This is a genomic window from Pseudomonas sp. LS-2 (genome assembly GCF_003605735.1).
Lineage (GTDB): Bacteria > Pseudomonadota > Gammaproteobacteria > Pseudomonadales > Pseudomonadaceae > Aquipseudomonas.
This window is the reverse complement of the sequence record NZ_QXTJ01000040.1, coordinates 163,789-274,182: the sequence shown is the minus strand read 5'-3', so window position 1 is coordinate 274,182 and position 110,394 is coordinate 163,789. Positions and strand designations below refer to the sequence as shown.

Sequence of the window (110,394 nt, the reverse complement as noted above, 5' to 3'; positions counted from 1 at the left end):
TTTGAGTTTACTGCCGCTTCGCGCCAGATCGTCGGCAAGCCGAACTCCCACGCCCTCCGGGCAGAAGCGATTACGCGGTCATGCCACCGACTCCGACCGTTCCCACGCTCCAGCGGCAGGATCATTCCCACGCTCCAGCGGCCTGATCGTTCCCACGCTCCAGAGGTATGATCGTCCCCACGCTCCAGCGTGGGAATGCCTTGCAGGACGCTCCGCGTCCACGTTGACGCGGAGCGTCAATCGCTGCGTTACCACGCGGAGCGCGGGAGCGATCAGGAGCCCAGTAGGGGCAGAGGGACACCGCACGGCTCTTGATTCTGCCGAAGGCGTGGGAGGCCGGCTTGCCGACGATCTGCCGGGTACCGGCAGCAAACCCTGTCGATCAGGATCTGTCTGATCCTGCCAGCGTGTTTGACTTTACTGCCGCTTCGCGGCAGATCGTCGGCAAGCCGAACTCCCACGCCCTCCGGGCAGAAGCGATTACGCGTTCATGCCACGGACTCTGATCATTCCCACGCCCCAGCGGCCTGATCGTCCCCACGCTCCAGCGTGGGAATGCCTTGCAGGACGCTCCGCGTCCACGTTGACGCGGAGCGTCAACCGCTGCGTTACCACGCGGAGCGCGGGAGCGATCAGGAGCCCAGTAGGGGCAGAGGGACACCGCACGGCTCTTGATTCTGCCGAAGGCGTGGGAGGCCGGCTTGCCGACGATCTGCCGGGTACCGGCAGCAAACCCTGTCGATCAGGATCTGTCTGATCCTGCCAGCGTGTTTGACTTTACTGCCGCTTCGCGTCAGATCGTCGGCAAGCCGAACTCCCACGCCCTCCGGGCAGAAGCAATGACTCAAGGCTTCGCTGATTCCTCTGTTTCCTCTGTAGGAGTGAGCTTGCTCGCGATAGCGTCAGAGCGGACATCCGTGCGTTGACTGACACATTGCAATCGCGACCAAGCTCACTCCTACAAGGCCCCCGTTCACTGTTATCACAGCATTCAAGAGAGGCAGAGCGTCAATCGCTGCGTTACCACGCGGAGCGCGGGAGCGATCAGGAGCCCAGTAGGGGCAGAGGGACACCGCACGGCTCTTGATTCTGCCGAAGGCGTGGGAGGCCGGCTTGCCGACGATCTGCCGGGTACCGGCAGCAAACCCTGTCGATCAGGATCTGTCTGATCCTGCCAGGGTGTTTGAGTTTACTGCCGCTTCGCAGCAGATCGTCGGCAAGCCGAACTCCCACGCCCTGCGGGCAGAAGCGATCACGCGGTCATGCCACTGACTCCGACCGTTCCCGCGCTCCAGCGTGGGAATGCCCCGTAGGACGCTCTGCGTCCACACTGATGCAGAGCGTCGATCATCGCTTCACTCAGCGCATGTGATGGCTCGGCGCAAGGCCATACACCGGGGTGTCGAGCCCTTCGAAGCGGCCTTTCAATTGCAGCGCCAGGTACAGCGAGTAGTGCCGCGACTGGTGCAGGTTGCCGCCGTGGAACCACAGGTTGTCCTGTTGCGTCGGCTTCCACATGTTGCGCAATTCACCTTCGAACGGACCCGGGTCTTTGGTCGTTCCCGAGCCGAGTCCCCAGCAGCAGCCAACCTTGTCGGCCACGTCCTGTGAAATCAGCTTGGCGGCCCAGCCGTTCATGGACCCGTAACCGGTGGCGTAAACGATGAGGTCGGCTTCAAGTCGACTGCCATCGTTGAGCACCACGGCGTCCGCTTCTATCCGCTCGACGCCAAGGCCCGGCGCGCTTTTGAGTTTGATCGTGCCGTTGGCGATCAGCTCCGAAGCGCCGACGTCGATGTAGTAACCCGAGCCCCGGCGCACGTATTTCATGAACAGCCCGGACTCGTCGTCACCGAAGTCGAGCATGAAGCCGGCGTTGCTCAAGCGTTCGTAAAAGTCCTTGTCGCGCTCCTTGATCGCCGCGAACACCGGTTGGTGGAACGTGGGCATGACCTTGTACGGGATCGAGGCGAACAGCATGTCGGCCTTGTCCGTGGTCAGGCCGCCTTCCAGAGCGTCCTCGGAATACAGCCCGCCGAAGACCAGGTCCATGAGGCTGTCCGAGCGCACGATGTGGGTGCTGGAGCGCTGGACCATGGTGACGTCGGCGCCGTTCTCCACCAGGTCCGCGCAGATATCGTGCGCCGAGTTGTTCGCGCCGATGACCACTGCGCGTTTGCCGCGCCAGGCATCGCCGCCGGGGTGGCGACTGGAATGGTGCTGTTGACCCTTGAATACCTCGGCGCCGGGATAGTCCGGGACATTGGCCACACCGGACATGCCGGTGGCGAGGATCAACTGGGTGGGCTGTAGCGTCAGGCGTTCGCCATCACGTTGCACCTCGACGGTCCAGGTGCCGGCCTGTTCATCGAAGCGCGCGCTGACGCATTCGGTGCGAGGCCAGTAGTTGAGCTCCATGACTTTGGTGTACATCTCCAGCCAGTCACCGATCTGGTCCTTGGGTGTGAACACCGGCCAGTGATCGGGGAAGGGCAGGTAAGGCATGTGGTCGTACCAGACCGGATCGTGCAGGCACAGCGACTTGTAGCGACCGCGCCACTGGTCGCCGGGCCGATCGGCCTTGTCGACGATCAGGGTGGGAACGCCCATGCGTTTGAGTCGTGCGGCCAGTCCCAGCCCGCCCTGACCACCGCCGACGATCAGGCAATACGGTTGGGTGGTCAGCCCCAGCGAGGCTTCTTCATCACGGCGGCGTTCCAGCCAGTTGCGCTTGTCGGCGTGGCCGTGGCCATGGTTGGCGCCCATCGGCCGACGCCGACCGCTGGGCTCTTCGTGGCCCTTGAGTTCGCGCATGGTGGTCAGCAGCGTCCAGCACAGGCCGTCCTTGAGCCGCACATAACCTTTGCCCCGTGCGGTCTCGGTTTCCAGACTGATCCAGCCTTCCAGCACACCCTTATCCAGGGTGGCCTCGCCTTCAAGTTTCCAGTGCTCGGGGCGGGTCAGTTCAAGGCGGTTTTCCAGCATCTCGCGGATGGCGGGCTTGCCTTCCAGCGTCACCAGGTTCCAGCTGAACAACAACAGGTCACGCCAGTAGCATTCGTCGGCAAACAGTTCGAGGGTGCGGTCCAGATCGCCTTGCGCCAGGCGTTCGCCCAGGCTTTCGACCCAGGCCGCGAGTTGGGCAGTGGGGGTTTTTAGGGGTGTTTCGATTGCGATGTTCATTGAGGGTTTCTCCCGATCTTGTTGTTTTTGTACCGGTCTGCACCAGAGCAAGGGTCGGGCCACTTCACTGAAAAGGCTGTGTTAGAGCCGCTGCGGACCCAGTGCGCAAGCGTCGAGGGACGTCAGTGTCACGATGGCGAGAATGCCCCGTGACACAGTGTCACCCGGCGCACGGAGCCCCGGCCTGCTGTCTCTTGGGCTAAGCTGCCCACGGAACCGTTTCGTGATGCAGCGCGGAACGACAACAGGGAGCACAACAATAAAATGACTCCAACGCTGATCAGCGCCCATGCGCAACAAGTCCTGCAAACCGTGCAGGGTTCGCCAGCCAGTCAGGGGACCTCCGCGGACCTTGCAATCACGCGTTCCTGGCGCCGCTGTCTGGATCAGCATCGGCTCGACCCCGCCAGCCGCCGCGCCCCGGATGTGCTCGAACAGCCGCGTTTGAAAGACCACCGCGCGCCGCTGGAAAACGTCATTGCCGTGGCCCGCTGGCAAATGAACAGCCTGCATCAGCAGGTCGGCCGCGACGGCCACGTGGTGCTGCTCACCGACGCCCGCGGGGTCGCGATCGACAGCGTGTTCAATGAAGCCGAGCGGTGCGAATTCCAGCGCTCGGGGCTGTGGCTGGGCTCGGTGTGGTGCGAAGAAAACGAGGGCACCAACGGCGTCGGTACTTGCCTGGTCGAGCGTCGCCACGTGACTATCCGCCGCGATGAGCATTTTCGCGGCAAGCACGTGGGCCTGACCTGTTCGGCGAGCCCGATCTTCGACGCCAGAGGCGAGTTGCTCGCGGTGCTCAACCTGTCCTCGGTGCGCGACGGGCAGAGCCTGCAACAGCACTATCAGGCGATGGCACTGACCAACCTGTCGGCGCGGCTGATCGAAAACTGCTTTTTTCTCGGCGACGATCCCCATCGGTATCTGCTGCGCTTCCACCCCGAAGCAGGCTTCGTCGGCCTGTTGGCAGAAGGGTTGCTCAGCTTCGATGAGCAGGCGCGCATCTGTTCGGTCAATCAGGCAGCGCTGGATTTACTCGGCGTCGGCCGTCAGCAACTGGTCGGGCAATCGCTGACCACCTTGCTGGAAACCCCGCTGGATCAGGTGATGGGCCAGGCCAGCACCCAGCCCAGCGTCTGCTGGCCGGTGCGGTTGCTCGACGGCCGCCTGTTCTACGGGCAGTTGCGCGAACCGTTGCGTACATCCCCCGTGACCCCACCAGCAATCCCCGAGGTCACCGATGTGCGGGTGTGCCTTGAGGACCCGCGCCTGCAACGCAGCTTCGCCCGGGCCCTTCGGGTGCTGGAGCGCGATGTGCCGGTGTTTTTGCAAGGAGAGACCGGCACCGGCAAGGAAGCGTTTGCCGCCGCGCTACACCGCGCCAGCGCCAGGGCAAGTCAGCCGTTCGTGGCGATCAATTGCGCGGCCATCCCTGAGGCGCTGATCGAAAGCGAGCTGTTCGGCTATCGCGGCGGCAGCTTCACCGGGGCGCGCAAGGACGGCATGGTCGGCAAGCTGGAACAGGCACACGGCGGCATTCTGTTCCTCGATGAGATCGCCGATATGCCCCTGGCATTGCAGACGCGCCTGTTGCGCGTGCTCGAGGAACGTCAGGTCGTCCCGTTGGGCAGCGCATCGGCCCGTACGCTGGACATCCGCCTGATCAGTGCCAGCCACCAGGATCTGCAGACGTGCGTGGCCGACGGGCGTTTGCGTGAAGACCTGTTTTATCGCATCGGTGGGTTCGCGGTACAGCTCCCGCCACTGCGCGAGCGCTCCGACAAAGGCAGCCTTCTCGACCTGCTGCTGCGCGAAGAAGCGAAAGGCAGCAAGGTGCGCCTTGACCCCGGCGTCAGGGAACACTTGCTGGCCTATCCCTGGCCGGGCAACGTGCGGCAACTGCGCACCAGCCTGCGCACGCTGGTCGCGCTGGCGTGGGAGGGCCGCATCACCCTGGAGGATGTGGCTGAACTGTTGCCCGCGGTGCCCGTCGCGGTGGCGCAAAACCCTCTCGGTCAGTCAGAACGCCAGACGTTGATCAGCCTGATTGAAACCGAACATTGGCACATCGCCCGGGTCGCCGCGCGGCTGGGCATCAGCCGCAACACGCTGTACCGCAAACTGCGCCAGCACGGGATTGCACGGCCCGGCTAGCGGGCTGGTTATCTGTTGTGCCGCAGGATCGAGAAGTTCAACGCTGCCGCGACGCATAGCCACGCCAGGTAAGGGAACAGGATGAGTCCGGTGATGATGTCCAGTTGCAGGGCCATCACCACCATCACGGCAACGACCACCCACAGCAGGGCCAGAATCACCATGGCGGCGACGATGCGGTGCGCGCCGAAAAACACCGGCGTCCACAGCGTGTTCAGGGCAATCTGCGCTGCCCACAACGCCAGAGCGGTCTGGCTGCCCGGCAACTGCGTCAGGCGATAACCCGCCCAGGCCAGCAGCAGATAGATTGTCGTCCAGGCCACGGGGAACAACCAGTTGGGTGGGGTAAACCGTGGTTTCTGGAGGGATTCGTACCAACTGCCTGGTTGGAACATGACGCCGGTGGTCGCTGCCGCACAGCACGCGATGAGAAAGATGTAGAAGGTCATCTGGGGTCCTTGAGGGTAATGATCTGAATAAGTCGCCCTGGAGTCTTTGAACGCGAGCGGGGGATCCTTGTGGTCCGCCAAAGACGATATTATCGCCAAAAGGCTGCTCTTGATTTCGCTCCAGGGGGGCTCCTTTCACCTGAGTAATGGACCTGACCGGACGGGCAACCGTTCAGTTTGTTCACCCACGGGTGACAGGTCAGGATGGCAGGTCAGGACGGCTTGCGGCTTTCCCGGCAACGTGACCGGTGATAGCTTAGGCCACTCCAGCCCGGACACCGTACTGCGGCGGGCCTGCTCGACGCGCCGCGCTCAGGCGCACTTTTCATCACTTCGCCACGCACGAAACCCTGAGTTGACTGCAAGGACATACATAGGACGTCCGATGGACCTTGAAGGCTTTGAACCACCGATGCTGAAGGCGGGTTCTGCCACGCAGTCTCAAGCGAGCTCATTTCCCACTGATGCGTCCGAACGTTTGCAACTGGCACTGGACGCCGGTGCAATCATCGGCACATGGGTATGGGACATCCCGGGTGACTGCGTCACGGCGGACGAGCGGTTTTCCCGTTCGTTCGGCCTGTCGGCGGAGCGATGCCGAGACGGCATTCCCATCGCCGAAGCGTTTTCGTCCATTCATCCGGACGACATCGAGCGTGTGTCCCTGTCCATTCAGCAATCGATGGCGCGCGGCGGTGCTTACCGGTGCGAATACCGCGTACGCCACGAAGACGGCGGCTATCGATGGGTCGAGGCCAATGGCCGTGCTGAACTGAACGAAGCGGGGCAGGCGGTGCGTTTTCCGGGTGTGCTCATGGACATCGAGTCACGACGTGCCGCAGAGGCCGAGCGTGACCGAGTGTCGGCTTTGTTGCGCACGTTCACCGCCGCGGTGCCCGGCGTGATTTATGCCAAGGACCTGGAAGGTCGCATGTTGGTCGCCAACCATGGCACCACGCAGTTGATCGGCAAACCACCGGCTTACTATCTGGGCAAAACCGACCTGGAGTTTCTCGAGGACAAGGCCCAGGCGCGGCAGATCATGGCAACCGACCAGAGCATCATGCGCAGCGGCAAGGCGGTGCAGATCGAAGAGCGGGTCGACATGCCCGATGGCTCGGCCACCCTCTGGCTGTCGGCCAAGGCGCCACTGTTCGACGACGCCGGTAAGGTGATCGGCCTGATCGGTTCGTCCATCGACGTGACGGCGCGCAAGGACGCCGAGACGGCGCTGGTCGAACTCAATCGCACGCTGGAGGCCCGAATCGCTGAGGCGGTGGCCGAGCGCGAGGCGGCCCAGGCGGCGCTTCGCCAATCACAGAAGATGGAGGCCATCGGGCAACTGACCGGCGGGATTGCCCATGACTTCAATAACCTGCTGGCCGGTATCACTGGCAGCCTGGACTTGATCAAGCTGCGGCTCAACCAGGGCCGCACCGCTGATGTCGAGCGGTACGTCTCGGTGGCCTACGGTGCCGCGCAAAGGGCTGCGGCGCTGACTCACCGGCTGCTGGCGTTCTCCCGGCGCCAGACACTGCTGCCGGTGCAGACCGATGTCCACGTCCTGATCGCCGAAATGGAGGAACTGATTCGTCGAACGGTGGGGCCGTCCATCGAATTGAACGTCAATCTGAGCGCCGCGTTGAGCACCTGCCTGGTCGACCCTGCGCAGGTGGAAAACTCGCTGCTCAATCTGTGCATCAACGCTCGCGACGCCGCGTCGGGGAGCGGCAAGATCAGCATCCGGACGTTCAACCAGACGCTTGAGCAGGGGCCGGAGCTGGATGCAGAACTGGCCCCCGGCGAGTACCTGACGATATGCGTTGCCGACGACGGCTCAGGAATGAACGCCGAAACGCTTTCCAAGGCTTTCGAGCCTTTCTTCACGACCAAACCGGTGGGGGCGGGGACCGGGCTTGGATTGTCGATGGTCTATGGCTTCGTGAAACAATCGGGCGGCCAGGTGAAGATCCGTTCGCAGGAGGGCAAAGGCACCCAGGTCTACCTGCAACTGCCTTACCGGGAAGCTGACGTTGAGCGGCCAGCCCAGCTTGAAACTCCGCTTGAGGCGCACGGGATGTGGACCGGCGAAACGGTGCTCGTGGTCGATGATGAGCCATCGGTGCGGATGTTCGTCACGGAGGCCCTCGGCAGCCAGGGTTACCGGATCATCGAGGCCGCCGACGGTGTGGCAGGGCTGCAGATTCTCCAGTCGGACACCCCAGTCGATCTGTTAGTTACGGACATCGGCCTGCCTGGTGCAATCGACGGGCGACAGATGGCTCAGGCAGCGCGTGAATCCCGGCCGGACCTTCCGGTGTTGCTGATGACCGGTTACACCGACCCTGCGGTGGTGGGCAACCCGCCTCTGGCACCTGCGACCGCCGTTCTGACCAAGCCTTTCGCGCTGGACACATTGATATCGAGTGTGAGTCAGTTGTCTGGCAAGGCCAGGCGGCCGTAGACGTCAGTCCGTTCGGGTTCACGAGTCGAAGGATGCCGTCCCGAAACGGCATCCTCCCACCGTTTTAGCGATAGCGTTCCAGCCAGTGGGCGTAAGGCGCCGGCAGCGTCCAGGACGGTTTGTCCACGCCCAGCTCCTTGGCGGCGAAGTACGCCCAGTGCGGATCGGCCAGGTGAGCGCGGCCCACCGAGACCAGGTCCAGATGACCCGCCTTGATCGCTTCATCCGCCAGTTGCGGGGTGCCGAAGCCCCATGCCGATGTCACCGGCAGACCGGCCTCACGGCGTACGCGCTCGGCAATCGGACCCATGAACGCAGGACCCCACGGGATATTGGTGTCGGGAATCGTGAAGCCGACACTGACGCTCAACAGATCCAGCCCCCCATCCTTGAAGCGGCGCGCCAGTTCGATCGACTCACTGAGGGTCTGCTCATCACGGCCGTCGTATTCGATGACACCGAAACGCGCGGTCAGCGGCAGGTTTTCCGGCCAGACTTCACGCACGGCCGCGAGGGTTTCCAGGAGGAAGCGGCTGCGGTTATCAAAGCTGCCACCGTAGGCATCGGTACGCTGATTGGAGTGCTCGGAAAAGAAGCTCTGGCCCAGGTAACCGTGAGCGAAATGCAGCTCGATCCATTCGAAGCCGGCATCACGGGCGCGACGGGCAGCATCGACGAAGTCCTGACGCACGCGGGCGATGTCGTCCAGGGTCATTTCCTGGGGCACCTTGGGCAGATGAGCGCCGAACGCGATCGGGGAGGGACCGATGGTCTGCCAGCCGGCCGGGTCAGTGGCCGCGATGTGATCGTCGCCTTCCCATGGGCGGTTGGCGCTGGCTTTGCGCCCGGCGTGAGCGATCTGAATGCCCGGCACCGAACCTGCGGCCTTGATCGCCTTCACGGCGGGTACGAATGCCTGGGCGTGTTCATCGCTCCAGATGCCGGCACAGCCTGGGGTAATACGACCCTCGGGAGAAACGGCAGTGGCTTCGACCACCACCAGCCCGGCACCGCCCCGCGCCATGCTGGCGAGGTGGACGTGATGCCAGTCGTTGATCACGCCATTGTCGGCCATGTACTGACACATCGGCGGAATGGCGATGCGGTTGCGCAGGGTGACGTCCTTCAGGGTGAAGGGCTCGAACAGTGCTGACATGGAATGATTCCTCGTATGATAAATTCGCTTGTTCGATAGTATTCGAAATATAGCGTTACGCGATAGCCACCGCTATGATGCGCGGATGCGTGCACTCAAACATCCACTCCCTGCCGAATTCTCCCTCGAGCGCCTGCTCTATGCGCTGAGCGACCCTGTGCGCCTGGAAATCGTTCGCTATCTGGCGAATGTGCCGCAGGCCTCCTGTGGCGAGCTGGACGGTGGCCGACCCAAATCCAGCGTGTCTCATCACTTTCGGGTCTTGCGCGATGCAGGGCTCGTTCACACGCGCAATGTCGGCACCACCCACATGAACTCGCTGCGTGCCGAAGAACTCGACCAGCGTTTTCCCGGCTTGCTGAACAGTATCCTTTCTCAAGCCTGAACAACCCGCGAAATGCTCGCGTTTTGAATTGAAATTCAGGGGCGGACATGGCCTGATGGCGCAGGCAAGTTTGCCTGTATATGCCTCGGGATTTCGCGTATGAAACGCTTCGGCAACGTGATGTTAGGTGTCGCTCTTTCGCTGTTATTGCCCCCTCTCTCGTATTCTGCACCGCTCAATCAAACACTCGGCTGGGAAGAACAGGGCACGCTTGTGCCGGACATGACCCCGGTCAAGGTGCAACTGGATACGGGCGCTGAAAACTCTACATTGGCGGCGGAAAACATCGTGCCGTTCGACAAGGGCGACGAGAAATGGGTCCGGTTCGTCTTGCAGGTTCCCAAGGGAATTACCGGCGCGCTGGTCAACGTTCCCTTCGAGCAAAAGATCGTGCGCACAGAAAAAGCCAAAGGCGTTATTGGCAGCAATCACCGCCAGGTCGTCAAGATGAGCCTGTGTCTGGGCAACCAGATCTACCAGGAAGAGTTCGGCCTCAAATCCCCTGGCAAGAAAGGCTACAACGTAAGCCTGGGCAGAAGTTCTTTGCAGCACATCGCGCTGGTGGACGCTTCGCGTACCAACACCGTCAAGCCGAGCTGCAGCGAGCCCGCGGCCAAACCGACAAGCTGACGCAGCATCGTCCTCCCTCTGCTGTGCGCAGGCAGAGGGTTGCCAGGCAGTTTGTCAGCCCCTCACTCCGATCAATGCAGGCCTNCGACCACTGAATCAGTTTGAGCACGCACCTGTTGAGCAGATTGCCCGCCCGGTCGAGAGGGCGATGGACATCGAGGAACAGCACCACCCGGACCCCGTCGGTGTCGTTCCAGACCTGATGGCGGAAGGTGTCGTCGAACACCATCAGCTTGCCCGGTTCCCAATGGCGGATTTCGTCACCCACCTGAATACGGCAACTGGCTTTCGGTTCGGGGATGATCAGGCCCAGATGAGCGCGCAGCAAACCGTTGTATGGGCCGCGATGGGGCGGTATGTGCTTGCCGGGACTCAAAATGGAAAAGAAGGCGGTGAACATGCCCGGAATCGATTCGACGATTTGCGCGGTCTGCGGGCATTTGGCGCAGTTGCCATCCATCCGGTAACCGTAGCCGTGAAGAAAGAACGTCTTCCAGCGGTCGTCCTGCGTCAAGTTCGCCTGATCTTTGGAAATGTCCTGGAAGTTGGGAATGCCGTCGTGATTTTTCATCACCGCATTCAATTCCTCGACAATCACCGGCCACTTGGATTCGAGTGTGCTGGCCCAATCGAATAGCGCCGGATCGAAAAACGGCGTATTGCCAACGGCCGAATGTCGACGAATGAACCGCTCAAGCTTTTTGATAATCCACAGACCGACCGCAACGCTGGGGCGATGTTTGCGTTTTCCCTTTTTACGCGGCGGGGGCGAGGTCTCTGTTTGCATGTCTGATCCTGACGGCATGGGGTTGGAAATGCTCAGCGAAGCTGTCGGTTTTTCAATAGGCGCCACAACAGCGGCCAACAAAAGATAAGCGGGAAGCGGCGCAGGCGCGGGGTGACGGCCACGGGTTCGCCAAGGTGGCGTTCAAGCTTCCAGATCACGTAATCCAGGCCGTTTTCGAAGGTATAGAACGATTTGATCAGGCGCAGCACGTTGAGCACGCGCCCGGCGATTCTTCGGCGTTTCCAGCGAACGGCGTGTGGCGTTGCACGGAGGTTAGCGGGCTGCTGGACATAGTGGTCACGCTGCTCCTGAACGGGAGACAACCGCGCAATCGCCGGCACCGATGCCTGAGTGACACTGGCGTAATAACCCGGATCGTGACCGACGATCTCTGCCGGTCGGCTGGCGCGTTCCGGCCGCAACTCCGTGCGATAGGTCAGCGTCAGTGCGCGCTCCCACACCGCAGCGCTGTCGAGCACTTCGCGCTGATCGCTCAACGCTTCGGACATCATCTTCAGCACCGCGTGGGCCAGTGCGACGTGTACACGAGCGCTCACCCGTTCGTCACGGGCAAAGACCAGTCGGGAAGGCTGGGAAAACCGCCCCCACAGGTAACCGTGAAACCACGACGAGGTGCCTTTTTCAAAGTCGGACACGCTGATCAGCGCGCATTTTGCTCGCAAGGGGGAGCCGTCCGGCGCGCGCACGTTGATCGCGAATACGGTGGGGGGCAACCAGGCGTCGACCTTTTCCTTCAGCGTGCTGCTTCGAACATTGGCGTAGCTGTCGACGAGCACGTAAAGGTCGACCAGGCCTTCTGAAAAATTGCTGCTGCGCAGACACGACCCGTACAAAAGAATCGCGCTGACGGCGTCGCCGAATTGCGCTAGCAGTGCATCGGTCAGCGCCTGCAATACAGGGGCGACCGGCCGTGCGCTCTCCTTGGCGATCACGTCGATCAGAGCCTCGGGGGGCGAGATGGGGGTGGCCTGGTTCACACGCGCTTCTCTCTTAAAACATCACAAAACGAACAGGGGCAGTGGCGGACAGTTCGAGCTGTCCGTCAGTCGAGAAGATCTCGCCATCGAGCAGATACTCGGTCAGCCCTTCAAGGGTCGTCGTGTGCAGGTTGTGGCTGACGTAAGCCTGATGCTGGGTGATGGCCGGCGCCGGTTTGCCGCGCAGGATGTAGAACAGGCCACGCACCAGTTTCGGCGCGCGCTGCCCAATGGCGGTGAAGTGGATGGGGGCCTTTTCGGTGCCCCAGTAGGGCGTGCTTCTCAGCAGCAGAGTATCGAGCGTGGTCGCCAGAATGACCATCCACCGGGCGTTCAGCGTGTGTTGGGGCAGGTGCAGTCTGGCGGTGGTGGCGGACGAAAACGGCAGGCTGCCTTTCCAGGCAAGCGACGTCAGCATCCGGATGAACGCAAGCGAGGGACCCAGTGCGCCACGAATACCCTTGGTACGGACATGGCTGTGAAAGTACCGCACACCCTCGACCACCGCGCCAGCACCAAAGAACAGGCCGCACTGGGCCTGCTGCGTGTGCGGATCGAACACCCGCAACGCATTGCGCAGCCTGGAGGCAGGGGCTGCGCGCACACCTCGGCGCGAGTCATGCAACGCCTCAAGCACCTTCGCAGGTCGTTGACGCACACCCAGATCGTGGGCGCTCATGTTGGTGGTGCCCGCCGGAACGATCAGCACGCTCGGCGTGTCCGTCGGCTGACTCTCGACCAGCGCAGTCAATGCCGCCTGCAGGGTGCCATCGCCGCCCACCACGACCAACAGATCGTGTTTTTGCAGGGCGAGGGACTGGATCGCAGCGGTGATCTGCGCAGGTGTGGAGGCTTCGATCACCCTGGCACCGTCAAGCTGAGCGACCAGATGCCTGAACGTCCTCAGGTGACGGCGCACGTAACCGCCTTTGGGGTTGAGGACCACGCCTACTTTCTGCGCCAGGGTGTGATGATCGTCGATCATTATCACCGTGCCCTGCGAGGGATCGGGCGCCATGTCTTGTGGGTCGGGCAAGGGAAGGTTCATGTCAGTCACGTCGCACGATCAAATCGGTAAACCAGCCACAACGCGACAGCCATCAGCACCAGCGAAGGCGCCAGCGTGGTGAGCATCACGTTGCCGTTCAACAGCAGTCCCAGGTTGGCGACGATCTGGTTGGCGACATAAATCAGCAGGCCGACAACGGCGCCGACGGCCAGACGTCCGCCCAGCCCCGGAGAGCGTTGTTGCACGAAGGTGAAAGGCACTGCGAACAGAATCATCGCCAGGGTCAGGATCGGCCTGCCCAGTTTTTGCCACATGGCCATTTCATATTCGCCCGACGGCTGATCGGAACCCTGGAGAAACATGACGTAGTGGTGCAGTTGCTGGACGGAGAAGCTGTCGGTGGGGAGCGACAGGTCTCTCAGGCGCCGGTCTGAGAACACCGAGTTCCAGACCATCTCATCCTGTTCGCGCACCCGCTGTTCGTCCTGGTCCCACTCCTTGATTTTCGGGTGGTTGAGCAGCCACGAACCGTCGGGGCGAACCTGCGCGCTCTCGGCAAAAATGTACGAGGACAGGCGCATGTCAGCGGTGAGGCGAAAAATCTCCACGTTCAGCGGCGTGTTGTGGCGGGACATGGCGCCTATTCGTGCCACTTCGTTGCCCCGGCGCGCCCAGATGCTGCCGGTCGGCTTCGCCGCCTCGCCGGAGACGGCCAATGCGGTGTTGCGGATCTGCACACTGCGCTGTTGAAGGGGCGATGCCAGCCATTCGTCCATGGCGCCCAGCGCCACGACGACGATCAGGCCCGCCGCCATGGTCGTCACGGCGATGCGCAGAATGGACACGCCGGCGGCGCGCATGGCGGTCAACTCTTGGGTGAGCGCCAGTTGCCCCAGACCCGTGATGCCGCCCAACAGCGCGATGAACGGGCCGAGATCGACTGCGCGGCGGGGAAGGGTCATCAGCACCACTTCGACCGCCTGAGTCCAGCGATAGCCGCCCGAGCTCACGTCATCGAGCTCGGCGATAAGGTCAAAGGTGGTGAACAGCGGAAGCAACAAGAGCGCGGCAGCGGCGAATCCGACCAGCACGTTGCGTATCAGGTAGAAGCTCAGTCTTCTCATTGGCTACGACGCCGCAACACAGAGAGGTCCCGCAACAGAAATCCGAGCAAGGCCAAGGCCATTATCAACGGCACCAGCCACACACCCGGTACGAGCGGAATCACGGCGTTGCCCACCAGCGTTCTGCAGATGTTGCCGGCGTAGAAAATCACTGCGAACACAAGTGCGATGGGCAGCAATGTCGAAAAACGACCTTTGCGCGGTGCGGTCCTGCTCAGGGGCACCGCGAGCAGGGCCAGCAGCATGGCGCTGATGCCGCGGGTTTCTCGCCACTGAAGCTCGGCCTTGTCCTGGGGCTGCGGCGACACACTCAGCATCGCCGTAGAGGACGATTTGCGCTTGTTGTCGGCTTCCAGTTCAAGGGGCTTGAGCTGCAGCAACAGCGTGTTGTCGAAGGTGTTGACCACGTCCTTGGCGTCCTGGTGATCCAGGGTGTACGAACTGCCTCGCGTGAGTTCAACCACCGGTTCGGCCGGATTGGGGTTGACGATCTTTGCCGTGTGCGACCGGAATATGCGCGACTTGCCTTCGCCCGGATCGTAGATCAGCGTGTCAGTCAGAACCCCTGAGTCCTTGTCGATACGCTCGGCGAGGATCATTCGGCCGTTGTCAGGGTTGAGGTTGAAGCGTTGCGCCAGAAGGTGACTGACATCCAGATCGGTTTTCGATTGCTGTTCGAGTTGGTAACTCTGCGTGTACGCCCAGGGCCGGCCATACACCGACAACACGGTCACGGCGATGGCGATGGGCAGCGAGATCAGGGCAATCGCTTTGTACAGGCGCGCCGGGCTGGTGCCTGCGGCGAACAGGGCGGTGATTTCGGAGTCGTGATAGAGCCTGCCCAGTGCCATTGCCACCGAGGTGTAGAGGGCGACGGGAACCAGCATCTCCAGCGCGATGATGACTTTGTACATCACCATGTCCATGACCGACTGCAACGCCAGGGTGCCGTTGGTGGCCTGTCCCAGGTAGCGTTCGGCCGAGTAGCTGGCGAATACGAACGTCAGGATGCCGACCATGACGGTCACCGGGCGACGGATCTCGGCGATGATGTAGCGCTCGATCAGAAACATCGCGACGTTCCCGATGATGCGCTGTGATGGGGTTGTCCGGCTGAATGCAGAGACCTTGCGATGATCACGTTGACGCTCGCTGGCGCAGGGTTTTCTCGACCAGCATGAAGTCGTCCACCGTATCGATATCAACCGCCGCGTCGGCAAACGGCATGATCACGGCGCCGACACGAACGCCCACGGCGTTGGACATCCGTTGCATGGCGTGTTCCAGGCTCAGCGTGCCGAGCAGGTAACGCAAGGTCGAGACAAAGCCCAGCGCGCCCATGACGACTTTTTTAGGGTTCTTGCGCCGCTGTTCGATGTCTTTCCAGAACGCCGCGACTTTTTCGCTTTCCGGGGTCATGAAGGCGAACAGATTGCTGCCGCAGAAAGGGCCGCCCTTGAGTTTGATCGCCGTGCGTCGGTTGTCCGGGAATCTGGCCATGACCGTGACCAATGGCGTCAGCGCGACCGTCACGTCGCAGCCGCTGACCCGCGACTGTTCGAGGAAATGGTCGACGATATCGGCGCGCAGCAGGGCATGGTCGGCGGTCGTCACCAGCACGGGCCGCGACTGGATATGCTTCAAACCACGGTGCGCGCTCAAGCTCGGCGATGCTGCGGGCTCAAGCATCGAGACCTCGCCACTGGCGATCATGTTGCGCAAGGTCGGGTTGCCGGCGAGCACCTGATCGCCCGGTCCGACCAGGGTGATGTCCGCCACGTGCCTGGATGCCTGTAAAGCGCTGACGACGCGGTACAGCATCGGGACGCCAAGCACTGGCGTCAATGCCTTGCAGCCCGCATTGCCCAAGGCCGCTACCGGGTCGCCCGGGCGTCGATCACCGGCAAGGACGAGCGCGGAGAAGGGCGCCCAGTCAGATCTGTTTTTCATAGAGCCGGTACCGTTTGTAGGCTTTGGCACCGATGCGTTCCAGAATGCCGCGCATACCCGCGTTGGTTTCCAGGATCCAGGACATTTCCAGCGCGTCGATCTTGCGGCGTACGAAGGGTGCTTTCAACGCTTCGATCAGCAGCAGCGCCAGCACGGGGCCCTGTCGGCTGAACTGATATTGCTGCCTGACGCCCATCAGCGGCACACGGGCTGTGCGGGTGCCGGACACTTTGAGTTTCCAGATCAGGCGCAGCCAGCCAAACGGCAGCAAGCGTCCTTTCAACGGCGCGATGGCCTCATGAATATTGGGCATGGCCACGATGAACGCCGCCGGCTCGCCGTTGATCTCGGCGATATAAATGAGGTCACTGGGTACGAGGAATTTCAGCTGCTTGCCGAGTTCGGCAAATTCGTGTTCGGTAAACGGCACGAACCCCCAGTTGTTGGCCCAGGCGTCGTTGAAGATCTGTCGCAGAATTTGCATTTCAGCGTCGAACTTACTCTTGTCCACCTGGCGAATGCGGATCGTCGATCGCTCACGCGCCATCATTTTCTGCAGCGGCGCTGGAAAGTTCAGCTCTTGCGTGCGCATCCAGTAAGCAATCAAATCCTTGGCTGGCTCATAGTTGGAGCTCAACACATGGTTTTCATAGTAGGCGTGGTTGTGATTCATAAATGAAGACGGAGGGGTGTCGAATCCCTCTACGAGCAGGCCACTTTCCTGATTGATGTTCAGCGTGAAGGGACCCGTGATACGTTTGGCGCCCTGACTTTTCAGCCACTGTTCGGCTGTGGCGATCAAGGCGGCAAAGACTTCCGGGTCGTCGACCGCGTCCAGCATGCCGAAGTGGCCGGTATCGGCGCCGTGCAGCTCGCGGTGTAGCGTGTCTGTCTGGGCCAGGATGCGTCCCACGATCACACCGTTGCGTCGGGCGAGCCAGGCTTTCCAGGTGACGTGCCCGGAAGCGGGGTTCTTGCTGGAAAGATGTTCCTGCCGTTCGACGTGCAGCGGTTCGATCCAGGAGGGATCGTTGGTATAGAGCGTGCCGGGAAAAGTGATGAAATCTTTCAGCGCGTGCTTGTCTTCTGCCGCTTGAACGGTAACTGCGTGGTTCGTCTTATTCATTGGCCTGCAGGTCTTCTACGCAAAATAGTCAACTGTGAAGCCTGAATTTCCAACATTGAGTCAGGGATCCGGCGACGACCCCGAACTTTCGCCGAAATATTCTGTTACGTCCAGACACCATTATCAATGTACGCTATCAATCCATTTGATAGTCCAACTCAATCCATCACGGGGTAGTCTTTTGCGGAAGCTATGGCGGCCTATTTTGAATATGGCTTACACGGACGAGCCATTTCATTTATCTCGGGTGATCCCTGAAGAGGTGCAGGCGTGCAGGATCGACGCTGCCTGCCAATCTTGCATTTCGCGGAACACGACAGCGCGTATGACCGATGCGCTTGTTGTCGCAGAACCTGATTAGAGTCCTAATTAATGACAGTTTTATATTTGTCCGAAACCAGTTCTTCTCAGGCGCTGGTGCAGCGTCTTGCAGACTTCCCTTCGTTGCCCGAAGCGCTCGATTACGCCGCGATGGGGCGCACCGGCATGAATTTCTACGACAGACGCTGTCAGTTGACCGCAGTGCTTGGGTACCGGGAACTGAAAGTGAGGGCGATGGGGGCGGCGAAACGGCTGCTCACCCTGGGTTTGACCAAAGGTGATCGCGTTGCGCTGATTGCCGACACGACGCCGTCATTCGTCGAATTCTTCTTCGCGTGCCAGTACGCAGGCCTGGTGGCCGTGCCTTTGCCGGTTCCCGCCGGCCTCGGCCAGCATCAATCCTACGTCGAAAAGCTCCGCGGCCTGTTGGCCAGCTGTTCGCCAATGGCGGTACTGGGCGAGGAAGAGTGGCTGCCCTACGCACGCGAGGCACTGGGAGACACCCGGCTGAAGTTCATCGGCACGGATGACCAGTTGGAGGCGCTTGAGGTTGGGAATCCCACGTTCGCCGCCGTTCATCCCGACGACATCGCCTACCTGCAATACACCTCCGGCAGCACCCGCTTTCCCCGTGGCGTGATCGTGACGCAGCGTTCGGTCATGGCCAATCTGCGAGGCATCAGCCTGGACGGGATCCGGTTGCGTCCCGGCGATCGCTGCATCTCCTGGTTACCGTTCTACCACGACATGGGCCTGGTCGGCTTCGTGCTGACGCCCATGGCGACCCAGCTTTCGGTCGACTACCTGCGCACGCAGGACTTCGCGATGCGTCCCAAACAGTGGCTCAACCTGCTCAGTCGCAACAAAGGCACGGTGTCGGTCGCACCGCCTTTCGGGTTCGATCTGTGTGTCCGTCGTTGCAGCGCAGCGGAAGTCGAGAGCCTGGACCTTTCCAACTGGCGCGTGGCCGGGGTGGGTGCAGAACCGATCACCATCACCACCCTGGACCGCTTCGCAGAACATTTCGCCCCGGCCGGTTTCAAGGCAGGTGCGTTCATGCCGTGCTACGGGCTGGCGGAAAATACCCTGGCGGTGAGTTTCGCCCGACCTGATGACGGCGCACAGGTTGACCGCATTGACCGCGACATTCTCGAAACCCAGGGCCGGGCGGTCAGCGCCACGGAGCAATCGAACGCTGTCAGCACCTTCGTCAATTGCGGTCAGCCGCTGCCAGGGCATGAACTGGAAATCGTGGACGAGGCGGGTAACGTGCTGACGGAGCGCGAGATCGGCAGGATCATGATTTCAGGGCCGAGCCTGATGAGCGGCTATTTCGAAGACCCGGAGTCCATTGAGTCGCTCAGAGCGACGAGACGTCTCGACACCGGGGACTTGGGCTATGTGTTTGATGGCAACCTGTACGTCACCGGACGCAAGAAGGACCTCATCATCATTCGCGGTCGCAATATCTGGCCACAAGACATCGAACTGATCGTCGAGTCCGAGCCGGAAATCCGGCCGGGTGACGCCATCGTGTTCATCACCGACAAGGAAATCGAGCCCTCGGTGGTGATTCAGGTTCAGTACCGCAATCAGGACGAAGAAAAGCGTGCGCGCCTGACGCATACGCTGTTCGCCAGGATCCACAGCGAGTTCGGCATCTCGCCGACCATCGACCTGGTTCCGCCCCATAGCATTCCTCGCACCTCTTCGGGCAAGCCTGCCCGGGCCGAAGCCCGCAAGCGCTTCATGAGCCTTCGCGCCGCCGAACCTGAAGGTTTCGCGGCGGCAGGAATCGCATGACACAGCCCACGATCGCCCTGACCGGAGGAAGCGGTTTCATTGGTGGTCAGATCGCAAGGATGCTCGTTGCCAGCGGCGCCCGTGTGCGCGCACTCAGCCGGACACGGTCGGGGCTGGATAACGGCATTCTGTGGGTCAAGGGTTCGCTGGAGGACAAGGAATCACTGGCGGAGCTGGTGGCCGGCGCTCGCGTCGTGATTCACTGCGCCGGCGCCGTGCGTGGCCGCAACGCACGCAGTTTCCGGCGCACCAATGTCGACGGCAGTCGGCGAGTGGCAGAAGCTGCGCGCGCATCGGGCACCTGTGAGCGCATCCTGCACATGTCGTCCCTTGCGGCGCGTCATCCCGAGCTCTCCTGGTACGCACAGTCCAAATACGACGCCGAACAGGAGGTCATCCGAGCCGCCGGGCCCATCGGCGTCAGTATTTTCAGGCCGACTGCCGTGTACGGGCCGGGCGACCGCGAGATGCGCCCCCTGTTTCAGTGGTTGCTCAAAGGGGTGCAGATCCGGCTTGGCGCAAGCGACAGTCATCTGAGTTTTGTCCATGTCTTCGACCTTGTCGCGGCGGTTTCTCACTGGCTGGATTCGCCCCTGAGCAAACCGGCGATCTACGAGATCAGTGATGGAACGCTGGGGGGTTACAGCTGGAAAGGCCTGGCGAGCATCGCCGGCGATATCCGTAGGGCGCCCGTGCGCTCGCTGCCGATTTCCACGCCGCTGCTGAGGGCCATTGCCGGGGTGAACCTGGCGATTGCCTGTCTGCTGCGCGGCGATCCGATGCTGACCACCAGCAAGGTCAATGAACTGACGCACGCCGACTGGACGTGCAGCAACACCGCGATCACGGCCGCCACTGGCTGGAACCCGCAAATCAAGCTGCGGCGTGCTCTGCAGGAAAGATTGTTTTGAATGTGTGCGAGTTCGCACGCCTACGAGGCTGAATATGTTTACGCAAGATGTGATTCTGGAAAACGTACTGACGTGTCTTCGCGAGATGATCCCGGCCGCCGGGGCCATCGGCCCGGACAGCGACATGGTCAATGATCTCGGTCTGGAATCGGTAAAAATGATGGACCTGTTGATGAAGCTCGAGGACGACTATGACCTGTCGATTCCGATCAACATCTTGATGGATGTCCGCACCCCGCGACAGCTCGCGACGTCTCTGATCGGCTACCTGGAGAAACGTAATGGGGCTGTATGACAAATTTTCCCGTCTGGCGGCTGAGCGCTCCAGCCTGCAGGCGCTGGATCCCAGCCCGTTCGGCACGCGGATCGATGCCGTGTACTCCTCGACCCGGGGCCGCATTGGTGGCACTGATGTGATTCTGGCAGGCACCAACAACTACCTGGGCCTGACGTTCGATGAAGACGCCATCGAGGCGGCACGTCACGCGCTGGCCGTAGAGGGCACGGGCACCACCGGGTCCCGGATGGCCAATGGCAGCTATGGCAGCCATTCGGCACTGGAATCCGAGCTGGCCACCTTCCTGGATCGGCCATCGGTCATGGTGTTTTCAACCGGTTACGTGGCTAACCTGGGCATTATCGGTACGCTCGCAGGTCCGCGCGAAGTGGTGCTGCTGGACGCCGATTGCCACGCGAGCATCTACGACGCCTGCACGTTGGGCGGCGCAGAAATCATCCGTTTTCACCACAACGATGCCAAAGACCTGGAGCGCCGCATGCTGCGCCTGGGCGAGCGGGCCAAGGATGCACTGATCATCGTCGAGGGCATCTACAGCATGCTCGGCGACGTGGCTCCGCTCAAGGAAATCGTCGATGTGAAACGCCGTCGCGGTGGTTTTCTGCTGGTCGACGAAGCGCACTCGTTCGGCGTGATGGGTGCTAACGGCCGTGGTCTGGCGGAGGAGCAGGGTGTAGAGGATGATGTCGACATCATCCTGGGAACCTTCAGCAAGAGTCTGGCGGCCATCGGCGGTTTCGCCGCGGGTCGCAGCAGCGAGATGGAAGTGCTGCGCTATGCGAGCCGTCCCTACATTTTCACGGCTTCACCTTCTCCTTCCGTCGTGGCATCGGTGCGGTCGGCGTTGAAGACCATTGCCGCTCGCCCGCAATTGCGCGAGAAGCTCTGGAACAACGCGCAAAAGCTGTACGACGGCCTGGCAGAGCTGGGCTATTCGATGGGCCCGCGGGTCAGCCCCGTCGTTCCGGTGATGGTGGGCAGCAAGGAGCAGGGCGTGAACTTCTGGCGCGCACTGATCGATAAGGGCGTATACGTCAATCTGGTGTTACCGCCGGCGACCCCCGCAGGTGTCACGCTGGTGCGTTGCAGTGTCAGCGCGGCTCACACGTCGGTACAGATCGATCAGATCATCGAAGCGTTCGCCGCCCTGCGGCCCACGCTGGAGCTCACGGCCTGACGGCGTAGCGCGTCTGGCCGGCAGCTGTAACGCAGGGGTGTAGCCTGCGTTACAGAGAACCTTGTATCGAATGTGAGTGTTATGCGAATCATTTTTGCTTTTGGTCGTTCGTATCCGTTGCGAACGGCACTGATGCTGCTCAGTCTGGTAGTCGCCGGACTGGTCGAGAGCGTCAGCCTGACCACCATGCTGCCCCTGATGTCGGTGATGCTGGGCGATAACGCGCACTCCACCTTCGGCGCGCTGGTCGGCAACGCCCTGGCGTTCGCCGGGCTGGAGCCGACCATCGTGACCTTGCTGATCATCATCGTCGTGGGCATGGCGATCAGCAGCCTGTTGATCCTCATTGCCAATCGCCAGGTCGGCTACACCGTGGCGCACGTGGCAACCGACCTGCGCGTGGACCTGATCAACGCGACCCTGGGCAGCCGCTGGGAATATTACCTGCGTCAACCGGGTGGAGCGCTGGCCAACGCGGTCGCCACTGAAGCCTACCGTGCGTCGACCGCGTATGAACACGCCGCCAACATGGTCGCGCTTTCCATTCAGGCGATTGCGTACGGCGTCATCGCCTTGTTCGTGTCCTGGCAGGCGGCACTGGTGTGCCTCATTGTCGGCCTGGTGATTCTGTTGGCGCTCAGGGGGCTGGTCAAAACCTCTCGTCGTGCGGGCAAGGGCCAGACGAGCCTGATGCGCGAGTTGCTGATCAGCCTCAGCGACACCCTCGGCTCGGTCAAACCGCTCAAGGCAATGGCCCGGGAAGATATCGCCGATTCGCTGTTGCGCCATCAGGCCGCGGAGCTGAACGTGGCGATGGAAAAGGAAGTCACCAGCCGCGAGACCCTGCGTGCGCTGCAAGAGCCGTTGCTGGCCATTCTCGCGGCCGCCGGTCTGTACGCCGGGCTGGTCATCTGGAAGCTTCCGCTGTCCTCGGTCATGGTGCTGATTTTCATGGTGGTGCGCGTCCTCGGGCTCATGCACAAGGCGCAACAGCGCTACCACCGCATGGCGGCGCAGGAAAGTGCATTCTGGGCCCTGCGTGAAGCGGTGGAGACCGCCAAAGCCGAAGCCGAGCCTGTCGGGGGAACCCGTCAACCGACGCTGACCCGGCAGATCGAGTTTCAGAACGTCAGCTTCACCTACGGTGAGCGGAAAGTGCTGAACAACGCGTCGCTGGCCTTTGACGTCGGCACCATGACGACGCTGGTCGGCGCTTCCGGAGGCGGTAAAACCACCATTCTCGACTTGCTCTGCGCGCTGTTGACCCCGCAGGAAGGTCGCGTGCTGGTCGATGGCGTCCCACTGCCCGAACTGGATCGCCGCAAATGGCGCCGGATGATCGGTTACGTGACACAGGAAACCCTGCTGTTGCATGACTCCGTCCTTGCCAACGTGACCCTGGGCGAGCCTGCGCTGACCGAAGCGGATGCCGAGCGCGCCTTGCGTCAGGCGGGCGCCTGGGAGTTCGTCTCGCAACTGGAGCAAGGCATCCATTCGGTGGTGGGCGAGCGGGGCGGCAAACTGTCCGGTGGTCAACGCCAGCGCATCGTGATCGCCCGTGCGCTCGCGCATCGGCCGCGCTTGCTCATCCTGGATGAAGCGACCAGCGCACTCGACCCTCAGGCCGAAAAAGACATCTGCGAGTCATTGAAGGCGCTGGCTCCGGAGATCACCATCATTGCGGTCTCGCACCGACCGGGTTTGATCGACATTGCCGACGAGATCATCGAACTCAAGGATGGCGCGATCACGCGTCTGAAAAACCGTACTCACCTGGCAAACGAAGCTTCCGATGCGCAAGCCTGACACTGCAGCCAGTTTCTTTTCCCCTGTAAAAGACGGTCCGACGATGTCCACCCCGTACAACGACCAGCAAGCGCCTGCGCCGGAGCATCGAGCGGACCGAGCCGTTGACGTCCTGGAACTCAAACGCCAGGAACGCACGGACCCTCGCGGGGAGACACTGGGGCCGTTGATCGCCTTCGTCGGATGTGACGGCTCTGGCAAGTCGACCGTTTCACAGGCGATCATCGACTGGTTGGGCGAATCGCAGCCGGTGCAGAGCTGCCATCTGGGGATTCAGTCCAGGCAGCTTGGCGAAACCTTGATGAACTTGCCGCTGGTGGGGAAAACCATCGCTCGCCTGATTGCTGCCAACGCGCCCCAGGCCAGTCAGCAGCCCGCGCAACCGTCCAGAGGCCCAAGCACCCTCACCGCGCTGGCGACCTTTGTGTTGTCGATCCGTCGCTATCGTCGCTACCAGAAGATGATGGCCCTGCGACGTCAGGGCATCACGGTGATCGCCGACCGCTTTCCGCAGACCGCCGTCGCCAGCATGAAAAGCGACGGCCCGGGGCTGCTGACCGTCAAGCACCGCAACGGATTCGTGCGATTGCTCGCCGCGCGGGAAAAGAAGCTTTACGACTACATGATCAGCTACCGTCCGCTTCTGGTCGTGCGGCTGAACGTGGATGTCGAAACCGCGTTTGCCCGCAAACCCGACCACCGTTATGAATCGCTGGCACTGAAGATCGCCAACGTGCCCAGGCTTGAATACCAGGGGGCGCCGATTCTCGACCTCGATAGCCGCTTGCCGCTTGCAGAAGTCATTGCCCAGGCAAAAGCGGCTGTGTCTCGCAGCCTCGCTCAGCGATAAGGGGCAGACCGAGAACATGCGCTTCCCATTCGGCACTCGCTCCGAAACAGCCAATGCCCCTCTGGCGCCACTGGTGGCAGTGATCGGCTCCGACGGCGCCGGCAAAACCACCGTGGCCGCGCACTTGTGTTCCACCCTGGCGGGTGAGGGCGCTGTGTATGCCTACCTGGGCCTGGGCACCGGGACCCTCGGGCTCAAGATTCAGGCATGGCCGCTGATCGGTCCGGCGGTCAGTCGTCGCCTGGCGGCCAAGGCCACGCAAGCGCGCACCAAGGGCCAGAAGATCCCCGGAGCCTTGACCGCATTGGTGATCTACGGCTTCTCGCTATTGCGCCTGCGTCGCTTCAAGCGGATGCAGGCGCAACGCAAAGCGTCTGCAATCGTTATCTGCGACCGCTACCCGCAAGTGGAAGTCCCCGGCTTCTATGACGGTCCCGGCCTCAATGCTTCGGTCCCCACGGGGCGTTTCACCGCCTGGCTCGCCAAGCGTGAGCTGGCGATGTACCAACGCATGGTCAGCCATCGCCCGACCCTGGTCATCCGCCTGAACATCGATGCCCAGACGGCGTTTGCCCGCAAACCCGACCACAACCTTTCACTGCTTGAGCAGAAGGTGCGGGCGACCGCCACGCTGCGTTTCAACGACGCGCACATTATCGACGTAGACGCCAGCCAGTCGCTGGAAAGGGTGCAAGCCATCTGCATGCAACTGACGCGTCAGTTGCTGATCAACCCGCAGGAGCCGGGTGCACAGGCGATGAAACCAGGTCTGTGAAGCGCGCGCACGCGCTTCATGGCAATCACTCTCGCCTCAATGCAAAACCGGGTTCAATCCCCTTGCGTTCTGCACGTATGCGCAGGGTGTCTTATTTGAGGACGTCATGAAAGCCAACGTTTCGGCACCGGCTGCGCCATCGCGCAGCACCTGGGCAAATCTGGGCTGGGCCTATCTGTTTTTCTGGTATTTCTCGGGCGTTGCGCAGTTGCTCATCATTCGAGCCGGCGTGGCAGGCTGGAAAGGCCTGATTCAGGCGTCGATGGTCACCTTGCTGTGGCTCATTCCGCTGGTCTTGTTTCCGGCTCGCGCAAGGGGCCTGGCGGCATTGATCGGCGTGGTGCTCTGGGCCTCTTCATTGGCAGGACTCGGGTACTTTCTGATCTATGGCCAGGAGTTTTCCCAGAGCGTGATTTTCATCATGTTCGACTCGAACATGCAGGAGTCCACTGAGTACCTGGGGCATTACTTTTCCTGGTCCATCGTGGCGGCAATCCTGGCCTATACCCTGGGCGGCCTGCTGTTGTGGACGCGGGTGAGACCGGCTTATCTGTCGCGCAAGGCGCTGGTGGCCTGCTGCGCCCTGTGCTTCGTCGTCGGCGCTGGCTACGATGCAGTCAAACAGTACGTCAAGCGGCCCACTCTCCAGCGAACAGTGGCTGAATTCGAAGAAAACATCGAAGCCGCAGCACTCTGGCAGATGGTGGTCGGCTACCACCAGTACCGTCAGCAACTCGACGAAATGTCGAAGATGATGGCGACCCAGGCGCAGATACCGCCCCTGAAGAACCTGACAGACACCCATGCCGGACAGCGCTCGACCCTGGTGCTCGTCATCGGCGAGTCGACCAACCGCGAACGCATGAGCCTGTACGGTTATGATCGCCAGACGACCCCCAACCTGGATCAGCTAAGGGGGCAGTTGCAGGTGTTCAACCACGTCATATCGCCTCGTCCTTACACCATCGAGACCCTGCAGCAGGTACTGACCTTCGCCGATGAAGAGCACCCGGATCGATACCTTAGTACGCCGACGCTGATCAGCGTGATGAAACAGGCCGGTTACAAGACGTTCTGGATCACCAACCAGCAGACCATGACCAAACGCAACACGATGCTGACGCTGTTTTCACAGCAGGCGGATGAACAGGCGTATCTGAACAATAACCGCGATCAGAACGAGACCAGCCAGTACGATGAAGACGTGCTCGACCCGTTCTCCAGCGTGCTGGCGGACGACGCGCCGCGCAAACTCATCGTCGTTCACCTACTGGGCACGCACATGAGTTACAAATACCGTTATCCGCCGACCTACGATTACTTCAAGGATCGCGTGGGTGTCCCGACGAATGTCAGCGATGACCAGCTCGAGGTCTATAACAGCTACGACAACGCGGTGCGCTACAACGACTATGTGGTGTCATCGCTGATCAAGCGTTTCAGTGACACCGACCCCAACGGGTTCCTGCTCTACCTCTCCGACCACGGCGAATCGGTCTACGACCCGGTGGCGCCGCAGGTACTGGGTCGTAACGAGGCTGCACCGACGCGACCGATGTATACGGTGCCCTTCATCGTCTGGAAGTCTCCCGGCTGGAAAGCCGCGCAGGGGACCGCTCTGGAACCGGCCCAATACCTGTCGCGGCCGTACAGCACGTCGCAGTTCATTCACACCTGGGCCGATCTGGCGGGGTTGCGCTTTGACGAGTTCGAGCCGGCGCAAAGCATCGTCAATGCAGGGTACAAAGCCCAGCGTCTGCTGATCGGCAACCCTCACAGTCCTGCGACACTGCGTGACTTCGAACAGCTCCCGACCGCGCCGCCGCAAAGTGCGACTGCTCAGGTGGTTCGGTAAGCGCTCGGGCGCACGCGCATACGCACCAGAACCGGGCCTTCGGCGCACATCGAGACGAATCACTCACACGAAGGACGTGAACGCCGGCTGCCGCCTCACGCCCGAACCTTCACCGCTGGGGGCGTCGTGGCGTGCCGATTCACTTCTTCTCGTCTGTCTGCTGCATCTGTAACGAGGGCTTGGATTGATCCTTTGCCTTGTCCTGATTGTGTTCATTGTCGAAGCAACCGGGCAGCGTCAGGACGCAGCACAGCCCCAGTAGACCGATGATTTTGTTCATGGAAAGACTCCTTGGATTGATCCTGAGGATGTCGGATGTCACCCTCGAATGGCTTTGCCTTCTGCCGCAACAGCTTCAGCGACACGTACGAAATACCGATGTCGGGCTGCCTCAATAATTCCCGGCTTCTGCTCAAAGGCAGCCTACGCCCCCGAGCGGGAAAAGACCGGTGCGACCATTGAAGAAATAGACCGAACTGTTCCCGCATCACTGCCTTCCAAGTTACAGGCCCGGTTGTCGTGGCCCGGTTGTCGTGATCAATGGAATACAGAGAAGTGGAGGCACAGATGAATAATCAAGAGCAGGCCGGCGACAAGCCGATCGAACCGCTGGAGCCCGGAAGACCGGATGTGATGCCCAACCCGCCACCCGGCACGGACGACGTGCCCGACAAGGAAGGCGAGCAACCGCTTGATGATGCTCAGGAGCTGACCACGGAAGAGGACATGAGCGACGTGGAGGCGAATAACTCGGTCGGTGGGGATTATCCCGGTCAACGCTGACGACCAAGCGTTCGCAGCCCGTTCTGGCTGAGCTGGCGGGTCGTCAGGCGCATCAGGGTTCACGAGCGGCCGATATCGTCCGTACTTTCGCCGTTATCGAGCCGCGGTGGAGCATGCGGCCTTTTCAACAGACCAAGGCACTGCGCGAGCGCCGCAGACACGTCGCCGGCGCGGTAACTCAGAACGATGGGGGAGGTGGCGCTGCTGTCCGACAGCGGCGTATACCCGATGTCGTCACGGTGTAACCGTTGGACGGACGCGGGGACTAGCGTGATGCCGATCCCGGCGGCCACCAGACCTATGGCGGTCTGCATCTCGTTGACCGTTTGTACGACCCTGATCCGCAAGCCCTGTGCGGCAAACACACCCAGCACATGATCGGCATAACTGGGGCGTGGCGTTCCCGGGTACAGAACGAATGGCTCGGCAGCGAGCTGTTCGAGTGTGGCAGGGCCATCGAGCAGGGGATGCCCGGCCGGGAGCGCTGCGACCAGGGGATCCTGACGCAGTATTTCCTGGGTGATGGCTGGATCGTCAAACAGCATTCGACCAAAACCGATGTCGATACGGCCGCTCTTCAGCGCTTCCAGTTGCTGCAGGGTGATCAGTTCCGATAAACCCAATTCAATGTCACCCAGGCTGCGCAGTTGACGGATCAACTCCGGCAGGGCTCCGTAGAGCGTGGAAGGGGCAAAGCCGATTCCGAGCCAGCGCTTCTGGCCCGCAGCGATGCGCCGTGTGTCATCACCAATGCGTGCCAGTTGTTCGAGCAACTGATTTGAATGTTCATGAAAAAAACGGCCGGCCTCGGTCAGACGCAAAGGGCGCGAACGTTCCAGTAGCGCCACACCGAGTTCATCTTCGAGTTGCTGAATCTGCCGGCTCAGCGGAGGCTGGGCAATATTCAGCTGTTCAGCGGCGCGGGTGAAGTTGAGTGTCTGAGCCAGCACCCGGAAATAGCGTAAATGACGAAGCTCCACGATACCTCCAGGGTATGAAGCGAGACCTAATCAATATTGGACGCTGTGCTTCGCCCCCGTCAATCTGCGAATAAGAACAAACACAAACGCAGACGGACCCTCCCATGACTGCTGTCACTATCGAACGCTTCGACATTCAGATCGTCGACCTGCCCACCATCCGACCTCACAAACTCGCCATGCATACGATGCAGGGTCAGACTTTGGTGATCCTCCAGATACAAGCCAGCGACGGAATCATCGGTATCGGCGAAGCCACCACCATCGGCGGTCTGGCCTACGCCGGCGAAAGCCCGGAAAGCATCAAGGTGAACCTGGAAAAATGGTTCGCGCCGTTGCTGATCGGACAGGACGCCACCAACCTGAACGCAGCCATGCACAGGGTCGATCGCGCGATTCGCGGCAATACCTTCGCCCGTTCCGCCGTGGAAACGGCACTGCTCGATGCGCAAGGCAAACGTCTGCAACTGCCGGTAGCCGAACTGCTGGGTGGGCGCGTACGGGACGGTGTCGAGGTCGCCTGGACCTTGGCCAGTGGTGACACTGCACGAGACATCGAAGAAGCAGAGCGCATGCTCGATCTCCGCCGCCACCGGCACTTCAAGTTGAAAATCGGAGCCGGGGAACCGGCGCGAGATATCGCTCATGTCGCCGCCATCAAGCGTGTTTTGGGTGATCGAGCGAGTGTCCGCGTGGACATCAATCAGGCCTGGAGCGAAGCCGTCGCCGTGCGAGCCTGCCGCTTGTTGGCGGATGCAGGGGTTGAGCTTGTCGAGCAGCCTTTGTCTCGTTACGACAGGGCGGGCATGGTGCGCTTGAGTGCACACAGCCCCATTCCACTGATGGCTGATGAAAGTATCGAGTCGGTGCAGGACAGCTTTGCACTGGCGCAGATGGGCGCGGCCTCCATCTTCGCGCTGAAAATCGCCAAAACCGGTGGCCCCAGAGCGGTATTGCGCACTGCCGCAATCGCTGAAGCGGCAGGGATCGGTCTCTACGGCGGCACCATGCTCGAAGGTAGCGTCGGCACATTGGCAGCCGCCCATGCCTTCGCCACGCTCGATAAGCTTGAATGGCACACCGAGCTTTTCGGCCCGCTGCTGTTGACCGAGGACATTCTGGTCGAGCCGCCTGTTTATCGAGATTTCCAGCTGATGATTCCGCGCACTCCGGGTCTGGGCATCGAGCTGGACGAACAACGTCTGACGCGTTTCGCGCGTCGCTGATCCACCCACTACAGAGAACATACGACATGCTTTTCCACGTACGCATGACCGTCAAACTCCCGCCCGATATGCCGGCCGAAAAAGCCACCCAGCTCAAGGCCGACGAAAAAGAACTCGCCCAGCGCTTGCAGCGGGAAGGGACCTGGCGCCATCTGTGGCGTCTCGCGGGGCTGTACGCCAACGTCAGCATCTTCGATGTGGCAGACAATCAAACTTTGCATGACACGCTGATGCAGTTGCCCCTGTACCCCTACATGGAGATCGAGGTCACGCCCATGTGCCGACATCCGTCCTCCATTCATGCAGACGACCGCTGAAGTGTTCCGTTTTTTGCAGCACTGGCATCGACAAGAAAAAATAATATTGATGAGGGTAAAGCCATGACCGTTCGTATCTCGCAGACTGCCGATGTGCAGCAATTCTTTGAAAAGGCTTCCGGTTTCGATCAAGCGGCCGGCAACCCGCGCATGAAAGCTGTCGTGCATCGCGTTCTGACTGACTCGATCAAAATCATCGAGGACTTGCAGATCACCCCTGAAGAGTTCTGGAAAGCCGTCAACTATTTCAATGAGCTGGGCAGCCGCCAGGAAGCCGGGCTGGTGGTGGCGGGTCTTGGGCTTGAGCATTATCTGGACATGCTGATGGACGCCGAAGATGCCCAGGCCGGCCATGTCGGTGGAACGCCTCGCACCATCGAGGGCCCCCTTTACGTCGCTGGCGCACCGGTTTCAGAACACTCTGCGCGTCTCGATGACGGTCAGGATCCAGGTACTGTCCTGTTCATGACCGGGCAGGTGCGTGACACCGCTGGCGAACCGCTTGCCAATGCAGTCGTCGACGTCTGGCACGCCAACACCGGCGGTACCTACTCCTACTTCGATCCGTCGCAATCGGAATTCAACCTGCGTCGCCGGATCCTCACTGACGCCGAAGGGCGTTACCGGTTCCAGAGCATCGTACCTTCAGGCTACGGATGCCCACCGGATGGCCCGACTCAGCAATTGCTCGATGAACTGGGGCGTCACGGCCAGCGTCCGGCACACATCCACTTCTTCATCTCGGCCTCTGGTCATCGCCATCTGACCACCCAGATCAATCTGGCCGGTGACCAATACCTGCACGACGATTTTGCGTATGCAACGCGTGATGAGCTGATTGCCGAGATCCGTTTCACAGACGATGCGAACGGGCGTCAGGCCGATATCGAATTCGATTTCGTGCTCCAGCCGACCGCAGCGGACAAAGATGAAGTCCGTCCCGAGCGGGTGAGAGCGCTCGAGGCGTGAGCTGAGTGTTGTGATGTCGCGGCCCCCGCAGCAATCGCTGACGGGGGCTTTCTGGCTTCTTCCAGCTCCAGATAGAAAAACAAGAGAGGCAGAACATGACCGTGTTATTGAGTGAGCGCAGTCAGGTGTTCGACCGGGCCGATGCCTATGCGGTATCGAACTACGTCAACCAGCATGTGGGCAGTCACTGCATTCGCCTGCCGCCCAAGGGCCGTCCGCAGGCCAGCATCAGTCACCGGACCTTTTCGAGCCTGGATCTGTGTCGCATCAGTTATGGCGCGCCGGTGCAGGTCACGTCAGCCGCGCTGGAGACGATCTACCATCTGCAGATTTTGCTCCCAGGCCACTGCCGATCAGCGGCCCGGGGCGATGAAAAGATTTACCGGACGGGTGAGGTTCTGCTCATCAACCCTGATGACCCCGTCGACCTGACCTATTCGGCCGACTGCGAAAAATTCATCGTCAAGCTCCCCGTCAGGTTGCTGGAGAACGCGTGCCTGGAGCAGCACTGGACGCTTCCGCAGCAAGGGATTCGGTTTGTAGCGGAGAAACACGAGCTCAGCTCGATGAGCGGGTTCGTGCCGCTGTTGAGCCTGATCTGCCATGAGGCGGAGAACGAGGCGGATGCTGAAGTCGGGGCGTTGTACGAGCGAATCGTTGCCAAAAAGCTCTTGGCGATGCTGGCCAGCAATGTGTTGAGAGTGATCCCCAAGCGAGAAGAGGCGGGTGGTTTCGAGGCAGTGCGGCAATTTATCGAAGAACATTTGAGGAGCGAAATCAGTGTCGAGCAACTGATGACGGTCGCCCGGGTCAGTGAGCGTTCGCTCTACTTGCTGTTCGAGCGCCATGTCGGGCTGTCGCCCCGCGAGTACTTGCGCCAGCGTAAGCTGGAGCGCGTACACGCAGCGTTGCAGGTCACGACTGCCCGTAGCGTGACCGAGGTTGCGCTCGACCATGGCTTTGCCCATCTGGGGCGGTTCTCGGAGGCTTACCGCAAGCGGTTCGGGGAGCTGCCGTCCCAGACCTGGCGCCGTCAGCGCAACGGATGTGCGCCAGGCGGATAGCGATTTGCAGCAACTGGATATTGGTGGGCGGGCTAAGCGAATAGGGTGAGGGGGCCTGATACAAGAACAACCGAGGGCCTACCCCCATGATCAGCACATTAGACCGCCTTGCCCGCCAACTCGGCGAATCCGTTCAGGATGATCCCGCCACTGGCGTGTTCCGCTGCCGACGCGACATTTTTACCGACCCCGAACTCTTCGCACTGGAGATGAAGCATATTTTTGAAGGTGGATGGGTCTACCTGGCGCATGAAAGCCAGGTGCCTGACATCAACGACTACTTCACCACTTACATCGGTCGTCAGCCCGTCGTGATTACCCGCGACAAACAGGGTGATCTGCACGGCCTGGTCAACGCCTGTGCGCACCGTGGCGCCATGCTCTGCCGCCGCAAGCAGGGCAACAAAGGCTCCTTCACCTGCCCGTTTCACGGCTGGACATTCAGCAACGCCGGCAAACTGCTGAAAGTCAAAGACGCGAAGACCGGTGCCTATCCCGACAGTTTCGATTGCGACGGTTCACACGATCTCAAGCGTCTGAGTCGTTTCGAGAACTATCGTGGCTTTCTCTTCGGCAGCCTGAGCGACACGGTTCCAGAACTCAGTGATTACCTGGGCGAAACACGCGTCATCATCGACCAGATGGTCGACCAGGCACCTGAAGGCCTGGAAGTGCTGCGTGGCAGTTCTTCCTATGTCTATGACGGTAACTGGAAGCTGCAGATCGAGAACGGCGCCGATGGCTATCACGTCAGCTCCGTGCACTGGAATTACTCGGCAACCATGGGCCGGCGCAATTACGAAGCCGAAGGCACGCGTACCGTCGATGCCAACGGCTGGTCGAAGAGCCTGGGCGGTGTTTACGCATTCGAGCATGGCCACATCCTGCTCTGGACGCGTCTGCTCAATCCGGAAGTGCGCCCGGTGCACGCGCACCGTGCCGCGCTCGCAGACCAGCTGGGTCAGGAACGCGCAGACTTCATCGTCGATCAGACCCGCAATCTCTGCCTGTACCCCAACGTCTACCTGATGGACCAGTTCTCGACCCAGATCCGGGTCGTACGGCCCATCTCGGTCAACCAGACCGAAGTGACCATCTACTGCATGGCGCCGAAGGGCGAAAGCGCCCAGGAACGCACGACCCGAATTCGCCAATACGAGGATTTCTTCAACGTCAGTGGCATGGGCACCCCGGATGACCTCGAAGAATTCCGTGCCTGCCAGACCGGCTATCAAGGGGCGACGAACCTGTGGAATGACCTCAGTCGCGGGGCCACGCAATGGATCGAGGGTGCGGACGAAAACGCCCGCGCCATGGGCATGAATCCGCAACTCAGCGGTGTAAAAACCGAGGACGAAGGCCTGTTCGTACGCCAGCATGCTCATTGGGCGGCCAGCCTGAAAAAAGCGATAGAGGTCGAACGACAGGGCCTGATCGCCACCGACAAGGAGGCCCGCCCATGAGCCTCGTTCGTGAAGAGCTGCTGGCCTTTGTCTACCGCGAAGCCCGGTTGCTGGATGATCGCCAGTGGGATGAGTGGCTTGAGTGCTACTCGCCAAAGGTCGAGTTCTGGATGCCGGCCTGGGACGACCACGACACGCTGACGGAAGATCCGCAAAGTGAAATTTCGCTGATCTATTACCCCAACCGCGACGGCCTCGAAGACCGCGTATTCCGCATCAAGACCGAACGCTCCAGTGCCAGTACGCCCGAGCCGCGCACGGCGCATTTCATCGCTAACCTGGAAGTGTTGAGCGAGGACGCGGGACATCTGGAGCTGCGTTTCAACTGGCAAACCCTCAGCCATCGGTACAAGACCACGGACACCTACTTCGGCACCTCTTTCTACCGGCTTGACGTGAGCGGGCAACAGCCGCTGATCACCCGCAAGAAGGTGGTGCTCAAGAACGACTACATCCATCAGGTCATCGACATCTATCACATCTGAGGGCAGACCCATGACGTACTCCATAGCGCTCAATTTCGAAGACGGCGTGACGCGTTTCATCGATTGCAAAGAGGGCGAGAAGGTACTGGATGCCGCCTTTCGCCAGCGTATCAACCTGCCAATGGACTGCTCGGACGGCGTCTGCGGCACCTGCAAATGCCACTGCGAGACCGGTGCCTACGACCTGGGTGACGAATACATCGAGGACGCGCTGAGTGAAGACGAGGCGCAGGAAAGAAAGGTGCTGACGTGCCAGATGGTGCCGCAATCGGACTGCGTGATTGCCGTGCCGGTGCCCTCCAGCGCTTGCAAGACGGGCACAAGCCAGTTTGCCGCCAACGTCCATGCGATCACCCGGCACGCCGACGCTGCGCTGGAGGTCAGCTTCGAGCTGGACCAGGCGCCGGTCTTCCTCCCTGGTCAATACGTCAACATCGAGGTGCCGGGCACTGGGCAGACACGCTCCTATTCATTCAGCAGTCTGCCGGGCGACAAGCATGCGAGCTTTTTGATCAAGCATGTTCCCGGCGGGCTGATGAGCAGTTGGCTCGAGCGCGCGCAACACGCCGACAAGGTCGCGATGACCGGGCCTCTGGGCAGCTTTTACCTGCGCGAAGTCAAACGACCGCTGTTGTTCCTGGCCGGCGGCACCGGGCTTGCGCCTTTCCTGGCGATGCTGGAGGTCCTGGCCGAGCGCGGTGAGTCGCAACAGGTCTCGCTGATCTACGGCGTCACGCGCGATCAGGATCGGGTGATGGTCGACTCGCTGCAAGCCTTCGCCGCACGGCTGCCCAACTTCAGCTTCGTGACCTGCGTTGCCGACCCCGCAAGCGTTCATCCTCAGAAAGGTTATGTCACTCAGCACATGACCCCCGAGGTGCTCAACCAAGGGGACGTCGACGTGTATTTGTGCGGGCCGCCGCCGATGGTCGATGCCGTACGCCAGCACTTCAAAGATCAGGGCGTGACGCCCGTGAGTTTCCATTACGAGAAGTTCACGCCCAACGCCATCGTCACCGGCGACGCCGCCTGAGGACAGAGCAATGAATTTACGTTTCAACGAAAAGGTTGCGCTGGTCACCGGCGCCGCGCAGGGGATCGGTCGGCGAGTCGCCGAGCGGTTGCTGGAAGAGGGGGCCTTGCTGGTCGCCATCGACCGCTCGGAGCTGGTTCATGAGTTGCAGCACGCGCGCAGCCTGACGCTGTTGGCGGACCTGGAGCAGCACGCCGAATGCGCGCGCGTCATGTCCGCCGCAAACGAGCGCTTTGGACGGATCGACATCCTGATCAATAACGTGGGCGGGACGATCTGGGCCAAACCCTTCGAGCATTATGCGGAACTCCAGATTGAGGCCGAAATCCGGCGCTCCTTGTTTCCGACACTGTGGTGCTGCCACTGCGTATTGCCCTACATGCTCGAACAGGGAAGCGGTGCCATCGTCAATGTCTCCTCCATTGCCACACGCAGCATCAATCGTGTGCCGTACGGCGCAGCGAAGGGCGGGGTCAATGCACTGACCGCGTGCCTGGCGCTGGAAACCGCGGGCAGCGGGATTCGCGTCAACGCCACTGCGCCTGGCGGCACCGAAGCACCCCCGCGCAGGATTCCTCGCAATACCCAGGCCCAAAGCGAGCAGGAGCAGGTGTGGTACCAGCAAATCGTTGATCAGACCCTCGACAGCACCTTGATGAAGCGCTACGGGACGATCGACGAGCAAGCGGGCGCGATTCTGTTCCTGGCATCGGACGAAGCGTCCTATATCACCGGCGTGACGTTGCCGGTGGGAGGGGGCGATCTGGGCTGACGCCTCGTTTCGCTGACCGGGAAGCTCGCGATGGCGGTACTCATTCATGGCGAGAACTTTCGGGGTTTTCGTTCGATTCGGCGCACACAGGGAGCGTCCGTTACCCCGGGGTGGCTGGCTGCTAATCCACCGTGTCAGCAGCGGATTCAATCGTCGGAATGCTAACGAGGAAGGTTGTGCCGGTGGCAGTGCCTGAGGTAACTGCCACATGCCCACCATGGGCCACGGCAATTTCACGAACGATGAACAGGCCGAGCCCTACGCTTCGAACGTGCTCATCCTTCACGCTTCCGCGAGTCATGGGCTCGAACAGATTGTCGATCAACGAGTCGGGTATTGGCGGCCCTTCATTGTGCACCGATATCGTGATCATCCCACTGTCGACTTCCGACATGACGGTAATGGGGTGCTGGAGATCGCCGTATGCAACGCTGTTGGCAATCAGATTCCCAATGATTTGCTGTACCCGGTCTGCATCAAGTTCAGCGGTGCCTGCCCCTTTGATCCGGTGTTCGACCCGGGCCTGGGGAAACGTGACCCGCAACTCGCTGATGCTTTGGCCAACGATTGTGTGCAGATCCAATGAGCTGCGCGAGATCGCGATCCCGCGACCCACTCTCGCCAGTGCCAGATCAAGAAGGTCGGCAATCATCCTTTGCGCACGTTCCGAGGACTGATTGATGTGCCGGAGCAACTGAGTATCCTTGACGTTGCGCTCGCTTCTCGCGAGAAAGTCACACGCCATCCTGATGGCGGTCAAAGGATTCTTCAGGTCGTGGCTGGCGATCGCGACCATTTGCTCAGCGAACAGCGCACGGCGCTGTGATTTTTCGTAGGCAATGCTCAATCCAGACTTCAGCTGTTGCAGCGCCGATTCAGCCCCCGTCTTCTCCCAGAGCAGTTCCTCGGCGTTCTTGCGTGCAGCGAGCAACTCACGCTCGTAGGCGTCACGGTCAGTGGTGCCAAACAATGCCAGCTCGTTGTAAGCACCGCCGGCATGTTCGCGCCTGACGCCGTTAAGCAGCATGGTGACGACATGCCCGTCGCGATGTAACAGGTCCAGTTTCACTTCGGCGACAGAACCCTGCATTTGTATCAAGGGCGCCCAATGGGTCTGGTGAAAGATACGACCGCCCACGGTCAGCAGGCTTTGGAACCGCAAACCCAGAAGCTCAGAGACGCTGCGACCGATCCAGGTACAGAAGATTCGGTTGGCTCGCAGGATGGTGCCATCTTCCGTGGATACGATCAGCCCACACGGAGCGTCCTCGAACAGCGCTTCAGCGTCCGGCAGTGGCGGTTGTTCAACGGACATGGTCGCCTACCCAAGGCTGAAGAAATCTGTCCATTGCCTCAGTGCAGGCACTGGGCGCGCTCATGTGTGGGCAATGACCGACATTGGGCACCAGGCAGAAAGTGCTGCCAGGCAGGATTGCGTGCAGGTATTCGCCTACGGCTACGGGCGCGATCAGATCCTCCGTCGACTGAAGAATCAGCGTCGGTGTCAGCAGTCCAGCCACGTCCCGGCGGTTGTCGGACATGAAGGTCACGCGGGCAAACTGTTTGGCGATTTCCGGTTCGGTGCGACAGAAGCTGTTGGTGAGTTCGGCGCTCAGGTCTGGCTGGCCTGGGGCGCCCATGATGACGGGAGCCATGGTGCTGGACCAACCCAGATAGTTGCTGTCCAGGGTGTCGAGCAAGGAATGGATATCTTCGAGCTTGAAACCACCGACATAGTCTCCTGAGTCGATATAGCAAGGAGAAGGCCCAACCATTATGTGCGCTGCGATCTTTCCAGGGCGCAAACGATCGGCGAGCGCACCGATCATGGCGCTCACGGAGTGGCCCACCAGGATGACAGGGCCAAGCGCGTAACGATCGATGATTTCCACCAGGTCGTGTGCGTATCCCGCCAGCGAACTGTATTTGTCGCGACTGTAAGCGGTCAGGTCTGACTGACCCGCGCCCACCAGGTCATACATCACCACGCGGAACTGGCCTGTGAAATGCGGGTACAGGTAGCTCCACATGGTCTGATCGCAGCCGAATCCGTGGGAGAAAACAAGCGTTGCAGGGCCGTCGCCTACGATTGTCACGTTGTTGCGGCGCTCAAGATCCATATGATCTCTCCGGACAGCCAGAGCCAGTCTGGCCAAAGGTAAGCGATCATGCCCGGCGACGCCAATTGGGGCAAGGAAATACCTGAGTAGCTGTCGCGGCCTCATGGCGTAGAACCATGAGTCAATAGCCGTGACGATCAGCTACGCCGCTCGCAGAGCGATTGCGCGACTGGGTGGCGTGGGGAGTCTGCTGGTCTGGGGCGGGGCTCAGTCGCGGCGGGCATTCCTGATGGGCATATTTACTATGCTGGCCAACTCTCTACTGGGTGAGCCGCGATGTGGCGATCATGAGCCTCGACTGACCCACCCCCGAGAGAACACTCATGACACTTCAAGCCAGACTGGACGCTTTCAAGGCCGACTTCGTTGCCGGCAAACCTCCCTACAATGCGCCGGCGCCCGTTCACGCCGTGATGCACCGGGCCACTGCCGAGCTGATCGCCAGCGGCCAGGCCGAGCGTGCACTCAAGGCCGGAGATGTAGCGCCGGTTTTTGAATTGCCCGACGCTCGGGGCAACATGGTCTCATCGAGTGCACTGCTGGCCCGCGGTCCGTTGGTGATCAGCTTCTATCGCGGCGTCTGGTGCCCTTATTGCAACATGGAGCTGCAAGCGCTGGAGCAGGCACTGCCGGCGTTCAAGGAACGCGGTGCGAGCCTGGTGGCGATTTCGCCGCAGAGCCAGGCCAACAGTCGCAAATCGCAACGTCAAAACGGCCTGGCGTTTCCAATCCTCAGTGACAGCGGCAATGAAGTAGCTGCTGCGTTTGGCCTGCGCTTCACGTTGCCGGACTACCTGGCTGAACTCTATCTGAGCCTGGGCAATAATCTGCCAGTCATCAACGGTGATCAGAGCTGGACCTTGCCGATGCCGGGCCGTTTCGTCATAGGCCAGGATGGCGTCATCCTGTACGCGGAGGTCAATCCTGACTACACGCTGCGCCCGGAACCCACCGAGTTGTTGCCTGCATTACGCGGTTGATGCTGGACCTCTCCAGGCCGCCTTCGGGCGGCCTTGCTTATGGTCGGTTCATCAACGCGGCGACGAAATCAACGAATGCCCGTGCCTTGGCGCTGGCCAGCCGCCCTGTGGGAAATACCGCCCAAAGATCCAGCGGCGGCAACTGCCAATCCCCCAACAGAGGCACCACGTCGCCCCGGGCCAGTTCTTCGGCGAACATCCACTGGGATGTCAAGGCCACCCCAAGCCCGCCTAGCACCGCCGCCCGTACACCTTCCGCCGCACTGACCCGCACCCGTCCGCTAACGGTCACCGATTGCACCGTACTGCCTTGTTTGAAGACCCAGTGCTCGCCACCGCCTGCCTGAGCGAACACCACGGCCTGGTGCTGCGCCAGATCGGTAGGGTTGGCCGGTGCGCCATGGGCCTGCACGTAGGCAGGAGTGGCCAGTACCAGCCTCTGGCATTCACCGATCTTGCGGGCGATGAGGTTGGAATCAGGCAAAGCGCCCATGCGCAAGGCGACATCAATGCCTTCTTCGACGAGATTGACGGTGCGGTCATCCAGGACGATATCCATGTTCAAGTCCGGATGCGCTTCGAGGAATGCCCCCAGCCGCGGCAGCACATGCAGACGCGCGAAGGTCACCGCCGCACAGACCCGCAAGGTGCCCTGCAGCCCGCTGCCCGCACCGCGTGCGGCAAGATCGGCTTCATGGGCCTCCTCGATGGCACGCCTGGCACGCTCGTAGTAGGCGGTGCCGGCTTCAGTCGGTGTAAGCCCACGTGTAGAGCGCAGCAAGAGTCGCACGCCGAGGCGATCTTCGAGTTGCGCGATGGTTTTCGACACAGCGGGCTGGCCGAGGTTAAGGCGTCGTGCCGCCGCAGAAAACGAACCCGCGTCGAGCACGCAGACAAAGGTTTCCATTGCCGCCAATCGATCCATCGGTGTTTCACCTGAACGTTAAAAAACCATAGCCAAAAAAGCGAGCGAAGCAGGGGGCTTCGCTCGCAGCGAGGGGTTTATCTCAATAAGTCGTGTGCAACACAACCCTGTCCAGAGTGCAGCTTTCCCGCCCATGCGGGGCTGGTCGAGTAAAGCTCAAGCCAGGTGTCAGACTGGTTTGGTCCATTCATTGCCTTTCATGAAAGGGTCCAGCTGGGTGTGCACCAAGTGGTTGGTGTAGTTACTCATGACCTTGGTGGCGACACCCAGTACCACTTCCAACACGTTGCGACGGGTGAAGCCGGCCGCGAGGAAGGCTTCGATACCCGCGTCGTTCACGAAGCCGCGATCACGCACAACCGCCGTAGTGAACACATGTAACGCTTCCAGACGCGCATCCGGAATGACGCTGCCGGCACGCAAGGCGGCAATGACCTCTGGCGCCATCTCAATCATCTTCGCCAGAGTCGTGTGCCCGGCCATGCAGTAGTGGCAGTTGTTTTCGAAGTTGGAGGTCAGGTACACCACTTGCTGCTCGTGCGGGGTCAGAGTGCTCTTTGCGAACAGGTCCCAAAGCTGGCTGTAACCGGCCAGTAATTCTGGCGATTCAGCCATGTTGCCTTGCAGGTTCGGTACGAAGCTGAACGCTTTCTGCACGGCTTCCAGAACGGGTCTGGAAGCAGCAGGGGCGGTGTCGACGGTGTAGCGAGTGAAGGGGGTCATCGCGGTTTTCCTTGAAATGGGGCAGCAAGAGTGCCGGGGTTATCTTGCTGCTCCAGCCAGGGCTGCGGAACGTGGCGACGGGGCATATGATTCATGCTATTCGGGAATAAAGCAGGACCTGGACGGCACTGTCAGTGCACTGGAATCAGACCTCCATCCTTGATAACTGTCCTGGCGGCAGGGGATACCAGGTACTGGAGGAATCCACGTGTCTCTTCAGGATGAGAACTGCCTTTGACCGCAGCCGCAGAGTAGAGCGTCATTTGCTGTACCTGATCGGGGATCAATCCGATGACCTTGATACCGGGAACGTGCGTCAATTCGCTCATTTGCTGCAGTCCCACCTCAGCATCTCCGTTAGCAACGGCCTGGCCTACAGCTCGATCGGACACCAGCCTGGCTTTGAGCGGCTTGCTCAGTTTCATGTTCGGGAATACCCAGTGAGTCAGGTACATTCCGCTGGCGCTGTCTGAATAAGCAATCGAAAGCGCCTGAAGCAGCGTGTTTCGGAAGTTTTCCATATCGCTGATGTCCGGGGTCGCTGCACCGTCGCGAACAGCCATCGCAATGAAGGATTTCCCCACCTCGACTCTTGATGCCTTGTCCACCTTACCTTGCGCTACCCACCTGTCCATCGTGTTGCGATTGGTTAAAACGATGTCCACCGGTTCACTCCCCGAGGGTTTGGAACGAGCAGCCTGCGGGATGCGGTTGAACGGTGGCACGTCCGTGACATTCAACTTCACGCCCGCTGCCTTTTCATAGTCGATGGCGGCTTTTCGAGCCGCCTGGCCAATGCCTTCGGCGGTGTACACGGTGAGTGTCACCGTCTTCTCAGGCTTGGCATTGGAGGCCTGGACTGGACAGGCCGCGATGGACAACAGGGTCAGGGCGAAGGACAACGATAGGCGAGGCACGAAGGGGGCTCCTGCGGGTGGAAAAGCCAAGACGTTAGCGCGGCAGCACGTGGGGGAAGCATTAACCCAGGTTAAGAAATGTTCACATTTCAACCCAACGGTCATGTCTGCCGCGCTGCTGCCTTTACAATGGTCGGTCGTTTAAGCAGGAGCTCAAGATGAATCGCGCCTTAATCATCGAGGACGACGAGGTCACGGCACAGGGCATCGTTGCTGAATTGGCACTCAACGGCTTCACAGCACAGTGGGCCGCAACGGGGCGAGATGGTTTGGCCATGGCCATTGCTGGCGGGCATGACGTGATCACCCTCGATCGGATGTTGCCGGACTTCGATGGCTTGACCATCGTCAGCACACTGCGGCAACTCAATATCCAGACGCCGGTGCTGATGGTCAGTGCGCTTTCGGATGTCGACCAGCGAGTCAAGGGCCTGCGCTCAGGCGGTGACGATTACCTTACAAAACCGTTTTCCATGGTCGAATTGATTGCTCGGATCGAGGTGCTTCTGCGTAGCCCGGATCCTGCGAATTGTGACCATCGCCTCTCGTTCGGGAGCGTGGTGCTCGACCTTATCGAGCAACAGCTAACCATCGACGATGTTCCCGTTCTGTTGCTGCCAACAGAATTCAAGCTGCTCACGTACTTCGTCCGTAACGCGGGTCAACTGGTGACCCGTACCATGCTCTTTCAGGAGGTTTGGGGGTATCACTTCGACCCCGGCACCAACATCATCGAGGTACACATCGCGCGCCTGCGCAAGAAAATCGAAGGGCAGCGGTCACCTCTCATCCAGACTGTGCGCGGGGCGGGCTATGTTCTGGTCGAAAAACACTGATCGATGGCAGTCCAGCAGTAGTCGGTTGATCGGCCTGTACTTTCTATTTTTCGTTGCCTGGGGCGGGCTGTTTACTGGCGTGCTGTATTGGGAGATATCTCAGTATCTGGGGAAGGTGGCCGAGCGCACGCTGATGCAACGTGCGCATTACTACGAGAAGATCGATGACGCTTCACTGGTGGGCGAGCTCGCCGCGAGCGAAGCCTATTCAATCACTGGAATCGACGCATATGGCTTGTTCGAAGCGGATGGCAAACACATCGCGGGGGACTTGCTCAAGTTGCGCTCGAGCCTGCCGGACGACGGACGTGTTCACTATCTCGAGCGAGGGCTGAGCGTTGCGCTTCCGGACGAGCAGACGCGCAGCAGCCATGTGCTCAGAATTGATCGGCCAGACGGCAGAATCCTGATTCTGGCCAGAGACGGGGGTTCGATTTCTGCGGTGGGCGGCATCATCGGTCAGGCGCTATTTTGGGGACTGTCACTCACGCTGATACCCGGTTTGATTGGCTGGCGACTGTTGCGGCGCAGACCCCTGCGCCGGGTGGAAGTGTTGCAGCGCAGCACTGAGCGGATCGTCTCCGGCAATCTGGCCGAACGCCTGCCTCTTTCAGCCAGGCGAGATGAGCTGGACATGCTCGCGAGCGCGGTCAACACGATGCTGCAGCATATCGAGGAGCTGATGCACGAGGTCAAAAGCGTGTGCGACGGCATCGCTCATGATCTGCGCACTCCGCTGACGAGACTGCGCACCCGGCTCTACCAGTTGCAGCAGATGCCGTTGGAGCCCCTGCATATCACTACCTTGAACCTGGCGTTGGAGGAGAGCGAGTCAATCATGTCCCGTTTCCAGGGCCTGCTGCGTATCTCGGAGCTGGAGGACACGCGGCGGCGCAGCGCTTTTGAAGACATCGAGCCCGATGCCTTGCTGCGTCAGGCCCAGGAGTTTTACGAACCATTGGCGCAAGAAAAACAGCAGACGCTTCGGCTGCAGCAGTCAACGTCGTTACCTGTGCTGAGAGGAGATTCGGCACTGCTGTTTGAAGCCGTCCTGAATCTGCTGGATAACGCGATCAAGTTCACTGAACCTGCCGGGGAAATAGTGCTGCGCTCCAGTTACGACGCAGATCATGTGCGTCTCGAGGTCATCGATAACGGCCCCGGGATCCCGATGTCCCAGCGCAGCAGCGTGACACGTCGTCTTTACAGAGTGGACACATCTCGGCAAACGCCCGGCCACGGCCTGGGATTATCCCTCGTTTCTGCGGTGGTGCGGCTGCACGGGTTCCAGTTGCAGATTGAAGGTGGCCCGCAGGGTGTGGGCACCCGGGTGATAATCAGGTGCCCGTTGGCAACCTCTGCCGCATGAACTTAAACATTATTTAACCTCGGTTAATTTGAGGCAGCTGGACAAGGTCACTAGCGTGGCGTCCTTTGTTCAGCAAGGCTCAATTCGTGAAAAACCCGGTACTTCGGTTCTGCCTGACCTTCCTATGTCTGTACGCCCCTGGGGTGTTCGCCAACCCTGGCGCAATGATTCCCGCTCATCCCCAGCTGACCGCCAAAGCGTGGGTTCTGATGGACGCTGCCAGCGGGAACGTGATCGCCAGTAGTCACCCTGACGAGCATTTGCCGCCCGCGAGCCTGACCAAATTGATGACCGTGTACGTTGCGACGCGGCAAATACAGGCAGGGGAGTTGAAGCCAGATGATCGGGTAACGGTGAGCGAAAACGCGTGGCGTACTGAAGGCTCACGGATGTTCCTTGACCCAGGTAGCCAGGTGTCGGTGCACGACCTGCTTCGTGGCGTCGTCATCGATTCGGGAAATGATGCGTCGGTCGCGCTTGCCGAGCATGTGGCGGGCAGCGAGGACAGCTTCGCGGGGTTGATGAATAACACGGCACGCGAGCTTGGCCTGAACAACTCTCACTTCATGAACCCGACAGGCCTGCCGGCGCCTGACCATTACGCGTCGGCTCTGGATCTGGCCAGACTCGCCAGAGCGATCATCAATGATGAGACCGCGTACTACGACCTCTACAAGCACAAACACTTCACCTGGAACGGGATCAGGCAATCGAACCGCAATCTTCTGTTGTGGCGCGATAGCACGGTCGACGGCTTGAAAACCGGCCACACCGAGGCTGCCGGGTATTGCATGGTGACCTCAGCGTTACGCGATGGACGACGGTTGATCAGTGCCGTATTGGGCTCGACAACGGTCGGTAATCGGGCCTCCGATACCGAGAAACTGCTGACCTACGGATTTCGCTTTTTCGACACCCAGACTTACGCAAAAGCGGGACACGTGCTCGCGACTCCCATGGTGTGGAAAGCTCACGAGGATACCGTTCAGGCGGGTCTGCTGGATGATGTGACGCTGACGTTGGCAAAGAATTCGCACCGAAAGACTGAGACTCGAATCCTTATCAATAAACCGCTCGTCGCACCCATCGCTCAGGGAAGCGTGGTGGGAACACTCCAGCTCTATGAAGCAGATGACAAGCTTGCAGAGCGTCCGTTGATTGCGCTTCAGTCAGTCGAGGTCGGAGGTTGGTGGACACGCGCCTGGGATTCGTTGCGGTTGTTCATCGGTGAATTGCTTGGGCAGTGGTCAGGAGATTCTGCTGCGGCCCAGGCGCTCGGATCAAGGTCGCAGTGAGTTTTGGTTTGCGTGCGCTGAAGCACCTCTCAAGGTCTCCCGGGATGTGATAGAGAACGCCTGGGGCCGACGGTGACTTCTGCGCTTGGCAGTGTCTCTGTCGCGGCTCAGTCATTTTCTTCACAATCTTTTCACACGCTGTCAGCTACGTTAACTCCGCTCCTGCAAGAAATTTAAGCCCGCTCCCCCATCGCGGGCTTTTCTTTGCCTGCAATTTGCCCATTCGCGCGTCGGGTTTTAGTGCCCATGTGCGGCTGCAAGCATCCACAAATCTGAAGGATGTTTTCACGCGCCTGCCGACGCAGCGGGCGAATGAGATTACCCACCTACTGCAGCAGAGGTGGATGCCCATCTAACGGTGCAACCTCTGACCGGGCATCGTATCAAGGTCTGCCTGGTCGCCCAAAGCAACGGAATTACAGTGACTCCGGACATAATAATTATCGAATTCACCGCTTTCGACGAACACGAAGCCATGGCGAGTGTAAAAACGATTTGAAGCGCTTTCCTTGAGAGCACCAACCTTGATGGGACGCCCGGTCTCATCAGCCTCTCTGAAAATCTGAGCAAGCACTTCAGAGCCGATTCCTGCTCCTTGAGCACTGGGTATCACATACAAGTGGTCAAGCAGAAGCTCGCTTTGATGGTCTTTGATGACGACAAAACCGACCAGATCACCTGATACTTCTATGCGGCGTGTGCTGTTAGCGTCGAACCCGCCAACAAATCGTTCGCGCGCACGATCCGGGTTGAATCGTCCAAGCCGTTCAAGGCTCTCGCGCATCGCCTCAATCCTGATGGCTACCAGATCTTCCAGGTCGTTATTGGAAGCTGCGCATAAAACGACAGCGGTTTTTCGATCAGCGAAGGCTGGCATAACAAGCACCCTAAACATGGCCGGTCATTCATTATAGAAAACACAATCCGCATCACCACCAGTGCCTCGGTTCAATGGAGGTGATGTGTCCACGTATTTTAGGTGGAGATCATCACCCTCAGGCTGCGAAAACCCTGCGCTTAGCACGTTGTGCGATGACGACTTCAGGCGCATAGCTCCACGCGACTGTCGTCGAACGCATCACTAAACAAAATCGTCTCAGACGGTCCATCGAAGTCCACGAGCGTACGAGGGCCGCGCGAGGTTACGCCTGCCTACGCTTTCGACACGCCTGGTATTTCCATGTTTATCTTGCGCCAGAAGGCTTCAGAGAAGCTGTAGACCGAGAATGCAATGAGCCCCAAGGCCATGACGATCAAAACCAGCCATCCAGCGGGCAGATGCTGGAGCGCGTCGAGGGCTTCCTTCATGCCGGGCGGATCCACAGCTTGATAAGCGGAACCGCTCACTCCCAGCAGCACCGCAATCTCGATGAAGACGACGCCACGGGCCATCAGGCCAAACCGGGACACCGGACGGACGTACCGCATGACGTCTTCGTCAGCCTCAAAATATTTTTCAAACGACGCCTTCCATCCCTTGATGATGTGAGCAATTCCAACGCCCAGTGGAATGAGGGCGATCAGGTACACCAATACGTTGGAGTGTTCCCAAGATAGAAGATGCGCCAGCCAGTCTTTGGTTTTCCCTCCGGAATCGCCGGAGCTTTTAATTCCGCTTACGAGCAGGCCTAACGCAAAAAACGCCAGGGCGCCGTTGACCAGACCTCCGGCAAGCAGGCCAGCGCGAATGGTTAAACCCTTGAGATTCTTGCCGTGATGGTCGACATCGCGCGTAGCCTGCAGCACCCGCCAGGCCGCAAATGCGAGCAGCCCCACCACCACGAGTCCCACTAAAAAATAGCCAAACGGCTGGGCTAACAGGGCTTCCAGACTTTTGTGGCTGTCTTTTGGCTTGGTAGAGTCTTGCGCCGCCAGCAACGCAAAGATGCCAATGATCAAGTAAAGCATTCCACGAGCGGCGTATCCGCCCCGTGCGAGTACTACAAGGTTGTGTTGCGCTGACATGGGCTGCATTCCGAAAGTAATACAGAAGCAGACCGTTGTGATGGGGAGGGGTTCTATCGTTGCCCTGGATTGCAGGGACCAGCGTGCCGCTTCATCGGGATGTGCAACGCGGCGACGCAACGTTTCGGGCGCCGCGTTGCGGAGTCTTGCTTTATTCAGTCGGTGCTTTTTCCACGGCGGTTTCTGCATCGGCGGGGAGAGCACGCGCTTGCGCTTTGTCACGATCCCGTCGGACCTGGCTGCGTTGCCGTGAAGCTTGCCGCTTGGCGTGTATCGCCTGAGCGGCCGTCACCACGCCGGCCGGTTGTCCACTCAAATCCAGGCGCGGCGCGTTCTCTACCATGCACGTCCAGTATCGAGCCCCACGACACCAGGTAGAGATACCCAGTTTGAGCTGTTCGAGGGTGATGCCGAGTAGCTCTAAATGTTGCTCAGCGTCCTTCAGAATGCCTTCCTTCAATGGAACCTTGGGTGCCGGGTTAACAGGAAAGGCCAACGGAAAATGTTTCTGCAGTGGCCAAATCGCTTCCACCGCCGGATCCAGGTCGCGAGGCTTTGCCTGCCGAGAGGACTTTCGCTTCTGGGGAGTCGGGCTGACGGTTTTCGCCTGTTCTTTTTCGGCCTTCAGTTGGTCACGGAGCTCAGCTAATTGTTCAAAACCCATCGTCTATTCACTGCTTGTAGGTTGATTGCGTGGTGCAAGGATATTCCATGCGGCGCCTGGAAGCAGCTGAAACAGAATGACTCGCCACTGATTCAAGGACGCACGCTTCCCGAATCTAACCGGTGACAGCCTGTCGCGACCGTCTGTCGCAGGGTGTTCCGGGTGCGGCGGGCTCGCCTCAACAGCGCAGGTGTGATCACCTCGTCGGCCATCCCTCGAATGCCATTGGCCCATGCGGTGCCGTTTAGTTAACGGTATACAGGTACAGTATCGGGTGCAGGGTAGCCATGCAGTTTCGTCCTGGGTGCCGCAGGCATTCCTTCATCAACGGTCGGTAGGCGCCAGGGTTTGATACCAGTCCGAATAAGGGGTGTTCTTCACCCCGTGTCTGTTCAGGTCTGGAGCTCCGTCATCCCACCAAACAGGCCCACGTTCTCCCAATGCCACTTTCGTAGCCTGAACCGCCGCGCGCGCGATCTTCATTTCTCCTGGATCTCCTGAAGCTTTCGCGGCTTTCACGGCTCTGCGCGCGTCCATGAGTTCGTTCACCAGTCTCTGGCGTTCGTCATCATCGAGCGAGGGATTGGAGCAGCGCCAAAGCGTTGCGTTGACGACAAAGTAGCGGCCGTCTGGCGTGATGGGATTCATGAGTCCTATACCTCCCTCCCTTCATACCGCAGGCTACGTTCGCCCGTGGCCTGGTGCTCTGAATCAAGTTTGCTGGAAAGCAGTTGCTTTGATTGGCTTGGCGGCTTCTCCTCTCCACTGGTTACGTCCGGCGTGTTTAGCCGCGTAAAGGTATGCGTCTGCGGCCTTGATCATCCCCACCGCAGTGGTCTGTGAAGTGGTAGGAACACAGGATGCCACGCCCGCACTCGCGGTGACGATTCCAGACGGGTTGTCGAGGTGCTCAAGTTTCAGTTCGCGAATGGCCGACAAAATGTCGGCTGCCACCTGGGCGGCTCCCTCGGCATCGGTGTCTGGAAGAATAACGAGGAACTCTTCTCCACCGTAACGGCACGCCAGGTCGGCTGGCCTTTTAAGGGAAGTGGCAATGGCTCGGGCGACCACACGAAGACACTCATCGCCCGCCGTATGGCCGTAGCGATCGTTGAAGCGTTTGAAATAATCTATATCGAGCATAATCAAGGCCAGGGAGTAGCGCTGCCTCCTTGCCCGAGCAATCTCTGCAGCCAGAGCGATATCCAGCCGACGTCGATTTCCCAAGCCAGTGAGGCTGTCGGTCAGGGCCATGTCCCGTACGGCGACATGTGCAAGACGAAGCTCGGCCTCTATTTCCATACGTCTGCGAAGCTGCGACAGCACGATGAAACCAAATCCCGCGAGGCTGGCCACCAGAACGAGCAAGATAAGGCCTGATTTCAACAGGTCATGTCGCCACGGGCCTACGAATGATTCTTTCGACAAACCAGCCTCTACCACCAGTGGGTAGCTATTCAGTGCACGGTAAGCGTAAAGCCTGTGAGTGCCATCGACGACAGCTTTAACCTCGGCAACACCCTCGCTCGACGCTGGCAGATAGCGTTTGAAAATCTCGCTTTCGGAAAGACTCTGTCCGACCACGGCGGCCATGAATGGACGTCTTACCAGTATGGTGCCGTTGCGCATCGCAAGCACCAGTGCGCCACGGTCATCGATTTTGAAATCGCCGTAGTAGTCGACGAAGTAGCTCACTTTGATCGTGCCCAGAAGTACGCCAGCGAATGAGCCATCGGGATTATCCAGACGACGGGATATGGGGATGATCAGTTCGCCAGTTGATCGGCTTTGGACGACCTCCCCAATGCGTACATGTCGGTCGGAATGCTCGCGGTGATACATGAAGTAGTCGCGATCGGCGTTGTTGGCGGTCTCAGGGGTTATGTCCTTGTCGGTCACCACCCACCGGCCCTTTGCGTCGTATATGAACAGGCCGTGAAGCTGGGGCATGATTTTCGACTGCTGCACCATCAAGGCGTGGATCCGGGGAACGTTCATGTTCTCCAGGCCGTCGCCTTCAACCCTCTCAGCCAATGCGTCAGTCAGGATATCGACCTGGCGGATCGCATCCTCGGCATGTTGAGCAGTCGCCCGCGCCAGATTGGTCGCAGAGTCCTTGGCGGCCGCGTACGCATGTTCGTAATCTCGCCATGCCCGCCATCCTTCTACGCACAGAAACGTCGTGATCACCATGATCATGAAGACGAGCGCCAGCCGGAAAATATTGGAGTTTCGCACCGGGGGTAGCCGCTGGTCTTGAGGGATGCCGTCGTTCCCTTCTAGTCGGTCATTTGCTGCCACGGATAGACTCGGTTGCCTGAGAACTAAAGAAGTAGGCCTGAGACCGCCTTGATCAGCACTGATCCCATGTCGGCTTTATTGAGCACGGCGCGAGGGTGATCTCTCTGGATCACGTTGATGGGCATGCTGGGCACCAACGCATCCTGGGGTTCCTGAACCATGCTCAAGCCTCCCGCCGCGATGACCGCATTAGCCCCGTCGGTTCCGTCGCTGTCGCCTCCCGACAAAATCAGACTGACAACCCGATCACCAAATACCTCGGCCGCCGTTTCGAATAATCGATCTGCTGCCGGGCGCGAATGGCGGACCTTGGGCCCGTCACTCAGATGGATCTGTCCCGGGGCAACGATCTCCATGTGCTTGTCAGCGGGTGCCAGATACACACGGCCGGGTTGTACGCTCTCGCCCTCAAGCGCATACGCCACTGGCAACGTCGAATACCGATCAAGGATTGAAGCGAGATATCCCGGGCTCGAAGGCCCTGAATGAATGACGACGAGGATCGCCGCCTGGAAATCATGGGGCAGCTCGCCCAACAAGGTTCTCAGCACTTCCACAGCGCCGTGAGAGCCACCGATCACTACCACGTTTCTTGATGATGTTTCTGCATGCATGTCCATGGGTGTCTCCTTTCACCTATCCCATGGACATGGAACGGGAGCCCACGGTTCAATTTTGTCGCCGCCTCAAGGATTTAGAAACAGACGTGGGGTAGGTTCCGGGGTACTTCATCCATTCGTTGCGCAAGGCACTGGGTCACTCTTCCAACGCTCTGTCAGTCGTGTCGGAAAACTGTCGGAACGAGCGCGGTACAGGTTCATCCAATCAGGCGACGGCAGTACGCATTTTTTGCGCTGTCGACCAAGTCGTCCTGAGGGAAGACCCCGAGCGCTCTGCGCGCGGACGGTCTGCGTCTGGATTTGAACGGGTTTTAAGCCAGGACGTTCGCTGGCATGGAGAACAAGATGCGACCGACCACCTCATTCATCTTCGACCTCGACGGCACGCTGACAGATAGCGTTTATCAAAATGTCGCCGCATGGAAAGAAGCACTCGACTCGGAAAACATCCCATTGGCCATGTGGCGCATTCATAGAAAGATCGGAATGAGTGGCGGTCTGATGCTGAAGTCGCTCTCGCGCGAAACGGGCCTGAATATCACTGAAGAGCAGGCCGACCGCCTCAGTGAGATACATGATCAGGCCTATGCCCGGCTGCAACACCAGATCATTGCGCTGCCCGGCGCACTAAAGTTGTTGAACACGCTGACCGATGAAAAGCTCAAATGGTGCATCGCAACAAGCGGGGGAGTGGAGACGGCAAAGATCAATCTGCAGGCGTTGGAACTGGAGTTTGATGAGGTCGAAATCATCACGCGAGATGATGTGAATCATGGAAAGCCGGATCCTGATCTGTTCCTTGCTTCGGCAAATCGAATGGGCGTGCCCATTGAGCAGTGCCTGGTGGTAGGGGACGCCATCTGGGACATGCTCGCAGCGAGGCGTGCCAAAGCGACGGGCATAGGGGTTTTGTCGGGTGGATATGACATCGGTGAGTTGGAGCGCGCAGGCGCCTTGAGAGTTTACGAAGATGCGCTTGATCTGCTCGACCACCTTGACGAAATTGCCTCCCGCCCATGATCACCCTCTGGATGAACGGATCAACGGCAAGGTCTGCGCGGGCTGCAAAGCAAATGACCCGGAAAAACCCGAGAACATCTGACAACAGCGTGGTCTATCGCATAGGAATCAGCGGCGGAGGAGGTGCACGTCATGGTGGAAGATGTTGTTGCGTATCTCAGACAGCACTCGTTGCTGCTGGCGACGGCTGAATCGTGTACCGCAGGGCGGATCGTGGCGCTCCTCGCGGAGGTTCCTGGTAGCGGCGCATTGGTGGAGTGTGGCTACGTGGTCTATTCGCCAGAAGCCAAACAGCGGCTGCTAGGCGTAAAGAGGGAAACGATCGACACGTTCAACCTGACGAGTGTTGAGGTTGCGACTGAGATGGCTTTAGGCGCACTGCGGGACAGCCCTGCAAATATCGCCGTTGCCACCACCGGCTTATGCGGCACTGAGGACGTGGACGGTATTCCGGCGGGGACTGTGTGTTTTGCCTGGGCCTTTATCCTTGGCGGCCGCGAACAGGTTTTTACTCGCAGGGAAAAATTTTCGGGGGACAGGGAGGCGCTGCAACATCAAGCAGCGCTCCATGCGTTGGGTCTGGTGCCGTTTTTTCATCAGCGGATGGTATCCGGCGATCTGCCGATGTGAGGGCGGGCATTGGCGGTTGCCATTCATCCTGGGCATGCCGTCTCCAGCACTCTGGATGAAAAGTGGCATGGCTTCATCCTCATCTTTCCATGATCGCAGGGCGAATCCCTCACCGCCTCTGGGTACACGCGATGATCGAACGTTCACTGTTTGCATTCACTAGAGACCAACCTTCATGGCGAGACCATCCGTCGGCTTAGTTCAATGAAGCCAGAACGCTCGCCGCTTGATATCTGTCGCGTTAGTTAGCAAGCGGCAGTGCCGCTTATCGCCGTTGGTCGGACATGGTTCATGTTTATCCAACTTTTTAACTGTCACCGCCCGTCGCGGTAGATTTATATCCGGTGAATTCCGGGCCGCGCGAATTCTCTTAACTAACGAGTGCGTCATTAGTACTACTCAACCGTGAGCGTTAACTGAAAAATTGATTGTTACCGCCTTGGACACATTAGCCCCTAAGGGAGATTCACTATGTTCCTGCATAACAAAAGACTTCAATATACTGTGCGCGTCGCCGAGCCTAATCCGGGGTTGGCGAATCTGTTACTCGAGCAGTTTGGTGGCGCTCAAGGAGAGCTTGCGGCAGCAACGCGGTACTTTACGCAAGCGTTGGCTGAGGAAGATCCAGGCCGCAAGGATCTGCTGCTGGACATCGCTACCGAGGAGCTCAGTCACCTTGAAATCATCGGCTCTATCATCGTGATGTTGAACAAGGGCGCCAAGGGCAAAATGGCAGAGGGCGTCCAGGAAGAGGGCGAGCTCTATCGCGACCTCAACGGCGCCGGCAACGATTCGCATATCACCAGCTTGCTCTATGGCGGCGGCGCACCTTTGGTGAATTCCGCAGGCGTGCCCTGGACGGCTGCTTACATCGACACCATCGGCGAACCAACAGCTGATTTCCGGTCGAATATCGCGGCGGAAGCCCGCGCGAAAATCGTCTATGAACGCCTGATGAATGTGACCGCTGACCCGGGCGTCAAAGACGCGTTGGGCTTTCTGATGACCCGAGAAATCGCCCACCAGTTGTCGTTTGAAAAAGCACTGCATTCCATTCAGCCAAACTTCCCACAGGGCAAACTGCCTGGCATGCCGGAGTTCAGCCGGACTTATTTCAGCATGTCAAATGGCGAGCCTAATCTACGCGGCCCCTGGAACAGCGATGCTGAGTTCGAATACGTCGAGAACCCGCATCCGGCCGTCGACGGCGGGGACGGTACGGCCTCGGTGGAGTTGAGCGAAGAGGATTCGGTCACCCTCACCATGATGAAAGAACGTACCAAATCCGACATGGCGGCGGATCCAATGACGGGTGCTGATCTGGGCTCAGGGCTGGCGCAAGGAGCCGCAGGAGAGATCGATCCAAAACTGTAAGCGACAAGGCCGGCCTCGACCGAGGTGTCGAGGCCTATACCTACAATATGGGAGGTTGATCATGACTTCTTCTAGCAACGATGTGTTTAGATCCAGGCTCGAAGTATCTGAAGACAATGGGGTTAGCGCGAGATTTGACCGCACGGCTCGCAGATTTGAATCCCAGGCGACGGCACTGGGGCGTGGGTTGCAAACGGCCCTGTTCATACAGCGGTTCAAAATGGGGTTAATGTCGGTTCGTGGACGAGCGTAGCCTTCTGGTACTTGATCCCATTTGCCCGCGCAGTACGCGGGCTTTTTTTTGGGCCATTGAATGCCCCATCACTCGACTGCAGGAAACAACGCTTTGACTCTGTCGATGACCACGTCGATGTCGAACGGTTTTTCAAATACCTCGACGAAGAGGTCAGGGCGTGCAGCGCCGAGGTAGGCCTGCGCGCCGCTCATCAATATGATAGGAGTCGTTTGATGGGACTCCCTGCGCCTGACAGCATCCGCAAACTCAACCCCGGTCATACCCGGCATCATGTAGTCGGTGATGATCAGGTCTGGCCGCTCCCTATCAAGTATTTCGAGGGCCTTCTTTCCACTACCAGCGGTAACCGTCAGATAGCCTTCGTCTTCCAGCGCGAAGCTTAAAATGTCAGCTACAAGGTATTCATCATCGAGTATCAGAACCGTGGTCATAGGATGCTCGCACCGGCAAGCATGTTAAGGACAGGCAAGATAATCGTTGTCGCTGGCCTCGATCTTTTCGCCCATCGCATGAGTCAAACCTTCTTCACAGATAATCCAGAATCGCTGATGACCAGTTCCAGTAGCGAAGGGTCATAGCCGCTGTCTCTGATCTTGAGAATGGAAAGCAATCGTTGAAGTTCCGAGCCATTCTGTTCGAAGCGGACGAGCAGTATATTGTCGAAAATACTGGAGAGGTCTGAGGTAGGGGCGTTGACCTCGACGGCGATGAGTTTCGGAATTTCCCACGTGCCGACCACCGTTACGCCTTCAGCCCGGAGCGCGCCCATCAGGGCGGTGTAAAAATCCATTACCCGGGTCTTGTCAGTCATTACGCGGGACATCCCTCCGAGACTGTCCAGGAAGACTCGCTGGATGTTCTCGCGTTTTACGATGTCCAGAAGCTCATACGCGAGCTGGTCTATGTGCCCTGCTGTAGTGGTGTTCCAGACGATGTGAAGCGCCCCGGTTTTCTCCATTGATTCAAAATCAAGTCCCAGAGCGGCAGCCTTTACTCGAATGCGTTGAGGCGATTCGTAAAACCCAAAGTAGAGCCCCGGCTCCTCCGGCGTGCACTCGTGGATGAACTCCATCCCTATGGACGTTTTCCCAGCGCCCGAAGGGCCGGCGATCAGGGTGACTGATGAGCCGGCGAGCCCGCCACCGATGCAATTATCCAGCGTCTCAATGCCGCTGCTCACCTGAACAAGGTAATCACTGTCGCTCAGGGCAGGCTGGCTCAGAAGGCTTTCGAGCCTTGGATAAACAACGATGCCGCGATCGGTAATTTCGAACTCATGCAGGCCCGACAGTGAGCTGCTTCCGCGCGTTTTGCGTAGCTTGATCCTGCGGACCGATTTTGGCCCGACTGATTCTTCGCCCATCTCGATGACCCCATCGACCATCGTGTGCTCGGGACTACCGTCGTCAAGCTGAGAACTGGTAAGAAAGAGCACGGTGCAGCCAGCGAAGGCAGCATGGCCTTGTAGCTCGGAGATAAACTTCTTGGTGTCGATCGGCGAATCCGCTCTCGAGCGAGCGTTCAGCAGCCCATCGAGGATCAAAACAGTCGATTTTTGCCGGCTGATCTCACGCCGCAAGAGTTTGACGACTTCGTCGAGCCCCTCGTTTTCCAGGGTGTCAAATGCGCTGACGAACTGGATGCTTTGCCCAATCCGGGATTTGTCGAAAAAGCTCAGCGTGGAGAGGAAGTCGAATAGACGGTCATGAGGCTCGGCAAGCAAAGTCGCGAAGAGTACACGCCCGCCGCTTTGCACATGGTTGAAGCCCAGCTGATTTGCCAGGATCGTCTTTCCCGACCCGGGGCGCCCTTGAATAATGTACGAGGCACCAGCGACAAATCCGCCCTTAAGCAGGATATCTAAGCCGTCGATACCGCTTTTGAGACGTTTTAACTGATCCAAAACTGAGTCCTCTGCTGATCCAAGCCAGCGCATTAAGTCCAAGCAACACATCAAATTGCAGTGGCAGATATTGTTGCTGGTTTGTACGAGTATTCCAAGCGCCGTCCCACATCGATGAGATATTCGCTAGAGGATAGCCCTGCAGCGTGATCGCTCGATCCGATCAACGCCTGGATCGAAGGCCCGCCTTGGAAATGGCTGAGCGCCTGAATGATTTTTACGAGGGGCACGAAAATCCTGCTGCACATTGACTGCAGCAGGACTTCGATTGTTTGACTCCGAGATTGTTGCACTCGAGATTGTTGCTTTCGAGATTGTTGCGCTCTGAAAGGGGGCGCTTGTGTGTCACTGCATGCGCAGCTTCTGCAGGAGGGGTGAACGGGAAGCGGGTAGGGTGCTAGCTGCTGTTCCTGGACTGCTCGCTTAAATCAACTGCCAGCTTTGCTGCCTCCTCGTCACTTTCGACATAGTGAGCGTTTCCTTCGTCATCGGTGACCTTGAAGACCTGCTCCAGTTGCTCTGTGCGCAGGTCTTCCGGAATAAGTTCACCTTCGAGTTTCGTAACGATGACCGCCATTGAGTTCTCCTGTCGAGCTGATAGGCGTAGATGCTGTTCACCACCTATCGGAGCCACGAATGCGGTCGTCGTTCCATCCAGTCCTCCCGACGCCAGCGCAGGGCGTGTCGCAAGAAGATGGCTCGGTGAGGATGCCGTGCCTTGACTGGCCGCTGGATCAATCGCTTTTGGGACGCACGAGAACACGCGCCGAACCGGGAGGCGGCTCGTTTAAAACTGCCCAGAAGATGCCCAGCTCCGACACCGCTTTCACGAAATCCTTGAATTCGACGGGCTTCACTACATACGAATTGACGCCCAATTCGTAAGCGCGAATCAGGTCTGGTTCCTCTCTGGATCCTGTGAGCATGGCCACTGGAATGCTGCGCAGGTCGTCGGCGTTGCGGATCTCCTTGAGCACCTCAAGCCCATTGACGCGAGGCAGTTTCAAGTCCAGCAGTACGATGGCCGGGTTTCCCTCTGCCCGTTCGGCGTAGGCACCGCGTCGAAACAGATAGTCGAGCGCCTCTGCGCCATCCCGGACTATCACCACCTCATTCGCTAACTGACTGCGCTCAAGCGCAACCAGTGTCAGCTCCAGGTCATTAGGGTTGTCTTCGACAAGAAGAATGGGTTTAAGCATGTTGACTTCACTGAAAAAAAACCGGCGACACCTTAGCAAGTTTTGGTGCTGAATGGGCAGTTTTCAGACTAAGGACGACGCCACTCAGAGAGCGTTCAGCGGGTATCCGTTGGGGCTTAGGGCTCTCACCCTTTGTTGTGGAGAGGCTGATTGGCGATTGCCCTGGGATGAGCGTTCTTGGCGCGGGATATCCTGAAGTGATAAAAGCCGCCCTGTGCGCTCAATGCAACAGGGCGGCGTAAGAATCAACCCGGAATGGGCCTGGTGTTTGTTCAGGCCGCTATGGGTAATGCGTTAGGCGGCCATGCCAGACAGCGATTTCTTGTAGTCCGTTTTCATCGCTTCCATCTGAGCACCGAGCTCTTCCAGCTTGGCCTTTCCCAGAAGCTTTTGAGCCTGTGGGAACATCTCGGATTCTTCTTCCTCGATGTGGTGTTCCAAGAGTTCCTTGACCACCTTCACACGGCCGGAAAACTCAGGTGTGCCAGGGTCTGTTTTCTTGAGGTCAGGCAGGACCAGTGAGTCTACCGTGCGGTGTTCCTCCTTGGCCTCGTAGTACATGATGTCCTGCTCTTTGGCGCCCGCTTCTTTGAATGCTGGATACAGGATCTCCTCCTCAAGCTTGGTGTGGAGGGTGATCTCCATTTCAAGCTTTGCCAGCAGGTCGGTACGTTTCTTTAAACCGCGCTCGGTCGATTCGCTCAGTTGGGTCAGGATCGACTTGACACGCTCGTGGTCTGCTTTCAGCAATTCAATAGCGTTCATTTTCAGGTTCCTCGGGTAAACACGTAGGGACTCGCTGGTCTGTCGCCAGCGCTGTCATGAGGGATTTGCACGCGGCGTGCCAACGGCCGTAATGGCTCGCAACCCTTGAGCTGTCGGGCCTGAGAGCCGGCGGTCGACCGGGTTGATCGGGCAGATTGCATGAGGACCGGTTGTGCTCATTGCATAAAAACTGATGCCATACGGCGCCTCGGGCTCTGGAGGCAAAAATCGCCTGAACTGTTGCGCGCGCTTCGATTCTATCGATAGACCGTCTTTGGTCATCCACCCCTAAGTAGTTAGCCCCAAACCTTTTTCCGGAGCGTTTGATCATGACTGATCAACCAAAGAGCGACAGTGCATTGACCCGAGGAACACAAGTCAGCCGCGTGAGCGAAGGACTGCCATATCCACTAGGGGCGACATGGGACGGTTCAGGCGTCAACTTCGCGATCTTCTCGGCGAATGCAACGAAAGTAGAGCTGTGCCTTTTCGACGCCGACACTAATGAGGAGATCGAGCGTATAGCGCTCCCCGAGTTCACTAATGAGATTTGGCATGGCTACCTCCCGGACGCCAGGCCAGGCACACTGTACGGGTATCGGGTACATGGCCCCTATGACCCGGCCAATGGGCATCGCTTCAACCCCAATAAACTGTTGATCGACCCGTACGCCAAGCAGATCTGGGGTGAACTGGAATGGAATGACGCGCTGTTCGGTTATACCGTCGGGCATGAGGACGGTGACTTGTCATTCGATGAGCGCGACAGCGCTCCGTTCATGCCCAGGTGCCGGGTGATCGATCCAGCCTTCACCTGGGGCACTACCACCAAGCCCAACGTGCCATGGGAGAAAACCATCTATTACGAAACCCACGTTCGTGGTTTCACCATGCGCCATCCAGCGGTGCGCGAGGCAGAGCGGGGGACATTCGCTGCGTTTCATCATAACGATGTCACTGAATACATCCGCTCGTTGGGCGTGACCTCGGTAGAGTTGATGCCGGTGCACTACTTCCTGGACGACAATCACCTCTTGGAGAAGGGGCTCCGTAATTTCTGGGGCTACAACACCCTGGGATTCTTTGCGCCTCACGCTCGCTACATGGCGGGATCTTCCATCAGTGAATTCAAGGTCATGGTGTCGCGGTTTCACAAAGCGGGTCTGGAGGTGATTCTCGATGTGGTTTACAACCACACCGCCGAGGGTAACGAGATGGGGCCGACGCTTTCGCTCAAAGGGATCGACAACGCCAATTACTACCGGTTGATGCCAGATAATGCGCGTTACTACATCAACGATACTGGCACTGGCAATACGCTTAACATGAGTCACCCGTGCGTGCTTCAAATGGTGACGGACTCCCTGCGCTATTGGAGTTCCGAGATGGGTGTAGATGGCTTCCGCTTTGACTTGGCCACCATTCTGGGGCGCGAACCCGAGGGCTTCAGTGAAGGGGGTGGCTTCCTGGACGCCTGCCGTCAGGACCCCGTACTGGCAAAGGTCAAACTCGTTGCGGAGCCTTGGGACTGTGGTCCGGGCGGTTACCAGGTCGGTAACTTCCCGCCAGGCTGGATGGAGTGGAACGACAAGTTCCGGGACATTTCCCGCGCGTTCTGGAAGGGCGACGACGACATGCTTGGCAATTTCGCCAAGATATTCCTGGGCTCGGGAGATCAATTCAATCGACGTGGTCGCAAGCCTGCCTCATCGGTCAATTTCATCACGGCCCACGATGGCTTCACGTTGAATGATCTGGTCTCTTACAACGAAAAGCACAACGAGGCCAACGGGGAAGAAAACCGGGATGGACACTCCGACAATAAATCCTGGAATTGCGGAGTAGAAGGGCCCACGGACGATCCCGCCATCGTTGAACTTCGCTACCGCCAAATGCGTAACCTGTTGTCCACCTTATTTCTGTCCCAAGGCACCCCGATGCTGCTCGCGGGCGATGAGTTCGCGCGCACCCAGGGCGGCAGTAACAACGCCTACTGCCAAGACAGCGAAATAGGCTGGGTGGACTGGGACATCAGCGAAAAGAGCGCCGAGCTGCAAGAGTTCGTGCGGTATCTGATCGAGCTTCGTAACCGCTATCCACTGTTACGCCGCAACCGGTTCTTCACCGGCGAATACGATGAAAGCCTGGGCGTCAAAGATGTCAGCTGGATCCAGCCTAACGGTTCGGAGATGGGAATCGAGCAATGGCAGGACGGCAGTAATCGCTGTATGGGCATCTTGTTGGACGGCCGCACGCAGACCAGTGGCATTCGGAAAGCAGGCGTTGACCACTCTCTGCTGGTGATCGTGAATGCTCACCATGACGTCGTGAGTTTCACACTGCCTGAAGTGCCTCAAGGCCAGAAGTGGACGCTGCAGCTCGACACTAATCAGTCGGACTTTGATCCAGGTGAAGGCTTTACCTTTGGCCATGAATACCAGGTCACGGGCAGATCAGTGCTGCTTTTCGAGCTGGAAAAAACCCGTTCTAAAAAGCGCAAGCAGCACGAGCAGAAATAAGCTGGGGCGGGCATGCGACCGACCAGGCTCTGACGCGCCATGCGGGGAAAGGCGTTCTTTGAACGCCTTTCCCTTCCACAAGCAGTGAGTCCGACGATTGAAGGGGAGCGCTCGGGGAAGGGATGCCATCACGGAAGGGGGCGATATCGGGCGACCTCCCACATGCCACTCCCATCTGGATTGGCACCTGCACCTGGGTTGCAGCCCTATTCGACCTGAGGGTGCTGGCCCATGTCGCTGAAACTCTCTTCGGTGAACGATAGCGTGTGAACGCCCGCTTCATCGATCCCGAGCAATGTAGCGTCACCCGTCTTGACGGTGAGCGTCAGCTCGGGAGGAGGAGGGAGTGAGCACGCCGGTTCAAGGCGCACGCTTATGTTGTGGCTATCAAAGGTGACGTGGAAATGGGCTGCTTTCCCTTGCTGCAAAACCGTTCCCGCCTGGCCGTCCAGTGAAACCACGGCCTCACATTCGGAATTCGAGAGTCGGTTAGCGATAATGACCTGGCCATCAAGGTTTCGCCCGAGATCTGCGGGCGCCTGGGGGAGCAGCCGTTCTGTCTGCGAGTCCGTACTCATCGCCGGCGCGCATCCAGGTAATGACATCGCTGCTGCAAATAACAGAAAGGTTTTCATCGCGGTCAGCATCCCGTTATGGCCAATCCTACCTTCCCAGCGCCAGCGCTCTGAGTGTCTTCTCCGTCGCGCTGTCAAAGAGGTCAGCAAGGTCTTCGCAATGCGCAGCCGGAAGATTTGCACATTGCAGTCCTAGAACAAACCCGTTTGCTCGCGCACTGTTTTTAACGGCGGCAATCATTGACCCTGAGGTTTCGATCTCATGGAGAATTTTGTTGGCCTGCTGTCGAACGACGTCAGGTAAATCTGCGGTGAACATTCCCATGGTTCACTCCTCGTCCCCTTCTTACGTATTCACCGAGGTCGCTGGTACCTCGTTCGCCTCTCGAAAGCATCGACCAGCAGAGGCGAATTTTGTTCGACTTTTATGCGCCAAATGAACAACACGGCCGGGCCGTCACACTTGACGTCATCACCGCGTTCTCGTCACCGTCAGCACTACCGCCGCGATCCGTTCCGCTTCTGCGTAATTAGGTGTCTCCAGCTCTTCACCGAACACGTCCGGGTCCATTTCTTTGTACGACCATGCCATGCCAGGAATGTCGACGAGCTCGCGCGCGCGCTCTAAGAACAGGTCTACTCCGTTAACGGACGGCGCTCCGGTGTACAGCAGGAGGGTGCCTCCAATCGCCAGACGCTGGACGGCCTGGCCCACGATGCGAACGGACAACTCGGAACCTAGTCGCTCGCCGCCGTGGCGATAGGCACGTTGTTGGGTGTCCTGCATGTAGGGAGGATTGGCGACGATCAGATCGAACTCGCCAGAGGCGCTGGCCAGAATATCGCTATGCCACGCGGACACGTTCTCAGTGCCGGCGAGTGCCGCATTCACAGCGGTATATCGCAATGCAGTGGGATTGATGTCCAGTGCAAGAACCTGCGCATCCCGCCGAGCTCGGCCAATCAGAATCGCCCCCACACCGCTTCCTGATCCGATATCCGCGGCCGTCCTGATGGGATGAGAAGAGGTGCGAAGATGCTCCTCTATCGCCTGAGCGAAACGGTAGGTATCAGGCCCGAAGAAGACTGAGTCGTGAGCGACGGTCGGGAAGCTTGAATGAACGAATAGCAGGTCTTGCAGACTTGACCACCGCACCTCGCTGATCCAGAGACCTGCGTGCGCACGCAAAATGCCGCTGCCAAGCAAGGCTTCCAGTTCGACTTCAGGAAGGAGTTCGCTTTCAAACGGCCGATTCCATCCAAAGACATCCCGCAGGCTTTTCGCTTTACGATTTTCGTCGCGAGCGTTGTTTCTTTGATGGGTAAGCGGGGTGACAGTGGTGAACCTGTACCCGTCCGCTTGCAGCCGACGACCCAACTGAAGCAACGCCAGGTCATAGGACTTCTCGGGTGCAGTCATATCGTCTGAGGGCAAGGCAGGGGCATGCTGAATATTCATCGCAGGAGTCCTTGGGCAAATCGGCTGCTGTAGGTTTTCGTGGCATTCAGGCCATCAGGGGTGTGATGTTTAGCAGGGGAGATGAGGTCAACTAATTCCGCCAACGAACTCGGGGCAGGCGCCTGTATGGGGGCTGCCGCAGGCTGTGCGGCAGGACGACGGCGGAAGCGCGCTCGGAAAGGCTGATCGCCGGCATCATTCTCTTGCCAGGCTCCACTTATCCAGTCCTTGATCAGCTGTTTTTCGTAGCCATTGAAGACCCCAAACATTACTGCGCCAGGCCCATCGATAAGCTGCCAGAATCGACTCAACGCTGGATCCTGATCTCGCTTGATCCATCCTTTATTCTCGAGCGCCGACAGGAACTGTCGGCTCTGTCCAGGGGTAGCGAGCCATTCGTTGACGGTTTTTCCTTCCAGACGGCAGTAGTCCGAATGCATGTGCTGGCCGAACGAGCGCTTGGCCTCCAGCATGGCGACAAGCTCTTGCTCAAGATCAAAGGATTTGATGACTGAAACCGTGCTGGCGCCCAAGTCGTTCAGCTTGTAGCCATCGCGCAGCCGGCCCAGAAATTTCTCGGGTTCGTCTGCCGTATTCAAGAATTGGCTCACCGTCTCAACAGCCTTCTTGGCATGGCCCGAACTGGCGTTGTCGATGGTCACATGGAGAGTGAAGTAGTAGGGATCAATGCCGAGCTCATTGAGCTCGAATGCGGTGATCAGCAAGTGAAGCGGCAGTTGCTCATAGCCGAGGTTATAGCCGATCACCTCTGGCAGAAATTCCTCCCCGAGATGCCCCAGAGCAAGCTGCAATGAACCTTGAATGTATCGGTCGTCGGGTAGCGGCTGGTCGGGAGCGCAGTCGTGCTCGACCAGAAGCTTGCGGTAGAGCACGACATGGTTCAGCGCAGCATCGCCATCACCCAGCTCTTCAAGATAAGTACGGATGAGGTCGTGATATCGCCAGTCTGATGGATGATTCAGCGCGCTGAATAGCCAAGCGCCGTCCACCAGCTTGCTGGGCGCTACGTGCTGCAGGAAATAGAGGGCGTGCGCTTTGTTGGTGAAGAACCTCCGGGGGGCGCCTGCGTGACGCTCCTCCAGATAGCTGGCGTAATCTTCTCCCACCTTACGGGCATGCTCAGCCACCCAAGGCGTCCACTCCGTCACGTTGGCTGGAAGTTCGCAGTCCGCATCCGCTACGGCCGCCAGATGAGTCTCCAGAAACATCCTGAGATCAGACTCGCCTGCGGCGTGAGGCCCATTCAGAGCTTCTTGATAGACAGACCGCGCAGTATTGGAGTCGGAGTGCGATAGGGCAGAGTGCAGTGCAATTTGGCGTAAAACGGTCATATACGTACCACTGACTATTCTTGATATACGGGTCAGAGGGGCTGCATAAGGAATAAATTCCATGGAGTTTGCTGAGCGGCAGCGCCGAATGGCGGGCCGACAATGCATCCGGATTCAACCTGCACAATCGGGTTGCAAGCCGCCGGACATTCACTCAAATGAAGGTGAGATCGGGAGGTGCCCGGCATTTCATTGCTCGGGAGAAAAGCCGGCGATAGGTTTTGGGAACCGGGCGCGGAAGATGCCCGATCGATGGTGCGTGACGGGGTCAATTCACCATCGATCTCAGGGGTCAAAGCTTCCCCGTTTCGCCCGTAGCTTCGCCGATGGTAGCCAGGGTGGCCTCAATGTCTGCTATGGCGCTATGCAGGTTTAGGAAGCACTGAGCGAGGGACTGACGGGAGTCAACAGTCTGCTGGCCCTCCAAGGGCTCAATCCGCGCAAGCTCGATCTGCTCCAGGTCACCGACTGCAATGCGAAGCGAGTTCAGTGCCTGGAAGACTTCTGCCATGTGACGTTTGCTGGCCTGGTTCATAAATACTCCATAACGCGTGTACTCAGAATCTTTTGAGCACCTGAGCGCCAGCCGTTTGTCCTGGTGTTCAGGCTGAAGCGCCGGTATGAAACCGCTGGGGAGCCACCGATGATCAGTACTCTTATTGGCTGGATCGGCTGTTCTGCTCGGCAGCGGTTGGTGCGCCGGGGTGAGAGTGAATCTCCTGGCCTGTCGGATCCTGGATCTGAATGACGTTTCCATGTTGCCAGGCATTCGCCTTGGGATCCGCGCGGGGCACCTGGATATCTGCCCGGTTTGCTTTGATAGCTGCAGCGTCGAGATGCAGTCGCTGGTTGCGTTGATGAATCATTGCTGGATCTGACTGGCCGTCAGCTGTGAATCCCATCATGAGTTGGGGCACGCCGAGTGGGAGACGTTTGTCTTGATCCGTATGCCAAGTGTGCCATGTCTTTCCGTAGGTATGTGCCAGACGCTCCATCAAGGCGTGTTCGGCAGGTGCAGGAATCCCGGGCGCGACGAGTTGCCCAGACGCCACTTCGTAGCCGTGGCTATGCCACAGTGCTTTCTCAGAGTCGGGTAAAGCTGCGAACAGTCGCTCGTCAACGATGTACTCGACCCCCATGATCTTGGCGGTTTTGGTGTTGCCATCAAAAATGACGCACTGGATGACATCTTCGTTGAGGATTGAGCAGTAGTGATGCGCTTCCATCTGGGCTTGCGGATGGCCATTGTAGAAGTGGAAGCCGTCCAGATAGGCGTTTAGGGCCGCTATCGGAGGCTTGGGTTGCAGGGTAGCAGCGCCGGTTTCGAGAATTTCTGTGGTTGCCGACTTCGGCTCGCCAGGGGCAAGCACAGGCGACTCGGTCTTGGCTGCGCACGCACAGAGCAATGTGCACATGACTGAAACTTTTACGTGGTTGAACAGATCATCCGGCATGACCGCGCTTCCTTCGCTGTTAGAAAAAATCCGGGGTGGCCTCTTCTGCATGGCTTCGGTCTGAATGCCTTCGTTCTGAATGGCTTCGGGACGCTCAAGGCAAAAAGACCAGCAGGAGGTTTGCGGTTACCTGCGTTTATTGCGCAACAATGCGTACACGCAACCGCCCAGCAATATCGCCGACGTAAGCGCCATGACCACGGAGGCCTTCGGTGAATCGTCACGCCACCCGCCCTCTACGCGACGAGTACCCCGTGGCGGCGCAAAAAGATTACCTGAGGAGGTTGCATCTGCCGGGCTTCTGCGTATGCCCCGGCGCGTGAACCATCCGACCAGATGGGTGAAGCCAGGTACAAGGAAATGAGACAGCCGGGCCGCATGCGCAGCAGTCCCCACCGTGATGCTCGCACGGGGCTTGATGGCGCAACCCACCATGGCTTCGGCTACCAGATGGGGATCGTAGACGGGGGGAGGTGGGGTGAGCGCATGGCCGGTGTAATTGCCGCCGTCCCGGAAACCGGGGGTGTCCATGACGGCCGGGTAAATATCGCAAACGTGGATATCAGCGAACTCTGTCAGCTCGCCTCTCAGCGCCTCAGTCAGACCACGCAGTCCAAATTTTGCCGCTGAGTACGCAGCCGCATAGGGCTGAGCGACCCAACTGCCCAGTGACAACGTATTGATCAGGGTTCCGCTTTGCTGGGCTTTGAAATAGGGCAGGGCTACATAAGCGCCACGCAAGTAACCTAGAAGGTCTGTCTGGATGACCTGTTCGTGTGCTTCAAGAGGCGTGTCCTCAAAGCTTCCGACGGCACCCACACCCGCATTGTTGATCCAGATATCAATGCGACCGTTCCCGAACGCCGCAGCCCGCTCTGCGAGATTTATCATCTGTTGGCTGATCGTGACATCCGTGGTCACGGCGACCGCGTCAGTGCCGCAATCTGTGCACTCATCCAAAACCTCGTAAAGCGCTTCTTCGTCCCTGGCGGCCAGGACAAGTCGCGCGCCTTTGCACGCAAAAGCCTTCGCGGCAGCCCGGCCGATACCGCTTGATGCTCCGGTAATGACAACCAGTTTTCCGCTCAATGGCCCAGCGTTTGAGGGCTCAGGCTCATCCGGCACTACGATGGGTTCCAGTGGACTCGGTGCGGGCATCTCAATCGCCGCAAGCTTTAGAGTTTCCCCAGTGACCAGGGTCAGGGTGAGGTCGGAGATCGTGCCAGCGAGACGGTTTGGAAATAGGGGCGTACCGGCCGAGTCCAGATCGTCGTAAATGAACTGGTTGCCTTCGAGCCAGCCAACCGCGCTCAGTAGATCGGGGGCGAGAAAATACTTCCCGTCGAGAAAAAATCCGGTAAACGGGTGCGTGTCGCCGATTCGCTCTACCGCGTAACGCTCACCCATCTTCATGCCGGTCGTAGGGTCAATCATGAGGCGTCCTCCTCTGGCTGGTCTGACGTAGAGGATGGAGTCGTCGTTATCGTTCCGTTCGTTTGGCTGAGTGGCGGAACGCCTGGCGACGCTTCATTCATCGGGATTGAGTTTGACTTTGATCCAGCCTGCCTCATGCAGGTCGAACGAGGCGAAGGCACTGATTGCGTCTGTCAGTGGTTCGCACTGGGTCAGGACCTTGGCCGGATCGACTTTGCCGGCCAAGGTCAGCTCGATCAGCTTGGGGATGTACTTGCGGTGGTGGCAGTTACCCATGTTCATCCGGATGTTCTTGTTCATTGCCGCACCGATGGGGAAGCTGTCGAATCCCGCCGGATAGACGCCGATTATCGATAGCGTGCCAGCCTTGGCTAATCCCTCCACTGCCCATTCCAGCGCCTGCGAGGGCGCATCGCCCGGCTGCCATTGTTCATGGCTGTGAGGATGCCCGCCGTGGCCATGGTTGGCATCGATGCCGACCGCATCAATCGCTCTGTCGACGCCAATATCGTCGGTAAGACGATTGATCGCTGCAATAGGGTCTTCCTCCTCGAAGTTGATGCACTCAGCGCCAAGCTGACGCGCGCGGCTCAGTCGGTCGTTCAACCCGTCGATGGCAAATACTCGACCGGCCCCCATCAGTTTTGCGCTGAGGATCGCGAAAAGGCCCACAGGGCCGCAACCAAACACTGCGACGGTGTCACCGTCTTCGATCTCGGCCATCTCTGCCCCAAACCATGCCGTTGGGAAAATATCCGACATGGCGATGGCCTGATTATCAGTGATGGCTTCAGGGAGCTTGATCAATCCAGTGTTGGCGTAGGGAATGCGCGCTTTCTCAGCTTGCAGACCATGGAATGGCCCGGTTGATTTAGGCCCGCCAAAAAACGACGTGCCGGCTTTCTTGCCGTTGGGATTGGCCACGTCGCATTGGGCGTAATAACCGTCGCGACAGTAGGCGCAGTTGCCGCATGCAATGGTAGAGGGGATCAAGACACGATCGCCTACTTCAAGATTGCGCACATCTGCCCCGAGTGCTTCGACCACACCAACGCCTTCGTGCCCGAGGATCGTTCCCGGCACCATGTCTGGGGCGCTGCCGCGAATGAAGTGCAAATCTGTGCCGCAAATCGCTGACGAGGTAATGCGTACGATAGCGTCTGTTGGCTGCTCAATCGTCGGCTCAGGAACGTCGTCGAGTCTGATGTCGCCGATACCGTGGAATACCACCGCTTTCATGGCCTGCCTCCCAACTAATGGATGTTATTAGGTGGATGAGGGTGCGCCGCACTTGGTTTAATCCGCTTCAACCTGGACAGACAGACGGCACCTTTCAGCGCCTGTAAGCACTGGGCCTGAAGTGCGACCTCGCAGAAAAATCCATGGAAACTTCTGTCCCTGCCTCGGTCGATAGAAAGGAACGCGTGCTGCGTCTCGACTCCAGCCGCCACTCTCGCTGTGCCACAAAGGAGATTGTTCATGATCAGCAAGAAAACCCTGTGCCATTTGACCTTTGCCGCTGTGTGCGGCTTCAGCAGCCTTAGCTACGCCGCTGATGAACCGAGCGTCAAGATGGACAGACCCGGGGCGGGCGTAAGGGAAATCAAGGAGGGCGATAATGTGCCCGATGAATTCCAGCGTCCGAGCCTGGCATTAAAGGATTGGCAGAAACATGGCCTGAGTGCTCCGGGTGAGCATGAGCAGTGGGTCAAGATTCAGGACAAATACGCACTGGTCAGTATCCCCACCGGAACGATCAAGCAGATGGTCAATCCCCATAAATAGCCACACCTGGTGGGCTTTCTGTACGGCCGAAGTGCTGGCGCATACTGGCGCTTCGGCGATCCTCGGCCTCTTCACACGCTCCGTTAAGGGCACGGAACCGAGTGCCGGCGCGGCTGAGTTTCGGGCCAAACGATCACCGTAGATCACCCATGGGTCAGTCCCTCATTGATCAGCGATGCACATCAATCGATGAAAACTTAGCAATTAACGTTTCAAGGTGTGTCAATCACAATCTCCGGCAACAAGCGCTAATAAGCACACCAATAAGATCGCTGGAGAACAATCATGCATGGCTCATCCCATCTGCGGGCCACATCCGCCAAAGCCCGCGCCGGGGCAGTATTCCGGGTGACATCGGGCAACTTCCTCGAACAATTCGATTTTTTCCTTTTCGGCTTTTACGCTACCCAGATCGCCGCGGCCTTCTTTCCCGCCACCAGTGAATTCGCATCGTTGATGATGACGTTCGCGGTCTTTGGCGCGGGCTTCCTCATGCGTCCCCTGGGGGCGGTGATTCTCGGTGCGTACATCGACGATGTCGGACGCCGGAAGGGCTTGATCGTGACGTTGTCGATCATGGCCAGCGGAACGCTATTGATCGTTCTGGTTCCTGGCTACGCCAGTATCGGACTCTGGGCGCCGGCGCTGGTGCTGCTGGGCAGACTGTTGCAAGGCTTCTCGGCCGGCGCAGAGTTGGGGGGTGTCTCGGTGTATCTGGCTGAGATGGCGACCCCTGGCCGCAAGGGTTTCTACACCAGTTGGCAATCGGGCAGCCAGCAGGTGGCAATCGTCGTCGCGGCAGCGTTGGGGTTCGCGCTGAACCAGTGGATGGCGCCCGCAACGGTGGCCGACTGGGGCTGGAGGATTCCGTTTGCGATCGGGTGTCTGATCATCCCGTTCATCTTCATTCTGCGTCGTAGTCTTCAAGAGACCGAAGAGTTCGCTTCCCGTTCTCACCGTCCCACGATGCAGGAAGTCTTCGCGACGCTGCTGCAGAACTGGCGAGTGGGGGTCGCCGGGATGTTGATGGTGGCGATGACCACGACGGCGTTTTATCTCATCACAGTGTATGCACCGACCTTCGGCAAGACCGTGTTGAATCTGAGCACTTCCGATGCATTGCTGGTGACCTTGCTCGTAGGCGTTTCGAATTTTTTCTGGCTGCCGATCGGCGGGGCGCTCAGCGACCGTTTCGGCCGCAAGTCGTTGCTGGTGACGATGACCCTCTTGACCATTATCACCGCCTATCCGGCGCTGTCCTTTCTGGCTCAGGCACCCAGCTTTGCTCACATGCTGGAAGTGCTGCTCTGGTTCTCCTTTCTGTACGGCTTGTACAACGGGGCGATGATCCCGGCGTTGACCGAAATCATGCCGGTGGAAGTGCGAGTCGCCGGATTCTCATTGGCCTACAGCCTGGCGACGGCCGTGTTCGGCGGTTTCACCCCAGCGATATCCACCTGGCTGATCCATCTCTCCGGTGACAAAGCCGCTCCCGCGTACTGGATGACATTCGCTGCGGTCTGCGCGCTGGCTGCGACGCTCCTTCTGTACAAGCAAGCTTCAGCCCGCCCCCAATTGGCTGTGTAAACAAGGAAACGACAATGACATCGCTCTATAAAATTTCTCTGGCAGGTCTGGTTTTAAGCTGCGCCGCGCTGACCGCGACTGCCCAGGCGGAGGAACTCAACGTCATGACTTCCGGCGGATTCACGGCAGCCTACAAGCTGTTGGGGCCGCAGTACGCCGCATCCTCGGGGGACACGTTGAATACCATTCTGGGGCCTTCCATGGGGAAGGCCGTTGAAGCCATCCCGAACCGCCTGGCGCGGGGAGAGCATGCTGACGTGGTGATCATGGTGGGCTACGCGCTCGATGACCTGATCAAGCAAGGCAAGGTGGACCCTGCATCCCGTGTGGAGTTGGCGGATTCGCGGATTGGAATGGTCGTCAAACAGGGCGCCGCCAAACCCTCGATCAGCACTGACACGGAGCTTAAACGGACGCTGCTCGACGCCCGCTCGGTGGCTTACTCCGACAGCGCCAGTGGATTCCAGACCCGTGAATCCAGTTGCGATCCTGCGAGGGATGGCTATTTAGATTTAGGGGGCGAGGGGAGTAGAGCAGATGGTTCGCAATCCAGACTTTGGGCAATTTGATAAAGCTTCTCAAGCGTCAGGTTCACCTCACCTCTTTCAATGCGGCCCATGTAGCTGCGATCAACCCTACACATCAGTGCAAGGCTTTCTTGAGAAATCCCTCTGAGCTTTCGAGCGCCTTTGATTTTCTTGCCCAGCTCCTTCGCCAGATCCCACATAGCTGCCTCTTCTACCTGAGGCGGCACTATCTTGCGTTTGCGGACAGCCAGGCCACGGACTATAATCCGTATTTCTAGATTCACAGCCTCTCTTCTGACAAAGACACGGATGACTTACCAAGGCACAGCAGATACGCCGCGGCTCAGTCGAATTTCCGCCAATTCACATAGGCGGAAATTGGAATATAGGAGGAGGGTGGTCGTCAGCTTTCAGGTTGAGAGGAAGTGGCGGTGTGTATTCCTGTGCAGGCTGCCAACATGGCGCAGAAGCTGCTCGACGACTGGGGCTATATACACTGATGCAGGTACTGCCGACCTAGTACACGAGCGGATCGACGCGTGCAATCAAGATTAGTAAAGCAGTAATACGGATGCGCCACGTCTTTCGACAACGACTTCAGCAAGCAGGCAGTCAAGCGGGGATGGCCTTGGCTGCGTTGTTTTACCTTGGAAAAAATGGGCTGACTAAATAGGTCGCAGATAAGATCTGCCAACTTGCTCAGTGTTGAGGAGTTCAGGAAGCTCATAGGCTGTAAAATGCCTGGATGGATGCAATCTGGTTTAACGAATTCTGGTAGGGAATCGAAAGCTCGATAGAGACCGTGTCCGGGAAAGGCTGGCTCATTCGTCGGTGGGCAAGACTAAGTGATCACATGCGTACAGCCTTGCCGAGCAAGGAGTTTCACATTTGTGCAGGCGCGAGGGTCGTCGACGCGTGGGTATGAGCGAGGAAGTTTTAAAACGCGCAAGCAATGATTAGTTCCGGTACTAAATACGGAAGCAAAACGAAGAACTGGTGAGAGCTATCGGCAAGGAAAAAACTGGTGGAGTGTTCGGACTAGAGTATCGGATGCATGATTGGTGTTACGAGCACCCCGTCGTGCACGTCAAGTTTTGAGGAACTCCAAGCGTAAGCGGTCAGGAGAAACTTATCCAAATCATAGGCTTGGTCGTGCCACCACACGCCGTAGTATGTCGCGGCGAGGTGGAACAACTGATGACATTCTTTCTATTCAATTGGGCATTAATTATCAGAAGCCGAATACCCCTAGGAAGTAATAGGATGGCCCCGAGTTCGGTAGGAAGCAAGAACCCATTCGTCATGAACTTCGGAAGGAAAGAATCGGTGCGGTGCGTGTTACGAAATTTTGGCCACATATCCACTCAAATCGCGGAAGCAATTCGTTGGTCAAGTGTAAGACGCGCCAGTTCTCACGATTACTTCACGTTCCGAATATAGAATTGCTTCCGAGGACTATTGTCCATGCGCTGTAGTCGGATGCTTTGGAGGTACTGCAACTGCTTCGATCGATCCTGTTAGTGAGATTGCTGACATTGTTCGGGATTATGGCCTTTGGTTCGACGTTGATGCGGCGATGGCTGGGTCTGCGATGATCCTGCCGGAATGCAGATGGATGTGGGAAGAAATTGAGGGGGCAGACAGTGTTGTGATCAACGCTCATAACTGGTTGGGAGCTCCTTTTGATTGCTCGAGTGCTCTGAAGTAAATCTTACTCTAAAACTCGGTCAAAGCCTTTCTATTCAAATCAATAACCTACAGCCTACAATCCCTAACTAGGCTTAGGTTTGCCGCAATATTCACTTCAATAAAAATTGAAGTGATATTAATCTAAGGCGTACATTTGAAGCAATAATACTCTAAGGCATACGGCCGAGAAGGAACTACGTGCACGTTGTTGGTGCATGTTCACGAGAGATAGAGAACCAGACTCCTAACGGGGTGAAACCGCGTTGCGTGCGTAACTGCACGAATCCAGCGGCAGCCACACTAAAAGTGCCAGTTGGTCGCTCTAAGCGGAACCTGTACTCAGACTATGGAGACGCAGATGTATTCCTACGGCAGGGATTTCGGTCAGGAAAATCTTTCGTCGAATACCAGTAGATGCAGCATTAATAGACTTGCGCTGACGCAGTAGTCTGGGAATCAGCGCAGGCGAGCCTCCGGAATCAGTAATTGAAACAGCAGAATGCTCTGGATGAACGTCCGAAGAACATCGGAGTAGAAGGCCGTCTATATACGGCTGCTGGTCGGACAAGGCCGGCTGCGTCGCAGCCGGGTTTCTCTGGAGGGATTCGGTTGCTCGACGCCAATACAGTGTGTGGCGCAATAACTGGCAGGCAGTCGGGTCTAAGCACATCCTAAGGGGTGATACCGTCCGTCTGATTTTAAAGAGTATGGTGTCACGCGCTTCCTGCGCTGGACGGAGGGCGTGGCTTTAAGCAGTGAAGAAATTTTGAATGCATGTAATCAGATTGGCGGGCGCCAGTGCGGGATTTATTTTATCGCAAGCGATAGGCCTACCTCCCTTTGCTGCCAAAAAAATACTACGGCCAGGGCCTTGGCGGGGGAGTTTAAAATAAAGCTGCGTTCTTATTATTATGATGTATGCGGCACAAAAAATGCTCCGCATACGTACGAAAAATCAGACCGCATAAAAACATCAGAGTGTACAGATACCTCCGGTCTTAAGGTTTGTTCCCTTCCAACGCCCCTTGAAGTTGTCGCCATCCTGTGAGATAGGTGAAAGACAGCAGTTTGACCAAGGTGCTCACCATGCCATCACTCAAAAGTAAAATGAGGGGGAGATTAGCCGCAGCACATGGCCAGCGCACCAATACCACGAATAACCTGTGGCTTTGCTACAGTGTTAAACTCAATCGGGACTTATCACTGGCCAGCAATAATGAGTTAATCTATTGGCTGGCCGATCTGGAAGCTAATAGAAATGTGAAGTCGTTCAAGTTTGGCTATAATATCCAGATTCAAGTTAATGACCCTAAGGATAATTTTAAACCGATTGAAGCCATTCAGGTGATTCTTGAAACGGGGTGTGAGGAGATACACCATATAACCTCGAAGACTGGACACGTAGATGCTTTCTCTGCGACGTTTCAGCTTGAAGACGGCAGCGTCCGAAACATCACATATCGAGCAATAACGGAAGACTATCTTGTCATTCGAGCAAAATACGCAGCAAGACTGCTTAGACTTCTGCCTTTTGTAGCCCAGATGCGCTACAAGAAATGGCCATTTGAGGAAGAAATTATCTTAAATGCCCTTAAAATCCTTAAAAGTGGCGATATCCAGGAAGTAATTGGCAGCACTTCCATGAGCGATGAGATGATAGTGGTCGGGATCGTTGCTAAGTTTATTTTTCAAGGGGTCATCAGACAAACAAATTTGAGCATGTCTGATTTTGGGCGCTCAACATGGTGGTCGTTAAATGAAAGCTAGACGATCTCGTAGAGAAATTATCGCCGCAATGGAAGCCACTCGACCCTGGAGTGACGTACATACGAGTCTGATGAGTGAATCGGACAAAGAGATTTTTGATGCGAGAAAACTAGCGGTTGATATGTACGTTGACGGTGCGCCGCTGGAAGATATCTTCAACAGCACCAATATCCCATCTTCGGATGTGCGCCGCTTCACGAAGCGTTGCATGTCAGTGTGTTCGAACGGAATGGTGGCAGGTTACACCGCTCTGATACCACACTTTAGGATCGCGACTTACGAGAGAGTCGCTCCCATGCAAAATCCCGGTGAATCAGTCCGCGGAGGCTATGCAGGCGCTCTAGGCGCACTCTTCAGGCAATATCCTAATCTAGAGCAGTATCTGATAGGCAAAGTAATACCTAAGAAATCAAAGAAAGCGCCCAAAGAAATAAATATGAACGCCAAGGCGTTATTTAACCATTTCCATGCCTTTTTGAAAGCTGAAGGACATCCAGCAAATGAGTGGCCGCTAAATGTGGAGTATCAGGGCTATCGAAGTGTGGCTGGCTTTTTGAAGGGGATTAAACTCAGATACTTTGATTCCTTCACAAGGATATCAGGAAGTAGCGAGGCAATTGCACAATTGGCAGTAGGACGAGGCATTGACTCTATTCTAAAACTAAATGGCTTTCTAGATGTATTTGAAATTGACTCGCATAAAGTTGATGCCCATTTTGTCGTAGCGATGCGAAATAGCGCGGGTTTATTGACATATGTGCAAATTAAGAAAATCAGCTTGATCGCGATAGTTGAAAAGGCAACCTCTGCTGTATGGTGGATGAAGGTAGTATACAGTCCAGAGGTTACCTCCCAAGATATTGTAGATATTATTACAGAGTCTTTAAGAAGTGTATTGCCGAAGCCCCGCACTAATAATTTAAATCTAACCCTGCCCGACGGCGCTTGCTTCCCTACCGAGAGATTTCCAGCTTTGGTAGGCTCTCTGCCTAGCTGTATATTCTTTGATAACGCGTTAGCACATCAGGCGACCATCGTCTCATTCGAACTTAGAAAACTGCTCGGGGTTTCGTTATGCTATGGCGCGCCGGCAAAATTTGAACGCAGGCCAAATGTTGAGCGTGCGTTCAAAGAAGTTGCTGCTTATATGATGCGGATGCCCAATCGTGCCAGTTCAATACCTGGCGTGGGTGCCGCGGGAATCAAGGCTGCAGTTGAATACCGGATCGAAGCAGACGAAGTTGAGGAAATGTTGTATTACCATCACGCAATGGCAAACGGCCTACCTTCTGAAGGCAAGGATGGGTTAAGTCCATTAGATATGATTGGCCAGTATTTGGGGCGCGATAACTTCAGCTACATTCCTCGGAGCCCTATTGCAGCAGTTCTCCCATCAATAGCATTCAAAAAGACGGTTGCACGAGTGAAGGTCATCGGCTATCCGATCAAGGGGGTTAGGGGGTACATTCAAATTGATCGGGTTAGGTATAAAAGTGAAGTCCTTTCGTATTCGACGTGGCTGATAGGTGAATTGCTAACCGTCGAAATTGACGAGAGCGATATGAGATCTGTTGAAGCATTTCTGCCAGATGGATCACCAATTGGTACATTGACCGCTACGAGTGGATGGGAAAAGACCAAACACAGTCGTCGCACCAGAAAAGCAATCAACAAACTGGTGCGAGCCCGGCTACTTATCCTCGCGCACTCAGACGACCCTGTCATAGCATTTCTTCAGTATCAAGCAAAAAAAGCGCAGTCACTCCATGCGTCTCAAGAAAAAATTGTGGAAACGCCTAATGATCGAAAGAACGCCGGCGCAGCGACCGCATATAAAAAGGCGTTGCATGAGTCGGGTCAGCCAATGCCTCCCTTGCAGCCGGCACCGGGAGGGCCTCCCGCGCAACCGGCGCCAGCCAAACCTTCAAAGCCTGGTACTGAGCCATTCATAGATCCGACTAAATCCTACGACTCAGTGGTTCCAGATACAGTCCTTAATATTAGAAATTTATTCAAATAGATCGGAGGCCGTCCAGTGCTTGATTTCGACCCTAGAATAACTCACATGCGAGATCAGCTACTGGAGAGCCATCCTATTGTTCTTCGTAGTTACTTTGTTTTGACGCCGACCATTGAGTGGGCCTACAAACAGGTTCGCGAGCAAGTTTGGTTGAGCATGCCTAGCGTTTACTTTCAATCAGTACCCCGGATGGGAAAAACTCAGTGTGCGACCGCCATCGTAGCGATTTTGCGTAACGATTTTCCCAATCGGTATGTGGAATTTGTCACCGCGGATATAGCCCGAGAAGAAACTGTTATCCACTCCATGGTCAAGGCAATTGGTTTAGTAATAAAAAGTAGGACTAACTTAAGCGGTATTCGAGATGCAGTAATTGATCATGTTATCTGCGAGCTTGCCAGCCTCGGGAGTAATCATTTTATATTGGTGATTGATGAGATGCAAGCTCTGGATTATAAGGACTATCAGCATCTTCAAGTCCTGCAAAATATCTTAAGTACCCGTGGTTTGAAACTCACGACCGTTGGCTTCGCACAAAATGAAATCGACACTGTCCGAAACTCGTTACATGCTGGTAATTACATGGCTATATTGGCGAGATTTCTAGGTCGAAAAATTGATTTTGTTGGCTGCGGAAGCGTTGAGTGGCTTGCTGCAATTTTAACGTATTTCGACGAAGGGTCGGCCTATCCGCATGGCAGTAAATGCAGTTTTACCGAATTCTTTCTACCCAAAGCATTCCATGCAGGTTTCAGGCTGGTGTCGATAGCTGATGAAATTTATCGGCATTCGATGAGCTGCGTGTTGGCGGTGGGTGCAAAAACAATCCCGACCGAGCATATTTTCCTAGCTATGTCTTACCTGCTTGTCGGCGCACGACTGAAAGACGAAGAGGGTTTTGCGTTCAATGAAAAAGATATTAAAAGCGCAATTGCGAGCTCTGAAATGAGTCAGTTCGCTGCGTTAATGAGTGCCAAACCACCGAAGACCCCAGATGATGAATGAACGCCAAGTATTATCATTCATAAGGCGCCTAGCACCTTTCGAGTCGATTTGGCTGATACTGGTCAAGGTGCTGCTCATCAATAAGGTCAGCGGGCGCCAGGTGATCGATTTAATTAAGAATCCAAGCATCGAAGACTATCTTAGTTTTAGTTGGTGGGCAAAAGGCTCCATCGACCAGGGACGGCTGGAAGATACGCTCGGTTTCCAGCGTGGTGCTTTGGATGACAGCTTTCTTACGATGATACCCAGAGACCACCTTCATTACGCTGGGCCTCAAGTATGGCATTGCCCTAGTTGCATTAAAATCGGTTACCATTCATCTATATTTTGCCTCCAAAAAATTCAGTCGTGCCCATGGCACGGTGATAAACTTGTTAGCTGTCCCAAGTGCTACGAATTGTTAAATTTGCTCCATCTTCCGTCACAACACTCGAGAAGCTTTCCATCAGATCCTGAGCGCGTTTGTCCACATATCTCGTCACTTGCTGGGCGATTTGTTATCCCTGATTTTTCAGCGCCGATATTCCAGGTGATGAGTTCTTGGTATCGTGACTTTACTGTGTGGTTAGCGGCTTCGAAAAAACTAGTTGGCGGTGACATATTTCGTTGGATAGAGTCACGAAACTTTAAGCACGACCTAGATGATATGATATTGCGATATCTGGACGAGAAACTTCATGTCCCAAAGCCATTTAATGCTCGTTTGAGCTTTCCTGTAGCGAGGCTTAGTCTTGAATACTCTTTTGAGCGAGAGGGCGGAGTTACCGGCTTTTGGGGCGCTGACCCCGGCCAGCGCAGACTATACGACATCCAGTGCATGGCCGTTGTATCGATTTCTAAAATAGATCAGATTCGGTGTGTGAAATCTCTCAGGAGGTACCTATGGAAAACGTATATTTCAAAACATAGAAAATGCCTTCGCGCCTTCGTCAACTTAACGCTTCACCAGCGTATGCATTTGCAGCGTGGGTCTAGCTGTTTTACCTCGCTGGCATATGTTTGTTGGCTGATGAATGCCTTAACGACAAATGATTTGGCGTTAGCGCTCGGGAGAGGTCACTGTACATATTCGACATATGGTAGCCGTGACCATTGCCCGTTAGCGGAATTTAAGAATAGCCTTAATAACAAATTGGTGCGATTCTACAGCGTGTGGGGTGCTCTCTTGATCGGTACTGCTGAAAGCGGAGATACGGTTGTGAAATTCCACAATCTGAAGGTAGAACAGACCCTTAATTCCAGTTTCTCTTGTACGTACAAAGATATTCCATGGTCACCTTCGCCCGATGATTCTGAAGAATATGGCGCTTACTTCGTATCGCCATTTCACTTGAAAGAATTGTCTGACCTGCGCTGCGGATGCACATCCGTCACAGCGGACTATGTACCACCACATATTGCCGAAGACACAGTTGAACGATTCTACCCTGATGCAGCATCTCTTTTGAAGTTTATTGATCCGCAGAAATCCAATAATATAAAAAATTACATTTATTTGTGAGCTATTGAACGCGACTTGCTTTTTGGCTGGCAGCTCTTCTGAAAGGTATCTTCATTGCGTTATATACGGTTCTGCCGGGGTGATTATTGGGGCCAACATTCGCGATATGATAATAACCCTATGCAATCAACTGGCTAGTCGCGCCAATACCTGCTGACAGTCATCTTGTTCACACCAAGATTCTGAGACGTCTGCGCCTGGGTTAAGCCCTGGGCTTTGCACTCCTGAATTGCGGCCTTCAGATCGCGATCAATCACCCGGCCGGCTGGCCTGCTACGTAGCCCACCGTCATCCAATTCTGCCCGCGCTGCCGCGAGGGTGCCGTCGGCATCCAATTCGCGCATTTGCTCTGCGAATCTCTCTACGAGCGTATCGAGGGGTATGCCTTCCTGGATCAGGCTGGCTGCGCCGACTAGCAATAGGGGAGACGCCCCGTAGGCTTCCGACAAGTCCTGCAGTTTGTCCAATGTCGGACTCGATTTGCCGTGCTCAAGCTGACTCAGGTACTGACGATTGCTCCCTTCGGGAATTGACTCCTGAGTCAACCCTTTGTGAGCTCGTAGCGCGCGAAGGATCGCGGCTAAAGGTACCTTCATCGACACAGGCAATCCTCAAAACCGAGGATGTAGCCATGTTGTGTCGTAACACTCTACCGTATATAGTAGTCGTACAGTTACGGCGTGAGCACGTGTCTCGATCTGCCTCAACGTCGGTTCTGGCGGGAGTGTGAGGACAACGGCTCAGGGCGACATCCCTCTACCAGATATCAATTTAGCCCTAAACCGTCGATTGTGATTTTTATCCTCCAGCCTTCGACAAGCAGCAGAGCCTAGGCCATCAGTGGTTACGTACGGGTTTCGGTAATTTGCTGCGGTGGGGTCACGCGACTGGATGCGCCGCCAGTAGTCGCTAATGGTACCTAGTGGTGGAAGCTTGGACGGGCTGGCTATCAAACCGCTATTGGAAATGCATTGAACGCTGGACATCACGCCTGGACAGATCGAGTGAATTGTCATGCCTACAGACTATAAATCCCTGAACAGCTTGCAGACCGCCGCGGAGGCCAAGACGACCTCGATTCCCGCAAGCGTCGAGCGTGCCATGGGTGTGCGGTTTGAATTTCCGACCACCGCTTACATGTGCTGCGCGAGGGTAGATCACGAAGTCAACTGCCTGGTAGGTGTGGTTTACCAAGAACAACGAGGGCGTTTTCGAGATGGGGCGACCGTTTGGACGTCCTCGCTACAGCGGCGGTTCGAGAGCTGCGGGTACCACGTATTCGAAACGCGCAATGGAAGCTCATACGTCGTTTGCGGATGGGCACCAGACGGATTGAGCCCACAATTTTCTGGCGTACGCCACTAGGCATTTGGGACACGAATCCCGCAAGCCAAGCCGTTAACGGCCATATGAACTATCAAACGTATTCGAATACAGCAAAGCTCACGACGGTGCCCGTGAGAAGGTCAAACAGGTGTGGAAATACTCACATCGCGCAACCTGCAAACCACGTTAAAACACAGCAAATTCCCAAGTGACCTATCGATGAAGCTTCGAATTTACTCAGACCTGCATAACGAATTTCACCGCTTCGACCCTCCAGCCCTCGATCCCGATGTCGACTTGGTCATCCTCGCGGGCGACATCGACAAGAAGGCCCGTGGCGTGAAGTGGGCAAATGAAACGTTCCTGTGCAAGGTGGCTTACGTAAGCGGCAACCACGAGTACTACGACGGCCATATCGACAGGACTCTGCACAAAATGCGAGATGCCGCAGAAACCCACGTCCATGTCCTAGAGAATGATCCGCTCATCATCAATGGTACCCGCATCTTGGGCACTGCAGCGTGGACGGACTTTTCCGCAACGGGCGATCAAGTGGCCGCGAGCAGAATGGCTTGGGAATGGATGAATGACTTCAAATACATCCGGGCTGATGCGGGATATCGACGCCTGAGACCCGATGACCTCGTCACTCGCAACCACGCCGCAAAGGCCTGGCTGATCCAGCAGCTTGCCCAGCCTTTTGAAGGCAAAACTATTGTGATAACCCATCACTCACCATCGCCCGTGGTCGTCGGGACGAAGCATGACGGACACCTCAACGCGGCATACACCAATGATTGGCCAGGCCTTATCGAGAAAGTTGATTTGTGGGTGTTCGGCCATACCCACCAAGCTGTGGACGTCGAGCTGGCAGGCTGCAGAGTCGTCTCGAATCCCCGCGGTTATCCCAACGAACAAACTGGCTTCGACCCATTTTTTGAGATTTCGATTTGATCACTAATTTTGCCCGTAAAAGTGTGCCGCCAGAGGAAGCCGTCGAGCACCAGCGCCAGGTGGTTCCTGGCGCAGTTATCCGAGCTCAATCCATGGATTGGGGTGTGACCATTGACGCGTACCTGTACGACGCTGCAAGGGTAGGGCAGCGCTACGCTGCGATTGTGTATGGAGACAAATCCGGGGCTAGCCTAGACGGCATGACTGTTGCCACCCCAGCGCTCGAACTTGTGAAGAAGCATTCAGGGTTTAAGCTGATGCGTACTCCGAGCGGGGAGCATCACTTTCTGATTGTGAGTGAGCTCGACGCCGCTGGAAAAGCTGATGACATCTAACATTGAGGTTCCAAGCGAACTTCTTCAAGCTGCATCGCTGAGATTCAAATCTAGGATCAGTGGGTTCCTTTGGCGGGCGTTCCCTCATGGGGCGTGCCTGGCCGGCGAGATCTATCGGGATTTGAGCCATCGCTTCCTAGAGGGTGATCTGATACAGACCTCAGCGATCATGCAACTGACCAGGGAGCATGAGTATTTGCTCGCCCATACGTTTACGGGCAGCTGCTATGTACTTATACAGCCGGCAGGCAACGTGGAACAGAATTTTGGACACCTCTATACGCACGAGGTACCACAGGGATTGGAGGAGTGATGCATCTACCACGTATCGCGGAAGCCATCGCGCTCGACGGCGAGCCGCTATCTGGAGCGTCTGACGCGGAAGCCGAGCTCATCCGGTCACGTGTCGCAGAAACGGGCAAAGCATACTGTGCTGCAGTTGCTTGGGTCATTATTGATGTACTCGATGTGGATGCCGCCCCCTTGGCTGCCACAGGGCGGGTACCTATTGTCTTGTTCACCCATAGCGTGCTGCTTCACAGCACTGGAGATTATGAGAACGGCGTGCGCATCAAGACCGGATATGCGACCAGTTACGACGGTCGGGGTATTTTTGAAACCAGTGACACGATCTTTGTGCTCGTGGGCCAGGGCTTTAGAAAGTCTGTCTCGATCAAGCTTCTGAATCAGGTTCCTTCTAGATCTTGGGCCCCTTAACTTTATTCCCTTCCTTCGGCGTTTCAGGATCAAAGGGCAAGACGGTCGTAGGACACGCATGGAGCTCCTGCGTTGAAGGCTAAGAGTCGCGAAACGCAAAGAAAGGCGTTCCAGTGAGGTCAATATGAATACGGATATTCTCGATGCTCTGAAGAAGCTATGGGAGCTCCAGCGGCTTGGGCCTGAGGGGCTGTGGAAGGAACCTGTCTTCGACGAGCTGCGAAAGGCGTGTGCGGCCAAGTATCAGCAGGGTAAAGTAACGTTCGGGCTCACATTCGCCTTGGATCATGCGCTGAAATCGTTGGGCCTGGCGTGCTTGTCTCCATCGTCAAGGAAATCCAGCCCGTTTGATCCATTCCTCGCCTCGAGCATGCTTGAAGCCGCGTTCGCTCAGAAAACGATGCGGCGTAGATACCTGTGCCCGCTCGACCTGGCTGAGCAGATTCCACCAATGGCTTTCGGAAATGCTAGGGTCGCGGTGTTCACTGCTGCCGAACTGGATGTGCTCTTCGATAGGTCGCGACTCGCCAGGTACTATCCCAATCAGGATCTAAATTTCGACGGTTTCTCTCAATTTCACTGGCTCGTAGTTGAAGAGATTGTACCGACGGGAAAGGATGCTGGTGATCGAGCTGTGCCTGCCTTCACGATGATGATGAGTAGAGACTTCGGTGAGATTGATCCTCATAAAAGCCGTTTCCCAGTGGCTGTAGAGAAAGCGCTTTTTTTCTTGTTGCTTGCGCGGTGGGAGGAGTGGGCGATGATGCCCGAGGTCGATTGGCGAGGTTTTCGAATCCCTTGGATTTATCAGCTAGACGATGACTTATTTGTCGCGCCATCAATCCCGCGCGGCCCAGACAGCCTGTCTTGGGAACCGTATATTTACCAGGATAAATGGGGAGAGCCTGAGGAGATTGAGAGACCGGTAGAGCTGAGGCTTACTGATGCCGCCACCGAATGCCTTGCGGGCCTTGGCGATGCCCACTGGCAAGCGTTCCATACCGCCCTGGACTCTGAGCTGTTCGAAACTCCGATCATGCATTTCCTGGTTCGAGGATTTCTGTCGGATGGCATTGACGAATTCATGGCCCACTTGACTACCGTCGAGGCGGCCCTGGGTTTGCAACATGATCATGATTCCAACAGCCGTCGCAATTTCCCGAAAATAAGCGCCACCAAGAGGGTCGGCAGACGCTTAGCCGCCGCGCTGAATGATGCCGGTGCTGCTGACGTGTATGACCAGCTTTTTAACGTTAGGAGCGCTTTCATTCATGGCCGTGGGGGCATGAGCAAAATACCCACTGCGCAGCGCGTTCAGGCACGGACGATTGCATCGAAAGCCTGTGCAGCCTTGGTCGATTTGGCGAGTCATTCGAGGTTGTCCCGCGATCAGATTCTCGACGATCTATTGGAAAAAGGCGTGAGACTTGTAGGTATGCAACGGCCCAAGCGCTCCCAGTGACTTCGCGCCAACAAGGTGAGAGGCTACGCAGGGTGAGAATCAAACTTGCCGGCATCGCGTCAAACGCATGGAATCTACGATCAGTCACTCAACTCCTGCTATGAGTGATCGCTTCGGGCTCTAAGCCGAACACCTAAACACAAGCCTTTCTGAATGAGTGAGTTCTGGTTCAATAAGCTACGCGACGCCATTGCACGAGCACGATCAGCCGTCGACCCTGAAGGGATTGCAGGGTATCTGCTAGGCGCCCTTGAACGACGGGGTAGGGTGACGGGCCTGCTGTTTTGCGATCAAAGCGGACGCTCGCGGGATGGATCTCCTATTCAGACCGGAATCATCCAAGATCGAGCCTGTGTTGAGAAGTACGAGCTCATCATCGCAAGCGATGGAGTACCTCGGGACGGAGGGTATGAGTCCACGAAAGCCCTTTGGAAAATCGGATAACAGCGGTTAGCAACCCTAGTAAACTCTACCGAATTGAGCAGACCGTCCTTCGAGATATCGCATGAATCCAGATCTAACTGAAGCAGAGATGCGCAGAGCGCTTTTTGGCGACGCTGAGCCTTTACCAAAAGTGGCCGTGCCACCGGAGCAGGGGCCGGCTCCAGAGGTGGTATTCGTGAACCCATCTCCGCCTGTGGCAAAGAAGAAGGCCGCGAAGGCTTTCACACCCAGGTTGAAGGTAACCCTGCGTGTCGGTAATGAGTTCGAAGGCAAAACATTCGAGCTAATCCACGAAGCCGACACGCTCAGCAAGCTTTTGGCAGAGCAGGAAGCAGTGAAGGCGGCCAGGAAGAAATATCGGTATGTCGAGGTGCTGTCAGTCAAGTCCATGTAGCGGGGTATCGACTCACCGCAACGATTGTTTATCTGCCGGAAATAATCCGTTAACGAAGCAGCTCTCACCACTGCCGTGATCCTGAGAGGTGCAACGCCATCAGTCCAGCCTGCTTTTGACGTCGTGCGGAGCAGATGACGCGCATAGGACATCTGAACGCGAACCGACCGTGTAAGGACGTCAGATCAGAAATATGGAACCCGGTCGGGCTCCAGTTATGCCTGCTAGTCGTTTATAAATTCCTCAAACTTGCGATGGAGCGTATGGCTTGGGTATCTCGAAATTTTTTCACTGCCCACTAGGTAGGATGCGATGGTTTTTGGCTTGCGCCCCATATCTCTGGAAGCTAATGACGAGACTGCGCCTATCAGCAGTCCGGTGCAAACCCGCCAGGGCTCATACGGATCACCCGAACTGAAAGTCGGCATTGCAATCATGGTTGCCGCCACGGGTATCCCTACGGAAAAAATGCTGTATACGTCCTCCTTGCGGAAAAATCCAAGTGTATCTCTGTAATCCGCTTTGGCCCGCTCAAAACGTTTAACGAAGTCACCCACTATGTACTGGGCGTGGCCCTTGTTGTTGCAGGCAGAAATCTCAGCTTTCAACTGATTCAACTCTGTCTGGAACTGAGCCCTGACCTCTGTATGCTCCTCACGGAACCGCAAAAGCTCGTCGATTTTTACGTGCGATAGATCATGGGGCAGCAGATCATTGATGGCCATGTTAGCCAGATAGGCGTTAGCGTCTTCGTCGTAAACGGCCTCGTTAAAACACCCTTCATTTGCGAAGTAGGTGCCAACAGCCCAGCAGTCAGATGAGTCTGTGGTGAGCTGTAGAGAACGCTGCTCCGCTACAGATGTCGCGAGGTAGAACATGTAGCCGCCGGCCAGATCTTCCGGTACCTCCAGGAAGCCGTCTGCGGTAACACGTTGGGTGAGCGATTCAAACAACGGCAAAAGTTTTGCTTCGATCTTGTCCGGGTTGATTCGGGTGAATGATTGGGACGAGCATCCAGCAGGCCATACCAACCGAGTGGTTGGGCGATTTCTGAGATAGTAAAAATCGAGAAATCGATGGGCTGCTTTGTGTTTTTCTTCCGAATCTAGAGCTAGGTTGACGACGGCACCGGCCTGTACAGCCTCCCTCACTTCAGCATCGTCCTGAGGCGTGTACCCGCCTGGTACGATTCGGTGGATACCATCCCAGACCAGCAACGAGCGCTTCAGCGCGTCGGTGTCCTGAAACTCAATGGAGGGGTAGTGTAAAGCGCGAGTCATATGGACATCCTTGTGAACTCTGGGTTGGTTATTGGAGGAGACTGAATCCCTTCGAGCTAGGACGCACCGTTTGAATCCAAAATGCGCGGCGATCGGGCCATAGATGTCTCCGCTGATCGAACGTGTCCGCCTACTCTGATCTTACAAGGCACGTTCACTTTGTGTAATGGGTGCAGCTGGCCTAAGTCTGGGTTGATCGGCAACCCATGTGAGCAACTTGATGCGACGATGGGCGACAGTATGCAGGGGAAGGCTGAAGCACTCATAAGCACAAAAAACGTTGTCGGTTCCCGGTCAACCTCCCGGCAAGGCTAATGTTCATAGGGAAATGGAGAATCCATGAGTAAGCTGGTATGCGTCGAATGTCTCAGCGATAGCTATTTGCATGCAAAATTTTCCGAGAATGATGTCGGCGAATGCGACTACTGCAACGCGGAGCGGCCGGTTGTAGCGCTGGAAGACCTGGTTGAGGAGCTTGAAGAAGCAATTGAGGCGTCATTTACCTACGCTGAGCAACCTCCTGCAGTCATTCATCATGGGTATCCTGAGGTAGGGCATTCGATCTTTGACGTGCTACAAATCGTGCTCGGGGCTGATGACATGGATTTGCTCATCGATCTTGAAGGGGAGCTACGAGAGCAGTGGAGCGAGTGCGAAGATGATGACCCGTTCTTCATTGAACAGACGTATGCATCCTCGCAGCTGACTTCAGACTGGGCTCAGATGCAACGAAGCCTTCAGTTCGAATCCAGGTTGGTGAATCCAGTGGTCGGTCAGGTACTGGAGAAGATATTTTCTGGGATAGGGGAGCTTCACACCGCGAGCGAACCACGTTCAGCGATCACCCTTGCGGGCCCAGGCCAACCCCTCACTGCCTTCCAGCGGGCAAGAAAATTTGAGGACGAGGAGGGTATGGCTGCTGCCTTGAAACATCCTGAGAAGTATCTTGGCCCAACACCGAGAGGTAAGGGATCGGCAGGTCGCATGAACGCCGCGGGCATATCAGTTTTCTATGGAGCAACTGATGACCAAACGGCCATAGCGGAGGTTTGTCCGCCAGTTGGCAGCTGGGTAGTCACAGCCACCTTCGAGGTCATTCGGCCGTTACGACTGTTGAACCTCGGTGACCTCGGTGGAATCCGCCCAGACGCAAATCTCAGCTACTTCGACCCAGTGCGCCAAGAGCAAGCCGAACGCTGTGCATTTCTTCGTGAATTGCAGCAACAAATGCTCATGCCAGTAATGCCTGAGAGCGCAGATCAGGGTTACTTGATAACCCAGGCCATCGCCGATTACCTTGCGACCAGCGAAACGCTTAACTTGGACGGCATCCTTTTTCCATCTGTTCAGGTGCCCGAAGATGAATCGCCTGGTCTGAACGCCATCCTGTTTCACAAGGCCAGCGGGGTCGAGAAAACTGAGGATCAGGATACGCTTGATCAGGTGTCCCTGTGGGAGTCGGATGAAGATCAATGGATTTTCTACCCTCAGATCTGGGAGGGCAGCCCACCTACCGAAGAGTCAGCACATGGCTTCATGGATCATATACATGCGCCCGAGGCCAGTCTGCGGCTCGCTAGAGGCGGCATTACAATCCATAAACTCCAAGGTGTGAGCTTCACATATAAGTCTGATCCAGTTCGCCACGAGCCCTGGTCAGGTGGGGCACGCCATTACGGAATTCGGTAATTTCCAGCGTCACTTGAACCCTGAATAACCGTAACGATTTAGCCATCGTCGAGTCGCAGCGGTGCGGTTACGTGTACTGCGATCGACAGGTACAACGATTCGCCTATAGCATCCCTGCAGAGTCGACGGAATCACCCAATAAACCTGTACTTTTCGCCAAGGGAATGACGATCATGATCACCAGAATTCACATCCGTGGGTACCGCATCTACAAGGACTTCAACCTTCTCCCCAACCCTAAAATGAACATTTTGGTGGGCGGAAACGATGCGGGTAAATCTACTTTGATGGAGGCGGTCTCGCTGGCCCTGAACGGCCGGATCGGCGGCCGCAGCGTTCTCGAAGAATTGAACCCGCATTGGTTCAACACTGAGCTCGTTCAGGAGTTTGTAGCTCAACGCACCGCCGGCAAGAAACCCGCACTGCCCGAAATACTGATCGAACTATACCTTCGCGATGACGATGAATTGCAGGTGCTTTGTGGTGCCGTGAACACGGCCGTCCCAACGCATGCATGCCCAGGCGTCTTTTTGAGGATCTACCCCAACGAAGAGTATCAGGACATGCTGGATGACTGGCTAAAAGCACCCAATGCCCTGCTGCCCGTTGAGTACTACACGTGCGAATGGCGATCGTTCGCTGACCGGGAGCTAACGAAGCGCCCGCGGGTGCTGTCCGTCGCAACAATCGACTCCAGGACAGTCAAATCCTCAGCAGGTGTGGACTACCACCTGCGTCAGATTCTGAGCGATCACTTGGAGACCACCGAGAAAGCTGAGATCTCGTTGGGCTTTCGTACGGTGAAAGCGTCGATGACTGAGGGTGCTTTGGCGACAGTGAATACAAGGTTCTCGACATTGGGTGCATCTTTGTTGGCGGAGCCAATGGCATTGGCTATGGATCAGACGTCGCGCACGTCCTGGGAAAGCGTCATTACGCCTCACGTAGACAACGTTCCCTTCTCGATGGCAGGACAGGGTCAACAAGCTGCGATCAAGATATCTCTCGCGATGAAGCGTCACTCAGCGAAAGTGAAGATCGTCATGATCGAAGAGCCAGAGAATCATCTCTCTCATACCAGCCTGTCGACGCTTCTTGACCGTGTAGAAAAGCTTGCGTCTGACGACCAACAGTTGTTTGTTTCCACGCACAGCACATACGTGTTGAATCGGCTTGGTCTCAATTCCCTGCACCTGCTGAATCGGAATCATACCTCGAAGATCACTGCCCTTGATCCCGGCACTGTACGGTACTTCCAGCGCCTGCCAGGTTACGACACGCTCCGTCTCGTTTTGGCTAAAAAGGTGGTCTTGGTGGAAGGGCCGTCTGACGAAATCATCTTTGAAAGGGTGTTCAACGACGCTCACCAGTTAAAACCCATGGCCGCCGGGGTCGATGTCATCAGTATGCGGGGACTTGCGCTGGCCCGTTGTCTGGAGCTTTGTGCTGCCGTTGATAAGCCGGTCGCTGTGATGCGGGATAACGACGGCATTAAGCCGGCGGATCTTCGGGTTCCGGTCGCGAAGTGGCTGGACGGCAAGAAGCGAGAACTCTTCATAGGCGAAGTGAGCGATGGCCGCACCCTCGAACCGCAATTGATCACAGCGAACGGTGAACCTCATCTACGGGATGTGCTTGGAATCACGCCAAAAGCTGACCTGGTGACCTGGATGACACGAGAAAAGACTGAGGGAGCTTTGCTCATCGCTGAGTCCCCCAAAGCCCTAACCGCCCCGAACTACATGAAAGAGGCGGCGGAGTTCATCCAGAATGCCTAACCATTTGACGCTCGCAGTAGCTGGCGGACGAAAGACGCAGGGCCTTGTCGATTACTGCGGAAGAGCGACTGATAGAAAGATCGCCGTGCTGACCTTCACCCAGACGAACCAGCAAGAGATCAGGTCGCGCTTGGCAAGCCAGGCAGGCGACAGCAGCACGATAGAGGTCATGGGCTGGTACACCTTCCTGCTTCGTCATTTTGCCCAGCCATTCCTACGCTTCAAATTCCCGGAAGATCGGGTCATGGGTTTCGACTTCGAAGGGCGACCGTTCCAGTTCGCCAAAGGAAGAAGTAGGTTCATGGACTCAGGAAATCGGGTGTATGCCTGCGAGCTCGGCAAGCTTGCCTTTGAACTCATGAAGGCGACGCCGGCACTCCTGCGAAGGCTCGAGTGCATCTACGACGAGATACTGATCGATGAAGTACAGGATTTAGCCAGCTTCGATTGGGAAATCCTGGAAGTGCTGCTCGGCTCTAAAATCGATGTGCGGATGGTGGGAGACGTCAGGCAAGCGGTTTTGTCTACAAATCCCCGAGGCCAGAAGAACAAGAAATTTGGCTACGCCGCGTCGCTTGAATGGTTTAGAGATAGAGAGGCTAAGGGGTTACTCACCATTGCCTATGCGACCGTCACCTACAGATGCAGAGTCGAGATTGCGACGTTTTCCGACACCATCTTCGACGCCACGTGGGGCTTCCCTAGCACTACCTCGGAGAACCTCAGTGAGACGGATCATGATGGAGTGTTCCTTCTCCATACTCAGCATGTCGATGAGTACGTCGGCCAATTTAGACCGCAGTGCCTAAGGCATTCGGTCAGCTCTGCGAAGCACCTCAATCTGGACTTTCAGAACTTCAAAGGTGTGAAGGGGGCGACGTTTGATCGAGTATTGCTCGCACCGACTGCCAATATCGAAAGCTTCATCAAGAAGGGCACAGCTTTGGAGGCCACGGCTGCTGCGGCGTTCTATGTCGCGGCGACGCGAGCTCGGCAAAGTCTGGCCATCGTTATCGATAAGGTTGGTACATCCACGCTGCCCGTATGGACTCCAACGCCTTGAAATCTGACGAGCCTGGGTTCGCCAGGCTTTGCAGGACGTTGCAGAACCGTCCTTTGCCGCAGTGTGAGACTGTCTACTTATCGTATCTAGGTGGTAGGGGGCAGTCGTAGTTCACATCGATCATGTCGAGATTCTTCAGATCGAAGTTTGCGTAGTCACGCTCATTCGACGTCCGTATTGCGGGTTGGCCGTAGAGAAACACGAACGCTGTCGGCTTGTCCTTCTTGGCAATTTTGGAAAGCCGCACCGCCATCAGGTTTTTGAGCTTGTAGTTTTCTATGAACGTGTCGGAGACGAAGCATGAGGTGATCAGGCTGTCGTCTCCTCGCTTGAAATTCTTTTTGAATTTGATTCGGTAGCCATTATTGGATTTCGTGCGGTCAACATACGCCCAGCCGTAGTAAATGATGGGGTGGTCAGGCAGGTCATCCAGATCCTGCTCCCAGATGCATTTGAAGATGCTGGCGTAGGGCACGTCCTGCCCGGCGATGTTCAAACGCCGGAACTCAAGGGTCTCATCGGAACGGTATCGGATGTATCTGCTGACTACAGATCGAACCGAGTAAATGGGCCCGACTATTCCTGATTCCCCTAGCTTCGGGGTGTAAGGGCGGGTGCTTCTCGCACGCTTCTTAGCTACATGAATGTCCGCGCCAGGCTCGACTGAATGCTCGTCATAGTAAGAGGCAGGCCGTTCGAGCTTGAACACGTCGACAATGGATTGGTCAACAGTTCTGCGTTCTTGCCCATCCAGATCAGCGGGTTCGAGCTCCAAGTCGACGGGGGCGCCGTTGGCAATACCGCACGCTTCACTATGAGCTCCGTAAACCTTGAAGTGCGGGACGACCCTCATATTCTGGACGTCTTTGTCCAGATTCGCGCAGGTTACCTGGGCTGAGCAGTCAGCAGCCGGACATACGAATGCGCGCTTGTTTGTAATCACCCCTGACCAGAACAAATCGTAGGCGCGATCAGGGTCGACAAAATCGTCAGCCTCAATGCTGTAGGCCACATCCAATGACATATTTCACCAAGTCCTTTTGAGCTGTCTGAAAGTGGTCGCTAGTATCGGCCATTGCCTCGCTCGTGAGCCAGAGTCTTGATGGGTGACCATGGTCTAATGAACTCGGTAGGGACGTGGGCGAGTAGTCACTGCTGAGCGGAGGACGGCTAGCACCTCACATTCCACCGGACACAATGCCTCCGCTCAGACCAAGACTACGGCGAAACCGCACCGCCGGCAGGAATCGATAGGGTCTTGAAGGTCTCAATCTTCTCGGATTCCAACTCCTTCAGAATCGTTTCCTTCGCGTCATTCTTGTCGATAGACCGCCCCGTGTTGTCAAAGCTGATCTGCTTGATCCTCAATTCAATCTCACTGTCTTTTTTCTGGCCCGCTGAAAATTCTGGGAAGCCCAGCGAGATGACGCAATCACCATCGAGGCCCGAGGTGCTGAACCGGAATTTGGCATCGATTCTGTGAAGGAACAGGCTAGGGCGGTAGGACACTTCTGAGAGAAAGTCTGAGTGCTCAAGGCTGAAGCCCTTCAAGTCCAGGTTCCGAATCTTTTCCTTCATCCAGTCCAGGGCTGCCGGGAGGAGGATGTCTGGGTCGGGCGAGATCCCGATGTCGACGACCTCCTGAAAGGACAGTGCGACCAATCTGCTGTGCTGCGTGAGCCCTAACAAGTAATTGAACCTGTTCTGGTTGGTAAAATCGCAAAAACGAATCGAGGTCGCCTGCTCACTTTCACTGATCTGCTTGACCGATTTGAAATGTGAAATCAGGTGCTTCGAAAGCGCCTTGTTTGTCGTCTTTGTTTCCGGCGCAGTGTGCGTGTAGATCAGGATGAGCTCGTCCTGAGCCTTGTTTTTCTTGATCTCGATGGAGCCTTTGAAATTTTTGTGCGAGTCAGCCCAGCTTTTGGAGCGGTCGACCCGTTCCAGCAGGTAGTCCATCCGGATCGTGTCGAGGTCTTTGTTGACTGGATAGAATTCTGGCGTTCCCAAGACCTTGAAGTTTACGAACTCAAGATCCAGCAGCTTGTTGACATCCATGACGGTAGGTATCGCATCCAGCAGGGTATCCTCACCTTGCCACTTGATCGTCTGGGTGGTGATCTTGGGGTTGTCTTCCTTGGTCGTGTAGGCAAGTTGAAGCTCGGAAAACTCGCTCGGACGTATCAATGACAGTGTAAGAGCAGGGATGGAATGCTCTTTCTCTGAGCTGTTGATGAAGACGCCTCGGCTCTTCAGGACGTGTTTGATGTCGCCGGCACTGATGTAAGGCTGAGCAAGGTAGGTACGCAGCGCTTCACCTTGGGGAAGGATAGAGTCAATATTTTGATTACTCACTGCATCACCCCCTGAAATCGGCTTGGTAGGATACGAATTCGACGATTGAAGCGAACTCCTTGTTCGCAATTGACAGCCTCGCAATGTCTGCAATTTCCTCATGATCTACGTAGTTGTAGTCAGGGAACGCGAGGGCCACCTTGTGAGGAAATTCCATGGCGATTTCCATCGAGAAGCCAATCATGCGTTTTACCGCTTCGAGGCTGAAAGGATCCTGACAGCAGATGAGCAGTGATTTCCTTTCATGCTCTTGGATGAAGAAGGGGATCAAACCACTGTTGAGGTATTCGGGAGGCAGTATCGTCCCGTTTGTGACCCTCTCGATGGGGCTTACGTTTTTCCCCGTAGAGGGGTAGAGGAAACGAACATTTTCCGCACCGAATCGATTTCTCGCGTACGTAATGGTGTCGAACAGAAAGCTAGCTCGGTAATTATCAATGACGTAGATGGTGCCATAGTTGGAGCTGTCGAGGTTTCGCGACCCCGCTACGTGACTGACCACATCCTCCTCTGCGTCCGATGCCGCACTGAACCAGCAGAGGATGCCAGCGAGCGACTGAGCGGTCGCGCCTGTGTAGCCCGAGTTGATCGACTTTTTCAACGGTGAGCGATTGAAGCACTCGACTGTCGTTGCAAGGTCGGTGAAATGTTCTTTGAACAATGGGCCAGGAGAAGTTGGGTACTGGCCGGATGTAAATTTCGAAGAAATAACGAGGTGCTTGAGGACGCCATCCTCCAATGGCGATAGGCAGCTGAAGACAAAATCGGCACCATGGGTTTTTCTGGGGTTGCCGGTCGTGCTGTGAGGGACAGGTTTCACACAGTCGAACTCGTGTCCCTTGAGTGCTGCCTTCCAACCAATCAGGTTGAGCAGCGACTCCGTGATGTGTTCACCGCGCTCGCCCAGCTTCTTTGACCATTCGCCCATCACACGTCCCTTGAATAATGAATATCTTGCAACCCTATGCGGCCAGAACGCTACGGAGGTTGACGGATGATGTCTAGTGGCAATTTGTCAGCAAATCGATGGCGGATTGTCTAGCTCCAGGATAATGGCTAACCCATCAAGCCGTTGCGTCAGCCTACGACTAAGTCATGCAGGGTGAGGGATAGTGAATGCTCTCGCTTACTTCCTGCTACATCAAAGGTCGGATCTGGCTTCCAGTCCGCAGCAGTGACATTATCTCGCCATCTAAAAATATCGTTGGTGGAGAATGGACTTGCTGGATCTTAAGGATGACGAACAGCTGAAGACTGCATGTATTAGTCTTCAGGAGCAGGTAATGTCCTTGGCGGGTAATCAAAGCTGGATCACCGAATTCCAGCGTTGGTTGGTGCGTGTCAGGGATGTGTCTCATGAAGAGTTCTTAAGCAAGGACTTCCAACTTGCGCTCTGGGACACCGAGGCTGTTTCGGCAACAGGCATGGGGCGCATCAACATTTCTGCGGTCGCCGAAAATTCGGCCATCGCAGAGAGCCTCTGGCATTTGAAGCAAAAGTTCGCGCAGACGAGCGATCCTTCTGAGAGTGAAATGCTCATCGCTGACGCTTGGGCTCAGATTGCGTCCGCAGTTGGTGGGCTGACCAAAAGAAACCCTCGACTCAAGATGTACCGCGTCTTCGCGTTGCTTTGCCCAGGCGCTTTCACGTCGATAGCGCATCATCGGAAACTGCGCGAGTTGGCTCATGCCTTGGGGATTCCACTGAACGGTCAGAGGCGTCATCTGCACCGACTCGTATTGAACCGGTTAGATGACGTGCTGGGTGAGGTGGCTGACGTATATTCCAGGGAGGGTGTCTCACGCTTGACGCTGCCTTGGCTGCTGTTCGTCAACTATGTTCAGAACCCAGAAGGCGAAGCCACCGAAATATCTGACCTAGAGACTGGTGACGAAGTACTCAAGCCCTTGCCCCCTGAGAGAAGGAGGCGCGGTTTGCTGGCGATTGGCGGAGGCCCTGCCACCATTCAAAGCATGATCGACTTTGCAACAGATGGATGCACTCGTGAAGACTTCATCCAACACTTGCAGTCCATTAACCCTCAATCAAAAACGTCGACTTGCAACACTCAGCTGAATGCTCTGATCGCCGAATGGGGCGTGCTGCGTGCCAACGCAAACAACCTGCAATTGACACCCCGCGGCGAGGCATTCCTGGAGTCGGGTGATCCAGATGAGATCATTGATTGGATGATCACCCGCATCTTGGGGTTTGACTATTTGCTGGCGGCATTGCGTGACACGCCGTTATCCAACCGCGATGCCATCCTCACACTCAGAAAAGCAAACCCTGGATGGACGACCGATTTCGCACCATCAGCGATTATTGGTTGGTTCAGGTACCTTGATCTGGTCACGATCTCCCAGAAAGTGCTGAGCCTCACCGAAAGGGGTAAGCAGTGGGTTAATCGCATTCACTGGGAGCCTAAGGGCCTTGCGAGTATTCCAGGTCTCAGCCCGTCCTTGGCTCAGGCCGCTCCAATACAGGTCGATATCGAAATTGAGCGGCCGAAGCTACGCGCCGTGATTGACCGCTTTGATCAAGAGTTTCGCTTTCCAGAGGAGCTGATCGGACAACTTGATGCTGGATTGTGGGGGCACCCGAGGCGTCATTTCGCGGTGCTGACAGGCTTGAGCGGCGCGGGGAAGACGCAACTTGCCCGTAACTATGCACTGAGTCTGTGGCAGGACGATCCCGAGCCAAGTGAAGGATTGCTGATCGTGCCTGTCCAGCCAGGCTGGCACGACTACACGAGTCTGCTGGGTTACGTTAATCCGCTGGAGTCAGACGCGTATGTGCGTACCGGCGTTCTGGATTTTCTCCTGCAGGCAAGCGCCAACCCGACGAAGCCCTACACACTGGTTCTTGATGAAATGAACCTCTCTCATCCGGAACAATATCTGGCGCCTCTGCTTTCAGCGATGGAAACCGGCGAAACGATCGTCTTTCACGGTCAAGTCGACGAGATCGATGGTGTCCCTCCAGGCATTCCGTATCCGAGCAACCTCGTGATCATCGGCACCGTGAACATGGACGAGACCACTCATGGACTGAGCGACAAGGTGCTGGATCGAGCCTCTGTGATCGAATTTTGGGACATTGAGGTCAAAGCATTTCCAGGCTGGGAGAACAGCTCGCTTGAGGATGAACAGATTTCAATCGTCAGAAATCTCATGTCCTCTCTCATGGATGTGCTTCGTCCAGCTCGACTGCATTTCGGATGGCGCACGCTCAACGACGTGGTCGGCTATCTGCAGCAAACACAGGCGGGTGGTATCATCGAGTTCTCACGTGCACTCGACCATGCCATTTATTCGAAGATACTCCCCAAGTTGCGAGGTGAAGACAGCCCTCGACTGCAGGAGGTCTTCACATTGCTCCATACCACGCTGAAACATGCGGGGTTGGGAATGTCGATGCGCAAGGTCAGGGAAATGGCGGACGACCTAGCTCACTCCGGCTCTACCAGATTCTGGCGGTAGACCATGTCGATCATCTTGCAGGTAGAGCAGGGGGATGCTCGATTTGACGTGCACCCAGGTCAGTTGAACCCAGGTTTCATGGAGAAGAAGACTTATTGTTTTACCGCGCTTGAAGGCTTTTCCTTTTACGTTGATGACGTCTTGATCGAGACGGTCGACCAAAATGGGGCGTGTGCATGGTTATGGTCGCCAGGCTTTTATGCGGGAGAGGTCGCGGCAGAGCTTCTGGATGACCAGGGGCGGACTGCCTCCAGTTACCGGCTGGACGTCTCAGCAGCTGATAACAAGCTTGGAGGCCAGGTATTCGCTGCCATGGTTGAGACGATTCTGGATTTTGACCCTACTCTCGTTCTGGGCACAGAAGAGGCTCAGTTTGGAATTGGCCATGATGGAGCTCTAACCAACCCGCATCTGCAGTATGCGAGGCTGAGACGCTATGGAGATCGGCTCCACCGCGCGCTCAAACAGATATCTCAGCGGCCGTTAACAATCTTGAAGAGCGACCGCACCTCGGTGAGTGCCCACACGGTCAAGCGGTTGGACTCTGCGTCCGTGCACAAGGCACTCAGAGGGCCAACAGGGCAAGCACTGTTGCATCCTGCTAGTACTCAGCGTCCGGCCTTGAACACTGTTCGCTTTGAGGTCAGCAGATCTTACGAGGAGGAGGACAATCCGGCGAATCAGGCCGTTGGACTTGTTCTCTTCGATGTTCTTAGACGCTGCCGGCAGGTGGTGAGGGGGCTTCAACATGCCGCCGCAACTGAGGTGGTCAGCGAAACCCGATCAGCGTTAACGCCAAGGCTCGTACGTCGAATCGCGTTCACCGAGGCGCTTGCTCGCAAGCTTGAACGGCTTCAACGCGCGAGACCTTTCTCTATCGTGACTGCTAGACGTCTATCGGCTGCTGGATTGAATGCGATCTCTGCTCACCCTGCATATGCGCGAGCTTATCGGTTTGGTTGGTACGTGTTGCGTTCAGGGTGGTTGGGGACGGATCCTGATGAGACGCTGTGGATCAGCCCAACATGGGAGATCTATGAGCGGTGGTGCTTTGTGACGGTAGTCTCAGAGCTGCAACGTCAGTTCCCTGAACTCGTCTGGAGCCGTGAATATCGATCATTGGGCTTAAAAGAAATCGTATGGCGGGGAAAAGCGGCCGATGTAACCGTTGAGGCGTGTTACCAAGTCCGATGCCCAGCGATTGATCAACCTGCGCATCGCGGTTTCCAGAGCTTATCGCGAGAGCGATATCCGGACATCATCGTGACGTTGGACTCGCCTTCGGCGAAGCGCTTCCTGGTTTTCGACGCGAAGTATCGCACCGCTCGCGCCAGCGTCCTCGATGCAATGGAGTCAGCGCACATTTATCACGACAGTCTCCGGTGGGAGGGCATCAAGCCTGACGTTTCATTGCTGCTGATACCTCGGGCAGACAAAGTAACGCCGCTTATCAGCCCGACCTATCATGCGGACTATGGGGTCGGAGCTTGGCAAATCGGGACTGAGTCAGAAGGGGAGGCACTGGGGATCGAGCTCAAACGTATTCTGAGTGCAGTACCAATCGCGGCCGCTCCGGCGCGTACAATTGCTGCTGGAACGGCGAAATAATCGATTGCGTCCCCAGCCTGAGTGAGGAATCTTTCCGGCTCTCCTGAGAGCTTAGAGTTGGAAAGGGAGTCTCTATTGAGTTCTCCGCCGATAAGCGCCACTACCGGCGGGGAACGGCGCCACTACCGGCGGGGAACGGCGCGACTGCTGAAGCTGTTTTGCGGGGCAGGTGCCGCGCGGAAGGCCAAACACGGCTGATGAGTATCTTCGGAGGCACCGTAGGCGGCAAGTTTTCCAGACCTCCAAGCTCACCAGCATTTTGGCGCGAGGGGGGGAGCGATTGATCACTGATCGTTTCAACAGAGGATCGCTAGTGACGATCGAAACTCCGAGCTCCCTGATAGCTGATTAAGTTAGTGGCCTGGATAGAACAGGCGGCTGTCGAATTGCTGCTCAAAAAAAGCAGGTAAAGACTCGAAGTCGCCATCCCAGCCGCCTTTCCAGTGCAAGCCCAGTAACGAGTCGAAGCGCAAGACCCACTTCCTCTTCCCGAGCCTGCCGGCAAGTGCCAAGGCCTCAGGCAGGACATGCTTGAATACATCAGCCTCTCTCCCAACACCATGATTGTAGGCGGCTTGGTAGTATTTCATCGCCTCTTCGTTGCGCCCTGACAGAACCAAGAAACGACCGCGAAGCCAATCGATAATGTGATACGTCTGCGAGGCAATGGGCGCCCAGGTTTTTTCCAGGCGGCCCAACATGTCTTCGACGGCTGCCGCGTCTCTGGAGATGGATGGATTGTAAAGTGCTTCCCTCAGTGCAGAGATGGGTCGATCCGGGCCGATATTCAGGCCCTGCACTCGATCCATCTTTCGTTGTCGCTTAAGCCAAAAGAAAGCTTCTTCGCATGTTAGGGCGTCGTCAGGAAGGCTCAGGAAATTCGCGATTGCCTCGCGAGACTGCTTAGGCGTCCTTCCCAGCAGCCTTGCAGTCACCACCCACAGTTTTGGGCCGAACTCCGAGCCCAAACCCAGCGCCCGCAATATCTCGTCCGCCCTATCTAGATTCGGAACTCCTGGGCCGTCCAGCCACCCATCGAGAGTGTCTCTGCAATTGTCGGTATCGATATTGTTTGTGACTGCCCGGTACTCGCAAATTTTTGCGTAGTCCTTAGCACCCCAAGTACACAACGCTTTCACGAGGCAACCGAACGGGGCTGCGTCCAACAAGATTTTTTGCAGTGCAACGATCGGGAGAGCACAGTGGATCATCCTCAAGGTAACACTCGCACCGAACGCAAAAATGGTCGGCCAAAGCAGGCTCATCATGTCACGCCGGTCGAGAAGACCTGCTTCATGTTTTGGAATCAGTGCAGCGTAGTATTCAAGCCAACGGCGAAAGCTCAAAAAAATGGCGTTGGCGAGTGGCTCATCACCAATGAACGTTGCCAAACGTTTTTCGAGCGCCGACAGGATGGTGCTGGGAATTTCGATTGGGTCAAGAGCAGGCCGCTTGCGTTCATCCTTGTAAGCCTTTAGATCGTCGTAGAGACCAGTAGTCTCCGTCGAGAGTACCAACCCGCTACGAGTGGCCAGTTCATAGACAACTTCACCGATGGATGGATAGGGTGAGACTGGGAGTTTCATTCAATCACCTGGCCCAAGGAGGCAGTCCTCCTTGGACACCTAGCCTTAGTTATTTTGTTGTCTTATCTGCCGCCCTTGCTGCTCGGGCAGCGAAGCTTTCCGCCGGGATAGTGCCTCCATTCTCGCTCGCCGTCGCTTGGTAGATTCGTGCTTTGGCTTCTTGCGTCATCGGTTTGGGCTTGCTTGCAGACGTTTTTTTGGACATGAGCTTGCTCCTTGGAAAGTCAGAGTTGAACGCTTGTGCGTTGGAGCTGACTTTATTGATCTCCTTGAGTCTGGTCAGGGGGGATAATTCGGAAAAAATGAGAAAACACGCTGCGTCACTCTCACCGTGCTGGTCTGCGTAGGGGCTCAACACGCGAGGGCAGTCGACGACCGAAAGCATCGCTCTGCTGAAAGGTGAAGCCCTGCGAGGCGAGCTTCAGCAACACGGCGTCCGTCTCCAGTCTACGCCTTGCCATTGAGCGCTACTGGCCTGTTCAATGTGCTGTCTATCGGGCGGCCTTCAGCGCCCTCAGCTCGGCTGTCAGAGCATCATTCATCGCTACCAGAGTGCGTGCATCGCCTTTCAGCTTCCTGATGTCTGCCCAGGCTTCGTGGAGTTCATCGAGCAGCATCAGGCACTGATGCTGGTAGCTCTCCAGCACAGTACGCATACCGAGATCAAAGGGGGAGTTTTCTGGGATATCGGTTGGATCGGTCATAGGGAATACCACAGGAGTACAAATGTGCTCCTGCTAGGTTAGCGTCCAACACTGGATGGATCAACAGCTATCCTATGATTGAATCGAGCAGGAGCGACGCGAGGCCAACCTTCCGCGAGTCGCAATATTTGGCTCACATATCCTTCATCAGCGCCCATCATCGTGACGCACTAGACACTGACCTGCTCCCACGCATACAAATGGGAGAGTACCGTCAAGATGGCTCAGAGCTTGGTGACGCTCAGGATCGCATGTGGCTCGATTCGCTGAGCTTCAGCGTCGAAGCAGGTATTGGCGTAAGAGGAAAATTCTTCATTGTTGATCTCGCCCCAGCAGTAGAGCAGAGCAACGCCTAAAAGATGATCATCCAATACCTTGGCTGAGCTGAATTTCACAATGCACTTGTGCAGGCCCCCGCACACTATCGCCATTATGGATTCGCCGAAGCGATGTTCGTAGCCGTTACAGATGTCCTCAATGATCTCGGGCAAGTGCAAGTAGTCGTGGTTTGACACCTTGGCAGAATGAAATGCCACCTCGCGGACAAGCATGGCGTAAGGGCCATGATGAAAAGGATCTCCAGTTTTGAGGCCATACTGGAAGTCCCCGACCCCTTCGCACCGGAGCGCCGCCAGATTGTCCCTGCGTAAAGGCGTATCCATGAGTTCGCCTAGCATCCCCCAGATGTCGTTGAGGATTGCGCCAAGCGGCAGTATTCGTTCGTAAAGTCAGTATCAGGGCGTACGCGGGTCAGGTGGAACCAGCACACCTCGCTCAAGCGTTTTGACTGAGCGTTCAACTTTTTCTTGCACGTTTCAATTAGGTAGGTATCTGGGGAGCACGGGATCAATCCGGTATCATAATCAGCCTCCAGATCTATGCTTCGAAGTAGGGTCTCGATGGCTCGTACCGGAACCGAAAAAATCTCAGAAAGGCTGGTAATGGCAGAGCCATAGGTCTCACAGTCCAAGATCATTACCTACCCCTCTGAGACGCTGCGTTCACATGGGCCGAGACTAGCCCAACAGATCACGACTTTGCCATGTTTTGACCTTCGATCCTCGACCCCCACACCCGGTGTTGTCGCAGCGGTTTCAAGCGAACTGCTGAAGAGGTGCGGTGATTGCTGCACTTGCCTGATGCGATAAGCAACAAAGTCGGTTTCGCGAAGTATTGTCGCTAACGCAAACCATTAGACTGCTGACGATTTTCCGAACTGACGCAGGACAGCGCAGCCCAGTCGCGCCGTTGCGCGGTCTGACCTGCACCACCGCAAGTGCAACACGCCTTAAAGAAAGAGTTTGGATTTAGATGTCGAATGGCAAATTTGGTCGCTTGCGGCCTAGGTCTACGGCGCAAGTCTTGAGTCAATGCTGCGAATGGCCCTCGATGACTACAAGCGGCGTCCGGGATTGCAGGATCTCACTCGACTGTATCCCACCTGCGTTGGGACGGCGACATACCGTTCGCTGGAGTCAGCACTTCTGGGTGGCCGCTACGCGTCTTCGGTAGCGGTTGGGCATCTGGAATTGCGTGTCGAACTGCGCTGGTTCCTCCAACGCCACCTGCAGCAGTCGCTTATCCAGGCCCAACACGCCACGGCCCCCATAATTGACAACTATTTATCTACGGATCTGGGGCTGTAAGGGGGGGCGAAATGACTGTTCACTTCATGTGCGCTTACTTTGCGCCATCGTGTATCCAGGCCGCGTAGTCATAACGCAGCGCCTCGGGTAACCGAGGCAGATCCTTCTCGGCGTCACGTAATCCTTCTGGGGTGCGAGTCCACGTGGCAATCCAAGTGCAAAACCTGAGTTCGGACGCTGGGCATTTACCCATCTGCTTTTCCAGCAGCGCGGCCAGTGCCTTGAGTCGTTCGAGATTGTCGTCCAAGTCTTGAATCTGATTCATAGCATCCATAACCCACCTGGTTTTAGGACAAGCATGCCGGCCTTTCTGGCCAGCATAGTGTGGAGCTCCGTCGCAATCGAGTCCGTCGAAGATCAATCGGCTCCCAAGAGCTTCTTGAGCGACTTGATGGCGACCCCAATGGCTTTCATGACACGAGGGGTGCGAGGATCGAGCAAGCTCCCGTAGCGGTTGCGAAGAAGACGCTGCTCCTCACGCGCGTACTGGGCAGCAAGCGGGTAGTGATCGCCTGCACGACGTTCGAGCTCAGCCATAGAGTTGAAGCGGGAAATGTCAGTGTGGTGCTTGCGGTGCAGCCGTTTGTCAAACTTCGAGATATTCATCAATCCGATCGCGTAGCCCCCCATTGCCCAGGCATACAGCTGTTGGCCGGTAAATTCGTGAACACCCAATGAATTAACCAGATCCAGAGGCAGGGTTGACTGCGTGCCAGCCGCATACACCAAGAACGGCACGGCCGCAGCAACGATTGCCCTGATAGGCAGCGATGGGTAAGCGATAACAAGTTTTGTGTCGGTAAGGTTGGGCAAAGCAAAGCTCCTTGATAGCGGCCTAGATGGGCCTTCCACCCCATCATAGGCATCGTAGCGTTCGACGCAATTCATAATGGGGTTCCAAAATCGCGGCCGCCACATGGCCAATCCTTAAAAACTGCTTTTACGGTGCCGCTCGATTAGCGGGTGATCTTTGGCGATCTGATGTGCTGCGTGCAGAGGGGATGGAAACCGCAGATATCCATCCCACATTGGAGCGAATTTGCACCAGAGTCCTACCTGCAGGGCCATACGATCAGCGGTCGCGAAGTCGCCTGGTTGGATCACGACGAACTCGGTGACTCCGAGTTGTTGCCATGGGTCTCTCAGCCGGGATTGCCTGATGTCGTAGCGTGTCTGGTGACGCTGCGATTGCATGCGGCTGTAATGTTTAGTGAAAGAGGTGAAGTAATAGACATTGGCCTGGTCTTCTGCCTGATGTACCCCGATTTTTGAGCCGATGTACATAGGAGCCGAGGGTGATTTGCTGTGTACCCCGGTCATCTGGGCCGTCTGACTGTCGGCTCTCACACGCAACGCCCAAGCGCCTCGGGGGAACGCAGGCAAGCCGTGTCCGGCACCATCGTTGAGGCCTGGGTAGAGTTTCTTGAGTCCAGCGCTCATCAGCACGATCAAAGGAGTGCCTGCCACAGCAGTCGGGGCCAGCATCGCCCTGTTGATGAAACTGGTCGCTTCATCTTGATTCATCAGTTTTGAGGTCGCATGGATACGGCACAACCCCTCCTGATAGCTCATCCATCCGTCAACTAGCGATGCGAGAGGCGGTGTCGAAGCGCTTCCGTTGCCGATAGCTGAGGGCCAATAGACCTCTAAATCGCGTGATCCAATTATCGTCCTAGTCACTACTGGGAGGTAGAGGTCGGTGGATTGCGGCCGGATGGTCTCAAGGTAGATGGAGAGCACGGTGGTACCGCTGGCCATTCCTCTGAGCTGACGCAAGGGCTGGGGGGCGTATCCGGTACTTCTAACGGCGTCGAGTAAGCTATTGAGCGCTGGGAAATCCACGGCGTCTTCGACTGACTCTGCGGCAGATTGTCGCTTGGATACCAGTTTGGAAATTCGTTTACCCATTTTTCGATCCGCAGAAGCTGGAGCTGGACTTCTCGGTTCGGAGACATTACCAGCGCCGGGCGCGGGCGCTATGTGCCACAGGAACTGTGTAGCAATTCCATGCTTCGCAAAGAGCGCCCTGAGGATGTGCTTGGGGTCGGTCTCCGTTTTGGTGGCGACGGCAGGCACGGATTCGACTATGGCGACCTTTGCTCCCAGTTCTTCAACACGCGGTAAGACCTCGCTGTCGAACCAATGCTTCACGTGCTCGTAGGAGGTCAGCTCAGTCAACGCTTGTAGGGCCCCTGGACGCTGTACCTGCTGAAGGATCAGCATTGGCCTTACTCCGTCATCGAAAACTGGCGTAAGGTCGTCTAGGCGCTCCTGAACGTCAGCGACACGGCTCATGATGTCCGTGTGGGCCGTGATTACCGCGATTTTGATTGGAGGCTGTTCTGGATCCTCACCCTTCGCAGGCACAGCAACCATGTTGCCCAAGTGGCGGGCGAGCATGGGCTTGGCACTTGATACTGATCGCTGGAAATGAAAACTTGCCTGATCCAGGAACAAAGGGCCGGCACCGTTGCCGACTGGCCAAAACGGCGGCACGTGAGCGTGGATAGGTCGCAGTTGGCCTATCAGCGGCAGATCGCCCTGACCAAGCTGCGGGAGCTCTGCAATGCCGAGTCGCTTTAGCACCGTAGGGGCAACGGTGCTGTATCGCGTCTCGAATCTGCCGTCCGCGGTCATGGGCGGGATATGTACGGCGAACTTGGAGATTCCGTGCCCGGTATCAAACCAGACCTTGTTTGTGGCGTGGCGCCACTGGGGCAAGATGTGGCTCAAATGCACGCACACCGCCGCGTAAGGCTGCTGGCGACGGTAGAGCAGCACCAACTGGGTTGTGATCGCGTGCATAGCGATTGCTTGCCGCCCTTCATTCGCATAGGTCAACGGCTCATCCCAGGCGAGCAGCGTGGCGTCACTGCAAAGCCTGAGGCTCAATGGCTTTGACGATTCCATCGGCCGCTCTGCCATTCGCTGAGCCAGCATCCAGGGCACAATCTTGTACATCGTGTTCGACTGCTTGGGGTCAGCAAAAAGCGTTGATGCGTGCAGCAGCGTTGGCTCACCTGGCTGCAGCAATGACGTCACCTCCTGCGTCCCCTCAGCCGTCTCATCAGCCCAGAAATTGATCGCTGCGCACAGCTGCTGATGCGAAAGAGGATTCACCGACGCGATGGCAGGTGCCGAAGCCTTTGTATCGGGCTTGTAGTTCACCCATACGGGCCCGCCGGCGACGGCGCTGAGGATCTCCTCCAAACCACCGGTGGGAAGGTTGGGCCTTTTGAAGAGCTGGGTAAGTCGTTTCCATCCATGACAATACTCATCCGTCGCCTTGAACTGATGCACCGCAGGAAGTTCTTCGGGGTCGAACTGGAAAAGGTTAGTCCTCAGTAGGTGGGTCATCGTGATACCTCGGACTCAAGTCAGGTGTGGATTCATCAATGTATTGGTTCATGGCGTCGACAAGACCGGCGTGATGCCGTGAAAACTCGTCCCAATGACCGGCTTCATTAAGCGTGGTGATGGTGGCGGAGAGGAGTTGCGACCACGTTGTATGCCCATCGTAAAACGCAGCATCGGCCAGATAACAGGTAACTGGCGTGCCGCCGCGGCGCGCACGGCCCACCAGCTGGGTCAGAGTGACCAGGACGTTCATCATGGTGAAGTGCCGGATCGCCTTCGGCTGTCGGCTGAAGTAGGGCGGTGAGGTACGTATGCCATTGAGCGTCCTGTTCGCCAGCAACCTTTCCTCAACAAGCGCCAAACCCGGGCTTGCATTGGGTAACACCTGGTCGCCGACGATGTAGCAGAGGTGCGCAAGGTTGTTGCCTGGTTGATCGGAGGAGGGCATTGGGCGTACACAGACGATCACTCCACCCAAGGCTGATATGCCTTTGCGGGTAACGAGGTTGTGCCCCCTTGCCATCGGATAGATGGAGCTCACAAGCAGCTCCACCTCAGCACCTGGCCCGTCGGCAAAATCAACCAAACTGTCGTAGGTCATTCGCTGGCTGCGGGGTAACCGATCCTGTCGATCCTCTCTCTTCCCACCACGCACCCAGGCGACTTTTCTGGTGCCGCCGCTGACCTCGTGCAGTGTGGACGCCAACTCTTCGGCCTCAGCATCGCTGCCGGTGACCAGCAACAGGCGCGCGCGCTCGCGGGTTTCATCGCAGGCTTGAAGCGCAGCAAGTTTTGCGTTGAGCCAAGGTGTTATTTCCTGTCCCAAGCGGCGAACGTTTTCGAGGCGATTCTCAATGTCCGAACCAGAAACATGGAAATTGCCGTGAATATTCTCGAACCGGATGTGGCCTTTGGCGTCGGGTACATCCACCAACGTCTTGGCGCGTAAATCGAAGCTGCTGGCGCCCGGGAAGTAGGCCGTGGCGCTGAAGCCGATAAACGTTCGCTCAACCCCAGCGTAGATCTGGGACGTCAGGTTAGGTAGAAATTGGAGCGTGCGATGAGGGTCTCCGCACATGGCCACCACCTGCAACGACCAGGAGCTGCGCCCCGTGCGCTTGCGCTTGAAGCCATAAACGACACGTTGCAGTGGGCCCAAAGGCGTGGGGCTGAACGGTGCTGAGCCGGCCAGATCCTGCTGAACCCTTACGGCTGAAGGCACCTTGGCTCGAACCATCGCCGGAATATCTGCGTAAAGCGTGCGCAGGCTTTCTTCGATGTAATGCAGGCTGGCTCGCAACACCAAGGCTGCGATCAGCCGTTTGATCTTGTCATCGTTCAGATGCTTGCCCAGAAGTTTGGCTTCACTCAGGCGGTCAAGCGCAATGGCAATATTGAGGTAAACCTCCTCAGGCGCGGGTAGCGCGTTGTTTCGGGAAAACGTGCGAAGCAAGGCCTGCAGGTCAAGAAAGTCAGAGGCTACCGGCTCGTCGCTGAAGCCACACACCGCGTCCAACCCCTCAGCGGGTACACCCAGGCTTTCGCTGATGAAAAGGTCGTCAGCGCGCTCCCAGACGGTCTCTCTGTTTGGCCACTGCAGCTTGTTGCGCGCGAGGCTGATCAGGCGGGTAGTGTTCATGATGACGGCAGCGCACGCACGCTGCACACGAAAAAGCACACCGTCATCCAGGTCTGGGATGCTGTCTTTGCCAAAGACCTCCAGGTACAGATCCGCCAGGCTGCTGTGCTCTCGGTGGTTGCTCAATGGCAGCTCAAATTTGCTGGTGTCAATCGCGCTCTGCAGTAACCCATCGATTTCATCGATCAGAAACAGGGGGGCGGAACGCAGCAAAAGCTCCAAGATACTATGAGTCGATGCTCCGTTTCCCTCGACGGGAATCCGTGTAGTGCTGGAGATCAAGGCATGGTGGTTCACAACCACAATGTCCGCCGACAGCGCTTGCTCAAGCATTGTGCGTTTGCCGCACTGAGCCAGCAGCGGGCAGTTGCGCAGCCTCTTTGCTGCTTCCTTGTCCTCGTTATGGCGAACCAGATTGAGGTTAAAGCAGGGCTCGTCGTCCGGCTCGCTAACGCTTGCGTCCGTGGCGCAATAATCCATTAAACAGCGGTAATCATAGGGGTGATCATCCCGTCCATTTGCCAGGTAGTAACTTCCGGCGCTGGCGATTTTGCGCTGAGAATGCAAGGGGGCTATGCGCACGTGACTGGCGACAACTTTCGCTTCTCGCTTGAGCGTTTCTACCGTGTTGCGAACATCAATCAGGGTCGGCACCGCGATGACAACCCGGTTTCCTGCCAACGCACTAGCCAGCGCCATGAGGTTCACTGCGACGCTTTTTCCTGAGCCAGTGGGCGCGTTTGCGCGATAGAACGAACCGGCAGATGCCTCCACGCGTCCATGGTTGGGGACAATGTTCGACAGCGATACTCGGTGGCTTGCGTGTAAATTGAGTTGGGGGGCTGCCGCTGCCGCGTCCAGCCGCGTTGCCAGGTCATGGAGCGTTTGCCAGTCCCAGCAGTGGGTGGCGACGTAGGGAGCCTCATTCATCTTCAGCAGGGTGTCGGGCGGGTCGAGCCTGGGCCTGAGTTCTTCGGGGATGACGAAGGTTCGATAACCGTCGGCTGTGTGCTCTCTCAGCTTGACCGGGCCGGCTTCGGGTAGAGGCGGGGACGATGATGCGGTGGGCAACTGTCTGATGGCATTGAGCAGCTCATCGATGAGGCCGTCGAGATCAAAACCCGGTTTGAGGCAATAAAGATCCCTTTCTCCGATCTTGGCTGTTGAGAGGTCGTCATTTGCCCGCTCGGGCTCGACCGGGTGATAAGGATATTTCTTCGACAGGAGAAGCTTACTGGCCTGGCTAACAAAATTACCGCTGAAATTGAGGTCGTACGGGCGGTACTTAATCAGTTCCATGATCTGCCTGCGCGCCACCTGAGAGGCCGTCTCCCAGCCGATCCATAGGTGAGGGCGCCCCATAAGCAGCGCTTGCGCATCGGCCAGTATGGGCTCCTTGCTGATGTGCTTGATCGCGAGTGCGAGCGCCAGGCTGGTCGCGTTCTCGGTTAGCGTCGGCATAGGCGCGCAATCTTGGTGACACACTGTGATTCGGTGAGTATCAGGTGGTACTCACATTGCTCGCGCAGAGAGGGCACCTCACCTTTTTGGTAGTCGGGAATGACGATCCAGATGCCTTTTGCATCGGTGTTGGCCAGGCGATGGCCTAACATTCGCGTCGAGCGCCATACCTTGGCGTCCAGCCAGATTTCCAGATCGCCGACTTCGACTTTTACGTCGCTGAGATCAACGTCGGGCCACAGGGTAGGACGCAGCCCAAGCTTTGCGAGGCGGTCATGCAGCCGACGCTCCAGAAGGCCCGGAATCAATGTGAACTTCCAGAGCGCAGTGTTTAGCCTGTATCGATCTTGCGCATCGACTGCGGGCACTGAACGCCCGGTGTCTAAACGGTAGAGTTGTCCGTTTGACCACCGACACACACCTACCGATTTTTCACACCATTGGGAACCGCAACACACCTCAGATCGCTGAATCTGCATTGGCCAACCACACGATGGGCAGGGGTAGAATTTTCCCGCTCTGGTGAACTGTTCCGGAATTTGTTCGAAAAGCGACTTGAACTGAACGCCCAGCTCGACGAGAAAATCCAGCGCCTGGGAGCTGTGGATGTGGGGGTGTTCACAAAGAAACAAGCGGAAGGTACGGTATTCGTCGTCACCACGGGGACGGTGCTGACAACGGTCGCGGACATCCTTGACGATGCTCTGCACGTTCTCCCAACCAGTCCTGGGGTCGTACTCAAGTGCAATTTCATCGCAAAGAGTGCTGGGTTCATCGTTGACTTGCAGGCAACCCTCAAAGCCCTGTCGGTACTGATCGTCGATCCACCTCTCGATCGGCAGACTCAGATAGCGGTTCAGCGCCGGGATGCTCAGTGCCGGATGGCCAGGATTCAGCCACCAGAGAATCGAGCTGATCTGGCGCAGCAGAGCATGGCGTTCCGAGACCATTGATGGGTCGAGCTTGGTAGCCTTGACCAATGCGCTCATCAAACGTTGAGCGTCGCTTTCCCCTGGAACCATAGGCCCCCCGAAAATGCGCGCACGCGGAGCGGGAAGCCCGTGTGCCGTGGACTTTGCTGACAAAATGCCGCCATTTAGGCTGGTTCAACATCGGCTATTGCGCAAGTCGCCCCGCAAATGGACTATTTCTGTGGCGGTGCCCAGACTCAATCAGGAGTTCGTTGATGAAGGATCAAAGCAAACTTCCCTCTCAAGGCTATTTTCCGAATAAGCGGGTCGTCGAGTACGCGACCGTGCTGGTCGACCTTGCGCACAAGCATCTACCCAGCAACCTGAAAAATCCCAACTACGAAGACGATGACCTGGTGGCAGGGCTTTACGTGTCCCCAAACGGACGGCTGACGTACGACACACTGTACCTGGATGATCTGGCACTGGCAGAGGCCTTTGCGAGCCACTTGGACGTCATCTTTCAAAAGCGTAAATACGCCGGGCAATACGCCTTGAGGGTTGAAGTCGCCACCACCACCCAGACAGTGACAGCGACCAAGCAGCGGCTCAGGTGCTCAGAAGCAGTACGCAGTGTGCTGTCCCCTTAGGTTTCGCAAGCCAGCTTGACGAATTGATGCGACAGGGCGAACAAACCCGAAATTTGGCTTCGAAGTGCCTGTCGCAGCAAAAACCAGAATTTGATCGGATTCTCAATCACTGAAAACAACCGGAGGCCAGTAGTTACTGGGCTTGGCGGGTATTGCTGCACCGGAAGGTTGGCGTTGCCAGTTTGGCAAAACGGCTACCGTTCGTCGGAAGCTACCCATTTATTTCCACCCCACCCCCTTTAAAAATTTCAAACGAGACGGAGCTCTTATATTTGAGAGCAAAAGAAAAAGCGACGATCCGAAACTCCTGATCGCGGACTGGGATCGGAACGCTTGTAGCTGTGCTTCTACGCTTTTACGGTTAGCATTTTCGGGTTGTTGAACACAGTCTTGAAGCTGAATCAAGCTGCCCCGCCAGGGGCTAGAGAGGTCGGTCTTAAGGCCGCAAGGCCGAGCTGCTTTCTCTTTGAAAACAAAGAAAACCGACACAGCAAATTTTAAAGACAGATAAGTCCGTCTATTGAGTTTCCCGTGCCAGACAACGCCCGGACTTCATTCAAGCTGGCCATGCTCTTGCGGGAGCGTAGTGTTCTGGTAAGTGGCGATACCGCTGTATTTAACCGAAAATCGCATTTCGGTGAGATGTCGAAGGTGAAGAATGATCAATGCGGGGTTGGAAGACGAGGTCTGGCAGTGTGCTGCTCAATCCTATGC

At 57.0% G+C, this 110,394-nt stretch carries 98 protein-coding genes and 2 pseudogenes; 49 read left to right on the top strand and 51 right to left on the bottom strand.

Annotation, left to right across the window (positions count from 1 at the left end; translation table 11 throughout):
* Positions 1-1,359: 1,359 nt before the first annotated feature.
* Positions 1,360-3,183 carry an NAD(P)/FAD-dependent oxidoreductase gene (locus D3M70_RS26910; protein WP_120128786.1) on the bottom strand — a complete coding sequence of 608 codons (1,824 nt, stop codon included), beginning with the start codon at positions 3,181-3,183 and terminating at the stop codon, positions 1,360-1,362.
* A gap of 264 nt (positions 3,184-3,447) precedes the next feature.
* Here D3M70_RS26910 and D3M70_RS26905 point away from each other — a divergent pair, with 264 nt between their 5' ends.
* Positions 3,448-5,337, top strand: a complete 1,890-nt coding sequence (locus D3M70_RS26905; RefSeq protein WP_120128784.1) for a sigma-54-dependent Fis family transcriptional regulator — start codon at positions 3,448-3,450, stop codon at positions 5,335-5,337.
* An 8-nt stretch (positions 5,338-5,345) separates the two neighbouring features.
* On the opposite strand, the gene D3M70_RS26900 is transcribed toward D3M70_RS26905, so the two are convergent.
* Positions 5,346-5,786: a TspO/MBR family protein gene (locus D3M70_RS26900; RefSeq protein ID WP_120128783.1), complete on the bottom strand. Its 441-nt coding sequence runs from the start codon at positions 5,784-5,786 to the stop codon at positions 5,346-5,348.
* Positions 5,787-6,198: 412 nt separating this feature from the next.
* Between D3M70_RS26900 and D3M70_RS26895 the strand changes: the two genes are divergently transcribed.
* Positions 6,199-8,250 (top strand): PAS domain-containing sensor histidine kinase, encoded by a 2,052-nt coding sequence (locus D3M70_RS26895; protein ID WP_256660003.1) that lies wholly within the window; start codon positions 6,199-6,201, stop codon positions 8,248-8,250.
* A gap of 64 nt (positions 8,251-8,314) precedes the next feature.
* On the opposite strand, the gene D3M70_RS26890 is transcribed toward D3M70_RS26895, so the two are convergent.
* Entirely contained in the window at positions 8,315-9,406 is a 1,092-nt protein-coding gene (locus tag D3M70_RS26890; protein WP_120128779.1) for an NADH:flavin oxidoreductase/NADH oxidase, read from the bottom strand.
* An 85-nt stretch (positions 9,407-9,491) separates the two neighbouring features.
* Between D3M70_RS26890 and D3M70_RS26885 the strand changes: the two genes are divergently transcribed.
* Together D3M70_RS26885 and D3M70_RS26880 are read left to right on the top strand one after the other, a co-directional pair.
* Positions 9,492-9,791 carry a helix-turn-helix transcriptional regulator gene (locus tag D3M70_RS26885; RefSeq protein ID WP_120128778.1) on the top strand — a complete coding sequence of 100 codons (300 nt, stop codon included), beginning with the start codon at positions 9,492-9,494 and terminating at the stop codon, positions 9,789-9,791.
* Between the two features lie 99 nt (positions 9,792-9,890).
* Positions 9,891-10,421, top strand: coding sequence for a RimK/LysX family protein (locus D3M70_RS26880; RefSeq protein WP_120128776.1), 531 nt, complete (start codon positions 9,891-9,893; stop codon positions 10,419-10,421).
* 85 nt (positions 10,422-10,506) lie between these two features.
* Here D3M70_RS26880 and D3M70_RS26875 read toward each other — a convergent pair.
* The 7 genes from D3M70_RS26875 to D3M70_RS26845 all read right to left on the bottom strand — a co-directional run.
* Positions 10,507-11,208 (bottom strand): aspartyl/asparaginyl beta-hydroxylase domain-containing protein (locus tag D3M70_RS26875; protein WP_133306528.1); only part of this gene is annotated, 702 nt, incomplete at its 3' end.
* Positions 11,209-11,240: 32 nt separating this feature from the next.
* Entirely contained in the window at positions 11,241-12,206 is a 966-nt protein-coding gene (locus tag D3M70_RS26870) for a hypothetical protein (RefSeq protein ID WP_120128773.1), read from the bottom strand.
* Between the two features lie 13 nt (positions 12,207-12,219).
* Complete coding sequence (locus D3M70_RS26865; RefSeq protein ID WP_256659996.1) at positions 12,220-13,254, bottom strand: diacylglycerol kinase family protein; 1,035 nt, start codon at positions 13,252-13,254, stop codon at positions 12,220-12,222.
* A 5-nt stretch (positions 13,255-13,259) separates the two neighbouring features.
* Complete coding sequence (gene lptG, locus D3M70_RS26860; RefSeq protein WP_120128771.1) at positions 13,260-14,339, bottom strand: LPS export ABC transporter permease LptG; 1,080 nt, start codon at positions 14,337-14,339, stop codon at positions 13,260-13,262.
* On the bottom strand, positions 14,336-15,412 hold the full coding sequence (gene lptF / locus D3M70_RS26855; RefSeq protein WP_120128769.1) for an LPS export ABC transporter permease LptF: 1,077 nt from the start codon (positions 15,410-15,412) through the stop codon (positions 14,336-14,338). Before lptF ends, lptG begins: the two co-directional genes overlap by 4 nt.
* 64 nt (positions 15,413-15,476) lie before the next feature.
* Positions 15,477-16,289, bottom strand: coding sequence for a nucleotidyltransferase family protein (locus D3M70_RS26850; protein ID WP_120128768.1), 813 nt, complete (start codon positions 16,287-16,289; stop codon positions 15,477-15,479).
* Entirely contained in the window at positions 16,273-17,415 is a 1,143-nt protein-coding gene (locus tag D3M70_RS26845) for an N-acetyltransferase (RefSeq protein ID WP_120128766.1), read from the bottom strand. Before D3M70_RS26845 ends, D3M70_RS26850 begins: the two co-directional genes overlap by 17 nt.
* A gap of 372 nt (positions 17,416-17,787) precedes the next feature.
* Between D3M70_RS26845 and D3M70_RS26840 the strand changes: the two genes are divergently transcribed.
* The 8 genes from D3M70_RS26840 (at position 17,788) to cptA (ending at position 27,211) form a co-directional block, all read left to right on the top strand.
* A complete protein-coding gene (locus D3M70_RS26840; RefSeq protein ID WP_120128765.1) occupies positions 17,788-19,539 on the top strand; it encodes a fatty acyl-AMP ligase in 1,752 nt (583 codons plus the stop codon).
* Positions 19,536-20,450 carry an NAD(P)-dependent oxidoreductase gene (locus tag D3M70_RS26835; RefSeq protein ID WP_120128763.1) on the top strand — a complete coding sequence of 305 codons (915 nt, stop codon included), beginning with the start codon at positions 19,536-19,538 and terminating at the stop codon, positions 20,448-20,450. Before D3M70_RS26840 ends, D3M70_RS26835 begins: the two co-directional genes overlap by 4 nt.
* Before the next feature lie 34 nt (positions 20,451-20,484).
* Entirely contained in the window at positions 20,485-20,745 is a 261-nt protein-coding gene (locus tag D3M70_RS26830) for an acyl carrier protein (protein ID WP_120128762.1), read from the top strand.
* Positions 20,732-21,925, top strand: a complete 1,194-nt coding sequence (locus D3M70_RS26825) for an aminotransferase class I/II-fold pyridoxal phosphate-dependent enzyme (RefSeq protein WP_120128760.1) — start codon at positions 20,732-20,734, stop codon at positions 21,923-21,925. Before D3M70_RS26830 ends, D3M70_RS26825 begins: the two co-directional genes overlap by 14 nt.
* Before the next feature lie 81 nt (positions 21,926-22,006).
* Entirely contained in the window at positions 22,007-23,731 is a 1,725-nt protein-coding gene (locus D3M70_RS26820; protein WP_120128759.1) for an ABC transporter ATP-binding protein, read from the top strand.
* Positions 23,718-24,581, top strand: a complete 864-nt coding sequence (locus D3M70_RS33725; protein ID WP_256659995.1) for a nucleoside triphosphate hydrolase — start codon at positions 23,718-23,720, stop codon at positions 24,579-24,581. Before D3M70_RS26820 ends, D3M70_RS33725 begins: the two co-directional genes overlap by 14 nt.
* A 16-nt stretch (positions 24,582-24,597) precedes the next feature.
* On the top strand, positions 24,598-25,356 hold the full coding sequence (locus tag D3M70_RS26810) for a hypothetical protein (protein WP_120128757.1): 759 nt from the start codon (positions 24,598-24,600) through the stop codon (positions 25,354-25,356).
* Between the two features lie 106 nt (positions 25,357-25,462).
* Positions 25,463-27,211: a phosphoethanolamine transferase CptA gene (cptA, locus tag D3M70_RS26805; RefSeq protein ID WP_120128755.1), complete on the top strand. Its 1,749-nt coding sequence runs from the start codon at positions 25,463-25,465 to the stop codon at positions 27,209-27,211.
* Between the two features lie 139 nt (positions 27,212-27,350).
* Here the strand turns inward: cptA and D3M70_RS32115 are convergent, their stop codons facing one another.
* A complete protein-coding gene (locus D3M70_RS32115; protein WP_165869899.1) occupies positions 27,351-27,491 on the bottom strand; it encodes a hypothetical protein in 141 nt (46 codons plus the stop codon).
* 287 nt (positions 27,492-27,778) lie between these two features.
* Between D3M70_RS32115 and D3M70_RS26800 the strand changes: the two genes are divergently transcribed.
* Complete coding sequence (locus tag D3M70_RS26800) at positions 27,779-27,994, top strand: hypothetical protein (RefSeq protein WP_120128754.1); 216 nt, start codon at positions 27,779-27,781, stop codon at positions 27,992-27,994.
* Between the two features lie 59 nt (positions 27,995-28,053).
* Here the strand turns inward: D3M70_RS26800 and D3M70_RS26795 are convergent, their stop codons facing one another.
* Positions 28,054-28,974 carry a LysR family transcriptional regulator gene (locus D3M70_RS26795; protein ID WP_120128752.1) on the bottom strand — a complete coding sequence of 307 codons (921 nt, stop codon included), beginning with the start codon at positions 28,972-28,974 and terminating at the stop codon, positions 28,054-28,056.
* Positions 28,975-29,078: 104 nt separating this feature from the next.
* Here D3M70_RS26795 and D3M70_RS26790 point away from each other — a divergent pair, with 104 nt between their 5' ends.
* The 8 genes from D3M70_RS26790 (at position 29,079) to D3M70_RS26755 (ending at position 36,303) form a co-directional block, all read left to right on the top strand.
* Positions 29,079-30,200: a muconate cycloisomerase family protein gene (locus D3M70_RS26790; RefSeq protein ID WP_120128751.1), complete on the top strand. Its 1,122-nt coding sequence runs from the start codon at positions 29,079-29,081 to the stop codon at positions 30,198-30,200.
* Positions 30,201-30,226: 26 nt separating this feature from the next.
* Positions 30,227-30,517, top strand: a complete 291-nt coding sequence (catC, locus tag D3M70_RS26785) for a muconolactone Delta-isomerase (RefSeq protein ID WP_120128749.1) — start codon at positions 30,227-30,229, stop codon at positions 30,515-30,517.
* 63 nt (positions 30,518-30,580) lie between these two features.
* Positions 30,581-31,486, top strand: a complete 906-nt coding sequence (gene catA / locus D3M70_RS26780; protein ID WP_120128748.1) for a catechol 1,2-dioxygenase — start codon at positions 30,581-30,583, stop codon at positions 31,484-31,486.
* A gap of 95 nt (positions 31,487-31,581) precedes the next feature.
* Positions 31,582-32,550: an AraC family transcriptional regulator gene (locus tag D3M70_RS26775; RefSeq protein ID WP_120128746.1), complete on the top strand. Its 969-nt coding sequence runs from the start codon at positions 31,582-31,584 to the stop codon at positions 32,548-32,550.
* Positions 32,551-32,636: 86 nt separating this feature from the next.
* Positions 32,637-34,013, top strand: a complete 1,377-nt coding sequence (locus tag D3M70_RS26770) for a Rieske 2Fe-2S domain-containing protein (RefSeq protein WP_120128745.1) — start codon at positions 32,637-32,639, stop codon at positions 34,011-34,013.
* Positions 34,010-34,498, top strand: coding sequence for a benzoate 1,2-dioxygenase small subunit (gene benB, locus D3M70_RS26765; protein WP_120128743.1), 489 nt, complete (start codon positions 34,010-34,012; stop codon positions 34,496-34,498). Before D3M70_RS26770 ends, benB begins: the two co-directional genes overlap by 4 nt.
* A gap of 10 nt (positions 34,499-34,508) precedes the next feature.
* Entirely contained in the window at positions 34,509-35,531 is a 1,023-nt protein-coding gene (benC, locus tag D3M70_RS26760; RefSeq protein ID WP_120128742.1) for a benzoate 1,2-dioxygenase electron transfer component BenC, read from the top strand.
* A 10-nt stretch (positions 35,532-35,541) separates the two neighbouring features.
* On the top strand, positions 35,542-36,303 hold the full coding sequence (locus D3M70_RS26755; RefSeq protein ID WP_120128740.1) for a 1,6-dihydroxycyclohexa-2,4-diene-1-carboxylate dehydrogenase: 762 nt from the start codon (positions 35,542-35,544) through the stop codon (positions 36,301-36,303).
* Between the two features lie 121 nt (positions 36,304-36,424).
* On the opposite strand, the gene D3M70_RS26750 is transcribed toward D3M70_RS26755, so the two are convergent.
* Together D3M70_RS26750 and D3M70_RS26745 are read right to left on the bottom strand one after the other, a co-directional pair.
* Positions 36,425-37,618 carry a PAS domain-containing sensor histidine kinase gene (locus tag D3M70_RS26750; RefSeq protein ID WP_120128738.1) on the bottom strand — a complete coding sequence of 398 codons (1,194 nt, stop codon included), beginning with the start codon at positions 37,616-37,618 and terminating at the stop codon, positions 36,425-36,427.
* Positions 37,608-38,423, bottom strand: a complete 816-nt coding sequence (locus tag D3M70_RS26745) for an alpha/beta fold hydrolase (RefSeq protein ID WP_120128737.1) — start codon at positions 38,421-38,423, stop codon at positions 37,608-37,610. Before D3M70_RS26745 ends, D3M70_RS26750 begins: the two co-directional genes overlap by 11 nt.
* 323 nt (positions 38,424-38,746) lie before the next feature.
* On the opposite strand from D3M70_RS26745, the gene D3M70_RS26740 reads away from it, so the two are divergent.
* Positions 38,747-39,403, top strand: coding sequence for a peroxiredoxin-like family protein (locus D3M70_RS26740; protein WP_120128735.1), 657 nt, complete (start codon positions 38,747-38,749; stop codon positions 39,401-39,403).
* A gap of 37 nt (positions 39,404-39,440) precedes the next feature.
* Here the strand turns inward: D3M70_RS26740 and D3M70_RS26735 are convergent, their stop codons facing one another.
* From D3M70_RS26735 to D3M70_RS26725, 3 genes are all read right to left on the bottom strand, one after another.
* The gene (locus tag D3M70_RS26735; protein WP_120128734.1) at positions 39,441-40,328 is read right to left on the bottom strand and encodes a LysR family transcriptional regulator; all 888 of its coding nucleotides are present in this window, start codon (positions 40,326-40,328) and stop codon (positions 39,441-39,443) included.
* A gap of 168 nt (positions 40,329-40,496) precedes the next feature.
* Positions 40,497-41,051, bottom strand: a complete 555-nt coding sequence (locus D3M70_RS26730; protein ID WP_120128732.1) for a carboxymuconolactone decarboxylase family protein — start codon at positions 41,049-41,051, stop codon at positions 40,497-40,499.
* Between the two features lie 131 nt (positions 41,052-41,182).
* A complete protein-coding gene (locus tag D3M70_RS26725) occupies positions 41,183-41,866 on the bottom strand; it encodes a substrate-binding domain-containing protein (protein ID WP_256659994.1) in 684 nt (227 codons plus the stop codon).
* A 260-nt stretch (positions 41,867-42,126) separates the two neighbouring features.
* Between D3M70_RS26725 and D3M70_RS26720 the strand changes: the two genes are divergently transcribed.
* From D3M70_RS26720 to D3M70_RS26710, 3 genes are all read left to right on the top strand, one after another.
* Positions 42,127-42,804: a response regulator transcription factor gene (locus D3M70_RS26720; protein ID WP_120128729.1), complete on the top strand. Its 678-nt coding sequence runs from the start codon at positions 42,127-42,129 to the stop codon at positions 42,802-42,804.
* Complete coding sequence (locus tag D3M70_RS26715) at positions 42,782-44,173, top strand: HAMP domain-containing sensor histidine kinase (RefSeq protein WP_120128727.1); 1,392 nt, start codon at positions 42,782-42,784, stop codon at positions 44,171-44,173. The genes D3M70_RS26720 and D3M70_RS26715 overlap by 23 nt, the downstream gene beginning before the upstream one ends.
* Before the next feature lie 164 nt (positions 44,174-44,337).
* Positions 44,338-45,468 (top strand): D-alanyl-D-alanine carboxypeptidase family protein, encoded by a 1,131-nt coding sequence (locus D3M70_RS26710; RefSeq protein WP_120128828.1) that lies wholly within the window; start codon positions 44,338-44,340, stop codon positions 45,466-45,468.
* A gap of 352 nt (positions 45,469-45,820) precedes the next feature.
* Here D3M70_RS26710 and D3M70_RS26705 read toward each other — a convergent pair whose 3' ends face one another.
* From D3M70_RS26705 to D3M70_RS26680, 6 genes are all read right to left on the bottom strand, one after another.
* Positions 45,821-46,345: a GNAT family N-acetyltransferase gene (locus D3M70_RS26705; protein ID WP_120128827.1), complete on the bottom strand. Its 525-nt coding sequence runs from the start codon at positions 46,343-46,345 to the stop codon at positions 45,821-45,823.
* Between the two features lie 275 nt (positions 46,346-46,620).
* Positions 46,621-47,433 (bottom strand): DUF1206 domain-containing protein, encoded by an 813-nt coding sequence (locus D3M70_RS26700; protein ID WP_120128726.1) that lies wholly within the window; start codon positions 47,431-47,433, stop codon positions 46,621-46,623.
* 151 nt (positions 47,434-47,584) lie between these two features.
* Entirely contained in the window at positions 47,585-48,097 is a 513-nt protein-coding gene (locus D3M70_RS26695; protein WP_120128724.1) for a ProQ/FINO family protein, read from the bottom strand.
* A gap of 324 nt (positions 48,098-48,421) precedes the next feature.
* Positions 48,422-48,745: a hypothetical protein gene (locus tag D3M70_RS26690; RefSeq protein ID WP_120128723.1), complete on the bottom strand. Its 324-nt coding sequence runs from the start codon at positions 48,743-48,745 to the stop codon at positions 48,422-48,424.
* A gap of 63 nt (positions 48,746-48,808) precedes the next feature.
* Entirely contained in the window at positions 48,809-50,296 is a 1,488-nt protein-coding gene (locus D3M70_RS26685) for a sensor domain-containing diguanylate cyclase (RefSeq protein ID WP_256660002.1), read from the bottom strand.
* 125 nt (positions 50,297-50,421) lie between these two features.
* Positions 50,422-51,018 (bottom strand): chemotaxis protein CheB, encoded by a 597-nt coding sequence (locus tag D3M70_RS26680; RefSeq protein WP_120128722.1) that lies wholly within the window; start codon positions 51,016-51,018, stop codon positions 50,422-50,424.
* Between the two features lie 345 nt (positions 51,019-51,363).
* Here D3M70_RS26680 and D3M70_RS26675 point away from each other — a divergent pair, with 345 nt between their 5' ends.
* The 3 genes from D3M70_RS26675 (at position 51,364) to D3M70_RS26665 (ending at position 54,042) form a co-directional block, all read left to right on the top strand.
* Positions 51,364-52,038 (top strand): HAD family phosphatase, encoded by a 675-nt coding sequence (locus D3M70_RS26675; protein ID WP_120128824.1) that lies wholly within the window; start codon positions 51,364-51,366, stop codon positions 52,036-52,038.
* A gap of 132 nt (positions 52,039-52,170) precedes the next feature.
* Positions 52,171-52,668 (top strand): CinA family protein, encoded by a 498-nt coding sequence (locus D3M70_RS26670; RefSeq protein WP_120128721.1) that lies wholly within the window; start codon positions 52,171-52,173, stop codon positions 52,666-52,668.
* A 471-nt stretch (positions 52,669-53,139) separates the two neighbouring features.
* Positions 53,140-54,042, top strand: coding sequence for a manganese catalase family protein (locus D3M70_RS26665; protein ID WP_120128720.1), 903 nt, complete (start codon positions 53,140-53,142; stop codon positions 54,040-54,042).
* Between the two features lie 321 nt (positions 54,043-54,363).
* Here the strand turns inward: D3M70_RS26665 and D3M70_RS26660 are convergent, their stop codons facing one another.
* From D3M70_RS26660 to D3M70_RS26640, 5 genes are all read right to left on the bottom strand, one after another.
* Positions 54,364-54,729: a response regulator gene (locus tag D3M70_RS26660; RefSeq protein ID WP_120128719.1), complete on the bottom strand. Its 366-nt coding sequence runs from the start codon at positions 54,727-54,729 to the stop codon at positions 54,364-54,366.
* 83 nt (positions 54,730-54,812) lie between these two features.
* The gene (locus tag D3M70_RS26655) at positions 54,813-56,201 is read right to left on the bottom strand and encodes an ATPase domain-containing protein (protein WP_120128717.1); all 1,389 of its coding nucleotides are present in this window, start codon (positions 56,199-56,201) and stop codon (positions 54,813-54,815) included.
* 397 nt (positions 56,202-56,598) lie between these two features.
* The gene (locus tag D3M70_RS26650) at positions 56,599-56,778 is read right to left on the bottom strand and encodes a hypothetical protein (RefSeq protein ID WP_120128715.1); all 180 of its coding nucleotides are present in this window, start codon (positions 56,776-56,778) and stop codon (positions 56,599-56,601) included.
* Between the two features lie 157 nt (positions 56,779-56,935).
* Entirely contained in the window at positions 56,936-57,400 is a 465-nt protein-coding gene (locus D3M70_RS26645) for a response regulator (RefSeq protein ID WP_120128714.1), read from the bottom strand.
* Positions 57,401-57,694: 294 nt separating this feature from the next.
* Positions 57,695-58,165 carry a hemerythrin domain-containing protein gene (locus D3M70_RS26640; protein WP_120128712.1) on the bottom strand — a complete coding sequence of 157 codons (471 nt, stop codon included), beginning with the start codon at positions 58,163-58,165 and terminating at the stop codon, positions 57,695-57,697.
* A gap of 329 nt (positions 58,166-58,494) precedes the next feature.
* Between D3M70_RS26640 and glgX the strand changes: the two genes are divergently transcribed.
* Positions 58,495-60,684, top strand: a complete 2,190-nt coding sequence (gene glgX / locus D3M70_RS26635; protein WP_120128711.1) for a glycogen debranching protein GlgX — start codon at positions 58,495-58,497, stop codon at positions 60,682-60,684.
* A gap of 206 nt (positions 60,685-60,890) precedes the next feature.
* On the opposite strand, the gene D3M70_RS26630 is transcribed toward glgX, so the two are convergent.
* The 8 genes from D3M70_RS26630 to D3M70_RS26595 all read right to left on the bottom strand — a co-directional run bounded on the left by D3M70_RS26630 (position 60,891) and on the right by D3M70_RS26595 (position 68,197).
* A complete protein-coding gene (locus tag D3M70_RS26630; protein WP_133306527.1) occupies positions 60,891-61,319 on the bottom strand; it encodes a hypothetical protein in 429 nt (142 codons plus the stop codon).
* A gap of 28 nt (positions 61,320-61,347) precedes the next feature.
* Positions 61,348-61,584 (bottom strand): hypothetical protein, encoded by a 237-nt coding sequence (locus tag D3M70_RS26625; RefSeq protein WP_120128708.1) that lies wholly within the window; start codon positions 61,582-61,584, stop codon positions 61,348-61,350.
* A 147-nt stretch (positions 61,585-61,731) separates the two neighbouring features.
* On the bottom strand, positions 61,732-62,679 hold the full coding sequence (locus D3M70_RS26620) for a class I SAM-dependent methyltransferase (RefSeq protein ID WP_120128822.1): 948 nt from the start codon (positions 62,677-62,679) through the stop codon (positions 61,732-61,734).
* A 35-nt stretch (positions 62,680-62,714) separates the two neighbouring features.
* Positions 62,715-64,070 (bottom strand): iron-containing redox enzyme family protein, encoded by a 1,356-nt coding sequence (locus tag D3M70_RS26615; RefSeq protein ID WP_120128706.1) that lies wholly within the window; start codon positions 64,068-64,070, stop codon positions 62,715-62,717.
* A 292-nt stretch (positions 64,071-64,362) separates the two neighbouring features.
* On the bottom strand, positions 64,363-64,605 hold the full coding sequence (locus D3M70_RS26610) for a hypothetical protein (protein ID WP_120128705.1): 243 nt from the start codon (positions 64,603-64,605) through the stop codon (positions 64,363-64,365).
* Positions 64,606-64,726: 121 nt separating this feature from the next.
* The gene (locus D3M70_RS26605) at positions 64,727-65,524 is read right to left on the bottom strand and encodes an OBAP family protein (RefSeq protein WP_120128703.1); all 798 of its coding nucleotides are present in this window, start codon (positions 65,522-65,524) and stop codon (positions 64,727-64,729) included.
* Between the two features lie 126 nt (positions 65,525-65,650).
* Entirely contained in the window at positions 65,651-66,958 is a 1,308-nt protein-coding gene (locus tag D3M70_RS26600; RefSeq protein ID WP_120128701.1) for an SDR family oxidoreductase, read from the bottom strand.
* 93 nt (positions 66,959-67,051) lie between these two features.
* Entirely contained in the window at positions 67,052-68,197 is a 1,146-nt protein-coding gene (locus D3M70_RS26595; RefSeq protein WP_120128700.1) for a zinc-dependent alcohol dehydrogenase, read from the bottom strand.
* 240 nt (positions 68,198-68,437) lie between these two features.
* On the opposite strand from D3M70_RS26595, the gene D3M70_RS26590 reads away from it, so the two are divergent.
* The 3 genes and pseudogenes from D3M70_RS26590 to D3M70_RS26580 form a co-directional block, all read left to right on the top strand.
* Positions 68,438-68,743, top strand: coding sequence for an RcnB family protein (locus D3M70_RS26590; RefSeq protein ID WP_120128698.1), 306 nt, complete (start codon positions 68,438-68,440; stop codon positions 68,741-68,743).
* A 285-nt stretch (positions 68,744-69,028) separates the two neighbouring features.
* On the top strand, positions 69,029-70,330 hold the full coding sequence (locus D3M70_RS26585) for an MFS transporter (protein WP_120128697.1): 1,302 nt from the start codon (positions 69,029-69,031) through the stop codon (positions 70,328-70,330).
* Between the two features lie 14 nt (positions 70,331-70,344).
* Positions 70,345-70,791, top strand: a pseudogene (locus D3M70_RS26580) (substrate-binding domain-containing protein); the annotation flags it as partial.
* A 41-nt stretch (positions 70,792-70,832) separates the two neighbouring features.
* Here the strand turns inward: D3M70_RS26580 and D3M70_RS26575 are convergent.
* Positions 70,833-71,057 (bottom strand): helix-turn-helix domain-containing protein, encoded by a 225-nt coding sequence (locus D3M70_RS26575; RefSeq protein WP_081564188.1) that lies wholly within the window; start codon positions 71,055-71,057, stop codon positions 70,833-70,835.
* A gap of 1,262 nt (positions 71,058-72,319) precedes the next feature.
* Here D3M70_RS26575 and D3M70_RS26565 point away from each other — a divergent pair.
* From D3M70_RS26565 to D3M70_RS31790, 5 genes and pseudogenes are all read left to right on the top strand, one after another.
* Positions 72,320-72,550, top strand: a pseudogene (locus tag D3M70_RS26565) (pyridoxal-dependent decarboxylase); the annotation flags it as partial.
* 1,082 nt (positions 72,551-73,632) lie between these two features.
* Positions 73,633-74,313, top strand: coding sequence for a hypothetical protein (locus D3M70_RS26560; protein ID WP_120128694.1), 681 nt, complete (start codon positions 73,633-73,635; stop codon positions 74,311-74,313).
* 70 nt (positions 74,314-74,383) lie between these two features.
* The gene (locus D3M70_RS26555) at positions 74,384-76,333 is read left to right on the top strand and encodes a hypothetical protein (protein WP_120128692.1); all 1,950 of its coding nucleotides are present in this window, start codon (positions 74,384-74,386) and stop codon (positions 76,331-76,333) included.
* Between the two features lie 15 nt (positions 76,334-76,348).
* Positions 76,349-77,338 (top strand): hypothetical protein, encoded by a 990-nt coding sequence (locus tag D3M70_RS26550; protein WP_133306526.1) that lies wholly within the window; start codon positions 76,349-76,351, stop codon positions 77,336-77,338.
* Positions 77,328-78,839, top strand: a complete 1,512-nt coding sequence (locus tag D3M70_RS31790) for a hypothetical protein (RefSeq protein ID WP_133306525.1) — start codon at positions 77,328-77,330, stop codon at positions 78,837-78,839. The genes D3M70_RS26550 and D3M70_RS31790 overlap by 11 nt, the downstream gene beginning before the upstream one ends.
* 134 nt (positions 78,840-78,973) lie before the next feature.
* On the opposite strand, the gene D3M70_RS26545 is transcribed toward D3M70_RS31790, so the two are convergent.
* Positions 78,974-79,435, bottom strand: a complete 462-nt coding sequence (locus tag D3M70_RS26545) for a transcriptional regulator (RefSeq protein WP_120128689.1) — start codon at positions 79,433-79,435, stop codon at positions 78,974-78,976.
* Between the two features lie 949 nt (positions 79,436-80,384).
* Here D3M70_RS26545 and D3M70_RS26535 point away from each other — a divergent pair.
* The 5 genes from D3M70_RS26535 to D3M70_RS26505 all read left to right on the top strand — a co-directional run bounded on the left by D3M70_RS26535 (position 80,385) and on the right by D3M70_RS26505 (position 84,471).
* A complete protein-coding gene (locus tag D3M70_RS26535) occupies positions 80,385-81,119 on the top strand; it encodes a metallophosphoesterase (protein WP_120128685.1) in 735 nt (244 codons plus the stop codon).
* A gap of 92 nt (positions 81,120-81,211) precedes the next feature.
* A complete protein-coding gene (locus D3M70_RS26530) occupies positions 81,212-81,454 on the top strand; it encodes a hypothetical protein (RefSeq protein WP_256660001.1) in 243 nt (80 codons plus the stop codon).
* Between the two features lie 312 nt (positions 81,455-81,766).
* Positions 81,767-82,171, top strand: coding sequence for a DUF6957 family protein (locus D3M70_RS26520; RefSeq protein ID WP_120128682.1), 405 nt, complete (start codon positions 81,767-81,769; stop codon positions 82,169-82,171).
* Positions 82,172-82,295: 124 nt separating this feature from the next.
* Positions 82,296-83,633 (top strand): hypothetical protein, encoded by a 1,338-nt coding sequence (locus D3M70_RS26515; RefSeq protein WP_120128681.1) that lies wholly within the window; start codon positions 82,296-82,298, stop codon positions 83,631-83,633.
* A 505-nt stretch (positions 83,634-84,138) separates the two neighbouring features.
* Positions 84,139-84,471: a hypothetical protein gene (locus D3M70_RS26505; protein ID WP_120128678.1), complete on the top strand. Its 333-nt coding sequence runs from the start codon at positions 84,139-84,141 to the stop codon at positions 84,469-84,471.
* Between the two features lie 224 nt (positions 84,472-84,695).
* Here D3M70_RS26505 and D3M70_RS26500 read toward each other — a convergent pair whose 3' ends face one another.
* Entirely contained in the window at positions 84,696-85,751 is a 1,056-nt protein-coding gene (locus D3M70_RS26500; RefSeq protein ID WP_120128676.1) for a hypothetical protein, read from the bottom strand.
* A 339-nt stretch (positions 85,752-86,090) separates the two neighbouring features.
* Between D3M70_RS26500 and D3M70_RS26495 the strand changes: the two genes are divergently transcribed.
* The 3 genes from D3M70_RS26495 to D3M70_RS26485 all read left to right on the top strand — a co-directional run bounded on the left by D3M70_RS26495 (position 86,091) and on the right by D3M70_RS26485 (position 90,281).
* Positions 86,091-87,440 carry an RES family NAD+ phosphorylase gene (locus D3M70_RS26495; protein ID WP_120128675.1) on the top strand — a complete coding sequence of 450 codons (1,350 nt, stop codon included), beginning with the start codon at positions 86,091-86,093 and terminating at the stop codon, positions 87,438-87,440.
* Positions 87,441-87,613: 173 nt separating this feature from the next.
* Positions 87,614-89,218 carry an ATP-dependent endonuclease gene (locus D3M70_RS26490; protein WP_120128819.1) on the top strand — a complete coding sequence of 535 codons (1,605 nt, stop codon included), beginning with the start codon at positions 87,614-87,616 and terminating at the stop codon, positions 89,216-89,218.
* Entirely contained in the window at positions 89,211-90,281 is a 1,071-nt protein-coding gene (locus tag D3M70_RS26485) for a UvrD-helicase domain-containing protein (RefSeq protein ID WP_120128673.1), read from the top strand. The genes D3M70_RS26490 and D3M70_RS26485 overlap by 8 nt, the downstream gene beginning before the upstream one ends.
* Positions 90,282-90,354: 73 nt before the next feature.
* On the opposite strand, the gene D3M70_RS26480 is transcribed toward D3M70_RS26485, so the two are convergent.
* From D3M70_RS26480 to D3M70_RS26470, 3 genes are all read right to left on the bottom strand, one after another.
* Entirely contained in the window at positions 90,355-91,305 is a 951-nt protein-coding gene (locus D3M70_RS26480) for a hypothetical protein (RefSeq protein WP_120128672.1), read from the bottom strand.
* A 194-nt stretch (positions 91,306-91,499) separates the two neighbouring features.
* Positions 91,500-92,636, bottom strand: coding sequence for a hypothetical protein (locus D3M70_RS26475; RefSeq protein WP_120128670.1), 1,137 nt, complete (start codon positions 92,634-92,636; stop codon positions 91,500-91,502).
* Between the two features lie 4 nt (positions 92,637-92,640).
* Entirely contained in the window at positions 92,641-93,564 is a 924-nt protein-coding gene (locus D3M70_RS26470) for a hypothetical protein (RefSeq protein WP_120128669.1), read from the bottom strand.
* Positions 93,565-93,856: 292 nt separating this feature from the next.
* On the opposite strand from D3M70_RS26470, the gene D3M70_RS26465 reads away from it, so the two are divergent.
* Together D3M70_RS26465 and D3M70_RS26460 are read left to right on the top strand one after the other, a co-directional pair.
* Complete coding sequence (locus D3M70_RS26465) at positions 93,857-96,118, top strand: McrB family protein (RefSeq protein WP_177418483.1); 2,262 nt, start codon at positions 93,857-93,859, stop codon at positions 96,116-96,118.
* A gap of 3 nt (positions 96,119-96,121) precedes the next feature.
* Complete coding sequence (locus tag D3M70_RS26460) at positions 96,122-97,726, top strand: DUF2357 domain-containing protein (RefSeq protein WP_120128665.1); 1,605 nt, start codon at positions 96,122-96,124, stop codon at positions 97,724-97,726.
* A gap of 353 nt (positions 97,727-98,079) precedes the next feature.
* Here D3M70_RS26460 and D3M70_RS26455 read toward each other — a convergent pair whose 3' ends face one another.
* The 4 genes from D3M70_RS26455 to D3M70_RS26440 form a co-directional block, all read right to left on the bottom strand.
* Positions 98,080-99,312: a hypothetical protein gene (locus tag D3M70_RS26455; RefSeq protein ID WP_120128664.1), complete on the bottom strand. Its 1,233-nt coding sequence runs from the start codon at positions 99,310-99,312 to the stop codon at positions 98,080-98,082.
* A gap of 49 nt (positions 99,313-99,361) precedes the next feature.
* Positions 99,362-99,517 (bottom strand): hypothetical protein, encoded by a 156-nt coding sequence (locus D3M70_RS32110; RefSeq protein WP_165869898.1) that lies wholly within the window; start codon positions 99,515-99,517, stop codon positions 99,362-99,364.
* Between the two features lie 286 nt (positions 99,518-99,803).
* A complete protein-coding gene (locus D3M70_RS26445) occupies positions 99,804-100,016 on the bottom strand; it encodes a hypothetical protein (RefSeq protein WP_120128660.1) in 213 nt (70 codons plus the stop codon).
* 224 nt (positions 100,017-100,240) lie between these two features.
* The gene (locus tag D3M70_RS26440) at positions 100,241-100,678 is read right to left on the bottom strand and encodes a hypothetical protein (protein ID WP_133306524.1); all 438 of its coding nucleotides are present in this window, start codon (positions 100,676-100,678) and stop codon (positions 100,241-100,243) included.
* 708 nt (positions 100,679-101,386) lie between these two features.
* Between D3M70_RS26440 and D3M70_RS26435 the strand changes: the two genes are divergently transcribed.
* Entirely contained in the window at positions 101,387-101,662 is a 276-nt protein-coding gene (locus D3M70_RS26435; protein WP_120128657.1) for a hypothetical protein, read from the top strand.
* Between the two features lie 34 nt (positions 101,663-101,696).
* Here D3M70_RS26435 and D3M70_RS26430 read toward each other — a convergent pair whose 3' ends face one another.
* The 5 genes from D3M70_RS26430 to D3M70_RS31785 form a co-directional block, all read right to left on the bottom strand.
* Complete coding sequence (locus D3M70_RS26430; protein ID WP_133306523.1) at positions 101,697-101,927, bottom strand: hypothetical protein; 231 nt, start codon at positions 101,925-101,927, stop codon at positions 101,697-101,699.
* A gap of 92 nt (positions 101,928-102,019) precedes the next feature.
* Positions 102,020-102,475 (bottom strand): hypothetical protein, encoded by a 456-nt coding sequence (locus D3M70_RS26425; protein ID WP_120128654.1) that lies wholly within the window; start codon positions 102,473-102,475, stop codon positions 102,020-102,022.
* Between the two features lie 114 nt (positions 102,476-102,589).
* Positions 102,590-105,019 (bottom strand): RNaseH domain-containing protein, encoded by a 2,430-nt coding sequence (locus tag D3M70_RS32105; protein WP_165869897.1) that lies wholly within the window; start codon positions 105,017-105,019, stop codon positions 102,590-102,592.
* Entirely contained in the window at positions 104,997-108,119 is a 3,123-nt protein-coding gene (locus D3M70_RS26415) for a hypothetical protein (protein WP_120128653.1), read from the bottom strand. Before D3M70_RS26415 ends, D3M70_RS32105 begins: the two co-directional genes overlap by 23 nt.
* The gene (locus tag D3M70_RS31785; protein ID WP_133306522.1) at positions 108,107-109,108 is read right to left on the bottom strand and encodes a hypothetical protein; all 1,002 of its coding nucleotides are present in this window, start codon (positions 109,106-109,108) and stop codon (positions 108,107-108,109) included. Before D3M70_RS31785 ends, D3M70_RS26415 begins: the two co-directional genes overlap by 13 nt.
* Before the next feature lie 197 nt (positions 109,109-109,305).
* Between D3M70_RS31785 and D3M70_RS26400 the strand changes: the two genes are divergently transcribed.
* Complete coding sequence (locus D3M70_RS26400) at positions 109,306-109,680, top strand: hypothetical protein (RefSeq protein WP_120128648.1); 375 nt, start codon at positions 109,306-109,308, stop codon at positions 109,678-109,680.
* The last annotated feature ends 714 nt before the right edge of the window (positions 109,681-110,394 follow it).

Coding starts and splice junctions, on each gene's coding strand:
- D3M70_RS26775 (WP_120128746.1), top strand. CDS start 31,582: ATGACCGTGTTATTGAGTGAGCGCAGTCAGGTGTTCGACCGGGCCGAT.
- D3M70_RS26850 (WP_120128768.1), bottom strand. CDS start 16,289: ATGAAAAACAGATCTGACTGGGCGCCCTTCTCCGCGCTCGTCCTTGCC.
- D3M70_RS26700 (WP_120128726.1), bottom strand. CDS start 47,433: ATGTCAGCGCAACACAACCTTGTAGTACTCGCACGGGGCGGATACGCC.
- D3M70_RS26530 (WP_256660001.1), top strand. CDS start 81,212: ATGGATTGGGGTGTGACCATTGACGCGTACCTGTACGACGCTGCAAGG.
- D3M70_RS26895 (WP_256660003.1), top strand. CDS start 6,199: ATGCTGAAGGCGGGTTCTGCCACGCAGTCTCAAGCGAGCTCATTTCCC.
- D3M70_RS26865 (WP_256659996.1), bottom strand. CDS start 13,254: ATGAACCTTCCCTTGCCCGACCCACAAGACATGGCGCCCGATCCCTCG.
- D3M70_RS26705 (WP_120128827.1), bottom strand. CDS start 46,345: ATGCCAGCCTTCGCTGATCGAAAAACCGCTGTCGTTTTATGCGCAGCT.
- D3M70_RS26500 (WP_120128676.1), bottom strand. CDS start 85,751: ATGACTCGCGCTTTACACTACCCCTCCATTGAGTTTCAGGACACCGAC.
- D3M70_RS26460 (WP_120128665.1), top strand. CDS start 96,122: ATGTCGATCATCTTGCAGGTAGAGCAGGGGGATGCTCGATTTGACGTG.
- D3M70_RS26515 (WP_120128681.1), top strand. CDS start 82,296: ATGAATACGGATATTCTCGATGCTCTGAAGAAGCTATGGGAGCTCCAG.
- D3M70_RS32115 (WP_165869899.1), bottom strand. CDS start 27,491: ATGAACAAAATCATCGGTCTACTGGGGCTGTGCTGCGTCCTGACGCTG.
- D3M70_RS26695 (WP_120128724.1), bottom strand. CDS start 48,097: ATGGGTTTTGAACAATTAGCTGAGCTCCGTGACCAACTGAAGGCCGAA.
- D3M70_RS26740 (WP_120128735.1), top strand. CDS start 38,747: ATGACACTTCAAGCCAGACTGGACGCTTTCAAGGCCGACTTCGTTGCC.
- D3M70_RS26575 (WP_081564188.1), bottom strand. CDS start 71,057: ATGTGGGATCTGGCGAAGGAGCTGGGCAAGAAAATCAAAGGCGCTCGA.
- D3M70_RS26790 (WP_120128751.1), top strand. CDS start 29,079: ATGACTGCTGTCACTATCGAACGCTTCGACATTCAGATCGTCGACCTG.
- D3M70_RS32110 (WP_165869898.1), bottom strand. CDS start 99,517: ATGTCCAAAAAAACGTCTGCAAGCAAGCCCAAACCGATGACGCAAGAA.
- D3M70_RS26690 (WP_120128723.1), bottom strand. CDS start 48,745: ATGAATCCCATCACGCCAGACGGCCGCTACTTTGTCGTCAACGCAACG.
- D3M70_RS26825 (WP_120128760.1), top strand. CDS start 20,732: ATGGGGCTGTATGACAAATTTTCCCGTCTGGCGGCTGAGCGCTCCAGC.
- D3M70_RS32105 (WP_165869897.1), bottom strand. CDS start 105,019: ATGACCCACCTACTGAGGACTAACCTTTTCCAGTTCGACCCCGAAGAA.
- D3M70_RS31790 (WP_133306525.1), top strand. CDS start 77,328: ATGATGAATGAACGCCAAGTATTATCATTCATAAGGCGCCTAGCACCT.
- D3M70_RS31785 (WP_133306522.1), bottom strand. CDS start 109,108: ATGAGCGCATTGGTCAAGGCTACCAAGCTCGACCCATCAATGGTCTCG.
- D3M70_RS26840 (WP_120128765.1), top strand. CDS start 17,788: ATGACAGTTTTATATTTGTCCGAAACCAGTTCTTCTCAGGCGCTGGTG.
- D3M70_RS26640 (WP_120128712.1), bottom strand. CDS start 58,165: ATGAACGCTATTGAATTGCTGAAAGCAGACCACGAGCGTGTCAAGTCG.
- D3M70_RS26585 (WP_120128697.1), top strand. CDS start 69,029: ATGCATGGCTCATCCCATCTGCGGGCCACATCCGCCAAAGCCCGCGCC.
- D3M70_RS26620 (WP_120128822.1), bottom strand. CDS start 62,679: ATGACTGCACCCGAGAAGTCCTATGACCTGGCGTTGCTTCAGTTGGGT.
- D3M70_RS26605 (WP_120128703.1), bottom strand. CDS start 65,524: ATGCCGGATGATCTGTTCAACCACGTAAAAGTTTCAGTCATGTGCACA.
- D3M70_RS26745 (WP_120128737.1), bottom strand. CDS start 38,423: ATGGATCTTGAGCGCCGCAACAACGTGACAATCGTAGGCGACGGCCCT.
- D3M70_RS26810 (WP_120128757.1), top strand. CDS start 24,598: ATGCGCTTCCCATTCGGCACTCGCTCCGAAACAGCCAATGCCCCTCTG.
- D3M70_RS26885 (WP_120128778.1), top strand. CDS start 9,492: ATGCGTGCACTCAAACATCCACTCCCTGCCGAATTCTCCCTCGAGCGC.
- D3M70_RS26535 (WP_120128685.1), top strand. CDS start 80,385: ATGAAGCTTCGAATTTACTCAGACCTGCATAACGAATTTCACCGCTTC.
- D3M70_RS26715 (WP_120128727.1), top strand. CDS start 42,782: ATGTTCTGGTCGAAAAACACTGATCGATGGCAGTCCAGCAGTAGTCGG.
- benC (WP_120128742.1), top strand. CDS start 34,509: ATGACGTACTCCATAGCGCTCAATTTCGAAGACGGCGTGACGCGTTTC.
- D3M70_RS26675 (WP_120128824.1), top strand. CDS start 51,364: ATGCGACCGACCACCTCATTCATCTTCGACCTCGACGGCACGCTGACA.
- glgX (WP_120128711.1), top strand. CDS start 58,495: ATGACTGATCAACCAAAGAGCGACAGTGCATTGACCCGAGGAACACAA.
- D3M70_RS26845 (WP_120128766.1), bottom strand. CDS start 17,415: ATGAATAAGACGAACCACGCAGTTACCGTTCAAGCGGCAGAAGACAAG.
- catA (WP_120128748.1), top strand. CDS start 30,581: ATGACCGTTCGTATCTCGCAGACTGCCGATGTGCAGCAATTCTTTGAA.
- D3M70_RS26890 (WP_120128779.1), bottom strand. CDS start 9,406: ATGTCAGCACTGTTCGAGCCCTTCACCCTGAAGGACGTCACCCTGCGC.
- lptG (WP_120128771.1), bottom strand. CDS start 14,339: ATGAGAAGACTGAGCTTCTACCTGATACGCAACGTGCTGGTCGGATTC.
- D3M70_RS26505 (WP_120128678.1), top strand. CDS start 84,139: ATGAATCCAGATCTAACTGAAGCAGAGATGCGCAGAGCGCTTTTTGGC.
- D3M70_RS26435 (WP_120128657.1), top strand. CDS start 101,387: ATGCTGCGAATGGCCCTCGATGACTACAAGCGGCGTCCGGGATTGCAG.
- D3M70_RS26495 (WP_120128675.1), top strand. CDS start 86,091: ATGAGTAAGCTGGTATGCGTCGAATGTCTCAGCGATAGCTATTTGCAT.
- D3M70_RS26590 (WP_120128698.1), top strand. CDS start 68,438: ATGATCAGCAAGAAAACCCTGTGCCATTTGACCTTTGCCGCTGTGTGC.
- D3M70_RS26555 (WP_120128692.1), top strand. CDS start 74,384: ATGAGTGAATCGGACAAAGAGATTTTTGATGCGAGAAAACTAGCGGTT.
- D3M70_RS26770 (WP_120128745.1), top strand. CDS start 32,637: ATGATCAGCACATTAGACCGCCTTGCCCGCCAACTCGGCGAATCCGTT.
- D3M70_RS33725 (WP_256659995.1), top strand. CDS start 23,718: ATGCGCAAGCCTGACACTGCAGCCAGTTTCTTTTCCCCTGTAAAAGAC.
- lptF (WP_120128769.1), bottom strand. CDS start 15,412: ATGTTTCTGATCGAGCGCTACATCATCGCCGAGATCCGTCGCCCGGTG.
- D3M70_RS26730 (WP_120128732.1), bottom strand. CDS start 41,051: ATGACCCCCTTCACTCGCTACACCGTCGACACCGCCCCTGCTGCTTCC.
- D3M70_RS26680 (WP_120128722.1), bottom strand. CDS start 51,018: ATGGACATGCATGCAGAAACATCATCAAGAAACGTGGTAGTGATCGGT.
- D3M70_RS26710 (WP_120128828.1), top strand. CDS start 44,338: ATGATTCCCGCTCATCCCCAGCTGACCGCCAAAGCGTGGGTTCTGATG.
- D3M70_RS26480 (WP_120128672.1), bottom strand. CDS start 91,305: ATGTCATTGGATGTGGCCTACAGCATTGAGGCTGACGATTTTGTCGAC.
- D3M70_RS26545 (WP_120128689.1), bottom strand. CDS start 79,435: ATGAAGGTACCTTTAGCCGCGATCCTTCGCGCGCTACGAGCTCACAAA.
- D3M70_RS26755 (WP_120128740.1), top strand. CDS start 35,542: ATGAATTTACGTTTCAACGAAAAGGTTGCGCTGGTCACCGGCGCCGCG.
- D3M70_RS26630 (WP_133306527.1), bottom strand. CDS start 61,319: ATGAAAACCTTTCTGTTATTTGCAGCAGCGATGTCATTACCTGGATGC.
- D3M70_RS26800 (WP_120128754.1), top strand. CDS start 27,779: ATGAATAATCAAGAGCAGGCCGGCGACAAGCCGATCGAACCGCTGGAG.
- D3M70_RS26660 (WP_120128719.1), bottom strand. CDS start 54,729: ATGACCACGGTTCTGATACTCGATGATGAATACCTTGTAGCTGACATT.
- D3M70_RS26455 (WP_120128664.1), bottom strand. CDS start 99,312: ATGAAACTCCCAGTCTCACCCTATCCATCCATCGGTGAAGTTGTCTAT.
- D3M70_RS26600 (WP_120128701.1), bottom strand. CDS start 66,958: ATGATTGACCCTACGACCGGCATGAAGATGGGTGAGCGTTACGCGGTA.
- benB (WP_120128743.1), top strand. CDS start 34,010: ATGAGCCTCGTTCGTGAAGAGCTGCTGGCCTTTGTCTACCGCGAAGCC.
- catC (WP_120128749.1), top strand. CDS start 30,227: ATGCTTTTCCACGTACGCATGACCGTCAAACTCCCGCCCGATATGCCG.
- D3M70_RS26560 (WP_120128694.1), top strand. CDS start 73,633: ATGCCATCACTCAAAAGTAAAATGAGGGGGAGATTAGCCGCAGCACAT.
- D3M70_RS26485 (WP_120128673.1), top strand. CDS start 89,211: ATGCCTAACCATTTGACGCTCGCAGTAGCTGGCGGACGAAAGACGCAG.
- D3M70_RS26415 (WP_120128653.1), bottom strand. CDS start 108,119: ATGCCGACGCTAACCGAGAACGCGACCAGCCTGGCGCTCGCACTCGCG.
- D3M70_RS26650 (WP_120128715.1), bottom strand. CDS start 56,778: ATGGCGGTCATCGTTACGAAACTCGAAGGTGAACTTATTCCGGAAGAC.
- D3M70_RS26595 (WP_120128700.1), bottom strand. CDS start 68,197: ATGAAAGCGGTGGTATTCCACGGTATCGGCGACATCAGACTCGACGAC.
- D3M70_RS26400 (WP_120128648.1), top strand. CDS start 109,306: ATGAAGGATCAAAGCAAACTTCCCTCTCAAGGCTATTTTCCGAATAAG.
- D3M70_RS26490 (WP_120128819.1), top strand. CDS start 87,614: ATGATCACCAGAATTCACATCCGTGGGTACCGCATCTACAAGGACTTC.
- D3M70_RS26470 (WP_120128669.1), bottom strand. CDS start 93,564: ATGGGCGAATGGTCAAAGAAGCTGGGCGAGCGCGGTGAACACATCACG.
- D3M70_RS26430 (WP_133306523.1), bottom strand. CDS start 101,927: ATGAATCAGATTCAAGACTTGGACGACAATCTCGAACGACTCAAGGCA.
- D3M70_RS26735 (WP_120128734.1), bottom strand. CDS start 40,328: ATGGATCGATTGGCGGCAATGGAAACCTTTGTCTGCGTGCTCGACGCG.
- D3M70_RS26720 (WP_120128729.1), top strand. CDS start 42,127: ATGAATCGCGCCTTAATCATCGAGGACGACGAGGTCACGGCACAGGGC.
- D3M70_RS26445 (WP_120128660.1), bottom strand. CDS start 100,016: ATGACCGATCCAACCGATATCCCAGAAAACTCCCCCTTTGATCTCGGT.
- cptA (WP_120128755.1), top strand. CDS start 25,463: ATGAAAGCCAACGTTTCGGCACCGGCTGCGCCATCGCGCAGCACCTGG.
- D3M70_RS26880 (WP_120128776.1), top strand. CDS start 9,891: ATGAAACGCTTCGGCAACGTGATGTTAGGTGTCGCTCTTTCGCTGTTA.
- D3M70_RS26610 (WP_120128705.1), bottom strand. CDS start 64,605: ATGAACCAGGCCAGCAAACGTCACATGGCAGAAGTCTTCCAGGCACTG.
- D3M70_RS26750 (WP_120128738.1), bottom strand. CDS start 37,618: ATGTCCGTTGAACAACCGCCACTGCCGGACGCTGAAGCGCTGTTCGAG.
- D3M70_RS26645 (WP_120128714.1), bottom strand. CDS start 57,400: ATGCTTAAACCCATTCTTCTTGTCGAAGACAACCCTAATGACCTGGAG.
- D3M70_RS26625 (WP_120128708.1), bottom strand. CDS start 61,584: ATGGGAATGTTCACCGCAGATTTACCTGACGTCGTTCGACAGCAGGCC.
- D3M70_RS26910 (WP_120128786.1), bottom strand. CDS start 3,183: ATGAACATCGCAATCGAAACACCCCTAAAAACCCCCACTGCCCAACTC.
- D3M70_RS26440 (WP_133306524.1), bottom strand. CDS start 100,678: ATGGATACGCCTTTACGCAGGGACAATCTGGCGGCGCTCCGGTGCGAA.
- D3M70_RS26820 (WP_120128759.1), top strand. CDS start 22,007: ATGCGAATCATTTTTGCTTTTGGTCGTTCGTATCCGTTGCGAACGGCA.
- D3M70_RS26520 (WP_120128682.1), top strand. CDS start 81,767: ATGCATCTACCACGTATCGCGGAAGCCATCGCGCTCGACGGCGAGCCG.
- D3M70_RS26670 (WP_120128721.1), top strand. CDS start 52,171: ATGGTGGAAGATGTTGTTGCGTATCTCAGACAGCACTCGTTGCTGCTG.
- D3M70_RS26830 (WP_120128762.1), top strand. CDS start 20,485: ATGTTTACGCAAGATGTGATTCTGGAAAACGTACTGACGTGTCTTCGC.
- D3M70_RS26900 (WP_120128783.1), bottom strand. CDS start 5,786: ATGACCTTCTACATCTTTCTCATCGCGTGCTGTGCGGCAGCGACCACC.
- D3M70_RS26835 (WP_120128763.1), top strand. CDS start 19,536: ATGACACAGCCCACGATCGCCCTGACCGGAGGAAGCGGTTTCATTGGT.
- D3M70_RS26665 (WP_120128720.1), top strand. CDS start 53,140: ATGTTCCTGCATAACAAAAGACTTCAATATACTGTGCGCGTCGCCGAG.
- D3M70_RS26905 (WP_120128784.1), top strand. CDS start 3,448: ATGACTCCAACGCTGATCAGCGCCCATGCGCAACAAGTCCTGCAAACC.
- D3M70_RS26615 (WP_120128706.1), bottom strand. CDS start 64,070: ATGACCGTTTTACGCCAAATTGCACTGCACTCTGCCCTATCGCACTCC.
- D3M70_RS26685 (WP_256660002.1), bottom strand. CDS start 50,296: ATGATCATGGTGATCACGACGTTTCTGTGCGTAGAAGGATGGCGGGCA.